The sequence below is a fragment of the Qipengyuania aquimaris genome, from assembly GCF_020171965.1.
In the GTDB taxonomy this organism is placed as follows: Bacteria; Pseudomonadota; Alphaproteobacteria; order Sphingomonadales; family Sphingomonadaceae; genus Qipengyuania; species Qipengyuania aquimaris_A.
The window spans coordinates 507,770-622,824 of record NZ_JAIUZK010000001.1 but is presented as its reverse complement, the minus strand read 5'-3'; the positions used below and the strand labels follow the sequence as shown (position 1 = coordinate 622,824).

105 protein-coding genes (1 of these 105 cut by a window edge) are annotated in these 115,055 nt (G+C 63.7%); 58 read left to right on the top strand and 47 right to left on the bottom strand.

What is annotated here, in order from left to right; all coding sequences use genetic code 11:
* From LCM24_RS03050 to LCM24_RS03020, 7 genes are all read right to left on the bottom strand, one after another.
* On the bottom strand, positions 1-462 hold the start of the coding sequence (locus tag LCM24_RS03050; RefSeq protein WP_263617748.1) for a type II secretion system F family protein. It extends 540 nt beyond the left edge of the window; only the first 462 of its 1,002 coding nucleotides appear in the window; it begins with the start codon at positions 460-462; its stop codon lies beyond the left edge, outside the window.
* 19 nt (positions 463-481) lie between these two features.
* Positions 482-1,453: a type II secretion system F family protein gene (locus LCM24_RS03045; RefSeq protein WP_224802699.1), complete on the bottom strand. Its 972-nt coding sequence runs from the start codon at positions 1,451-1,453 to the stop codon at positions 482-484.
* An 86-nt stretch (positions 1,454-1,539) separates the two neighbouring features.
* A complete protein-coding gene (locus LCM24_RS03040) occupies positions 1,540-2,823 on the bottom strand; it encodes a pilus assembly protein CpaE (protein WP_224802698.1) in 1,284 nt (427 codons plus the stop codon).
* 3 nt (positions 2,824-2,826) lie between these two features.
* A complete protein-coding gene (locus LCM24_RS03035) occupies positions 2,827-3,480 on the bottom strand; it encodes a CpaD family pilus assembly protein (protein ID WP_090480707.1) in 654 nt (217 codons plus the stop codon).
* Between the two features lie 11 nt (positions 3,481-3,491).
* Entirely contained in the window at positions 3,492-5,066 is a 1,575-nt protein-coding gene (locus LCM24_RS03030; protein ID WP_224802697.1) for a type II and III secretion system protein family protein, read from the bottom strand.
* A gap of 39 nt (positions 5,067-5,105) precedes the next feature.
* Positions 5,106-6,224 (bottom strand): Flp pilus assembly protein CpaB, encoded by a 1,119-nt coding sequence (gene cpaB / locus LCM24_RS03025; protein WP_224802696.1) that lies wholly within the window; start codon positions 6,222-6,224, stop codon positions 5,106-5,108.
* Positions 6,225-6,315: 91 nt separating this feature from the next.
* Entirely contained in the window at positions 6,316-7,029 is a 714-nt protein-coding gene (locus LCM24_RS03020; RefSeq protein ID WP_224802695.1) for a prepilin peptidase, read from the bottom strand.
* Between the two features lie 108 nt (positions 7,030-7,137).
* On the opposite strand from LCM24_RS03020, the gene LCM24_RS03015 reads away from it, so the two are divergent.
* The 3 genes from LCM24_RS03015 to LCM24_RS03005 all read left to right on the top strand — a co-directional run bounded on the left by LCM24_RS03015 (position 7,138) and on the right by LCM24_RS03005 (position 9,433).
* Entirely contained in the window at positions 7,138-8,100 is a 963-nt protein-coding gene (locus tag LCM24_RS03015; RefSeq protein WP_224802694.1) for an alpha/beta fold hydrolase, read from the top strand.
* Positions 8,097-9,194 carry an NAD(P)/FAD-dependent oxidoreductase gene (locus LCM24_RS03010; RefSeq protein WP_224802693.1) on the top strand — a complete coding sequence of 366 codons (1,098 nt, stop codon included), beginning with the start codon at positions 8,097-8,099 and terminating at the stop codon, positions 9,192-9,194. The genes LCM24_RS03015 and LCM24_RS03010 overlap by 4 nt, the downstream gene beginning before the upstream one ends.
* Before the next feature lie 62 nt (positions 9,195-9,256).
* Positions 9,257-9,433 (top strand): YegP family protein, encoded by a 177-nt coding sequence (locus LCM24_RS03005; RefSeq protein ID WP_100259480.1) that lies wholly within the window; start codon positions 9,257-9,259, stop codon positions 9,431-9,433.
* A 3-nt stretch (positions 9,434-9,436) separates the two neighbouring features.
* Here LCM24_RS03005 and rnhA read toward each other — a convergent pair whose 3' ends face one another.
* The 3 genes from rnhA to ispH are packed head-to-tail and all read right to left on the bottom strand — an operon-like array spanning position 9,437 to position 11,858.
* A complete protein-coding gene (gene rnhA, locus LCM24_RS03000) occupies positions 9,437-9,883 on the bottom strand; it encodes a ribonuclease HI (protein ID WP_224802692.1) in 447 nt (148 codons plus the stop codon).
* 27 nt (positions 9,884-9,910) lie between these two features.
* The gene (gene thrB, locus LCM24_RS02995) at positions 9,911-10,867 is read right to left on the bottom strand and encodes a homoserine kinase (RefSeq protein ID WP_224802691.1); all 957 of its coding nucleotides are present in this window, start codon (positions 10,865-10,867) and stop codon (positions 9,911-9,913) included.
* A 13-nt stretch (positions 10,868-10,880) separates the two neighbouring features.
* On the bottom strand, positions 10,881-11,858 hold the full coding sequence (gene ispH, locus LCM24_RS02990; RefSeq protein WP_224802690.1) for a 4-hydroxy-3-methylbut-2-enyl diphosphate reductase: 978 nt from the start codon (positions 11,856-11,858) through the stop codon (positions 10,881-10,883).
* A gap of 93 nt (positions 11,859-11,951) precedes the next feature.
* Between ispH and LCM24_RS02985 the strand changes: the two genes are divergently transcribed.
* The 9 genes from LCM24_RS02985 to tatC all read left to right on the top strand — a co-directional run bounded on the left by LCM24_RS02985 (position 11,952) and on the right by tatC (position 19,205).
* Positions 11,952-12,605: a hypothetical protein gene (locus tag LCM24_RS02985; RefSeq protein ID WP_224803452.1), complete on the top strand. Its 654-nt coding sequence runs from the start codon at positions 11,952-11,954 to the stop codon at positions 12,603-12,605.
* An 84-nt stretch (positions 12,606-12,689) separates the two neighbouring features.
* Complete coding sequence (gene argS, locus LCM24_RS02980; protein ID WP_224802689.1) at positions 12,690-14,429, top strand: arginine--tRNA ligase; 1,740 nt, start codon at positions 12,690-12,692, stop codon at positions 14,427-14,429.
* A gap of 2 nt (positions 14,430-14,431) precedes the next feature.
* Complete coding sequence (locus LCM24_RS02975) at positions 14,432-15,139, top strand: SPOR domain-containing protein (protein WP_224802688.1); 708 nt, start codon at positions 14,432-14,434, stop codon at positions 15,137-15,139.
* 81 nt (positions 15,140-15,220) lie between these two features.
* A complete protein-coding gene (nagZ, locus tag LCM24_RS02970; protein ID WP_224802687.1) occupies positions 15,221-16,240 on the top strand; it encodes a beta-N-acetylhexosaminidase in 1,020 nt (339 codons plus the stop codon).
* Positions 16,237-17,037, top strand: a complete 801-nt coding sequence (locus LCM24_RS02965; protein ID WP_224802686.1) for a segregation and condensation protein A — start codon at positions 16,237-16,239, stop codon at positions 17,035-17,037. Before nagZ ends, LCM24_RS02965 begins: the two co-directional genes overlap by 4 nt.
* The gene (gene scpB, locus LCM24_RS02960) at positions 17,034-17,624 is read left to right on the top strand and encodes an SMC-Scp complex subunit ScpB (RefSeq protein ID WP_224802685.1); all 591 of its coding nucleotides are present in this window, start codon (positions 17,034-17,036) and stop codon (positions 17,622-17,624) included. Before LCM24_RS02965 ends, scpB begins: the two co-directional genes overlap by 4 nt.
* 59 nt (positions 17,625-17,683) lie before the next feature.
* Complete coding sequence (gene tatA / locus LCM24_RS02955; protein WP_100259471.1) at positions 17,684-17,914, top strand: twin-arginine translocase TatA/TatE family subunit; 231 nt, start codon at positions 17,684-17,686, stop codon at positions 17,912-17,914.
* A 24-nt stretch (positions 17,915-17,938) separates the two neighbouring features.
* Complete coding sequence (gene tatB, locus LCM24_RS02950) at positions 17,939-18,397, top strand: Sec-independent protein translocase protein TatB (protein ID WP_224802684.1); 459 nt, start codon at positions 17,939-17,941, stop codon at positions 18,395-18,397.
* Between the two features lies 1 nt (position 18,398).
* Positions 18,399-19,205: a twin-arginine translocase subunit TatC gene (gene tatC, locus LCM24_RS02945; RefSeq protein WP_224802683.1), complete on the top strand. Its 807-nt coding sequence runs from the start codon at positions 18,399-18,401 to the stop codon at positions 19,203-19,205.
* On the opposite strand, the gene LCM24_RS02940 is transcribed toward tatC, so the two are convergent.
* The gene (locus tag LCM24_RS02940; protein ID WP_224802682.1) at positions 19,190-20,839 is read right to left on the bottom strand and encodes an amidohydrolase; all 1,650 of its coding nucleotides are present in this window, start codon (positions 20,837-20,839) and stop codon (positions 19,190-19,192) included. The two genes, tatC and LCM24_RS02940, sit on opposite strands and share 16 nt — an antisense overlap.
* 109 nt (positions 20,840-20,948) lie before the next feature.
* Between LCM24_RS02940 and LCM24_RS02935 the strand changes: the two genes are divergently transcribed.
* The 4 genes from LCM24_RS02935 (at position 20,949) to LCM24_RS02920 (ending at position 29,527) form a co-directional block, all read left to right on the top strand.
* Entirely contained in the window at positions 20,949-22,202 is a 1,254-nt protein-coding gene (locus LCM24_RS02935; RefSeq protein ID WP_224802681.1) for a threonine ammonia-lyase, read from the top strand.
* A 149-nt stretch (positions 22,203-22,351) separates the two neighbouring features.
* Complete coding sequence (locus tag LCM24_RS02930; protein WP_224802680.1) at positions 22,352-23,194, top strand: arginyltransferase; 843 nt, start codon at positions 22,352-22,354, stop codon at positions 23,192-23,194.
* Positions 23,195-23,237: 43 nt separating this feature from the next.
* Positions 23,238-25,325 carry an autotransporter assembly complex protein TamA gene (locus LCM24_RS02925; protein WP_224802679.1) on the top strand — a complete coding sequence of 696 codons (2,088 nt, stop codon included), beginning with the start codon at positions 23,238-23,240 and terminating at the stop codon, positions 25,323-25,325.
* Positions 25,325-29,527: a translocation/assembly module TamB domain-containing protein gene (locus LCM24_RS02920; protein ID WP_224802678.1), complete on the top strand. Its 4,203-nt coding sequence runs from the start codon at positions 25,325-25,327 to the stop codon at positions 29,525-29,527. Before LCM24_RS02925 ends, LCM24_RS02920 begins: the two co-directional genes overlap by 1 nt.
* On the opposite strand, the gene LCM24_RS02915 is transcribed toward LCM24_RS02920, so the two are convergent.
* The 8 genes from LCM24_RS02915 to LCM24_RS02880 form a co-directional block, all read right to left on the bottom strand.
* On the bottom strand, positions 29,521-30,084 hold the full coding sequence (locus LCM24_RS02915; RefSeq protein ID WP_224802677.1) for a fasciclin domain-containing protein: 564 nt from the start codon (positions 30,082-30,084) through the stop codon (positions 29,521-29,523). The genes LCM24_RS02920 and LCM24_RS02915 overlap by 7 nt on opposite strands.
* Positions 30,085-30,097: 13 nt before the next feature.
* Positions 30,098-31,123, bottom strand: coding sequence for a hypothetical protein (locus tag LCM24_RS02910; RefSeq protein ID WP_224802676.1), 1,026 nt, complete (start codon positions 31,121-31,123; stop codon positions 30,098-30,100).
* 85 nt (positions 31,124-31,208) lie between these two features.
* A complete protein-coding gene (locus LCM24_RS02905) occupies positions 31,209-31,805 on the bottom strand; it encodes a lysozyme (protein ID WP_224802675.1) in 597 nt (198 codons plus the stop codon).
* 197 nt (positions 31,806-32,002) lie between these two features.
* Positions 32,003-33,412 carry a type I glutamate--ammonia ligase gene (glnA, locus tag LCM24_RS02900; RefSeq protein WP_221564121.1) on the bottom strand — a complete coding sequence of 470 codons (1,410 nt, stop codon included), beginning with the start codon at positions 33,410-33,412 and terminating at the stop codon, positions 32,003-32,005.
* 58 nt (positions 33,413-33,470) lie between these two features.
* The gene (locus tag LCM24_RS02895) at positions 33,471-33,809 is read right to left on the bottom strand and encodes a P-II family nitrogen regulator (protein ID WP_090481558.1); all 339 of its coding nucleotides are present in this window, start codon (positions 33,807-33,809) and stop codon (positions 33,471-33,473) included.
* A gap of 201 nt (positions 33,810-34,010) precedes the next feature.
* Entirely contained in the window at positions 34,011-34,946 is a 936-nt protein-coding gene (gene argC, locus LCM24_RS02890; protein WP_224802674.1) for an N-acetyl-gamma-glutamyl-phosphate reductase, read from the bottom strand.
* Positions 34,939-35,292, bottom strand: coding sequence for a hypothetical protein (locus tag LCM24_RS02885; protein WP_224802673.1), 354 nt, complete (start codon positions 35,290-35,292; stop codon positions 34,939-34,941). The genes argC and LCM24_RS02885 overlap by 8 nt, the downstream gene beginning before the upstream one ends.
* Before the next feature lie 78 nt (positions 35,293-35,370).
* Positions 35,371-36,759, bottom strand: a complete 1,389-nt coding sequence (locus LCM24_RS02880; protein ID WP_224802672.1) for a leucyl aminopeptidase family protein — start codon at positions 36,757-36,759, stop codon at positions 35,371-35,373.
* Positions 36,760-36,803: 44 nt separating this feature from the next.
* Between LCM24_RS02880 and LCM24_RS02875 the strand changes: the two genes are divergently transcribed.
* On the top strand, positions 36,804-37,637 hold the full coding sequence (locus tag LCM24_RS02875) for a DUF3298 and DUF4163 domain-containing protein (RefSeq protein ID WP_224802671.1): 834 nt from the start codon (positions 36,804-36,806) through the stop codon (positions 37,635-37,637).
* A gap of 42 nt (positions 37,638-37,679) precedes the next feature.
* Positions 37,680-38,510, top strand: coding sequence for a type I methionyl aminopeptidase (map, locus tag LCM24_RS02870; protein ID WP_224802670.1), 831 nt, complete (start codon positions 37,680-37,682; stop codon positions 38,508-38,510).
* 101 nt (positions 38,511-38,611) lie between these two features.
* Here the strand turns inward: map and LCM24_RS02865 are convergent, their stop codons facing one another.
* Together LCM24_RS02865 and ccmA are read right to left on the bottom strand one after the other, a co-directional pair.
* Complete coding sequence (locus LCM24_RS02865) at positions 38,612-39,271, bottom strand: heme exporter protein CcmB (RefSeq protein ID WP_224802669.1); 660 nt, start codon at positions 39,269-39,271, stop codon at positions 38,612-38,614.
* On the bottom strand, positions 39,268-39,849 hold the full coding sequence (gene ccmA, locus LCM24_RS02860; RefSeq protein ID WP_224802668.1) for a heme ABC exporter ATP-binding protein CcmA: 582 nt from the start codon (positions 39,847-39,849) through the stop codon (positions 39,268-39,270). Before ccmA ends, LCM24_RS02865 begins: the two co-directional genes overlap by 4 nt.
* Positions 39,850-39,903: 54 nt before the next feature.
* Between ccmA and LCM24_RS02855 the strand changes: the two genes are divergently transcribed.
* Entirely contained in the window at positions 39,904-40,200 is a 297-nt protein-coding gene (locus LCM24_RS02855) for a 4a-hydroxytetrahydrobiopterin dehydratase (RefSeq protein WP_224802667.1), read from the top strand.
* Here the strand turns inward: LCM24_RS02855 and LCM24_RS02850 are convergent.
* Genes LCM24_RS02850 through LCM24_RS02840 form a run of 3 tightly spaced genes read right to left on the bottom strand, consistent with a single transcriptional unit; the run spans position 40,189 to position 42,685 of the window.
* Positions 40,189-41,226 (bottom strand): alpha/beta hydrolase, encoded by a 1,038-nt coding sequence (locus LCM24_RS02850; RefSeq protein WP_224802666.1) that lies wholly within the window; start codon positions 41,224-41,226, stop codon positions 40,189-40,191. The two genes, LCM24_RS02855 and LCM24_RS02850, sit on opposite strands and share 12 nt — an antisense overlap.
* Before the next feature lie 12 nt (positions 41,227-41,238).
* Positions 41,239-42,045, bottom strand: a complete 807-nt coding sequence (locus LCM24_RS02845) for an SDR family oxidoreductase (RefSeq protein WP_224802665.1) — start codon at positions 42,043-42,045, stop codon at positions 41,239-41,241.
* 22 nt (positions 42,046-42,067) lie between these two features.
* On the bottom strand, positions 42,068-42,685 hold the full coding sequence (locus tag LCM24_RS02840; RefSeq protein WP_224802664.1) for a DNA-3-methyladenine glycosylase family protein: 618 nt from the start codon (positions 42,683-42,685) through the stop codon (positions 42,068-42,070).
* Positions 42,686-42,766: 81 nt separating this feature from the next.
* Between LCM24_RS02840 and LCM24_RS02835 the strand changes: the two genes are divergently transcribed.
* The 24 genes from LCM24_RS02835 to LCM24_RS02720 all read left to right on the top strand — a co-directional run bounded on the left by LCM24_RS02835 (position 42,767) and on the right by LCM24_RS02720 (position 68,713).
* Positions 42,767-43,084, top strand: coding sequence for a 2Fe-2S iron-sulfur cluster-binding protein (locus LCM24_RS02835; protein WP_090480814.1), 318 nt, complete (start codon positions 42,767-42,769; stop codon positions 43,082-43,084).
* 42 nt (positions 43,085-43,126) lie between these two features.
* Positions 43,127-44,143, top strand: coding sequence for a cysteine synthase A (locus LCM24_RS02830; protein ID WP_224802663.1), 1,017 nt, complete (start codon positions 43,127-43,129; stop codon positions 44,141-44,143).
* A 26-nt stretch (positions 44,144-44,169) separates the two neighbouring features.
* On the top strand, positions 44,170-44,541 hold the full coding sequence (locus LCM24_RS02825; protein WP_224802662.1) for a hypothetical protein: 372 nt from the start codon (positions 44,170-44,172) through the stop codon (positions 44,539-44,541).
* The gene (locus LCM24_RS02820) at positions 44,525-45,265 is read left to right on the top strand and encodes a Gldg family protein (RefSeq protein ID WP_224802661.1); all 741 of its coding nucleotides are present in this window, start codon (positions 44,525-44,527) and stop codon (positions 45,263-45,265) included. Before LCM24_RS02825 ends, LCM24_RS02820 begins: the two co-directional genes overlap by 17 nt.
* A gap of 341 nt (positions 45,266-45,606) precedes the next feature.
* A complete protein-coding gene (locus tag LCM24_RS02815; RefSeq protein ID WP_224802660.1) occupies positions 45,607-46,092 on the top strand; it encodes a division/cell wall cluster transcriptional repressor MraZ in 486 nt (161 codons plus the stop codon).
* Positions 46,089-47,027 carry a 16S rRNA (cytosine(1402)-N(4))-methyltransferase RsmH gene (rsmH, locus tag LCM24_RS02810; RefSeq protein ID WP_224802659.1) on the top strand — a complete coding sequence of 313 codons (939 nt, stop codon included), beginning with the start codon at positions 46,089-46,091 and terminating at the stop codon, positions 47,025-47,027. Before LCM24_RS02815 ends, rsmH begins: the two co-directional genes overlap by 4 nt.
* Positions 47,027-47,539, top strand: coding sequence for a hypothetical protein (locus LCM24_RS02805; protein ID WP_090480830.1), 513 nt, complete (start codon positions 47,027-47,029; stop codon positions 47,537-47,539). Before rsmH ends, LCM24_RS02805 begins: the two co-directional genes overlap by 1 nt.
* A 41-nt stretch (positions 47,540-47,580) precedes the next feature.
* Positions 47,581-49,284, top strand: coding sequence for a peptidoglycan D,D-transpeptidase FtsI family protein (locus LCM24_RS02800; protein WP_224803451.1), 1,704 nt, complete (start codon positions 47,581-47,583; stop codon positions 49,282-49,284).
* The gene (locus LCM24_RS02795) at positions 49,281-50,753 is read left to right on the top strand and encodes a UDP-N-acetylmuramoyl-L-alanyl-D-glutamate--2,6-diaminopimelate ligase (RefSeq protein ID WP_224802658.1); all 1,473 of its coding nucleotides are present in this window, start codon (positions 49,281-49,283) and stop codon (positions 50,751-50,753) included. Before LCM24_RS02800 ends, LCM24_RS02795 begins: the two co-directional genes overlap by 4 nt.
* Complete coding sequence (locus tag LCM24_RS02790) at positions 50,750-52,216, top strand: UDP-N-acetylmuramoyl-tripeptide--D-alanyl-D-alanine ligase (RefSeq protein ID WP_224802657.1); 1,467 nt, start codon at positions 50,750-50,752, stop codon at positions 52,214-52,216. Before LCM24_RS02795 ends, LCM24_RS02790 begins: the two co-directional genes overlap by 4 nt.
* Before the next feature lie 18 nt (positions 52,217-52,234).
* Positions 52,235-53,305: a phospho-N-acetylmuramoyl-pentapeptide-transferase gene (gene mraY, locus LCM24_RS02785; protein WP_160595384.1), complete on the top strand. Its 1,071-nt coding sequence runs from the start codon at positions 52,235-52,237 to the stop codon at positions 53,303-53,305.
* Positions 53,302-54,597, top strand: a complete 1,296-nt coding sequence (gene murD, locus LCM24_RS02780) for a UDP-N-acetylmuramoyl-L-alanine--D-glutamate ligase (RefSeq protein ID WP_224802656.1) — start codon at positions 53,302-53,304, stop codon at positions 54,595-54,597. The genes mraY and murD overlap by 4 nt, the downstream gene beginning before the upstream one ends.
* Before the next feature lie 5 nt (positions 54,598-54,602).
* Positions 54,603-55,862, top strand: coding sequence for an FtsW/RodA/SpoVE family cell cycle protein (locus LCM24_RS02775; protein WP_224803450.1), 1,260 nt, complete (start codon positions 54,603-54,605; stop codon positions 55,860-55,862).
* Positions 55,859-57,055 (top strand): undecaprenyldiphospho-muramoylpentapeptide beta-N-acetylglucosaminyltransferase, encoded by a 1,197-nt coding sequence (murG, locus tag LCM24_RS02770; protein WP_224802655.1) that lies wholly within the window; start codon positions 55,859-55,861, stop codon positions 57,053-57,055. Before LCM24_RS02775 ends, murG begins: the two co-directional genes overlap by 4 nt.
* Positions 57,052-58,473, top strand: coding sequence for a UDP-N-acetylmuramate--L-alanine ligase (gene murC, locus LCM24_RS02765; protein ID WP_224802654.1), 1,422 nt, complete (start codon positions 57,052-57,054; stop codon positions 58,471-58,473). The genes murG and murC overlap by 4 nt, the downstream gene beginning before the upstream one ends.
* 38 nt (positions 58,474-58,511) lie before the next feature.
* Positions 58,512-59,435, top strand: coding sequence for a UDP-N-acetylmuramate dehydrogenase (murB, locus tag LCM24_RS02760; protein WP_224803449.1), 924 nt, complete (start codon positions 58,512-58,514; stop codon positions 59,433-59,435).
* Between the two features lie 4 nt (positions 59,436-59,439).
* On the top strand, positions 59,440-60,417 hold the full coding sequence (locus tag LCM24_RS02755) for a D-alanine--D-alanine ligase (RefSeq protein WP_224802653.1): 978 nt from the start codon (positions 59,440-59,442) through the stop codon (positions 60,415-60,417).
* Positions 60,410-61,306, top strand: a complete 897-nt coding sequence (locus tag LCM24_RS02750) for a cell division protein FtsQ/DivIB (protein WP_224802652.1) — start codon at positions 60,410-60,412, stop codon at positions 61,304-61,306. Before LCM24_RS02755 ends, LCM24_RS02750 begins: the two co-directional genes overlap by 8 nt.
* Positions 61,306-62,598 (top strand): cell division protein FtsA, encoded by a 1,293-nt coding sequence (gene ftsA / locus LCM24_RS02745; RefSeq protein WP_224802651.1) that lies wholly within the window; start codon positions 61,306-61,308, stop codon positions 62,596-62,598. Before LCM24_RS02750 ends, ftsA begins: the two co-directional genes overlap by 1 nt.
* Positions 62,599-62,731: 133 nt before the next feature.
* On the top strand, positions 62,732-64,411 hold the full coding sequence (gene ftsZ, locus LCM24_RS02740; RefSeq protein WP_224802650.1) for a cell division protein FtsZ: 1,680 nt from the start codon (positions 62,732-62,734) through the stop codon (positions 64,409-64,411).
* Between the two features lie 45 nt (positions 64,412-64,456).
* Entirely contained in the window at positions 64,457-65,995 is a 1,539-nt protein-coding gene (locus tag LCM24_RS02735; protein WP_224802649.1) for an SPOR domain-containing protein, read from the top strand.
* A 144-nt stretch (positions 65,996-66,139) separates the two neighbouring features.
* Positions 66,140-66,643, top strand: coding sequence for a YbjN domain-containing protein (locus LCM24_RS02730; RefSeq protein WP_224802648.1), 504 nt, complete (start codon positions 66,140-66,142; stop codon positions 66,641-66,643).
* 144 nt (positions 66,644-66,787) lie between these two features.
* Positions 66,788-67,570, top strand: a complete 783-nt coding sequence (locus tag LCM24_RS02725; protein WP_224802647.1) for a Bax inhibitor-1/YccA family protein — start codon at positions 66,788-66,790, stop codon at positions 67,568-67,570.
* Positions 67,571-67,744: 174 nt separating this feature from the next.
* Positions 67,745-68,713, top strand: coding sequence for a hypothetical protein (locus tag LCM24_RS02720; RefSeq protein ID WP_224802646.1), 969 nt, complete (start codon positions 67,745-67,747; stop codon positions 68,711-68,713).
* Positions 68,714-68,719: 6 nt separating this feature from the next.
* Here LCM24_RS02720 and LCM24_RS02715 read toward each other — a convergent pair whose 3' ends face one another.
* The 6 genes from LCM24_RS02715 to LCM24_RS02690 form a co-directional block, all read right to left on the bottom strand.
* The gene (locus LCM24_RS02715) at positions 68,720-70,216 is read right to left on the bottom strand and encodes a tryptophan halogenase family protein (RefSeq protein ID WP_224802645.1); all 1,497 of its coding nucleotides are present in this window, start codon (positions 70,214-70,216) and stop codon (positions 68,720-68,722) included.
* The gene (locus LCM24_RS02710; RefSeq protein WP_224802644.1) at positions 70,213-72,249 is read right to left on the bottom strand and encodes a glycoside hydrolase family 97 protein; all 2,037 of its coding nucleotides are present in this window, start codon (positions 72,247-72,249) and stop codon (positions 70,213-70,215) included. The genes LCM24_RS02715 and LCM24_RS02710 overlap by 4 nt, the downstream gene beginning before the upstream one ends.
* Positions 72,246-73,832 carry an alpha-amylase family glycosyl hydrolase gene (locus tag LCM24_RS02705; protein WP_224802643.1) on the bottom strand — a complete coding sequence of 529 codons (1,587 nt, stop codon included), beginning with the start codon at positions 73,830-73,832 and terminating at the stop codon, positions 72,246-72,248. The genes LCM24_RS02710 and LCM24_RS02705 overlap by 4 nt, the downstream gene beginning before the upstream one ends.
* Entirely contained in the window at positions 73,829-75,670 is a 1,842-nt protein-coding gene (locus LCM24_RS02700; RefSeq protein ID WP_224802642.1) for an alpha-amylase family glycosyl hydrolase, read from the bottom strand. Before LCM24_RS02700 ends, LCM24_RS02705 begins: the two co-directional genes overlap by 4 nt.
* Positions 75,667-77,184: a tryptophan halogenase family protein gene (locus LCM24_RS02695; RefSeq protein ID WP_224802641.1), complete on the bottom strand. Its 1,518-nt coding sequence runs from the start codon at positions 77,182-77,184 to the stop codon at positions 75,667-75,669. The genes LCM24_RS02700 and LCM24_RS02695 overlap by 4 nt, the downstream gene beginning before the upstream one ends.
* A gap of 119 nt (positions 77,185-77,303) precedes the next feature.
* A complete protein-coding gene (locus LCM24_RS02690; RefSeq protein WP_224802640.1) occupies positions 77,304-80,093 on the bottom strand; it encodes a TonB-dependent receptor in 2,790 nt (929 codons plus the stop codon).
* Positions 80,094-80,365: 272 nt separating this feature from the next.
* Here LCM24_RS02690 and LCM24_RS02685 point away from each other — a divergent pair, with 272 nt between their 5' ends.
* The 5 genes from LCM24_RS02685 to cysN all read left to right on the top strand — a co-directional run bounded on the left by LCM24_RS02685 (position 80,366) and on the right by cysN (position 87,393).
* Complete coding sequence (locus LCM24_RS02685) at positions 80,366-81,397, top strand: LacI family DNA-binding transcriptional regulator (protein ID WP_224802639.1); 1,032 nt, start codon at positions 80,366-80,368, stop codon at positions 81,395-81,397.
* A 100-nt stretch (positions 81,398-81,497) separates the two neighbouring features.
* Positions 81,498-83,036 (top strand): MFS transporter, encoded by a 1,539-nt coding sequence (locus tag LCM24_RS02680; protein WP_224802638.1) that lies wholly within the window; start codon positions 81,498-81,500, stop codon positions 83,034-83,036.
* Entirely contained in the window at positions 83,029-84,435 is a 1,407-nt protein-coding gene (locus LCM24_RS02675; RefSeq protein WP_224802637.1) for an alpha-amylase family glycosyl hydrolase, read from the top strand. The genes LCM24_RS02680 and LCM24_RS02675 overlap by 8 nt, the downstream gene beginning before the upstream one ends.
* A 142-nt stretch (positions 84,436-84,577) precedes the next feature.
* Positions 84,578-85,486: a sulfate adenylyltransferase subunit CysD gene (gene cysD / locus LCM24_RS02670; RefSeq protein WP_224802636.1), complete on the top strand. Its 909-nt coding sequence runs from the start codon at positions 84,578-84,580 to the stop codon at positions 85,484-85,486.
* Positions 85,486-87,393: a sulfate adenylyltransferase subunit CysN gene (gene cysN, locus LCM24_RS02665; protein WP_224802635.1), complete on the top strand. Its 1,908-nt coding sequence runs from the start codon at positions 85,486-85,488 to the stop codon at positions 87,391-87,393. Before cysD ends, cysN begins: the two co-directional genes overlap by 1 nt.
* 9 nt (positions 87,394-87,402) lie before the next feature.
* On the opposite strand, the gene LCM24_RS02660 is transcribed toward cysN, so the two are convergent.
* A complete protein-coding gene (locus LCM24_RS02660; RefSeq protein ID WP_224802634.1) occupies positions 87,403-88,671 on the bottom strand; it encodes an acetyl-CoA C-acetyltransferase in 1,269 nt (422 codons plus the stop codon).
* 115 nt (positions 88,672-88,786) lie between these two features.
* Between LCM24_RS02660 and LCM24_RS02655 the strand changes: the two genes are divergently transcribed.
* The 6 genes from LCM24_RS02655 (at position 88,787) to LCM24_RS02630 (ending at position 96,263) form a co-directional block, all read left to right on the top strand.
* Complete coding sequence (locus LCM24_RS02655; protein WP_224802633.1) at positions 88,787-89,548, top strand: crotonase/enoyl-CoA hydratase family protein; 762 nt, start codon at positions 88,787-88,789, stop codon at positions 89,546-89,548.
* 43 nt (positions 89,549-89,591) lie between these two features.
* Positions 89,592-90,755 (top strand): acyl-CoA dehydrogenase family protein, encoded by a 1,164-nt coding sequence (locus LCM24_RS02650; protein ID WP_224802632.1) that lies wholly within the window; start codon positions 89,592-89,594, stop codon positions 90,753-90,755.
* Between the two features lie 57 nt (positions 90,756-90,812).
* Positions 90,813-92,189 (top strand): O-antigen ligase family protein, encoded by a 1,377-nt coding sequence (locus tag LCM24_RS02645; protein WP_224802631.1) that lies wholly within the window; start codon positions 90,813-90,815, stop codon positions 92,187-92,189.
* A gap of 95 nt (positions 92,190-92,284) precedes the next feature.
* Positions 92,285-92,902 (top strand): polysaccharide biosynthesis/export family protein, encoded by a 618-nt coding sequence (locus LCM24_RS02640; RefSeq protein WP_224802630.1) that lies wholly within the window; start codon positions 92,285-92,287, stop codon positions 92,900-92,902.
* Positions 92,899-95,109: a GumC family protein gene (locus tag LCM24_RS02635; protein ID WP_224802629.1), complete on the top strand. Its 2,211-nt coding sequence runs from the start codon at positions 92,899-92,901 to the stop codon at positions 95,107-95,109. Before LCM24_RS02640 ends, LCM24_RS02635 begins: the two co-directional genes overlap by 4 nt.
* On the top strand, positions 95,106-96,263 hold the full coding sequence (locus tag LCM24_RS02630; protein WP_224802628.1) for a tetratricopeptide repeat protein: 1,158 nt from the start codon (positions 95,106-95,108) through the stop codon (positions 96,261-96,263). The genes LCM24_RS02635 and LCM24_RS02630 overlap by 4 nt, the downstream gene beginning before the upstream one ends.
* Here LCM24_RS02630 and LCM24_RS02625 read toward each other — a convergent pair.
* The 14 genes from LCM24_RS02625 to tsaD all read right to left on the bottom strand — a co-directional run bounded on the left by LCM24_RS02625 (position 96,245) and on the right by tsaD (position 108,574).
* Entirely contained in the window at positions 96,245-97,297 is a 1,053-nt protein-coding gene (locus LCM24_RS02625) for a glycosyltransferase (RefSeq protein ID WP_224802627.1), read from the bottom strand. The genes LCM24_RS02630 and LCM24_RS02625 overlap by 19 nt on opposite strands.
* 71 nt (positions 97,298-97,368) lie before the next feature.
* Positions 97,369-98,379 (bottom strand): fumarylacetoacetate hydrolase family protein, encoded by a 1,011-nt coding sequence (locus LCM24_RS02620; protein WP_224802626.1) that lies wholly within the window; start codon positions 98,377-98,379, stop codon positions 97,369-97,371.
* 4 nt (positions 98,380-98,383) lie between these two features.
* On the bottom strand, positions 98,384-99,025 hold the full coding sequence (maiA, locus tag LCM24_RS02615) for a maleylacetoacetate isomerase (protein ID WP_224803448.1): 642 nt from the start codon (positions 99,023-99,025) through the stop codon (positions 98,384-98,386).
* Positions 99,026-99,178: 153 nt separating this feature from the next.
* Positions 99,179-100,354 carry an acyl-CoA dehydrogenase gene (locus LCM24_RS02610; RefSeq protein ID WP_160596435.1) on the bottom strand — a complete coding sequence of 392 codons (1,176 nt, stop codon included), beginning with the start codon at positions 100,352-100,354 and terminating at the stop codon, positions 99,179-99,181.
* A gap of 69 nt (positions 100,355-100,423) precedes the next feature.
* Complete coding sequence (locus tag LCM24_RS02605; protein WP_224802625.1) at positions 100,424-100,870, bottom strand: lasso peptide biosynthesis B2 protein; 447 nt, start codon at positions 100,868-100,870, stop codon at positions 100,424-100,426.
* 37 nt (positions 100,871-100,907) lie between these two features.
* A complete protein-coding gene (locus LCM24_RS02600) occupies positions 100,908-101,294 on the bottom strand; it encodes a four-helix bundle copper-binding protein (RefSeq protein ID WP_224802624.1) in 387 nt (128 codons plus the stop codon).
* 74 nt (positions 101,295-101,368) lie between these two features.
* Positions 101,369-101,737, bottom strand: a complete 369-nt coding sequence (locus tag LCM24_RS02595) for a response regulator (RefSeq protein ID WP_224802623.1) — start codon at positions 101,735-101,737, stop codon at positions 101,369-101,371.
* A gap of 64 nt (positions 101,738-101,801) precedes the next feature.
* Positions 101,802-102,281 (bottom strand): hypothetical protein, encoded by a 480-nt coding sequence (locus LCM24_RS02590; protein WP_224802622.1) that lies wholly within the window; start codon positions 102,279-102,281, stop codon positions 101,802-101,804.
* Positions 102,278-102,409, bottom strand: a complete 132-nt coding sequence (locus LCM24_RS12995; RefSeq protein ID WP_263617722.1) for a hypothetical protein — start codon at positions 102,407-102,409, stop codon at positions 102,278-102,280. The genes LCM24_RS02590 and LCM24_RS12995 overlap by 4 nt, the downstream gene beginning before the upstream one ends.
* Positions 102,409-103,149: an OmpA family protein gene (locus LCM24_RS02585; protein ID WP_224802621.1), complete on the bottom strand. Its 741-nt coding sequence runs from the start codon at positions 103,147-103,149 to the stop codon at positions 102,409-102,411. The genes LCM24_RS12995 and LCM24_RS02585 overlap by 1 nt, the downstream gene beginning before the upstream one ends.
* A gap of 64 nt (positions 103,150-103,213) precedes the next feature.
* Positions 103,214-104,860, bottom strand: a complete 1,647-nt coding sequence (locus LCM24_RS02580) for a vWA domain-containing protein (RefSeq protein WP_224802620.1) — start codon at positions 104,858-104,860, stop codon at positions 103,214-103,216.
* 191 nt (positions 104,861-105,051) lie between these two features.
* Positions 105,052-106,548, bottom strand: coding sequence for a lipopolysaccharide biosynthesis protein (locus LCM24_RS02575; RefSeq protein ID WP_224802619.1), 1,497 nt, complete (start codon positions 106,546-106,548; stop codon positions 105,052-105,054).
* A complete protein-coding gene (locus LCM24_RS02570; protein WP_224802618.1) occupies positions 106,545-107,537 on the bottom strand; it encodes an NAD(P)H-dependent glycerol-3-phosphate dehydrogenase in 993 nt (330 codons plus the stop codon). Before LCM24_RS02570 ends, LCM24_RS02575 begins: the two co-directional genes overlap by 4 nt.
* Complete coding sequence (tsaD, locus tag LCM24_RS02565) at positions 107,534-108,574, bottom strand: tRNA (adenosine(37)-N6)-threonylcarbamoyltransferase complex transferase subunit TsaD (protein ID WP_224802617.1); 1,041 nt, start codon at positions 108,572-108,574, stop codon at positions 107,534-107,536. The genes LCM24_RS02570 and tsaD overlap by 4 nt, the downstream gene beginning before the upstream one ends.
* 48 nt (positions 108,575-108,622) lie before the next feature.
* Between tsaD and hemC the strand changes: the two genes are divergently transcribed.
* The 3 genes from hemC to LCM24_RS02550 all read left to right on the top strand — a co-directional run bounded on the left by hemC (position 108,623) and on the right by LCM24_RS02550 (position 111,170).
* Positions 108,623-109,552, top strand: a complete 930-nt coding sequence (gene hemC, locus LCM24_RS02560; protein WP_224802616.1) for a hydroxymethylbilane synthase — start codon at positions 108,623-108,625, stop codon at positions 109,550-109,552.
* Positions 109,549-110,241 carry a uroporphyrinogen-III synthase gene (locus LCM24_RS02555; protein WP_224802615.1) on the top strand — a complete coding sequence of 231 codons (693 nt, stop codon included), beginning with the start codon at positions 109,549-109,551 and terminating at the stop codon, positions 110,239-110,241. The genes hemC and LCM24_RS02555 overlap by 4 nt, the downstream gene beginning before the upstream one ends.
* Positions 110,242-110,336: 95 nt before the next feature.
* The gene (locus LCM24_RS02550) at positions 110,337-111,170 is read left to right on the top strand and encodes a hypothetical protein (protein ID WP_318247352.1); all 834 of its coding nucleotides are present in this window, start codon (positions 110,337-110,339) and stop codon (positions 111,168-111,170) included.
* A gap of 1 nt (position 111,171) precedes the next feature.
* Here LCM24_RS02550 and LCM24_RS02545 read toward each other — a convergent pair whose 3' ends face one another.
* Complete coding sequence (locus LCM24_RS02545) at positions 111,172-112,386, bottom strand: FAD-dependent monooxygenase (RefSeq protein ID WP_224802614.1); 1,215 nt, start codon at positions 112,384-112,386, stop codon at positions 111,172-111,174.
* Between LCM24_RS02545 and LCM24_RS02540 the strand changes: the two genes are divergently transcribed.
* Positions 112,361-114,505 (top strand): protein-disulfide reductase DsbD family protein, encoded by a 2,145-nt coding sequence (locus tag LCM24_RS02540; RefSeq protein WP_224802613.1) that lies wholly within the window; start codon positions 112,361-112,363, stop codon positions 114,503-114,505. The two genes, LCM24_RS02545 and LCM24_RS02540, sit on opposite strands and share 26 nt — an antisense overlap.
* On the opposite strand, the gene LCM24_RS02535 is transcribed toward LCM24_RS02540, so the two are convergent.
* Complete coding sequence (locus LCM24_RS02535; RefSeq protein ID WP_224802612.1) at positions 114,450-114,989, bottom strand: hypothetical protein; 540 nt, start codon at positions 114,987-114,989, stop codon at positions 114,450-114,452. The genes LCM24_RS02540 and LCM24_RS02535 overlap by 56 nt on opposite strands.
* Positions 114,990-115,055 lie beyond the last annotated feature (66 nt).

Genomic DNA, 115,055 nt, shown 5'->3' with positions numbered 1-115,055 from the left:
GAGTGCTGCCACGCGCTTGAATTGCCAGTCGGGCTGGATTTCGACGACATAAAGCAAGGTGAAGGCGATACCGCCGAGAATGATCGGCAGGATCATGCGCAGGCCGATAAGCACGACCGCGATTTCCTTGTTGCGATAGCCGGCCCAGGCCAGCTTCTGCTGCATGTCCTCGACCTGGCTCTGCTGCAGCACCTTCATGCTGCCCAGAGTGTCTTTCACCTTGTCGGCCGTGTCGTTCTTGCGGACGAGGCTCTGGCGCTTGCGGGCGCTGGTGGTGACGAGGCCGTGCTTGAGCTCCTCGCGACGACCTTCGAGCGCTTTCACGCGCTTGGCCATCGGGTCCTTGATCGTGACGGCCGAATAGATCGCCACGAACACGGCCAGTGCTGCGATCCCGGCAAGGATCGAGCCGACGAGGATAACGTCGAAGCCGAGGAGGGTAGGGCCGCTTGCGGGTTCCATGATATCGCTTCCTCGTGCCTTAGATTTCGAAACTGACCATCTTGGCCATGATGAAGGCCCCGATGCTCATCCAGACCAGGCCGCCAAGGCCGGCTACGGTGAGACGATCGTCGGTGAAGAACGCGCCGATGTAGGACGGGTTAATCCACCAGATCAGGCCGAAGACGATGAAGGGCAGGGCGCCGACGATATAGGCCGAAGCCTTCGATTCCGAGCTCATCGCCTTGATCTTGAGCTTCATCTGGGCACGCTTGCGCAGCACGTCCGAAAGGTTGGACAGCGTCTCTGCCAGGTTACCACCGGTTTCGCGCTGGATGGCGAGCGTGATGCAGAAGAAGTTGAATTCCGGGATGCCGAGGCGATCGGCGGTCTGCTGGAGCGAATCCTCCATGGTGCGACCGATCTTGATGCGCTCGACGATCCCCTTGAATTCCACGCCGACCGGGCCGGGAACTTCCTGCGCCACGACGGCGAGGGTTTCGGTAACCGGAAGACCGGAGCGAAGACCGCGAACGAGCAGTTCGATCGCGTCCGGGAATTTCACGTTGAACTGGTTGGTGCGCTTCTTGATCGCGCGGCTCACCACGAAGTGGGGAATGCCTGCGCCGACGAAAACGCCGATGCCCAGCGCCAGGCCCAGCGAACCCGACTTGAGGAAAATCGCGAGTGCGGCGACCAGGCCGATGCCCAGCGAAGCATAGCCGTACTGGCTGAGCGTCCAGCCTTTGCCGGTCCGGTCCAGGCGGATGGCGAGGGCTTCGATACGCGACCCCGAACCGGCCTGCTTGAACTGCTTGGGCTTACGAGCTGCGATCGCTTTCTTCAGCTGGGATTCGACTTTCGCATCGGTGCTTTCCGAGTGACGGAAACGCAGCTGCTGGAGACGGCGCTGGCTCTGCTTGCCGGCATCGGGGCCGGCGAAGGCCACATATCCGAGCACGAGCAGCGCGAGGATCCCGCCGGCTACCAGCATGAGCTGGACAATGTTCATCGTGTCTCTCCGTCCCGTACCGTAAAATTACCGTGAGGATGGAGTGACGCGGCCGTTCAAAGCCAGGTCACTCCTCGATCCCCGTTTCAGGCCTCTTCGACCTGGCCCTTGTCCTTCTTGGCGAGCAGCGACTTGATGTCGAAGCTGCCGAGAAGCGACTTCTTGCCGCCGCCGACAAGCGCCGCTTCTTCGCTGTCCTCGTCGCCGAGGCCGATGATGCGCGACGACAGCTGCTTGATCGCAGCGGTGGCCTTGCTCGAGCCATTGGCGTCGACGAAGGTCTTGCCGAGCTTTGCAGCATTGGCAGCAGCCTTCTGGTCGTAAGGGATCGAGATATCGATCTCGCGTTCGATCGACGCTTCGAAATCGGCCTTGCTGATTTCCGCGGCACCGGGCTGGACCTTGTTGGCGACGACCACGGGAGTGGCGTGTGCCGCATTGGTCTTGAGCCAGGACAGGATGCGGATCGTGTCGCGGGCAGAAGCCAGCGTCATTTCCGTGACCAGCGTCACGACATTCACGTCGTTCAGCAGGTGCGGGAAGTTGATCAGCATATTGCGCGGCATATCGACCAGCGTCATTTCGAACGCGTGGCGGAACTCTTCCTGCAGCTGCAGGAAGGCCGAGCCATCGGTCATCAGCGGCGAATTGATCGGTGCTTCAGCCGACAGGATGGCCAGATTGTCGTTCGCGCGGATCATGGCGCGTTCGATGAACAGGCCGTCGATGCGGCTGGGATTGTCGATTGCATCGGTCAGGCCGCGACCCGGTTCCAGGTCGAGCGTGAGCGCGCCGGTGCCGAAATGCACGTCGAGGTCGAGCAATGCGGTCGGCATCTGCTTTTCCGCGTACATCCATGCCAGCGAAGTCGCGATCGTCGAGGCACCGACACCGCCGCGCGTGCCGACCACTGCGGTCGAGATATGGCGCTGGGTCTGTTCGCCTTCGCCGCCGCGCGGGGCCATGAAAACGGCCTGTGCAGCATTGAGCGAATCGCGCAGGACCGAAGCCGAAAGCGGCTTCAGCAGGTAATCGTGGATGCCGCTGGCGAGCAGGTCGCGATAGAGGCGCACGTCGTTCACCTGGCCGACCGCGATCACCACCGTGCCGGGTTCGCAAACCTCGGCAAGGGCGTTGATGTCGTTCAACGGGTCGCCGCTTTCCGACAGGTCGACCATCAGGATATTCGGGCTGGCCGAAACCGACAGGGACTGGATCGCGTTACGCAGACCGCCCTTGTTGCATTTCTCAGGCTGCCAGCCGAGTTCGATCACGACCGGACGCAGGACATCCAGCGCCGTTTCGTCGCACATGAAGGCGGCGAACGGATCGCGATTGCCCGGCATGCTGGATTTCAAGGAAGCGCTCATGGTTTAGGACCCTCCTTCGGTCGTGCTGATCGTCGCCAGGCCGTCCACGCCGGTCGGCTCTGCGTCACGATAGGCCCTGATGGCCTTGGTCGAGGTGGTAACGACGGTCTCTCCAGTGCCCTGCTGGCCCTGGATCAGGTCTTCCGGATTGGCGACCATGCCGGCGAGATTGCCATAAACCGCGCATCCGTAATTCGGATTGGTGGCGTTCTTCTCGTTGGCTTCGGCCGTGTGCGACCAGTCCGGGCATTGCGGCATCGAGGCGGTAGAACGCGTGATGACGATGCGGGCCTGGCCGGGTTCGGCGTAGCCGGTCGTGACCGGAGTGCCTTCCGCGAGCAGGATGCCATAGCGGCCCGCCAGTTCGGCAACATCTTCGCGTACGGCAGCAGAAGCGGTGGCGTCTTCGACGGCAACGCGGTCGCCATAGCGAAGGTCCATGCTCTCGAACCAGCCAGCAAGACGCTGCTGTTCGGAGATCGGCAGGCCGTCGGCATTGGTGGCAACGTCGAGCGTATAGTTCGAGCGTTCAACGACCGGCTGCTTCACGCTGTAGAGCGTGCGGTTGTCCATGTTCATGCCGCCACAGGCGCCCAGTGCGAGGGCGAGCGAGGCTGCGAACGAAGCGGTAAGCTTGCGATTGATTGCTTTAGGCATGTCTCGTCCCCTTATTCGAAGCTGAAGCCGGGCTTGGCAGCGGCGGTCTTCTCGTCGCGGCGCGCCTCGGAAGGCATGGCGACCTGTTCACCGTTTTCCGATCCCTCGTAGGAGATCTGCGGTGCCGAACCGGCAGCGCCGCTGACGGTCGGGACCGGGCGGCCCTGGCCACCGCTTACGCCGTCGGCTTCGCGGTAGCGCAGCAGGCGGTCGAATTCGGTCGGCTTCTGGAAGCCGTCGGTCGGCAGGCGGATGTCGCTCGCATTGACCGGCTTCACCAGATACGGCGTGATCACGATGACCAGCTCGGTTTCGCCGCGACGATAGTCGGTCGAGCGGAACAGGTTGCCCAGGATCGGGATGTCACCGAGGCCCGGAGCCTTTTCGATCTGGTTCGATGCGTTGTTCGACAAGAGGCCGGCGATCATGAAGCTCTGGCCGGAGCCGAGTTCCACAGTCGTTTCCGCACGGCGCGTGATAAGCGCGGGAACGCGGAAGCCTTCGAACTCGATCGCGCCCTGTGCCGACAGTTCCGAGACTTCCGGACGAACGCGGATCGAGATCCGGCCGTTCGAAAGGACCGTCGGAGTGTAGGCGAGGCTCACACCGTAGTTCTTGTATTCGATGGTCGTGGTGCCGAGGCCCTGGTTGAGCGGGATCGGGAATTCACCACCGGCAAGGAATTCTGCGGTTTCGCCCGAAAGCGCGGTCAGGTTCGGCTGCGACAGCGTGGTCACGAGGCCCTGCGTTTCCGCAAGGTCCAGCGCGCCGCCGATGTCGAGGCCGAGCAGCTTGCCGGCAAAGCCGAGCGTGCTGCCGAGGTCGGCGCCGAGGATCGAGGTAGCCGGAGTTTCGACTACTTCGCCCGTTGCCGGATCGGTGAACACGTCCACCGTGTTGGCGTTCATGCCGAGCGTCGTGCCGGGCGAGAACAGCTTGGCTGCACGACCCTGGCCGATGCCGAACTTGAAACCGCTGGTGCTGTCGAGCGACTGGAGGTTCACGCCAAGAGCGCGAACGACCGAGCGGCTGACTTCGGCGATGCGGACCTGCAGGTTGACCTGCAGCGGCGTTGCCATGCGCAGGCGGCTAATGACGTTGGTTTCCTCGCCGACGAATGCTTCGACGAGAGCCTGGGCCTCGGCGGCATCTTCGGGTGCGGCAACCGTGCCCGTCAGAAGGACGACGTTGCTACCCATGGTGGCGACGTTGATCTTTGCTTCCGGCATGGCGAGGGCGAGCATCTGGTCGATGCTGCCGATGTTCGAGCCGACGCGGACATTGGCCGACCAGATGATGTCACCGCGAGCGTTGCTGGCGTAGACCGTGGTCTCGCCGCCCGAACGACCGAACAGGTACAGCTGGCGCTGCGACTTGACCTGGACGTCGGCAACATTCTCGTTGGAGATGAACACATCGGTCATCGCGCCGGGCACGTTGATGAGCTCTCCGCGACCGATCGAGAGGACGATGTCCTGGCTCGGGCTAACGACCGACTGGGCCGTGGCCGTGGTCGTCGGAGCGGCAGCCAGCGGCGCGAGGGCCAGTCCGGCAAGCAGCAGTTTGGTGGAAAGACGACGTTTCATGGAATTGCCCCCTGAATGGCTTCCTGAGCTCTTGAATTCTTAGCGAAGGGTGCTGAGTGCGACCGGGGCGGTTTCCCCGACGCGGCCTGCACCGTTACCGACTGCAGCGTTCATGCCGCGCACTGCACTGCCCATCGAAAGCGGAACCGCTTCGGTGGTCTTGCCGCGGGTCACGCGAACCATCGGACCGCGGCTCACCGGAGCCGAAGTCGTGGTGGCGGCACCCGACGTGTGCGAGAAAGTACGACCGTCGTCGTTCGACTGCGGTGCAGCCCCGCCGCGCGGCGGCATCGAGCTGCGCTGGAAGCGCGAGACATCGCCGCCCGTGACATAGGTGCCGCGGCTGTCGTCGGGACGACCCATGGCGGTGCGAAGGATACGCTCTTCCTCTTCGGGCGTCGCATCGTCGGGGATGCTGACGTCGCCCGACGCGAGGGCACGTTCGAGTTCGCCTTCGCTGTCGGCGATAGCGCGCAGAGCGAGGCTCAGCGTACCGATCGTCTGCGCAACGGCGACCTTCTCGGCGATCTTCGGGGTCACTTCCATAGTGACCGTGCGGAAGGCCTTGACCTGCGTCACACCATCGACGGTCTCCTGCGTGGTCGACTGGTCGGTTGCCAGCACACGAAGGTTACGAAGGATGGTTTCCGACGTTTTCAGCGCCTGGCCGTTATTGCCCTGAACCGTCTGGGTCAGGACCATGTCGACGCGGTCGCCCGGGAAGACGAAGCCGGCAACGCCGCTCTTCGCATCGACGGGCACCGTGATGGCGCGCATGCCGGGAGTGAGGGCAGCAGCCAGGAAGCCGCGGTCGCCCGGGCTCACCAGCGAACCCTGGGTCACCGGTTCACCGGCAGTCACGGGATGGCGTACAACCGTACCGATCAGCTTGGTGATGTCGGCCTCGCCGTCCAGGAAGTAGGCATCCTGAACCAGCTCTTCCGGCCACAGCTGATAGCCGATGGCATCTGCAGTGATGATCGTACCGGTCGGCAGCGCACGCTGCGCAACCAGGACCTTGGGCCCTGCAGCTTCGACTTGCGATGCCGCGTTGGCCTGCGGAGCGGATGCTCCTGCGAACATGCTGCGGGCAACAAGTGCCGTACCGATCGCAACGACCAGTGCACCAACCAGCAGAACCAGCTTCTTCCTATCCATGGCTTTTAAGCCCCCTCATATGGCCCGCGTGATCTATGTGCGGACAGCTATGGTTTCCGTGTCTAGACCCCGATTGGTTAAAATCGGGTTGTCAGCCGATTCCGGCTTCAGAAATTTGTGTGACGAACCCGCCGCCGACGACCCAGAGCCCTGCGACGGCAATGGCGAGTCCGTATGGAATGCGTGGTTGCTGGTCGTGTCGGCGGATGATTTTGATCGATGCCAGCGTGACGAATGCGAGAATCGCGACCGGCACCAAAGCGACCAGTATTGAGGTCGCACCATTGGCTGCCAGCGGCTCTATGATTGCGGAAGGAATGGCGAGCTTCGGGCCGCCAAGGACGGCGCTGGCGAAATTGGCGGCGACCAGGGTGAAGGCACCCAGCAGTACCGTATCGCGGACCGGCTTGCCGCCGACGACGCGCGAATGGGCGACGCCCCACATGCCCATGGCAAGCGTCAGGACCCAGCCTGCCATTGCCATGATGATGACGAGGACCACGAAATTTGTCGGCGGGAACCACAGCGCCAGCGCGGTCAGCAGCTTCACGTCGCCGCCGCCCATCTGGCGCAGGGCAAAGAACAGGCAACATACCGCAAAGGTCGCCGCAGCCAGCCCGAACTGCATTGCAACGCCCGGCCACAGGTCCAGTCCCGTAGCCCACCAGAACAGCGGAGCGCCGGCCGCGATCGCAATGTTCAGGCGGTTGCCGATGGTGCGGCTGCGCAGGTCGGTAAAAGCCGCCCACAGCAGGCCGATTGCCAATCCGGCAAGCAGAACGTAGGTGAAAATCTGGTCGTGCATGACGTCCCCGAACGTAAGTATCGAGGGCCCGTGCTACTCAAACATGCTTACCAAATAGTAACCATGCCCTTTGCGCAAAACCGGGAGGCACCCATCAGCCAGGCCGACTTGCAGACAGATACCGCCGCCATCGACCGGCGCGCCATTCCGGCCAGCGCCAACGAAAGCGTGTGGCAGGCAGCCGACGGTCACACGCTGCGCCGAATCGACTGGCCAGGAGCAGGCGGGGGAGAGCGCGGATCGATCCTGTTCCTGCCGGGGCGCGGCGACTTCTACGAGAAATACCTCGAGACGCTCGACGGGTGGCACCGCAGCGGTTGGCGCGTCACCGCGGCCGACTGGCGCGGGCAGGCAGGATCGGGCCGCCTCGGCGATGACCCCATTACCGGCCATATCGAAGATTTCTCCGACTGGGTCGCCGATCTCGACCATTTCTGGTCGGACTGGGTGAAATCCACGCCCGGCCCTCACGTGCTGGCAGCGCATTCCATGGGTGGGCACATCGTCATGCGCGCGCTGGTCGACGGGGCGGTATCGCCCGACGCGGTCGTGCTGTCCGCGCCCATGCTAGGCATGAGCGGTCCGCCGCTACCCCTGCCCATGCTCCACGGCGTTGCAAAGCTGATGACGCGAATCGGTGCCCCGACGCGTCCTGCATGGAAATGGAGCGAAAAGCCGGGCGAGGTCCCGGCAAGACGACGTGACCTGCTGACCCATGACGACGATCGGTATGAAGACGAATTGTGGTGGCGCGAACACCGCCCCGAGCTGGTGATGGGACCGGGTAGCTGGGGCTGGGTCGAACGCGCCTATGCCTCGACCCGCGTTATCGAGGCGCCCGGCGCAATGGAGAAGATGCAGGTGCCGGTATTCATCTTCTCGACCGCGAACGACAAGCTGGTCAGCCACAAGGCCGCAGTGCGAGCCGCCCAGCGCCTGCCACGCGGCGAGATCCTAGTGTTCGGTGACGAGGCGCGGCATGAAATCCTGCGCGAAGTCGACGCCGTGCGCGACAAGGCTCTGGCCGGTGTTGCGGAATTCCTCGATCGGGTAGTACCGGCGAAGCAGTGACCGTCTACGATTTCGCCATCGTCGGAGCCGGCATCGCCGGTGCGAGCCTCGCCGCCGAACTCGCCGAGGCGGGCGCCAACGTGCTCGTCCTCGAAGCGGAAGACCGGCCGGGGTATCATTCGACCGGGCGTTCGGCGGCCTTCTGGGAGGAATGCTACGGCGGGCCGGAGATCGTGCCCCTCACGCTCGCATCGGGAAAGTATCTGCGGGACAACGGGTTCCTCTCGCCGCGCGGTGCGCTCTATATCGGGCGCGGCGAAGACCGGGCGGCTCTCGATGCCTTCATGACGCGTTTTGAGGACACTGGGGCGACCATCGAACGGATCGGTGCGGAGGATCTGGCAGGCAAAATCCCCGGTATCACGCCGCAATGGTCGGATGCGATCTGGGAACCGGCGTGCGCGGATATCGACGTGGCGGCGCTCCATGCGCATTACCTCACGCGGGCGAATGCTTCGGGCGTAACGCTCGAATGCCGGTCGAGGTTGGCTGGAGTTGCCCGCGAAGACGAAAGCTGGACGCTTCGAACCGAACGGGGTGGCAGCTTTGCCGCATCGGTCCTCGTCAATTCGGCAGGGGCATGGGCCGACGAGGTCGCATCGCTCGCGGGGGCGAAACCGCTCGGTATCCAGCCTTACAGGCGCACGGTGATCCAGCTGCGTACCGATCCCGCACCTGCGCCCGACCAGCCGCTGGTGCTGGATATTTCGGGCAAGTTCTACTTCAAGCCCGAGAGCGGGCGGGTGTGGCTGAGCCCGCATGACGAAGAACCGAGCGCGGCCTGCGATGCTGCTCCCGAGGAACTGGCCGTGGCAGAAGCGATCGACCGGCTGCAGGGCGTGGTCGATTGGAAGGTGGAGGCGGTGGAGCGCAAATGGGCGGGCCTGCGCAGTTTCGCGCCCGACCGCGCCCCGGTCTATGGCTATGACCCTAAGGTCGAAGGCTTTGCGTGGTTTGCAGGGCAGGGGGGCTTCGGCATCCAGACCTCGCCTGCAGCAGCGCGGCTCGCCTCGCAGCTGCTTCTGGACAGGCCGCGGGACGAGATGACAGAAGCGATCGACGCCTCGATCTACTCTCCGGCTCGCTTCCCCTAGCCAAGACTGCATCATTTGTTAGTGTGGGCGGCGAATCCAATCCACCAAGGGAGAGAATACCGATGGGACATCATTTCGAAATCTATAAGGACAAGGCTGGCGAATACCGCGTGCGGTTCAAGTACAATTCGGAAACGATGTTCTCGACCGAAGGCTACAGCTCGAAGGACAGCGCCAAGAACGCCATCGCTTCGATCCAGAAGAACGGCCCCGGCGCGGAAACCGTCGACAACTCCTGATTTTCAGCCCTCGTCGACGAACGCGCGATCCGCGGCTTCGTTGGCGAGGGCATCCACCCGCTCGTTTTCCGGGTGACCCGAATGGCCCTTGACCCAGTGCCATTCGATCTGGTGCCGGGCTACGGCCTCGATCAGGTCGTGCCATAGCTCCGCATTCTTGACGGGCTTCTTGCTGGCATTGACCCAGCCGCGCTTCTTCCAGCCGTGTACCCACTTCGTGATCCCGTCGATCACGTATTTGCTGTCGGTATAGATATCGACCTGGCACGGCTCGATCAGCGCCGACAGGCCGCGGATCACGGCCGTCATTTCCATGCGGTTGTTGGTCGTTTCCGGATCGCTGCCGGATAATTCCTTCTCGTGCCGCCCCATGCGCAGCAATGCGCCCCAGCCGCCGGGGCCAGGATTGCCCTTGCACGATCCATCGGTGAAGAGTTCGATCTGTTTCATCGGCGCGGCCCTAGCGTGCAAAGCGCCTCAGGCGAAGAGCGCGGTGCCGTTTTCGGCGTAGAAATCCCACCGGCGCACGAAATCCATCGGATCCTTGCGCGTGACCAGTGCGTCTGCAGGCGTTTCGATCCAGTCCTCCGCCCGGCTGGCGACGAAGCGCAGGCAGGCGGCCTGGGCGAGTAGTGGCATGGCCGCACGCTCGTCGTCGCCGAGCGGGCGGACCGAGCAATATCCTTCGACGAGGGCGCTTCCGATTGCAGGATCGTAAGTGCGGCCTGTGCCGTCGAACGCCCATGCGGCGTGGGTCACGGCAAGGTCGTAGGCCATTGCGCCCTGGCACGCGAAATAGAAGTCGATCATACCCGACACCGCATCGCCCAGCATCAGGACATTGTCGGGAAAGAGGTCGGAATGGATGATCGAGGATGGCAGGTCGTCCGGCCATGCCGCCGCGACCTCGCGGCCCCTGTCGACGGTCGAGGGTAGCGCGGGATCGATCGCGGCCAGCGCATCGGCGTCCAGCGCTTCGAGCATGGCGAGCGTGCCATCGGGCGCGAGGTCGTTCTCGCGCGAAAGGGCGTAATCCTGCGCGGCCAGATGCATCTCTGCCAGTGCCGTGCCGACGGCTCGCGCCTGCACTGCGGTCGGCTGGTTGGGGGAAACGCCGGGCAGGAATTCGATCAGCGCGACCGCCTTGCCGTCGACAGTGCGGAACGCCGCGCCAGACCGATCGTGGATGGTTGCGGGCACCGGACAATCACGCTCCGCGAGATGGTCGAGCAGGCCGAGGAAGAAAGGCAGTTCTCCCGTGTCGATCCGCCGTTCGTACATGGTGAGGATGTAGCGCCCGCCGGTCGTCTCGATCAGCCAGTTCGAATTCGACACGCCTTCCGCGATGCCCTTGGCCGAAACCAGGTCGCCGACATCGTAATGCCCGATCAGCTCCGCCAGGTCCTCGGCACCGAGATGTGTGTAAACGGCCAACCTATCCGGCCAGTTATTCCGTCAGCTGGCGCGGCAGCTTGAAGACCATTTTCTCTTCCGTGGTAGTGATGACCTCTTCGGTCACCACACGCCAGTCGGACAGCCGGTCGACAACTTCGCGAACCAATTTCTCCGGCGCCGAAGCGCCAGCGGTGAGGCCTAGCGTGCCGACGCCTTCTAGCCACTCGGGCTCGATCTCGGATGCGCGCTGGATCAGGCGGGCATCGGTCCCCATGCGCTGGGCAACTTCGACGAGCCGCAGCGAATTGGAGGAGTTGGGCGCGCCGATTACCAGTACCAGATCGCAGCCGCTGGCGATTTCCTTGACCGCGGCCTGCCTGTTGCTGGTGGCGTAACAAATGTCTTCCGCCTTCGGCGCGACGATCTGCGGGTATTTCGCTTGAAGCGCTTCGACGATTTCGCGCGTGTCGTCGACCGACAAGGTCGTCTGGGTCAGGAACGACAAATCGTCTTCCTGCGTGAAGGGCAGGGTCGCCACGTCTTCGACGGTTTCGACCAGGGTGATCTGGCCGTCGGGCACCTGGCCCATCGTGCCGATGACCTCGGGATGGCCTTCGTGGCCGATGAAAAGGATGTGCTGGCCCTTTTCGATCTGGCGTTCGGCCTGGCGATGCACCTTGCTGACCAGCGGGCAGGTGGCATCGACGTAGAGCAGCTTGCGGCGTTCGGCCTCTGCGGGGACCGATTTCGGCACCCCGTGGGCGGAAAAGACCACCGGCGCATCGTTCGGCACTTCGTCGAGTTCTTCCACGAAAATCGCGCCCTTGGCTTTCAGGCTATCCACGACATAGCGGTTGTGGACGATCTCGTGACGCACGTAGACCGGGGCGCCATATTTCTGCAGCGCGCGCTCAACGATTTCGATGGCACGGTCTACTCCGGCGCAGAAACCGCGCGGTGCGGCGATCAGCAATTGGAGCGGCAGGCGCGGGTCGTTACCCGAAGCGGTGGATGGAAAGGGGGCGTTCATGCGCGCCCCTCTAGCGCTTTGCATCGCGCCAAGCTAGGGCACGCACGCCCCGGCAGGGTCATTGAATACGAACACATGAGGAATGCCGCCGACATGATGAACCGCTTTCGCCTCCTTACTGCTCTTGGAATGGGTCTCGCACTCGCCGGATGCAAGAGCGACGGGCAATTGGTCGTGGCCGGCAATGCCGTCGGTATCACCGCGGTCAGGACGGCATGTCCGGCAGTGGGCATCCCCGATTACACGGGTGACGTGACGCTGTTCCGCAGTGCCGATTCCCGCACGCTTTCCGATCTCGACGTCACGGCGGCAATCACCAACCTCACCTCGACCTGCAACGAACAGGGCGAACAGGTCTATTCCGAAGCCAGTTTCGATGTCGTTGCACGCCGCGCCGATGTGCGGGGCGCGCGCACAGTGGAACTGCCCTATTTCTCGACCGTCCTGCGCGGCGGCAGTGCAGTCATTTCCAAGCGTGTCGGCACGGTTACGCTGACCTTCGCGGACGGACAGGAACGCGCCAGCGCAAGCGGTAAGGCGGCTGCCTTCGTCAATCGCGCGGAAGCGACGCTACCGGCCGACATTCGCGAGCGCATTACGCGCAAGCGCCGTGCGGGCGATCCCGATGCAGCGCTCGACCCGCTGGCCGATCCCGAAGTGCGGGCCGCTGTCCAGCGCGCGACTTTCGAACTGCTGGTTGGCTTCCAGCTGACGCAGGAACAGCTGGGCTACAACGCCACCCGCTGATCCCCGGTAACAGGGGCGCGCGATCCGGGGGCGGCGATGCCCTCGCATCTTGCCATTTCGCCTGATTCGTTTAGGCGCGCGGACATGGCTGAAATGCAGACACTCCACGCCTCGTTCGCGGCGAAAATCGACGCCGTTCTCAATGCGCTAGAGATGGAAGGGCACCTTCCCGCGGGCGCTAACCGTGCAAACGTGACGGTCGAACCGCCGCGCGATCCCTCGCACGGCGATCTGTCGACCAATGCCGCCATGGTGCTGGCGAAGCAGGCCAAGACCAATCCGCGCGCGCTGGCGGAACTCATTATCGAGCATCTCGGCCGCGAACCCGACATTACCGAGGCGAGCATTGCCGGACCGGGCTTCATCAATATGCGCCTTGCCGACACCGCGTGGCTGCGCGAGCTCGAAGCGATTGCGAACCTGGGTCCCGACTACGGACGCTCGGCGATGGGCGGCGGGCGCACGGTCAATGTTGAATATGTCTCGGCCAATCCGACTGGCCCCATGCACATGGGCCATTGCCGCGGCGCGGTGGTGGGCGATGCGCTGGCCGGATTGCTGGAATTTTCCGGCCACGGCGTCACGCGCGAATATTACGTCAACGATGCCGGCGGCCAGGTCGATACACTCGCCCGTTCGGCGCACCTGCGTTATCGCGAAGCGCTGGGCGAAGACATCGGCGACATTCCCGAAGGCCTCTATCCCGGCGACTATCTGAAGCCGGTCGGCAAAACCCTGGCGGCGGAATTCGGCGATAAATACGCCTCCGCCCCCGAAGCCGAGTGGTTGCAGATCTTCAAGAAGAAGGCGGTCGCCGCGATGATGGACATGATCCGCGCCGACCTCGCACTGCTTGGTATCAACCACGATATCTTCGCTTCCGAAGCCGAATTGCAGGCGGCGGGTAAGCCGGAAGAGGCCGAGAAGTGGCTGCGCGAACACGGTTATGTCTATGACGGCGTGCTCGAAGCGCCCAAGGGCAAGGCGCCGCCCGAAGACTGGGAGCCGGTGGAACTGCCACTGTTCCGCTCGACCCAGTTCGGCGACGACCAGGATCGCCCGATCAAGAAGTCGGACGGCTCGTGGACCTATTTCGGGGCCGACCTCGCATACCACTTCCAGAAGGCCGAGAAGGCCGATGCCATGATCGACATCTGGGGTGCGGACCACGCCGGGACGGTGAAGCGGATCAAGGCCGCCGTCGCCGCGCTCACGCAGGGTGCGGACCGCGATGTGCCCTTCGACGTCAAGCTGGTGCAGATGGTCAACCTGATGCGCGACGGAGAGCCGGTGAAAATGTCCAAGCGCTCGGGCAATTTCATCACCATCGCCGATATGGTGGAGGAAGTCGGCAAGGACGTGGTGCGCTTCACCATGCTGACCCGCAAGCCCGAAGCGCAGATGGAATTCGACTTCGCCAAGGTGGTGGAAGCCTCCAAGGATAATCCTGTCTTCTATTTGCAGTACGCACACGCACGTATCCGCTCGACCTTGCGCAAGGCGGGTGTCGAGCCGAGCGATGCCCATCTCGACCGGCTGGACAAACGTGAATTCGCGCTGGTGCGCGAAGCCGCGCAATTCCCGCGTATCGTCGAGGCGGCGGCACGCGCCCGCGAACCGCATCGTATCGCCTTCTTCCTCGGCGATCTTGCCGCCGCCTTCCACAGCTACTGGAATGCGGGTAACGACGATCCGGCAAAGCGGATCATCCAGGAAGGCGATGCCGAACTGACCGGAGCGCGCCTGTTCGTGGCGGCGCAGGTCGGACAGGTGATCCGCAACGGCCTCGGGATACTGGGGGTCGAAGCGGTCGAGGAGATGTGAGCATGGCGGGCGGCGAATACGACCGGGACGAAGACTGGGACGAGGGCGAAAACCTCGAACTGCTCGAAGACGACGAGCGGCTCCCCTGGCTCGAAGCGGATGACGAGGATGACGGCGACACCGGCTTCGCGACCTCGCGCATCGTGCTGCTCGGCGTGCTGGCGATCCTGCTGGTCGGCTCGTTCCTCGGCGGGGCGTGGTATTTCCTCGGCAGCCATGCCGACGAGCCGCCGGCCGATGGTAGCCTGATTGCCGCGCCTGACGAACCCTACAAGACGCGCCCGGAAAATCCCGGTGGCAAGACCTATGCCGGAACCGGCGACACCAGCTTCGCTGTCGGCGAAGGCCAGACGCGGGAAGGGCGCTTGGCCGACGATCCGGCTCCATCTGCTGCCGGACCTTCAATCGCGACTACGCTGAACGATGAAGATGCTACACCATCGACTACTTCCTCTACACCTGTAGAGCCGGCCCTATCCGGCGTTGCGGTGCAGGTCGGCGCGTTTCCCACGCGTTCGGATGCGCAAGATGCCTGGGTCAGGCTGATGCGCCAGACCGAGGCGCTGAACGGCGTGCGCCATCGCGTGGTAGAGGCGAAAGTCGATATCGGCACGGTCTACAGGCTCCAGGCGGTCGCCGGTGACCGTGCTTCGGCCAATCGCCTGTGCAATGCGCTGAAAACCGATGGATTGCCCTGTTTTGTGAAATAAGCCGCCCAAGCGGCGCTATTTCCACACTTCCTGCCCCCAAGTCGCTTGCCAGTCGGCGGGAAGAAGCGCATTTTTACGCCTATGTTGCCCGCAATCTTCGGCATTTCCGGCCTCGAACTGACGGCCGACGAACGCGCCTTCTTCAAGGACGCCGATCCGGCGGGCTACATCCTGTTTGCGCGCAATTGCGAAAATCGCGAACAAATGCGGGCGCTTACGGATGATCTGCGCAGCATTCACGGCCGCGATCGCCTGATTGTGTCGATCGACCAGGAAGGGGGCAGGGTCGTACGCATGAAGCCGCCGGAATGGCCGCAGTACCCCGCGGGAGAGGCGTTTGCGCGCCTGTTCGAAATCGCTCCCGCCAGCGCGATCGAAGCGGCACGGGTGAATGCCGAGGCGATGGCCCGCGAACTGGCACTGGTCGGCGTAAGTGTCGATTATCACGCGCCATTCGACGTCCGTCGTCCCGAAACCGATAACGTGATCGGCGATCGCTCCCTCGGCAGCGACCCGATGCAGGTTGCCGCATTGGGGCGCGCCGTACTCGACGGGATGAGCCATGCGGGCGTGGTCGGCTGCCTCAAGCATATGCCCGGTCATGGCCGCGCTACCGTGGACAGCCACAAGACGCTTCCCCGCGTGGAGGCGAGCGATGCGGAACTGGAGACGGACATCGAACCGTTCCGGACGCTGGCCGCACACCCGTTGGGCATGAGCGCGCATATCGTCTTCACCGCCTGGGACGAGGAACGGCCCGCCACCCTGTCCCCCACCGTGATCGAAAAGGTCATTCGGGGCCGCATCGGCTTCGACGGTCTCTTGCTGACCGACGATATCGACATGCAGGCGCTCGATGGTAGCATTCCCGACCGGAGCGAGAAGGCCCTCGCCGCGGGGTGCGATATCGTCCTCAACTGCTGGGCGAAAATGGACGACCAGCTCGCCATTGCCGAGCGCCTCGGCGCCATGTCCGCCGAAACCGCCGACCGCCTCGACCGGGTCCACGCAATGATGGGCGAACCTGCTGACTGCGCCGATACGGAAGAGCTCCTCGCCAAGCGCGACGCCTTGCTTGCCATTGCGGAGGCCACTGCATGAGTGACGGCCTGCTGTTCAGCGATACTGCTCCCGAACAGGAGGAATGGGACGGGATCGCAGCGGAAGCGCCGGTCGATGAAGGCGCGCTCTATCTAGAGCTCGACGGGTGGGAGGGACCGCTCGACCTCCTGCTCGACCTGGCACGCCGCCAGAAGGTCGACCTGCGGGAAATATCGATCCTCGCGCTGGTGGAGCAATATCTCGACTATATCGAGACGGCCGAGGCGCTGAAGCTGGAGCTTGCGGCCGATTATCTCGTGATGGCGGCGTGGCTGGCCTATCTCAAATCGGCGATGCTGCTTCCCAAGGAAGAGCAGGAAGACCCGAGCCCCGAGGAACTGGCGCTGCGCCTGCAATTGCGGCTCCAGCGCCTCGGCGCAATGCGCGATGCCGCTGCGCGCCTGATGGGCGGCGACCGGATCGGCCGCGACGTTTTCCTGCGCGGCGCGCCCGAGGGTCTCGACATCGTCCGCAAGACCAAGTGGAAGTGCGACCAGTTTGCCCTGATCGAGGCCTATGGCCGCGTGAAAGCGCGCACCGCACCTGCCGTGCACATGGTGCGCGAGCGACCGGTCATGACGCTCGATTCCGCGCTCGAGCGGGTGTCGAATATGCTCGGCGTGACGCTTGAATGGATGGAAATCCGTGACTTCCTCCCGCCACATGCAGAACCGCGCCTGCGGCGGTCCGCGCTGGCGTCCAGCTTCGTCGCCGCGCTCGAACTGGCGCGATTGGGCAAGGCGGAGATTGCGCAGGAAGACACGTTCGGCCCTTTGCGCCTGAGGCGGGTCACGTGACCGATCTGGAGCGCGCGATCGAGGCGGCCCTGTTTGCCGCTGAAGAGCCGATGACGGTCGAGGCCCTTGCCGGGTTCCTCGGCGATGCGGCCAATGCCGACGTGCGGGACGCTCTCAAATCGCTGGCAGAAATGTACAGCGAACGCGGTGTACACCTGGTGGAGCGGGGCAAGCGCTGGCACTTCGAAACCGCGCCCGATCTTGCGCACCTGCTGCGCAAGGAGAAGGAGCAGGTCCGCCGGCTCAGCCGCGCCGCGACAGAGGTCTTGGCGATCATCGCCTATCACGAGCCGGTCAGCCGCGCGGAGATCGAATCGATCCGCGGCGTGCAGACTTCCGGCGGTACGCTGGACGTCCTGATGGAAGCGGGCTGGGTGAAGATCGCGGGCCGCCGCGAAGTGCCGGGCAGACCGACGATCTACGCCACCACGCCTGAATTCCTCGACCATTTCGGTCTGACCAGCCGCCGCGACCTGCCCGGAATCGCGGAATTGAAGGCGACGGGCCTGCTCGATCCGATAGACGATGCCTTCGAAGCGCTGACCGACAGCGGGGATGATCGGGAAGAGGCGGAAGACGTCGCCTGACTGGCGTATCGCCTGCAGAGCGCCTATATCCGTATCAACACTATCGAAAAGGTACTCTCATGTCGCTCGGCCCCTGGCAGCTTATCATTATCGCCATCGTCATCCTCGTCCTGTTCGGGCGCGGCCGGATTTCGGAGATGATGGGCGATTTCGGCAAAGGCATCAAAAGCTTCAAGCAGGGCATGAACGAAGAAGACGCGGCGCCTTCCAAGCGGATCGAGCACGAGGCGAAGCCCGCCGACGAAGGCCTGACCAAGGACCAGGTCAACACGCCCTCCGACACCAAGTAACTTCACGAGAAGGCGCACACGCGCATGTTCGATATCGGCGCCGCCGAACTGCTGTTGATCGTCGTGGTGGCGATCATCGTCATTGGCCCTAAGGAAATGCCGCGCGCGATGCGCACGGCAGGGCGCTGGATCGGCAAGCTGCGCCGCATGTCCGCACATTTCCGCTCGGGGATCGACGAAATGGTCCGCCAGGCGGAGATCGAGGACATGGAAAAGAAATGGGCCGATCGTAACGCTGAAATCATGGCGAAATACCCGACCGGCTCCGAAGGGGCAGGCGGCGGTCCTGAAATCCATCCCGGCGCCGAGATGCAGCCTCTCGCTTCGGCGCAGGAAGTTCCGGACGCCGATGCCGCAGCAGAAGCCGCGATCAAGCGTGCCGCGCCGAAGAAGGCGCCCGAGCACGGCGGCCACGATGACGCCGAGCCTGGCCTTCCCCTGGGCGATCCGCCTCCGCCCCCGCCGGTGAAGGACGCCGACTGAGATGGCGTTCGAGATGAAAGATATCGACGAAAGCCAGGCACCGCTGCTCGATCACCTGGTGGAGCTGCGCTCGCGCCTCGTGAGATGCGTCGCGGCATTGGTGGTGGCATTCGGCATTTGCCTCTTCTTTGCCGACCAGATCCTCGGCTTCCTGATCCAGCCGCTCAAATCGGCTTTTCCGGAAGGGCAGGGGCAGCTGATTTTCACCAAGCTTTACGAAGTGTTCTTCGTGGAGCTGAAGGTCGCCCTTTTCGCAGGGTTCTGCATTGCCTTTCCCTATATCGCGAACCAGCTGTGGGCCTTCGTCGCCCCCGGCCTCTACGCGCGCGAGAAGAAGGCATTCCTGCCATTCCTGCTGGCGACCCCGTTCCTTTTCCTGAGCGGCGCGGCCCTTGCTTATTACGTCGTCATGCCGACCGCCTTCGAGTGGTTCCTTGGCTTCGAAGGCGAAGCGGGCGGACTTGCCATCAACGCGCTGCCGGCGGCGAACGAATATCTCGGACTCGTGATGCAGTTCATCCTCGCCTTCGGGATGAGTTTCCTGTTGCCCGTCCTCCTGCTCCTCCTCCACCGCGCAGGTATCGTCACGCGCGAACAGCTGGTGGGCGCGCGGCGTTACGTCATCGTGCTGGTCGTGGCGCTGGCGGCGATCATCACGCCGCCGGACCCCGGCTCGCAGCTATTGCTCGCGATCCCGTTGATCCTGCTTTACGAAGGATCGCTCTTGCTCATGCGCCTGTTCGACAGCCGCGCAGCCAAGGACAAACCGGAAGAAGCCGAAGCTCCCGCCGATCAATCGGCCTCGTAGACCTTGCGGCCATTGACCCAGGTTTCGAATACCTTGGTCGCGCGGATTTCTTCCGGAGTGGCAAGCAGAGGGTCGTTATCCACCAGGATAAAGTCGGCGCGCTCGCCCGGCAAAAGGCGGCCGAAGCGTCCCTCTGCAAAACCCGCGTAAGCCGCCTTCGAGGTGAAACCTGCCAGCGCCTGCTCGCGGTTTACGCGTTCGCTCGGCAGCCAGCCGCCAAAGGGCTCCCCATTTGCATCCATGCGGGTGATGGCGACGGCGTAACCGGCAAAAGCGTCGGCCGGTTCGACGGGCGCGTCCGACCCGAAGGCGAGGGTGCCGCCCAGATCGAGGATGGTGTTCCAGGCGTAGGCGCCGTCCAACCGATCCATGCCGAGACGCGCTTCCGCCATCAGGCGGTCGGAGGTCTGGTGTAGCGGCTGCATCGAGGCGATGATGCCATTGTCGGCGAGCTTCGGCAGGTCTGCCGGATCGACGATCTGGGCATGCTCGACACGCCAGCGCCGGTCGCCGTCGAAGCTTCCCGCAATCTCGTCGATCGCATTGAGGAGTTCGGCGTTAGCCGCGGTGCCGATGGCATGGACGGCGGGCTGGAACCCACCTTGCGCAGCCCTGACAAGGTTGTTGCGCAGCTGAGCAGGGGTCTGGAGCGGAAGGCCGTAATTGCCCGGATCGTCGGCATAGGGGCGCTTCAGCCACGCCCCGCGGCTACCCAAGGCGCCATCGAGATAGAGCTTTACGCCGTTCAGGCGAAGCTTGTCATCATAGAGCCATAGCGAGGGACCCGATCCGCCGATCAGCACCATCTGCTCCGGACCGAAGGCATAGGACATGATACGCAGGTTGAGCGAACCTGCATCGCCCGCACGGCGGAAGGATTGCCAGTCCTCGATGGTCGTTCCCATGTCGGCAACCGCAGTGATGCCGTAACGGTGGAAGACCTTTTGCGCCTCTGCCAGTGCAAGGTCGCGTTCCACCGCGCGCGGCGCGGGGACCGCCTTGTTCACGAGGTCCATGGCGAGATCGATGAAAACGCCAGAGGGCGTCTTCTTGTCGGCGAGGAGTTCGATCTTGCCGCCACTCGGCGCTTTACTGGCGGCGGTGATGCCGGCCGCCTGCATCGCGAGCGTATTGGCCCATCCGGCATGGCCATCGACCCGCTCGAGATAAACGGGGCGGTCCGCAACTGCGCTATCGAGTTCGGCTGCGGTCGGAAAGCGGCCGAGACCCCATTTTTCCTGGTTCCAGCCGCGCCCGAGGATCCAGGGCCGCGCCTCGTTCTCGGCGGCAAAGGTGCGGATTCTTTCCAGCGCTTCGTCGAGCGAATTGGTATCCGACAGATCCAGCGTCAGCGCACCGAAGCCGACGCCCATGACATGGGCATGGGCATCGATCATGCCGGGCAGCATGACGCGGCCTTCTCCGTCTTCGCGATAATCCGTGCGCGGCCGGTCTTCTCCGCGTTCGATCAGCTGCGCGATGCGGCCATCGTCGTCGATCACCAGCGCCTCGAAGCGCTTCACCTTGCCTTCTTCATCCATCGTGATGCCCGAGACGTTGTCGACCAGGACGTCGGCGTGAGCGGGGACGGCAATGGTCGTAGCGAGCAAGGCGGCAAGGTACTTCGTCTTCATCAGGCAATCCCAATCCGTAAACTTCAGCCATCGTCGATAAGGCAAAGCTTGGCAGGGGCAAACCCTTTCGCCGATTGCACGCTGCCTTGGCGGCACGTAGGCCTGCCGTATGACCCAGGCAAATCCCATGCCCGCCGGAGACAAGGCCACCGATCTCCTGACACTCGACGATGTGCGCGCAGCTGCAAAGCGCATCGAAGGCGCGGTCGTACGGACCGAGCTGATGCATTCCATCACCCTGTCGGAAATTACCGGCGCGGATATCTGGCTAAAGTTCGAAAACCACCAGTTCACCGCGGCCTACAAGGAACGCGGTGCGTTGAACGCCCTGTTACACCTTACCGAAGAGCAGCGCAGCCGCGGGGTCATCGCGGCGTCGGCGGGCAATCACTCGCAAGGGCTCTCCTACCATGGCAGGCGCCTTGGCGTGCCGGTGACGATCGTCATGCCGTCGACCACGCCGAGCGTTAAGGTCATGCAGACCGAAAGCGTCGGCGGGAATGTCGTTCTGTTCGGCGAGACTTTCGACGAGGCCTATGGCCATGCGCTCGAGCTGGAGAAGGAGCGCGGCCTCACCTTCGTCCATCCTTTTGATGATCCCAAGGTGGCGGCCGGGCAGGGCACCGTCGCGCTGGAAATGCTGGCGGCGAAGGACGATTTCGATTGTCTCGTCGTGCCGATCGGTGGCGGCGGCCTGATGAGCGGCATGGCAACCGTTGCAAAGGCGCTGCGTCCCGAAATCGAGATGATCGGCGTGCAGGCCCAGCTTTATCCGTCGATGTACTCGGCGGTCACCGGAGACGAGCTACCCTGCGGCGGCGATACGCTGGCCGAAGGCATTGCCGTGAAGAAGCCCGGCGACTTCACCCGCCAGATCATTGCCGAACTGGTGGACGAGGTCTTGCTGGTCGGTGAGCCAAAGCTGGAGCAGTCCGTCTCCCTCCTCCTCCAGATCGAAAAAACGGTCGTGGAAGGGGCGGGCGCAGCAGGCCTGGCAGCGGTCCTTTCGAACCCGGAGAAATTCGCGGGCAAGAAAGTCGGCCTGGTCCTGTGCGGCGGGAATATCGACACCCGCCTGCTCGCCAACGTGCTGATCCGCGACCTTGCGCGTAGCGGCCGCCTGGCCCGCTTGCGCGTGACGCTGCAGGACAGGCCGGGCGCGCTCTACAAGGTGATGCGCGAGTTCAACGACCACAACGTCAACATCATCGAGATCTACCACCAGCGGATTTTCACGACCCTGCCGGCCAAGGGACTCGTGACCGAAATCGAGTGCGAAGCGCGCGATCAGAGCCAGATCGACGGCCTGATCAAGACGCTGGAGGCCAAGGGCTATTCGGTCGAAATGGCCGAGCTGGAATAGAATCGGCTCGCAAGCGGCGGAATCCCAAGGCTTTTCCGCCGGCGGATCCTTTTTCATGGTTAAGAGACTTTTAACCGGGCCTTCGATCCTGCATAAAGAATGCGTTAAACATAAATAATCGCACGCAATTCGAAGGATGCCTTGCACTCGTGACGGCCCCGATCCGCTTCCCCCGCTTTTTCGTGACGAGCCCTGCGCCGTGCCCTTATTTGCCGGGCAAGAGCGAACGCAAGGTCTTTACCGAATTGCGCGGCGAAAGCGCTGACGAGCTTAACGAAGCGCTCGGGCGCATCGGATTCCGGCGGAGCCAGACCGTGGCCTACCGGCCGTCGTGCCTCGATTGCCAGGCCTGCGTTTCCGTCCGTGTGGTAGCCGACGAATTCAAGCCTTCGTCCAGCCAGAAGCGAACCATGAAGGCGAACGACGATCTCGTGGTCAGCGAATGCCGTCCGTGGGCGACCGACGAACAGTACGAATTGCTGCGCAAATACCTCGCTCATCGCCACCCGGGAGGGGGCATGGCCGAGATGGACGAATCCGACTTTGCAGATATGGTGGAACATACGCCCGTATCCAGCTATGTGGTTGAATATAGGGAGCCGGGAGTTGGGTCGGAACCAGGTCGTCTGGTCGGTGCCTGCCTCACGGACATTCAGGGTGACGGGCTGTCGATGATCTACAGCTTCTACGACCCTGAGATCGAGGATCGCGCGGGACTTGGGAACTTCATCATCCTGGATCATATCCGCCGTGCGCGCGCGCATGGCCTCCCCTATGTCTACCTCGGATATTGGGTCGAAGGCTCCGACCGGATGCAATACAAGGTTCGCTATCGCCCGCTCGAACGGCTTACGCGCGGCGGATGGGAGCGCATGCCCGAATTCGAACAGAAGCGCCTCATCGCCGCAGCAACCAGGCCGCGCGAGCAGCGCGATTCGGAACCGCTTCCAGCAAAGGACGGAAGCCAGCGCGAATACAAGCTCGCAGACTAAGGGCCCAAGCCTGATCCTCAGGACCTGCGCCGCTGCGCTGGCCTTGATCAGCTATCCCGTGCTCGCGCAGGATCCGCAGGCGCCCGAGCGTCTCGAAGACCTTATTCCCGACAGCGCGCTGGAGGACCCTGAAGCCTGGGCGCAGCAAGGCGTGGATGCACCCGCCGAGGATACATCCGAGGACATCCCAGACCCGAGCACCCCGATCGCGGATCCCATCGGGATCGAGATCGCCTGGCCGGACGAGCTGGAAATCGACGGGTTCGAAGCCCTCGAGCCCGAAGAAGAGATAGAGTTTGCCGATCTCGACACCGGCGCGCCCGTCATCGCCTTCGAAGATGCAGAAGTCGAAAAGCTCGCCGACAATCTGGTCCTCGGCTTTCCTCAGGCCGAACCACCGTTCTCCGAACGCGGAGATTTCGTCGCGCGGTACGAGGCGCTCTCCACAATCGAGGAACTGGACGATTCCGATGCCAACGTCGCGCAGCTCGCGGCGCGCGCGCGTGAAGACGAGGAACTGCTCGCCAATCTCTTGCGCGTCTACGGCTATTACGATGGCGAGATCATCCGATCGATCGGCACTGTCGCCCCGGGTGACGAAGTAGCTCTCGAACGCCCGTCAGTCCGTTTCGACATCATCCCCGGTGCGCGCTTCCGTTACGGCACGATCAATCTCGGCAATCTCGATGCAGCGCCAGATTACGCCTTGCTGCGTGACACTTTCGATATCCAGCCCGGCGACTTCCTTCAGAGCGACAAGATACTGCAAGAGCAGTTCAACCTCGATCGTGCGCTGGGCGAGAACGGATACGCTTTTGCCGAAATCGACGAGCCCGAGCTGCTGATCGATCACGACCGGAACGAAGGCGACCTTACCCTCCCGGTCGAGCCGGGCGGAAAATACGTGTTCGGTGATGTGGTCAGCAGCGATCCCGAATTCCTTTCGGGGCGGCACATCGCGTCTATCGCGCGCTTCGAGCCGGGCGAAACCTACCAGCGCAGCCTGTCTCTCGACTTGCGGCGCGCAGTGACCGCTACCGGCCTTGTGTCGGCAGTCTCGGTCACGCCGCGCGAAGTGCAGGCGCCCGTAGGCGACGAGCCCGGCGTGGTAGCGATGGACGTCGAGATGACCCGCGCCAAGCTGCGGACTATCGCTGGAGCAATCGGCTACGGTTCCGAAGAAGGCTTCCGCGTCCAGGCTAGCTGGGAACACCGGAACATCTTCCCCCCGGAAGGTTCTCTCAGGGTTCGAGGTATCGCGGGCACGCAGGAGCAGCTGGCAGGGATCACCTTCCGCAAGAACAATTTCGGCGGCAGGGACAAGGTCCTTACGCTGGATGCCTACGCGTCGAACGTCGACAATGTCGCCTACGAGGCTCGTACGGTTGCGATAACGGGGACCTACGAGCGTTCATCGACGCTGCTGTTCCAGAAACCGCTTGCGTGGGCGCTCGGCGCGGAAATCCTTGCCACGGATGAGCGCAACCGCGTCATCTCGGGTATTCCCCGCCCCAGGCAGACCTATTTCATCGCAGCCGTCTTCGGGCGTGCCACGATCGATACGACGGATTCCCTCCTCAATCCGACCGAAGGTTTCCGCCTGACCGGATATCTGGCGCCTGAAACCTCCCGAACTGCGGGACAGCAATACTACTACCTGCGCAACCAGGCAGACGCGTCCTATTACCAGTCGGTAGGTAGCGATACCGTGCTCGCCGGGCGAGTGCGCTTTGCCAGCATTCCCGGGGCTCCGCTGTTCGCCATTGCGCCCTCGCGCCGCCTTTACGCCGGTGGTGGCGCATCGGTGCGAGGGTATGGCTATCAAGCCGTCGGTCCGCGCAACGATCTGGGCGAACCGGTCGGCGGTCGCAGCCTCGTGGAAGCTTCCGTCGAAGCCCGGGTCGGGACCGGCTTTTTCGATGGGGCGCTGTCCGTGGTTCCCTTCTTCGATGTCGGGTCGGTATCCATCGAATCCACTCCCAATTTCAGGTACATCAAATACGGCGCGGGTGTCGGCGTCCGCTATGAATCCGGTTTCGGGCCGCTGCGCCTCGATGTCGGCGTGCCTCTCAACCCCGAGCCCGACGACGCGCCTGTCGCGGTGTATGTTTCCTTGGGCCAGGCATTCTGATGTCGGACGTGGAAACCCAGGCCGAGGTTAGCCCGCAGAAGCGCCGCTCGCGCGTTGGGCGTGCGGGAAAGTGGGCGCTCGGCCTTCTTGGCGCGGCCCTGCTCCTGATCGCCGGGGCGCTGGTCATCCTGAACACTCCCATTGGCGAGCGTTTCCTCGCCGACCGGATTGCACGGCAGACCTTCCCGAACGGGCTCAACATTTCCATCGGCCGGATTGACGGGAATATCTACGGCGAAGCGGTGCTCCACGATGTGCGCCTGTCCGATCCGCAAGGCGTATTCCTGACGATCCCGCGTGCCGAGATCGACTGGAACCCTCGAGGCTGGCTCAACAACCGGCTCGACATCGACAGCTTCGTGGCGCGGCGTGCGACCTTGGCGCGCTTGCCGGAATTCCTCCCCAGCGAAGAGGAAGGCCCGATCCTGCCGGGCTTCGACATTGCCATCGACGAGCTCGAGATCGACAATCTCATGCTGGCGCCCGGCATCGCCGGTGACGAGGCGCAGCGCGTCGACCTTACTGCGGAAGTGCAGGTTGAGGACCGTCGCCTGTTCGTGGACGGAAATGCCCGCCTGGGACAATCCGACAGGCTCGCAGTCCTGATCGACGCGGAACCTGACGGCGACAATTTCGACATAGAGGCCGATATCTCCGCATCCGCAGAAGGCGCCATCGCCTCCCTGCTTGGCCTTTCGGCTCCTTACGAGGCCAGGATCAGCGGAGATGGCACCTGGTCTGCTTGGAACGGATACCTTTACGCCCAAAGCGAAGGCGAACGCGTAGCCGCTCTCAAGCTGTCGAACCGCGAAGGCACCTTCGGCTTGCTGGGCAAGATCGACCCATCGGATTTTCTCGAGGGTATCCCTGCCGATGCACTTGGCGACGATGTTGCGCTGAGTTCCCGAGTGACTATCGATAATCGTGCGTTCGACGGGCGCACGATCGTGTCGGGGCGGGGAATCTACCTCGATGGCGAAGGCCTCATCGACCTCGCCGAGAACAGGCTGGGCGACTACGATGTTTCCGCTCGATTGCGTGAGCCCGCGCTCTTCGGGGAGAGCCTGCGGCTCGAGAATACGACGGCCACTGCCACCTTGAACGGTGGATTCAGCGACCTCGACATAGCCCATGACTTGCGTGTGGGGGCACTCGTATCAGGAGAGACGCGACTGACCGGGCTCACGCAGCAAGGCACGGCCCGCTTCGACGGCAGCACCTGGACGTTACCATTGTCGGTGAGCGTCGAACGCGTTTCGACCGGAAATGCGCTCGTCGATCCGCGCTTGATCAACGGCGATCTCAGGGGCCGCATCCAGTTGGCAGGTGACCGTTTGACCGGGGACGATTTGCGGGTCGCATTCCAGGGTCTTGCCGCCAACCTCGCTTTAAGAGGCGATCTTGCCGCCGGGCGATACCAGCTACGCGGCCCTGTGCGGGCCGACGGCCTCCCGCTCGACAATGTCGGAAGGGCGGGCGGGACCGCGATGATCGATTTCGACCTCCTGCCTTCGGGATGGCGACTTGGCGCGGAACTGGATGCGCGGGTAGCTCCGGTGACCAATGACACCCTCGCCAATCTCGCCGGCAGCACCATCCGTGTGCGCGGCGGCATTGCGACAGGCAGCGGGTCCGCGCTCGATTTCCGGACCATGCGGGTCAACGCCGAGAAGCTGCGCATGCAGCTTGACGGTTCCATTGCCGGGGGGACCACGCAGCTGGCCGGGGCAGGCACGCATACGGAATATGGCGACTTCACTGTCCAGGCGAGCATCGCCGATGACGGACCGACTGCCGAGCTGGTGTTCGCGCGTCCGCTCACCGGGCTGGAGGATGTACGTGTCGCCATCGCGCCCACCGCTGAAGGTTTCGCTATCGACACGCGGGGCGGTTCGGTCCTCGGCCCGTTCGACGGCACGCTTGCGCTCTTCGCTCCCGCCGATGGTCCTACCCGCATCGACGTCGAGCGGCTGACGCTATCCGACACTTCGTTCGAGGGCAGCCTTACCCTGGCCAAAGGCGGCGCGGACGGCGTCCTGAACCTCTCCGGTGGCGGGCTGTCCGGCACGATCGGTCTCGCGCCGCGCGGCAACCAGCAGTTCGTCGATCTCGATGTAACAGCCCGCAACGCCAGTTTCGGCGGCGATACGCCAATCACGGTCGCACGCGCGGAAGTCGACGCCGAAGGATTGATCGGCGGCGGAACCACAAATTTCAGCGGGTCGGCAAATGCGCAGGGCCTGCAATACGGAAACATCTTCATCGCGAGACTGGCGGCCCAAGGCGAAGTCGAAAACGGGGTCGGCAGCGTCGATGCACGCATCACCGGGCAGCGAGGGGTGCGCTTTGCACTCGACCTTAATGCGCGCTTCCAGCCTGAACGGATTGCGGTGGCGGCACAGGGCGAATTCGCCGGTCGCTCGATCGATATGCCGCGTCGCGCAGTGCTGACGGCACAGGAAGACGGCGGCTGGATCCTCGCGCCGACGCAGATTTCCTACGGCGATGGTGGTGCGATCGCGTCGGGCCGTTTTGGCGGAGGCGATCTGGCAGTCGACCTCAAGCTTGCGCGGATGCCGCTCTCGCTCGCCGATGTCGCTCTTTCCGATCTCGGGCTTGGCGGCACTATCTCCGGGACGGTCGAATACAGGAGCCCGAAGGGCGCCTTGCCGACCGGATTGGCACGAGTGAAGGTCGACAATCTGACACGCTCGGGGCTCGTGCTTTCGTCAAAGCCGATGGACATGGCACTCGTCGCGCGGCTCGATACCGACCGCTTCCAGGCGAGGGCGACCCTGGACAATGAGGACATTCAGCGCGGCCGGATCCAGGCACTGATCACGAACCTCCCCGCGCAAGGCGACATCACCCAGCGGCTGCGAGCGGGTCGCCTCGATGGCCAGATGCGTTTCCAGGGCGCCGCCGAAAGCCTGTGGAGGCTGGCAGCTATCGACGCGTTCGACCTTACCGGGCCGGTGTCGATCGCGGCCAACGCGACGGGCTCGCTTGCAGAGCCTCGTGTCAGGGGAACCGTAAACAGCGAGAGCCTACGCGTGCGCAGCTCGCTTTCGGGGACGGACATCCGCGATGTGGAGCTGCGCGGGACCTTTGCCGGGTCGCTATTGCGGTTGAGGAGTTTCGCGGGGACGACGGCCAATGGCGGCCGCGTTTCCGGCAGCGGAACGGTCGATCTCGAAGGCTTGGGCGAACGTGTCGAGGGCAGGTTCGTCGAGATCCGGGGTCCCTCGCTCGATTTGCGGGCGGCTGCCGACAACGCCCAATTGCTCGACGCGAACGGGCTGTCCGCAACGATTACCGGTCCCCTTCGCATAGTGTCCAACGGCCTTGGGGGGACAATTGCGGGGCGGGTTCGGGTGAACCGGGCGAGCTGGAAGCTGGGCACCGCAAGCGACGATTTGCGCCTGCCGCGCATCAGCACGCGCGAAGTGAACCTGCCTGCGGACCGGAGGCGCCGCGTGGCCGCATCGAGGCCATGGCGCTACCTGATCGATGCCAGGGCCGACAGCCGGATCGACGTCGACGGCATGGGCCTCGATAGCGAATGGAGCGCGGACATCATCCTGCGCGGCACCACCGACGATCCGCGGATCGGAGGAACGGCAGAGGTGGTCCGCGGGGATTATACCTTTGCCGGGACGCGGTTCGAACTTACCCGCGGCGAAATCGACTTCGATGAGAACGTGCCGGTCGATCCGCGCCTCGACATACGCGCCGAGACGGAAGCGAACGGCGTCAACGTCATTGTCACGATCACGGGCAGCGCGACACAGCCGGAAGTAGCTTTCAATTCCGATCCGGCTCTTCCCGAGGAGGAAATTCTCGCACGCCTGCTGTTCGGCGGCTCGATCACGTCCCTTTCCGCCACCGACGCACTGCAGCTAGGCGCGGCTGTTGCCAGCCTGCGCGGCGGGGGCGGGATGGACCCGATCAACCAGCTGCGCTCGGCAATCGGCCTCGACCGCTTGCGCATTGTGGGCGCCGACGCCGCGCTGGGCCGCGGCACCGGTGTCGCTCTCGGCAAGAACATCGGACGACGTTTCTATGTCGAGATCATCACCGACGGACGCGGCTATAGCGCGACGCAGCTGGAATTCCGCGTCACCAGCTGGCTCTCTCTACTGGCCAGCGTCTCGACCATCGGGCGCGACAGCGTGGTTGCCGAGGTTAGCCGCGATTACTGAGGGGCGAGGACGCCGTCGATCGGGATAATCACCCCGTTGGTGGCTGCTTCCGCATTGCCGACGAAGGTGGCGCTTGTCCCGTCATCGCGCGTCACGGTGAGAGTGTCACCTTCGCTGCTGAAAACGACATCACCGCCGCCCATCGTGGTAACGGTCACTTCGCCTCCCTGGCTCTCGATCGCAGAGAGAATGTCCTCCGGACGCAGGTAGCCAGGCAGCATGTGATCGCGCAGCAGGCCGACGAGCAACGGACGCTGCTCTTCAGTCATCAACTGTTCCCCTGCTTCGCCCAAGGCCTCGAAGGCCTCGTCTCGGGGAGCAAGCAATGTGTAGCTGCCGACCCCGTCGAAAACGCCCATCAGGTCAGAGCTCACAAAGGCCTGGTTGACCGTCGAGAGATCGGAGGCCGCACCCAGGGTTGCAGCCATGGTCTGGCTACCATTCGAGTGTGTTGCGCCATCAGTTTCGACATCGCTGCCGGCATCACCGCAAGCCGGTAACAGGACCAGTCCACTGAGGGCGAGCGACAGGGCGAAGCGGTTTCGTATCTTCGTCATTGGTTGAGATCCCTCAGGTGAGCAAATCGATGGCGGCAGCGACAAGCCGGGTTTCGGGATTGACCCGATACACATAGCCATCGGAATAGCGGTACATCGCGTCCGGCGTGTCGTAGTAGCGATCGCGGTAGGGCGCAGGCACGTTGTAGACGTCGTAACCCCTTGGCATCGGCTGACCGACGCTGAATTCGTCGCCGGTGATCAGGGCGGCTACCGACATGATCGCTGCATCTTCCGGATCGACGCGGTAGATCACATTGTCGGCATAGCGATAGCGATCGCGACTGCCGAGGCCGTAATAGTCGACGTAGTAGTCGGGTACATCGTAGCTGGCGTAGCCGCTGGGCCAGACATTCCCGATGCCCAGCGCGCCGCCAAGCAGCGGCAGCCAGCCGGAAATGCCGCTGTCGCCGTAACGCACGAGATAACCGTCACGGTAATAATAGTCGCCGCGACCGTAATTGCTCAGGCCGAACAGACTCGGGCGATATTCGTTGCCGAAGAGGCTGCGGCGGTAGTCGTCCTTGACCTGTCCCGGCGGGTTGCAACCGTTACGCTTTTTCGCAAGGCCGGGGGGGCATCCGTCTACCAGACCGCGGTCACGCTGCTCGCGCTCGAGCCAGAAACCGCGCCCGTCATACGAGACACGGACATCGCGATAGTCGTTGCCGCGATCGTTATAGCGAACGCGATTGCCGTTGCCGTTATTGCCACTTCCCTGACCATTGCCGCGGTCATAGGTGCGCACGGCATTGCGGTTCGCATTCCCGTTCCCGTTTCCGTTTCCGCGGTTGGAATTTGCGGCCTGTACCGGACGGCGATCGGGGCCACGGTCGGCCTTCGCGTTTCCATTTCCATTCCCACGGACCTGCTGCCGCTGCGGGCCGCGATCAGCCTTCGCATTGCCGCCGCCCTTGTTCTGGGCAGCCGCGGGCTTACCGCCCCCGCGATCGTTTCCGTTACCCTTACCGTTACCTTGGGCGTAGGCTCCGCTTGCGGCGAGCGCGATTGCGGCGGCTCCTGCCAGCAAAATACGCATTTGTTAGTCTCCTTTGCGAGCTTCAACGGAGGGTCGGCCCATCCGGTTCCGGTTCATTTTTCGGCAAGGTTTTCAACCGCGAAGCCTAAGACCGATAAATTCGGGCTTCCGCTGCGCGTCTTCTGACGAGACCTTTAAGGACCTTGCCCCCAGCATGCTTCCAGCGCGCGAACTCCTGCGCCGCCTCGTCGAAGCGGCCGGCGCGATGCAGGCCGGTGAGGGTGGCGCGGCGGATCGCCCCGGTGTTGTAATGGAAGCTGACAAGCGCATCGAACTGGCCTTGCGTTGTCGGTGCATCGCCGATGGCGGCCGCGACTTCTGCCGCATAGCGTTCCAGATCGGCTTCGAGCCGGGCGTCGCACTCCTCCTTTGTCCAGACGGTGTCGGGGCCTATCCCGGGGCCTGTTGCCCCCCAGCCTATGGTCCAGGGGGCTCCGCCGGTTCCGGGATCGGGATAGGCTTCGATCATGCCGTCGCGGCGCAAGCGCGCGCAGCCTTCGAAACTCTTGATCAATTGGATTCCCGCTTCGCCGATCCGACAGAGTGGAACGGGTGGAACACGGTCCTGGGACAAAACTTCCGAGGACCGGTCGATCGCCTGGTCCAGAGCGTCGACCTCGGATTGACGAAAGCTCCGCCCGAGCAGGCGGCGGACAAGATCGAATATCGGTTTGCGGTTCATTTCTCTCGTACCTCGCAGATTAGTGAGGCCGAGGGATTAGGCAGATTCCAGCCGAGTAGGAAAATAGCGAGCGCAGTGCTGAATGCCTATTGCGCACAAAATATAGGGCGCCCGGATTTCTCCGGACGCCCACTCGGTGATCACTGCGCTGTAATGCTGAAAGATTAAGCGCTTATGTATCGTTTTGCCGGCGCAGATCAGGCGCTGTAATACATGTCGAACTCGGCCGGACACGGCGTGGTTTCGACACGCAGCACTTCGTCCCACTTGAGCTCGCAGTAAGCCTCGATCTGGTCCTTGGTGAAGACCTCGCCCTTGAGCAGGAAGTCGTGATCGGCTTCCAGCGCTTCGAGAGCTTCGCGAAGCGATCCGCAGACAGTCGGCACTTCTGCCAGTTCTGCCGGCGGCAGGTCGTAGAGGTTCTTATCCATGGCTTCGCCCGGGTGGATCTTGTTGGTGATCCCGTCGAGACCGGCCATGAGCAGGGCCGCATAGGCAAGGTAGGGGTTCGCCATCGCGTCGGGGAAGCGGAATTCCACGCGCTTCGCCTTGTCGCCCGTGCCGTAGGGAATACGGCAGGATGCCGAACGGTTGCGTGCCGAATAGGCCAGCAGGACCGGCGCTTCGAAGCCCGGCACCAAGCGCTTGTAGCTGTTGGTCGTCGGGTTGGTGAAGGCGTTCAGCGCCTTGGCATGCTTGATGACGCCGCCGATGTAATAGAGGCAGTTTTCCGACAGGCCGCCGTACTGGTTGCCCGCGAAGGTCGGCTTGCCGCCGTCCCAGATCGACATGTGGGTGTGCATGCCGCTGCCGTTATCGTCCTTGATGGGCTTGGGCATGAAGGTCGCGGTCTTGCCGTAGATATGCGCGACCTGGTGCACGACGTACTTGTAGATCTGCATCTGGTCGGCGGTTTCAACGAGCGTGCCGAAGGTGAGGCCGAGCTCGTGCTGCGCTGCGGCCACTTCGTGGTGGTGCTTGTCGCAGTTGAGGCCCATTTCGATCATGGTCGAAACCATCTCGCCCCGGATGTCGACGGCGCTGTCGACCGGAGCAACGGGGAAGTAGCCGCCCTTGGCACGCGGACGGTGCGCGAGGTTGCCGCTCTCGTATTCCTTGCCGCTGTTGGTCGGCAGTTCGATATCGTCGATCGCGTAGCCCGAACCGGCATAGCCGTCTTCGAAACGCACATCGTCAAACATGAAGAATTCGGCTTCGGGGCCAACGTAGATGGTGTCACCGATGCCGGTCGACTTGAGATAGTTCTCGGCGCGTTTGGCGGTGGTGCGCGGGTCGCGCGAATACCAGTCGCCGGTCGACGGTTCGACGATGTCGCAGAACATGATGAGCATCGGTTCGGCGCTGAACGGGTCGACATAGACGCGTTCCAGGTCGGGCTTCAGGATCATATCGCTTTCGTTGATGACCTTCCAGCCGGCGATCGAGGAACCGTCGAACATGAGGCCGTCTTCAAGCTGGTCTTCGTCGAGCGTCTTGGCGACCATGGTGAGGTGCTGCCACTTGCCCTTCGGGTCCGTGAAGCGCAGGTCGACCCATTCGATTTCCTCGTCCTTGATACGCTTCAGGACGTCCTTCGCATTTGCCATTAGATTGCCTCCAGTAGGGGTAGTTCGTGTTGGTCCCGGCTTTGGGCCGGTTTGAAATTCAGATTGCGTCTTCGTCTTTTTCGCCGGTGCGGATGCGCAGCGCGCTCTCGATGGCGGAAACGAAGATCTTGCCGTCGCCGATGCGTCCGGTCTGGGCAGCTGCGGCGATGGCTTCGACGGTGCGTTCGGCGATATCGCTGGAAACGATCACCTCGAGTTTTACCTTGGGCAGGAAGTCGACGACGTATTCGGCGCCGCGATAGAGTTCGGTGTGGCCTTTCTGGCGGCCGAAACCCTTGGCCTCGGTCACAGTGATGCCGGACACGCCGATTTCGTGCAGCGCTTCCTTCACCTCGTCGAGCTTGAAGGGTTTGATGATCGCTTCGATCTTTTTCACGTCTATCCGATTCCCGCCTGCTTGTGTGAGTGCGCCCTCGCTAAACGAATGCGCCTCTGCGCGCGGTGTTCCAAGAATCGTGCCAAGCTGGAGAGGCACGGTCTCGGCAGGAGGAATCGCGCAATTGCGTGGTCCCGTGAGAGATGGCCTCTTGCCAGCCGGAAGTGACTGCCCAATGCGCAGTCTAGCGCTGCCTAATTTTTAGGCAGAAGGAAGGGCCAAGCCCGCCGTTTCAGGAAGGCCGCATAGCAGGTTCAGGTTCTGCACGGCGGCCCCGCTGGCACCCTTACCGAGGTTGTCCAGCCGTGCCACGAGACGTGCGTGCCAGCCGCCTTCGTTGCCGAATACGAACAGCTCCATCGCATCCGATGGCGTGGCATCCTTTTCCAGGACGAGCTTGTCGACACCGGCGCTCTCGCGCACCGAAACAACCGCGCTGTCGGAATAGAATTCGCGCAGTGCCTCGTGCAGCGCGTCGGCTGTGGGTTCGCCCTCCATTGCGCCGAGGTGCAAGGGTACTTCCACGATCATGCCGCGATAGGCGGGGACGACGGACGGCGCGAAGATCACTCCGTGCTTTAGCCCTGCATGGGCTTTCATTTCGGGGCGATGCTTGTGCGCCATGGAATAGCCATAGCTCTGCAAGGCAGGCGCGCCATCCTGCTCGAATTGCGCGATCATGGCCTTGCCGCCGCCGGAATATCCGCTCGTCGCATTGATCGTGTAGGGCCAGTCGGCAGGAAGCCGGCCCTGCTTCACGAGCGGGGCGACGAGGGCGAGGAAGCCGGTCGGATAGCAACCGGGATTGCTCACCCGCCGCGCATCGGCGACGCGTTCGCGGCCGACGAGTTCGGGGAAACCGTAACACCAGCCCTCGGCCGTGCGATGGGCGCTGGAGGCATCGATGACGCGGGTGCCGCCTGCCGGATCGATCAGATCGACAGCCTCGCGCGCGGCATCGTCAGGCAGGCACAGGATCGCAACGTCTGCCTCGTTCAATGCCTCGCGCCGCGCAGCTGTGTCCTTGCGCCTGTCGTCGTCGAGCGTGATGAGTTCGAATTCGCTGCGACCTTCGAGACGCGCGGCGATCTCCAGGCCGGTGGTCCCGGCAGCGCCGTCGATGAAGACCTTATGCACCGGTGTCGGGGGCGAGGGCGTTTATGCGGACATAACCGCTCGGCCCTTCCGGTCCCTTGGTTATCCAGGCCCAGTCGCCGGCCACGTCGAGCAATTCGACATCGCTGTTTGCCGCGAGCGTGGAGCCATCGTCCGCATCGTCGCGCATGGCCAGTTTCAGCACGGCGTCACTGGCACCGATCGCACGTTTCACGGGAACGACATAATGCGCTGCCAGATAGCGTCCAGCCAGCGCGATATGCGCCAGGTCGCCTCTGAGCGGCAGGGTGCCGGGCGCAGGCCGATCCACCGGACCTTTCAGTCCTACGATACCGTCCGGCAGGGAATACTGTGCGTCTTCGCTCACGAAACCTGTCTGGCTTGATATTTGTTACAAGCTCGGGCGCTTAGCCGCGCGCGCCCGTTCTCGCAAGACATGCGCCGGTCATGTCCCCGTATAGCGCGCTTTGAGCATGTGCCACGCAGCGCGCAGGCCGTAGGCATCGCCGCCCTTGGGGCGTCCGGGCTTGGCAGCAGGGCGCCACGCGAAGGTATCGAAATGGGCCCAATCCAGTCCTTCGCCAACGAACTTGTCGAGGAATAGGCCAGCGACGCTGGCGCCTGCAAAGGCGTTTCCGTGCGCATTGTTCGTGTCGGCAATGTCGGATGCCAGCCATTCCTTGTAGGCATCGGGAAGCGGCAGCCTCCATGGCTCGTCGTCGACACCCCGTCCGGCTTCGATCAGCGCGTCTGCCGTCTCGTCGCGGCGGGTCATGAGGGCCGGGTAATCGGGGCCGAGAGCGACGCGTGCGGCGCCTGTCAGCGTCGCGAAATCGAGGATCAGGTCGGGGTCCTCCTCGCTCGCCCGCGTCAGGGCATCGCCCAAAATCAGGCGGCCTTCGGCATCGGTATTGCCGATTTCCACCGTCAGCCCCTTGCGGGACGAGAGCACGTCGCCTGGACGAAAGGCATTGCCTGCAATGGCATTTTCGACTGCGGGCACGAGCAGGTGCAGGCGTACGGGCAGCTTGCCGCCCATGATCAGCCCGCCGAGGGCCAGCGCGTGGGCGGCGCCGCCCATGTCCTTCTTCATCAGCTTCATTCCGGCCGCGCTTTTCACGTCGAGCCCGCCGCTATCGAAGCAGACGCCCTTGCCGACGACGGCCAGAACCGGATCGCTTTCCTTGCCCCATGTGAGATGGATGAGGCGCGGTGCGTGCTTGCGTTCGGCAGCGCGGCCAACTGCGTGGACCATGGGGTAGTCCTGCTCCAACGCATCGCCGCGAACCACCTTGAGGTCTGCGCCATGGGTCTTGGCGAGCTCTTCCGCCTGCGCTTCGAGCGATGCAGGCCCCATGTCTTCGGCAGGTGTGTTGACCAGATCGCGCACGAGGCCCACGGCTTTCGCTTCCGCGATCGCGCCGTCGATACGTCCGGCCTGTTTGGTCAGGAGGATGCGCGGCCCGGTCGGGTTTTCCGGCTTCTTGTAGCGTTCGAACGTATATTGCGCCGTCTGCCAGCCATGCATCGCAGGTCCGGGCTCTCCCTCGGCGCGGCGATAGGTGCCTTCCGGCAGGACTTCTGCCAGCTTGGCCATGCACCAGCTGGAAAGCTCGTCCGGGTTGGCAACGCCGCCCACGGCAAACCATCCGTCACCATCGGGCACGATCGCGGTCTGGTAGCCGCCACCATCGAATTTCTGCGCCTTCAGGGCCTCGCGCTGGCCTGCGGACAGTTTTTTCGCCCACTTTTCGAACCCGTCCTTATTAACAAGGTGGATAAGCGTTGCGTCCTGGCCCTGGTCGGGCTGGATGAGAGCTGCGGTTTCGGCCATTGGTATTCACCCCGTACTAATTTGATCTCGGGCATGGAAATGAGATGCGACACCGCCTGTTCCTGATTTCACTCGCCCTGTCGAGTGCTGCTTGTACGCAATCGCCCGCCTTTACCGAGGTCCAGGACGATGCGCCTGCGGCTACGGCAAGTGCCAGCGCCGATGCTGCGTCGGCTAGTGACGCCGCGCCTGCCGCGGTGACCTTCGAGGACGATGCGCGCAAGGGGGATGCGGCTCGCGAATTCGCTTACAGCTGGCCTGCGGAAGTGTCCGCAATTCCTGCGCTGGAGGAAATCCTGCGTAGCGAGCGTGACGAAGCGCTGGCCGAGCAAAAGGCAGAGTGGGAGCGCTCGCTGGCCGATTTCGCCGGCGAGGATTGCGTGAGTTGCGTGGGCCGGGGCTATGAAGTGACATGGAAGGTCGCTGCCGACATTCCCGGCTGGCTCAGCCTGACCCGCGATATGTATCTCTACACAGGCGGCGCGCACGGAATGTCCGGCCGCACCTCGCTCGTCTGGGACCGCGCAAAGGGCGTCGGTGTCGCAGGTGCTGACCTGTTCGAATCCGCAGTGGCCCTTGAGAACGCGCTAGGCGCGAAGCTTTGCGCGACCCTCAACAAGGAACGCGAAGAGCGGCGCGGCAGCCCGGTCGATCAACAAAGCGATGCGATATTCGAGGAATGCCCCAGTCTCGATGAAGCCAGCATCTTCATCGGCTCGTCCGACGGGAAGTATTTCGACCGCATCGGTGTCTATTTCGGGCCCTATGTCGCGGGTCCATATGCCGAGGGAAGCTACGAGCTGGATTTTCCCGTCACCGCATCGGTGCTCGACGCTGTGAAGCCCGCCTATGCCGGAGCGTTTCGCGTCCGCAACTGACGGACCTCGCAATTTGCGCGCATCATCGCTACATGGGCGCGCATGACCGAATATCAGGTAATCGAGAGCGACCAGACCGTCTATCGTGACGGCACGATCAAGCTGCACGGAGCGGAAGGCTTCGAGGGCATGCGCAAGGCCGGACGGCTGGCCGCGGAAATCCTCGACGAATTGACCGGTTTCGTGAAGCCCGGCGTCACCACCGGCGAGATCGACGACCTCGTGCGCACCATGACGCTCGATGGCGGCGCGGTGCCTGCGACCATGGGCTATCGCGGTTATGCGCATAGCTGCTGCACCTCGATCAACCACGTGATCTGCCACGGCATCCCGAGTGAAAAGGCGCTCAAGGACGGCGACATTGTCAATGTCGATGTGACCCCGCTGCTCGACGGCTGGCATGGCGATACCAGCCGGATGTTCTTCGTCGGCGACGTGCCGCTCAAGGCCCGCAAGCTGGTCGACGTGACTTACGAATGCCTCATGCTCGGCATCGAGGCCGCCTCGAAGCCCGGCGCACGGCTGGGCGATATCGGCGCGGTCATCGAATCGCATGCCCGCCAGCACCGCTATGGCGTGGTGCAGGAATTTTGCGGCCACGGTCTCGGCCGCCTGTTCCACGATGCGCCCGAGGTGATCCACACTGGCCGCATGGGCACGGGTCCGGAACTGAAGCCCGGCATGTTCTTCACCATCGAACCGATGATCAATCTCGGCCGCCCGCACGCGAAATTGCTGCGTGACGGCTGGACCGCGGTAACGCGCGACAAATCGCTGTCGGCGCAGTTCGAACATTCGATCGGGATTACCGAAAACGGGGTGGAGATCTTTACCGAAAGCCCCAAGGGCCTCCACAAGCCGCCTTACTTGTAAGCGCCCTCAGTCGCCGGGCGCAGTGCGTCCGCACTGTTTGGCTACCTCGCAAAGGCTCGGGCGGGCGGTCGCCCTTGCGACACTGCGTGTCGTAGGTCCCGTCAGCTTTCGCGCGCAGCCTTGATCGCGGCACCTGCCGCCAACGGGGCGAGTGCACATAGCCCGAGACTGATTGCTGCCGTCAGCAGCAGGCCGCTCGGGTCCGGGCGGGCCAGCGTCCCCGCGCCGAAAATCAGGATGGGCACTGCCAGCGGGATGACCATCAGTCCGGCCAGCGCAGCGCCTCCCCTTAGGCTGGCAGTCAGGGCTGCGACCGCAAGGCCGACTGCCGCAAGGCCGGGCGTCCCGGCCAGCAGGCCCAGCAGTACGATGCGCGTGGTCTCTCCCGAAAGGCCGAGCAACGCCGCTGCGGGCAGCGTTGCGACCAGCAGCAGCGGGGCAAAGGCCAGCCAGTGCGCGACCAGGCGCGACAGCATGGCCCATTCCTCAGCTACGCCGCGCAGGGCGAGCTGGTCGAAGACACCGGCTTCCAGATCGCCCGACACGAGCTTCTCCAGCGGAAGGATCGCAGCCAGCAGGGCAGCCACCCAGATGACGCCGCCGCCGGTACGGGCCAGCAATTGTGCATCGGGGCCGACAGCGAACGGGTAAAGCATGGCAACGGCGAGGAAGAACAGGAGCGGAAGGACACCCGCTCCGCCGCGACCACCGGGCAGTAGCAGGCCGAGATCGCGGCGCAGGAGAGTGGCGAGAGCGCTCATGCCGCGTACTCGGCGAGATTGATGGTTTTTACGCCGGGCAGGGCCATCGCCTGGTGCGAAGCGACCATCGCAATGCCTCCGCTATCGCAATGCTGCGCCACCAGCGTCTCCACGCTTGCGACGGCCTGCGCGTCAAGGCCGTTCAGCGGCTCGTCCAGCAGCCAGATCGGGCAATTGCGATTGAGCAGGCGGGCAAGGGCCGCACGCTTTTTCTGACCGGTCGAAAGGTAACGAACGGGCACATCCATGAGAGGTGTCAGCTGCAGCAGGTCGAATGCGCGTCCCGGATCGCGGCACCCGTCGAGTTTCTCGTAAAAAGCGAGCGCCTTGCCCAACGGCAGGTTCGGATCGAGAGCCAGTCGCTCGTCCACAAGACCCATCGCGCCATCGCTTTCCACGGTTCCGGCGAAGGGGCGCAGCAATCCGGCAAGGATGCGGATCAGGCTCGACTTGCCGATCCCGTTTGCGCCCGCGATGTGGATGGCGCTGCCGGAGATGGCCTCGAACGATAGCGCGCGGAACAGCAGCCGTTCGCCGCGGCGGCATGCGAGGTCGGATGCTGCTAGGCGCGCTTGCATGGGCGGGAGCGATAGGCAAAAGCGCTGCCAGCGACAAGCAGGAGAGATTCGCAAATGGGTTCCGTCGAACAGCTCACCCAGGAAGAACGCGACAGCTGGCTGCGGGCCTTGCCCCAATGGTCGCTGGCCCGCGACGGCGACGCGATCGAGCGCAAGTTCGAATTCGACGACTTTTCCAAGGCCTTCGCCTTCATGACCCGAGTCGCGATGATCGCCGAGACGCGCGACCACCATCCCGAATGGTTCAACGTTTACAACCGCGTGGAGATTACGCTGACCACGCATGACGCAGGCGGATTGAGCCTGCGCGACGTGAAGATGGCCCGCAAGATCGACGCGTTACTCGCCTAGATTGCCTTCGCGCGGCGTCGGGCCGAGCTCCAGCAACAAGCAGCGGTAATAGATCGCCTCGCGCGCCCGCTCCGCCGTGCCCGGCGTCATCGCGATGCTGTTTTCACGCGTGCATTCCTGTTCGAGGAGCGCATTTTCTTCAGCACTGCGCTCCCTGATTTCCGGGCCGCCGATGAGCGGATAGCTGCGATATTCGCGGCTGGGCGTGCCGTAGAGGGCGCGGAAAGCGTCGAGGGCCATCGGGTGATAAAGCGTTCCGTGAGTCTCGCTCTCGCCGGCATCGACAAAGGTCCATGTCAGGTTTTCCGGAGCATGCAGCCGTAGTGCGGCGATCAGGTGTTCCGTCCCCTCGCGGTGCCAGTCACCTTCGTTGGCGGTCGAAAGATACAGCCGTTTTGCACCGGGGCCTATCTTCTCAAGGTAGCCACCGGCTTCCCGGCCATACCTCATCTTTTCCCACCACATGCTTGGCGAAATGGCGATGTAGTCGTCGAACAGCGCCGGCTCTTCGAGCAGCGTTTCGACCACGAACAGCGCGGCGAGCGATTCTCCCATGATCGCATCGCGGCCATCGGTGCGGAACTGCGCCTCGACCAGCGGCTTGAGTTCTTCTTTCAGGAAGCGCCGGTAGTCTGCCGAACCACCGGGGGTGGCTCTCAAGGCCTCTTCATATGGCGCGGGATCGGCAGCGGGAGGCGAAAGTTCGTGCCTGCGGTTCACGCTCTGGATGCCAACGAGGATGAAGGGCTCGAACGAGTAATTCATCTCGCGGCTCTGCGCGATGCCGGCGATATGGGCGAAGTCCTGCTCCGGTCCGCCATCGAGGAGGTAAACGACGGGAAAGGCGCGCTCCGGCTCGGCTTTGTATTCGGCCGGCAGGCGCACCGTTATCTTGCGCGTGCCTTCTTTCAGAATCGCGCTTTCGACCGTGTACGTCTGGCCTAGGACATAGGGCTCGGCCTCGGTGAGCTGGGCGCTAAGGGGCGCGGCAAGCAGCAGCGCTGCCAGCGACAGGATAACTCGCATGATCGTGGGTCCTTACTGGCCGAGGGGACGGGCCGACTGGCGCGTCTGCTTGCGCACGCGGCCGGGCATCCAGCGCGATCCGAAAGCGATACGCTTTGCCGTCTTGCCGACGGTCGTGTGAAGCTTGTCGCCGTGAACAGCGTCCCACGCTGCCTGCGCAACCTCGGCCACCGGAGTGATCTCGAGCCCTGCGTCCTTCACGCGCTGGCGAATGCCCTCGTTGCTCTGCGCATTCGGCGTATGATCGAGCAGCGGCGTGTCGATGAAGCTCGGCATGATCGAGCGGACATTGATGCCGTCTTCCGCCCATTCGCCATCGAGGCTTTCGGTGATCGCCCGCACGCCGAACTTGGTCGCGGAATAGACGCTTGCGCCGGGCGTGCCGTAGATCCCGGCGGCACTGGCGGTGTTGAGCAGGCATGATCCAGGCGCGGTCTTCTTGAGATGCGGATAGGCTGCCTGCGCGCCAAACAGGACGCCCTTCAAATTGATGTCGAGGCATCGCTCGATCTCGGCTGTCGAGTTTTCCATCAGCGATCCGCCGAGCGGAATCCCCGCGTTGTTCGCCAGCACGTCGATCCGGCCACCGCTCGCAGTGGCAAAGCCGTCGAGTGCGTGGTCCCATGCCTCGCGGTCGCGCACGTCGAACTTGTGGGCGAAGGTGAACCCGTTCTCGATCAGGGAAAGCGTTTCGTCCATGCCTGCCTGGTCGATATCGCCGAGGCCGACGAACCAGCCTTCATCCGCGAATTTCAGCGCGATCGCGCGGCCGATGCCGGATCCGCCACCCGTGATGAAAATCGCTTTGCGTTCGCTCATGTCTCTCTCCCTCGCGCGCCCGTCAAAGCGCGGCATTGTTGTAGGTGTGCCACGTGAATATGGCCATGGCTCCGCGATAGGGGCGCCATTGTTCGCCCAACTCGCGGGTGTGTTTCTCGCTTGGTCGCTCCGGCAAGCCACGCAGGCGTCCCACGGCTTCCTGGACCGCCAGGTCGCCTGCGGGCCAGATGTCCTGCCGGCCTTCTGCAAACAGCAGGTAGATCTCGGCCGACCAGCGTCCGATGCCCTTGATGCGGACCAGTTCGGCGATGGCTTCCTCGTCGTCCTGCGGTAGGCTCTCCAGGTCGAGTTCCCCACTCTCGACGAGTTCGCACAGGGACCTGGCATACCCCTGTTTCTGGCGAGAAAGCCCGCATGCCCTCAAGGTATCGAAGTCGCGGTCGAGCAATTCGCGCGCCGCCATGTCCTCGCCCAGTTCCGTCTCCAACTTGTTCCAAACCGAGGCTGCCGCAGCGACGCTGACCTGCTGTCCCACGATGGTGCGAAGCAGGGTGCGATAGCCGGTCGGGCGGATGCGTTCTTCCGGATAGCCGCAGCGCTCGATCGCGGCGGCCACCACTGCATCGCCGGCGGCCACGGCATCGAGATGCTCGCGCAATTGCGAATTGGTCAGGCCCACCTTGCGCTTCTGCTCCCTATTGAATAGCAGCGCAACGCATAGGGCCCGTTTGGCGGGCGAGGCAACAAGGATACGCAATCGATGCCCAAGCTGATCGTCACCACCCGCGAAGGCGAGACGAGCGAGATCGAAGTCGAAGACGGCCTGACCGTCATGGAAGCCATTCGCGACAACGGCTTCGACGAATTGCTGGCACTGTGCGGTGGCTGCTGTTCGTGTGCGACCTGCCACGTCCATGTCGATCCCGCCTTCCAGGACAAGCTTCCCGAGATGAGCGAAGACGAAGACGACCTGCTGGAATCGACCGAACACCGCGTCGAGACCTCGCGCCTGTCGTGCCAGATTCCCTTCACCGGCGAACTGGACGGGTTGAAGGTTACTATCGCCCCTGAAGATTGATGTTGTTTGCGAGGTAGGGCGGCCGCGCCTACCTCACGCAACATGACACAAATTCCCATTCGCGAGCATGCGCTCGACCTGATCGGCAACACGCCGCTCGTACGCCTTGAAGGGCCGAGCGCGGAAGCCGGCTGCGATATTTACGGCAAGTGCGAATTCGCAAACCCGGGCGCCTCGGTAAAGGACCGGGCCGCGCTTTATATCATCCGCGATGCAGAGGCGCGCGGCGAGTTGAAGCCGGGTGGCTGCGTGGTCGAAGGCACGGCTGGCAATACCGGTATCGGTATCGCGCTGGTGGCCAATGCGCTCGGCTATCGCACGATCATCGTGATGCCGGACAACCAGTCCAAGGAAAAGATGGACACGCTGCGCGCTCTGGGCGCGGAGCTTGTCACTGTCCCGCCGACGAAGTTCGCCGACAGCAACCACTTCGTCCATACCTCGCGCCGCCTGGCAGAGGAAACCGAAGGCGCGGTCTGGGCGAACCAGTTCGACAACACCGCCAATCGCAAAGCCCATATCGAGGGCACGGCGAAGGAAATCTGGGAACAGACCGGCGGCAATGTCGATGGCTTCACCTGCGCGGCAGGCACCGGCGGCACAATTGCTGGCGTGGGCATGGGCCTTAAGGAATTCGACGAAAATGTCGTCATCGCGCTGACCGATCCGCACGGCGCGGCGCTCTACAGCTATTATGCGAGCGGCGAGCTCAAGGCAGAAGGCTCTTCGGTTGCCGAAGGGATCGGGCAGGGCCGGATCACCGGCAACCTGGAAGGCGCGCCGATCGACACGCAATTTCGTATCTCGGACGAAGAAGGTCTCGACTGGGTCGCACGCCTGCTGCGCGAGGAAGGACTGTGTCTCGGCCTGTCCAGCGGCATCAATGTCGCGGGCGCGGTCGCGCTCGGGAAACAGCTCGTCGCGGAAGGACGGGAAAGTCCGAAAGTCGTCACAATCCTTTGCGACACCGGCTTCCGCTACCTTTCCAGCCTCTACAATGCAGAGTGGCTGGAGGCCAAGGGCCTGCCGGTATTCGACTGGCTGAAGGCTTCCGATTGACGAGAGGCTCGAAGGAGCGCAGAATCATGAAAATGCCGCGCTATTTCGATCTATCCACCAGCAAGCCGCAGATTGGCGGCCTGCCTGAAGCACCGCTGGGCGGTTCACGAGCGCAGGCGGTCCATCGCCTGCAAATCGGGATTGCCGGCGTAGTCCTCATGGTCCTGCTCGTCGGATTGGCGAGCCTGGTGCAGGATCGCGCGCGCGAAGTCGACGCGTCCTCCGTACCGCAGGCTGCCGCCACCACCGAACCGAGCGCCGAGCCAACACAGGCCGACCCCCTGGTCGAAGCCGGTGTGGTTCCCGATTTGCCTGCCGAGCCCGTACCCTCGAGCACGCAGAGCCCTGCCGTGGTGCCCGAACAGGGTATCGGCGATCCGAATGCCCCTGCTGAATAAGGCGGCTCTTCTTTCGGCGTTCCTTTTGCTCGCAGGCTGTGCGGCCAGCGAGGAGGAGGCGCGTGGCGGGTCGGGTATCGAACAAGAACCGCTGGGCCTGTTTACGTCACTCCCGATCTATTGGGCGGAAGGGCAGGACATTGCCGCCATGCTGGAAAGCAATTCGCAAGAGCCGAGCTGGGTGCGCTCCCTGCTCGAAGAGCGATACGATCTGACGCCTCTCGACACGCTTGAAAAAGATGCCATCGACGGTCTCGACCGGCTTGTCATCGCACAACCGCGGGCATTGGCGCCGTCCGAAAACGTAGCGCTCGACGAATGGGTGCGAGGCGGCGGCAGGGCATTGGTGTTCGCAGATCCGTTCCTTACCCAGCATTCCGAATTCGCCCTCGGCGATCCGCGTCGCCCGTTCGACGTCGTGCTGGTTTCGCCGATCCTGGCGCGCTGGGGTCTGACGCTCGAATTCGACGACACGCAGAGCCAGGACGAACGGGTCGTCGCAGGGCCGGACGGCGATTTTCCCATTCAGCTGGCCGGCCGTTTCGCGCTCGGCGATGGGGGAGAGGATGCGCGCTGCAGCCTGTCTTCCGATGCGCTTGTTGCGGACTGCGCGATCGGCGCAGGGCGGGTGTTGCTGGTCGCGGATGCCGCCGTGCTCGACACGGAAAGTGACGATGCGCAGCGGCGGGCCGCGTTGTCCGGGCTGCTCAAGCGACTCGACTGAAAGATATCCTGCGGGATTTCACGGGAAGGAGCGCGGGAAAACACGGGCCGGATGGCGATTCCCCGTATAAAACCGACACTTGCGTTAGGATGATGGTAAGAATGGCAGGCGCCATGAAGAGAAATTAATCCATATAAATCAGCTATTTGCAGGTTTATCCCGTAAAATCCCGCAATTTTCCCTTTCATCCCCGCGTCTCCCGCGATAAATCTTTCCCACATCGGACAGCCAGTGTCTTTGCGCGCTCTCCCAATCGGGTTGGCGAGCCGGTCGAGCACGTGCTCGGGCGGACGGGGAGGATGTGTCCGAGGGGGATTTGAACACAGGCCGGGGACAAGGCGTTGCAATTCGGAGGGTATAGCGGACAAGCCTACTCGCCTGCTGGCGACAAGGGCCGCTTTGTGCTCCCGCCGATCTTCCGCAAGGCCTTGAAGGAATCGAGCGACGGCCGTGTCCTGTGCCTGATGAAGCACACCAGCTGGGACTGCCTCGTCGGCTTCGGCCTGTCCCGCAAGGAAGAACTCAACGCACAGCTCGACCGCGAAGAAGAACTGGCCGTTCGTCTCGGCAAGGAATTCGACCGCGACACGCGCGCCAGCCAGCTTTTCGGCTTCCTCGAAATGCCCTTCGACGACAGCGGTCGCTTCGTGATGCCCGAACATTTGCGCGCCCTCGGCAAGATCGAGGACGGGCTCTACTTCCAGGGCGGTGGACGCTTCTTCACGCTGTGGAACCCCGCCGAACTCGCCAAGATGGGCGATGACTGGGCCGGCGCGAAAGCCGCCTGCGAAAGCTTTCTTGCCGATGCGAAGGCGAAGGGCAAATGAGCGGCGCGCCCCACATCCCCGTCCTCCTCGACGAAGTGATCGAAGCGCTCGATCCGCAGCCCGGCGATGTCATCATCGACGCGACCTTCGGGGCGGGCGGCTATACGCGCGCACTGCTGGAGCGCGGCGCGACCGTGCATGCATTCGACAGGGATCCCGACGCAATCGCTTCGGGTCGCACATGGCGCGAGACGGGGGAAAACCCGCCGCGCCTTATTCTCCATCCCCATCGTTTCTCCGAAATGCTCGACGTCATGACGTCGGCCGGAGTGGCGCGAGTCGATGGCGTGGTGATGGATATCGGCGTGTCTTCAATGCAGCTTGACCAGGCGGAGCGCGGCTTTGCCTTTTCCTCGGACGGGCCGCTCGACATGCGGATGAGCCAGGACGGCGAAAGCGCCGCCGACTTCCTCAATTCGGCCGACGAAAGCACGATCGCGGACGTCATCTACCAGTACGGTGAAGAGCGCCAGTCGCGCCGCGTGGCCCGGGCCATCGTCGCCGCGCGTCCCCTGGAGACGACCGGAGAACTGGCGCGCGTCGTGCGCAAGGCGCTGGGTCACAAGCCGCATGACAAGAAGGACCCGGCCACCCGCACATTCCAGGCCATCAGAATTCACGTGAACGGCGAGCTCGACGAACTGTCCCAAGGGTTGTCGGCTGCCGAACACTTGCTGCGCGAAGGGGGCCGCCTTGCGGTGGTCAGCTTCCACAGCCTCGAAGACCGGATCGTCAAGCGTTACCTTCGCGAGGCCTCCTCAACCCCGAGTGCTTCGCGTCATGTCCCAATGGTGACGCAGGACGATCCGGTTTTTTCGAAAGTCAGCAAGGCGATCAAGCCCGGCAAGGCCGAGCTGGAGCGCAATCCGCGTGCCCGTTCCTCGGTCCTGCGTCACGCCACGCGTACCGCCACCCCGGCAAGGGAGGCCGCGTAATGGTGCGCTCCTCCCGCCTCCGCCAGATCGGCTGGCTCCTTGCGCTTGGCGCCTGCCTCGCAGCCCTGCTCGCGCTCACCTTCAAGGTGAATGCGGTGAAGAGCGACGTGCGCCTGGTCGAGCGTCAGATCATCGCTGCCGAACGCTCCAAGCTCATGCTCGAAACCGAATTCCAGACACGTGCCAGCCAGCACCAGCTGGCGGCCTGGAACCAGGTCGAATTCGGATATTCCGCGCCCCGTGCCGACCAGTATGTCGAGCAGGAGCGCCAACTGGCCGTGCTGGGAACGCCGCGCGGTCACGACGCCCCGCAGCCCATTCGTGTCGCGATGCTGCGCCCTGTCAGCCAGGGTGAAGACGAAGAGAGCCTCTTCGGGGACTGGCTCGGCGAGGAGGAACAACCTCCCGCCGTCGCCAGCACCACGCCTGCGCGGGGTCTCGCCACATCGCTCGCCCAGCGGCTGGCCGAGCCGGGTAACGCTTCCCTTGCGTCGGCAGAGGTGGCGCGGTGAACGCTTTTTCCGCCATCAATGGCGGACCGGGTGCAGTCAGCATGGCCGTCGCAAGCGGCCGGGTCCAACTGGTTACCTTGCGTGAACGCTCGCTCGACCTTGCGCGCTGGCGCGTCCTGTGGATCGTTGCGGCATTCGCTTTCCTCGCCCTGATCGCGGTGATGCGCATCTCCTACCTCGGCATGAACGGTGCCGAGGCGAGGGCGACCACGCTGGCCGACGCGCTGCTGCCGCCGCGCGGCGAAATCACCGATCGCAATGGCGTGCCGATGGCGCGTGCTTTTCCGGCCTATGCCCTGTGGTTCAATCCCAAGGCGCTGGGCGAAGACGGCGATCCGCTCGTGCGTGCACCTGAAGAAGTCGCCGCGAAGCTGGGCGAGATATTCCCCGATCTCGATCAGGCGAAGGTTGCGCGCCAGCTTGCTGCAGGAAAGCAAGGCTACCTACGCCGCCGTCTGCTGCCCGAAGAAGCAAACCGGGTGCAGGAAATCGGCGAGCTCGCTCTCGAAATCCCGATGGAAGAGGATCGTCACTACCCGCAGGGCAAGATGGCGGCCCACGTGCTGGGCTATGTCGCCGCCGATGGCAGCGGCCGCGTCGGTATGGAGCAGGTCCTCGACGGACACCTGAGCAATCCCGAGACGCGCGGAACACCCGTCGCCCTGTCGATCGACGTGCGCGTCCAGGGCGCCCTCGAAGACGAACTTCGCCGCGGCATGAAGCTGACGCAGGCGCAGGGCGGGGCGGGGATCGTGCTCGACGTGGATACGGGCGAAGTCCTCGCGCTGGCATCGCTTCCCGAATTCGATCCGAACAAGATCGACAAGGACGGCCAGGCGCTGATGTTCAACCGTGTGACAAACCAGGTTTACGAGCTGGGTTCGACCTTCAAGCCGTTGTCTGTCGCAGCCGCGATCGATGCCGGTGTCGTGCGTGATCTGGGCAAGCGCTACGACGCTTCGCCCGTGAAGGTCGGCAGGTTCTCGATCAAGGATAGCCACGCGATGGGGCCGGACCTCAACGTGGTCGAAACGCTCATCCATTCCTCGAACACCACGACCGCGCGGATTGCCGATGAACTCGGACCGGAACGCCTGCGCCGCTACATGATAGACATGGGTATGAACGAGCGCCCGCATATCGAACTGCCGGCCAAGGGTTTCCCGATCTGGCCGGGCGAGAAATGGCCGCGCTTGCGCAGCATGACGGTCAGTTACGGACACGGCATCGCGGTTACCCCGCTTCACCTCGCAAGCGCCTATGCAGCGATGGTCAATGGCGGCGTATGGCGCCCGGCCACCCTGCACAAGCTGGGTGCGGGCGAAGCGCCCAAGGGTCGCCGCGTGTTCAAGGCTTCGACCTCCAGCCGGATGCGCCAGATGCTGCGCGCGACGGCAATCTACGGGACGGGTCGCAATGCGGACGCTCCGGGCTATCGCGTCGGCGGAAAGACCGGCTCGGCCGAGAAGCCGGGCGGCAAGGCAGGCTATCGCCGCACAGCACTGGTTTCGACTTTCGCTGCCGCCTTCCCGATGGATCGCCCGCGCTATGTCGTGATCGCCATGCTCGACGAGCCGCGCGGCACGCTCGCCAGTTCCTACCAGCGTACGGCTGCCTGGAACGCGGCGCCCATCGTCGGCCGTCTCGTCCCGCGTATCGGCCCGCTGATCGGCGTGCGCCCTGACGACACGCGCGACATCGATATCTCTGCAATCAAGCCGCTTATCCCGGGAGCCATGGAATGAGGCTCGACAAGCTTTGCGAAAAAGCGGGCATCATCTGCCCGGGTGACGGCAGCGCTAATGTGACCGGTTTCGCCATCGACAACCGCAAGGTCGCGCCCGGCACCGTGTTCGGTGCCTTCCAGGGCAGCGTGGTCAATGGAGAGGACTTTATTCCCGCCGCTATCGAAGCAGGCGCCATTGCAGTCGTCGCCCGGCCAGAGGCCAAGGTGGAAGGCGCGATCCACATCGCGAGCGAGGAACCCCGCAAGGATTTCGCCAAGCTCGGCGCGCGGTTCTTCACGCCGGTACCCGATCACATCGTCGCGGTAACGGGGACGAACGGCAAGACCTCGACCGTCGAGATGACGCGCCAGATCTGGCGCATGGCGGGCGAGCGTGCAGCCAGCATCGGGACGCTCGGGGTCACCACCCCCGACGAGAGCGTGTCGACCGGCCTGACCACGCCCGACATAGTGACCTTCCTATCGAACATGAGCGGGCTAGCGCGCGAAGGTGTGACGCATGTCGCCTACGAGGCGTCGAGCCATGGTCTTTCGCAATCGCGCAACGAGGGCGTTCCGGTCTTAGCGGCGGCATTCACGAACTTCAGCCGCGACCATCTCGACTATCATAAGGACATGGAAGACTACTTCGCGGCCAAGATGCGGCTGTTCGACGAAGTGGTATCGGACGGAGCGACAGCGGTTGTCTGGCTCGACGGCAGCGAATGGAATGCGCGCGTGGTCGACCACGCCAAAGGTCGCGGCCTCAATGTAATGACGGTGGGCGAGAAGGGCGAGGATATCTGCCTCATCGAGCGCCAGCCCACGCAGCTCGGCCAGACCCTCAAGGTCTCGCACGAAGGGACCGAGCGCACGATCAACCTGCCGCTGATCGGCGCCTACCAGGTGTCGAATGCCCTGACCGCTGCGGGCCTTGCTCTTGCAACGGGCATCGATGCTGGCCGCGTATGGGACGGTGTCGCCCGGCTCCAGCCGGTCCGTGGCCGTCTCGAACGAGCAGCCATCGCGCCGAGTGGAGCGCCGGTCTATATCGATTATGCGCACACGCCCGACGCTATCGAGGCGGCGATCGCCGCGCTTCGCCCCCATGTCGGCGGGCGGCTTATCACCGTCTTCGGTGCCGGCGGCGACCGCGATCACGGCAAGCGCAAGCCCATGGGCGAAGCGGCGGCCAAGGCCAGCGATGTGGTTATCGTCACGGATGACAATCCGCGCGGCGAGGATCCTGCGGATATCCGCCGCGCCGTGCTTGAAGGCGCGCCCGAAGCCAGAGAAATAGGCGGCCGTCGCGAAGCAATACATGCCGCCATTGCAGAAGCCGGACCCGACGACATCGTGCTTGTCGCGGGCAAGGGTCATGAAACGGGTCAGATCATCGGATCGGGAGAAAACATGAAGGTCCTTCCCTTCGACGACGTGGAAGTCGCCCGCGAATGCGCGGCTGCCATCGCCAGAGGTGATGCATGAGCGCGGCTATCCTGCGCCACCCCGCCTATGTCGAATGGACGAGCGATCCGCGCGATCGCTTGCCCCTGACCCTGTGGGATTCCAATACGATAGCCGAGGCCACCGGCGGCACAGCCAGCTGCGATTTCCAGGTCTCCGGTGTAGAGATGGATAGCCGTGACGTAGTGCACGGAGACCTTTTTGTAGCCCTCAAGGGCGAAGCGATGGACGGACATCGCTTCATCGACAAGGCATTCGAAAACGGCGCGGCGGCCGCCATCGTGGATCGCGTGGTCGACTATCCGCACGTGCTGGTCGAAGACACCACCGAAGCTCTCGCGGCGCTCGCCCGAGCAGCCCGCAGCCGGACCGAGGCGCGGATCATCGGTGTCACCGGATCGGTCGGCAAGACCGGGGTGAAGGAAGCCATCTTCGCAGCGCTGGAACGCGCCAGCCGCGGTGCGGCGCATCGTTCGACACGCAGCTACAACAACCATGTCGGCGTCCCGCTCAGCCTTGCCCGGATGGGTGCGCGCAGCCGCTTCGGCGTGTTCGAAATGGGCATGAACCATGCCGGCGAAATCGAAGGGCTGACCGCGCAAGTCCGCCCGCATGTCGCCGTCATCACTACCATTGCTCCCGCGCATATCGAGAACCTCGGTTCCATGAAGGCGATCGCAAACGCCAAGGCGGAAATCTTTTCCGGCCTGGAGCCGGGCGGCACGGCAGTCATCCCTGCCGACAGCGAGCATTACGAACAGCTCAAGCTCGCCGCCCTGCGTGTCGGCGCGAAGGTCGTCAGCTTCGGCAAGGCGCGCCATGCCGATATGCGCCTGCTCGACGCGATCCCGAGCGCCAATGGCGGCAGCCTCGTCACCTGCGAATTCGACACCGGCCGGTTGTGCTACACCGTGGCCGAACCGGGCGAGCACTGGGTTGCCAACTCGCTTGCCGTCATGGCGGCAGTGCGCGCAGCGGGCGGCGACATGGCCGCAGCCGGTCTCGCGCTTGCCGAAATGGGCGGGCTGAAAGGCCGGGGCGAACGCCACGGCATCGATGCGCCTGGCGGCAAGGCGCTGATGATCGACGAAAGCTACAACGCCAATCCCGCCAGCATGCGTGCAACGCTGGCGCAGCTTGGCACCACGCCTTCGACCCGTCGCATTGCCGTCCTCGGCGCGATGAAGGAGCTGGGCGACTTCGCTCCCAAGTTTCACGCCGCGCTGGCAGAGCACGTCATTGCAGCGGATATCGACTATGCGGTGCTGGTAGGCGACGAGATGGGCGCTTTGGCCCGCGAACTGGGGAAACCCGTCCTCAACTCGCTTGGCAAGCCGCTCGAGTGGGAGCATTGCTTGACTGCCGACGAGGCGATCGGATTGCTCGAGGATTTCGGCATCGTGGCGGGCGACGCGGTGCTGGTCAAAGGTTCCAATTCGGTCGGGCTCGGCCGGCTCGTGGACCGTTTCACCCGCCCTGAATAGGAGGCCCCGCGCGGCCCGATGCTCTACCTCCTCGCCGAGTATTTCAATTTCGAAGGCCTGTTCAACCTGGTCCGCTACCAGACGGCGCGGGCAGGGGCGACGCTGCTCACCGCGCTACTGATCGGCTTGCTAATCGGCCCGCGCTTCATCGACATGCTGCGTGTGCGCCAGGGCAAAGGACAGCCGATCCGCGAAGACGGACCGCAGACGCACCTGGCGAAGGTCGGCACGCCGACCATGGGCGGCCTGATGATCCTCGTCAGCCTGTTCATTTCGATGATGCTGTGGATGGACCTGTCCAACCCCTTCATCTGGGCCTGCCTCGCGGTGACCGGCGGGTTCGGCCTGATCGGTTTCCTCGACGATTACGACAAGGTGTCGAAGGCCAGCCACAAGGGCGTTTCGGGCCGCACCCGCCTGTTGTTCGAATTCATCGTCGCAGGCGCGGCCAGCTGGATCATCGTCAGCCAGATCAACACTTTCGTCTACGTCCCCTTCATCAACGATTTCGGGGTCGAGCTCGGGCCGTTCTATTATGTGTTCGCCGCCTTCGTGATCGTAGGCGCAGGCAATGCGGTGAATCTCACCGACGGGCTGGACGGCCTTGCCACCATGCCGGTCATCATCGCTGCCGGTACCTTTGCGATCATCGCCTATCTCGTGGGCCGCGTGGACTATTCCGAATATCTCGGCATTCCGCACGTTGCGGGTGCTGGCGAACTGGCGATCATGTGCGCGGCGATCATCGGCGCAGGTCTCGCCTTCCTGTGGTTCAACGCCCCGCCTGCCGCCGTTTTCATGGGCGACACGGGTTCGCTGGCCCTTGGCGGTGCGCTCGGCGCGATTGCCGTGGCGACGCACCATGAAGTCGTGCTCGCCATCGTCGGTGGCCTGTTCGTGTTCGAGGCGCTTTCGGTCATCATCCAGGTCTTCTGGTTCAAGCGCACGGGCAAGCGCGTCTTCCGCATGGCCCCTATCCACCACCATTTCGAGCAGCTCGGCTGGTCCGAGAGCAAGGTCGTCATCCGCTTCTGGATCGTCGCCATCGTGCTCGCACTCCTGGGGCTGGCAACGCTCAAGCTCAGATGATCACTTCACCTGCCTGGAAGGACAAGAGATACGCGGTGCTCGGCCTCGCGCGGTCCGGCCGGGCGACGGTCGAGGCCTTGCTCGCCGCGGGCGCGGACGTGCTGGTGTGGGACGACCGCGCTGAAGCGCGCGAACCTTACAACGGGCGCTGCGCCATTGGCGACCCGCTGGAGGCTGACCTCACCGGCTATGCAGGTGTAGTGGTCAGCCCCGGCGTCCCGCTCAACACGCATCCGATCAAGCCGCATGCCGATAGCTTCGGCGTGCCGGTGATCGGAGATGTGGAGCTGTTTGCGCAGGCGCGCGCCGACCTGCCGCCCCACCGCGTCGTCGGTATCACCGGCACCAATGGTAAGTCGACCACGACCGCGCTGGTCCACCACATCCTGAGGCAAGCTGGCGTGCCGACCACCATGGGCGGCAACATCGGTCTGCCGATTCTCGAGCAGGAGCCATTGTCGGAAAGCGGGGTCTATGTGCTGGAGCTGTCGAGCTACCAGATCGACCTGACCTATTCGCTCGATTGCGAAGTGGCGGTGCTGCTCAACATAACGCCGGACCATCTGGATCGGTACGATGGCGACTTTGCAAAATACGCCGCGAGCAAGTTTCGCCTGCTTTCCATGCAGACGCGGGGGCACAATTCCATTGCCCGCTTCAAGGATGCGCGGTCGCTCGGACAGTTCGCCGAGGGCTCGATTGCGAGCATCCTAGAAGACGTCTTCGAGAACCGGGGTATCGCTCCCGAAGAGCAGGCCAACTGGCCCTCGCTCCAAGGGCCGCACAATCATGAAAACGCTGCTGCGGCTATCGAGGTGTGCGACATTCTCGGCCTGTCGCAGAGCCAGATCAAAGCAGGCCTCGAAAGCTACCGCGGCCTCCCGCACCGGATGGAGCGGGTCGCGGAAATCGGCGGCGTCGCTTATGTCAACGACAGCAAGGGCACCAACACCGCTGCCGCTGCCCCCGCGCTCGCAGCATTCGACAATATTCACTGGATACTGGGCGGGCTCGCCAAGGAGCCGGGGCTGGGCGAATGCGAGGCCGAACTGCCCCGCGTGAAAGCCGCCTACACGATCGGCAAGGCAGGCCCGGACTTTGCTGCGCTGCTGGAAGGCCGCGTGCCGGTGGAGCAGTGCGAAACGCTCGACCGTGCGGTGAATGCTGCTGCCGCCAAGGCTGAGGCAGGAGATACCGTTCTCCTCTCCCCCGCCTGCGCCAGCTTCGACCAGTATCAGGACTTCGAAAAGCGCGGCGTGCATTTCCGCGCGCTGGTGGAGGGGCTGGAATGAGCACCATGCAGCCTTATGTACCCGGCGCGAAACGCAAGCCTGCGCATATCCCTGCTGGCAAGATGTCGCGCTGGAGCGAGATCAAGATCTGGTGGCGCGAGATCGACCGCGTGCTGCTCGGCCTCGTCCTGCTGGTGATGACGCTCGGCACGATCGCGGTTGCTGCCGCAAGCCCCGCCAGCGCGGATCGCCTGTCCACGTCGAGCACCACGCTCGACCCGCTCTATTTCTTCTACCGTCATATCGTTTGGCAGGTGCTGGCGCTAGGCGTGCTGGTGGGCGTCTCCATGCTCAGCCGCGAGAATGCGCGCCGCCTCGGCGTGGTGCTGGCTGCGGGTATGATCGGTCTCCTGTTCCTCGTTCCCTTCATCGGGGTGGAGATCAACGGCGCGCGGCGCTGGATCAACCTGGGCATGCAGTTCCAGCCGTCCGAATTCCTGAAGCCGGGTTTTGCAATCACCATGGCGTGGATCCTCTCATGGCGCATGCGCGATCCCAACCTTCCGGTGTTGCTGATTGCGACATCGCTGCTGGTCCTCATCGCGGCGCTGATGATGCTGCAGCCCAATTTCGGCGGCACCATCCTGTTCGGCGGCGTGTGGTTCGTGATGGTGATCCTGTCGGGCGTTCCGGTGAAGCGGCTTGGCGCGGTCATCGGGGGCGGGATCGCGGGCATCACCGCGACCTATTTCCTCTATGACAACGCGCGCCACCGTATCGATGCCTTCTTCGGCGGCGGCACCGCTTTCGACCAGGTCGACCTTGCCAGCCGCACCCTGCTGGCCGGCGGCTGGACGGGCGCGGGATACGGCCTCGGCATTCGCAAGATGAGCCTGCCCGAGGCGCATACGGATTATATCTTCTCCGTCATCGGTGAGGAATTCGGCCTGATCGCCTGTGCGCTGATCGTGCTGCTTTATCTCGCCATCGTGGTGCGCGTGCTGATGCGGCTGGTGGACGAGGACGACCTGTTCGCGCTGCTGGCCGGAACGGGCCTCGTCTCGCTGCTCGGCGGGCAGGCTTTCATCAACATGCTCGTGAACCTCCAGCTCTTCCCGTCCAAGGGCATGACGCTGCCGCTGGTGAGCTATGGCGGCTCGTCCACCATCGCCGTGTGCCTTGCCATCGGGCTGCTGATCGCGATCACGCGGCGCAATCCCTATCTGAAAAGGTCCACCCGGGGGCTTGGCGACCTCATCGGTTTCGGGCAGGCGGACCGGATGAACGAGAAACCATCGCCCTTGTCGCGCGATATCTACCAATGACGACATCGAACCGACATTACGTGCTGGCCGCCGGGGGCACCGGAGGGCACTTGCTGCCCGCCTTCGCGCTGGCCGCAGAACTCGACCGGCGTGGCCATCACGTCGCCCTGATCACCGACGAGCGCGGGGCCGAAATTCCCGGCAAGCCCGATTTCATGCCCGCGCATGTCCTGCCCGCCGGGCGCTTCGGCAAGAACCCGCTGCAATGGGTGAAGGGCACCAAGGCGGTGCTGGAAGGGCGCAAGATGGCGCTGCGCCTGTTCGAAAGTTTCGAGCCGAGCGCGGTTGTCGGCTTCGGCGGCTATCCTTCGCTTCCGGCCATGCTCGCGTCCACCTCGGCGAAGATCCCGACGGTGCTGCACGAACAGAATGCCGTGCTGGGCCGGGTGAACCGCCTTTTGTCGGGCCGCGTGCAGGCTATCGCTACCGCTTATCCCGACGTGCAGCGGCTGAAGCCCAAGCATGGCGACAAGGTTCACCTCGTCGGCAATCCGGTGCGTGCAGAAGTGCTGTCCCTGCGCGAGGAGCCGTTTCCCTCCTATGGCGAAGACGGCCTGCTGCGGGTGCTGGTCACCGGCGGTAGCCAGGGTGCGCGCGTCTTGTCCGAGATCGTGCCCGATGGGCTCGCCATGCTGCCCCCCGCCATTCGCGAGCGGTTGCAGGTTACCCAGCAATGCCGCCCCGAAGACCTCGACACCGTGCGCGAACGCTATCGCAGCCACGGCATTCCGGCCGAACTCGCGACCTATTTCGAAGACATGGCCACGCGCCTTGCCGATGCGCACCTGTTCATCGGGCGCGCAGGCGCTTCGACGATTGCGGAGCTGACCGCCGTGGGCCGTCCGGGCATCTTGATCCCGCTTCCCATCGCGACCGACGACCACCAGGCCGCCAACACCCGCGAAATGGTGAAGGCGGGCGGCGCGCGCATGATCCGGCAGGACAGGTTCGAGGCGAAGGAACTGGCGAAACAGATCCGCGTCCTGGCCGATGATCCCAAGGGTCTCGCCAATGCCGCGCATGCCGCGTGGAATTGCGGCCGTCCGCGTGCGGTCGAAGACCTCGCCGATCTCGTCGAAAGCTTCGGCGGGGCGGACATGATGGACGTCATCCGCGTCGGCGGAAACAATGCCCGCGGCGCAACGCAGGGCGCGCCCGCCGGGCAGGGCGCAAGCAGGGAGATCTCGGAATGAAGGGTGTCCCCACCGACATCGGAACGATCCACTTCGTCGGCATCGGCGGCATCGGCATGTCGGGCATCGCCGAAGTGATGAACAACCTTGGCTACACGGTGCAGGGTTCCGACATCAACGAGGGCCCGACGGTCGAACGCCTGCGCTCGCAAGGCATTGCCGTAAAGATCGGCCACGAGAAGGAAAACGTGGAAGGCGCGGCTGTCGTCGTCACATCCACCGCCGTGCGCCGGACAAATCCGGAAGTGGCCCACGCGCTCGAAAACCGGATTCCGGTGGTGCGCCGCGCGGAAATGCTGGCGGAACTCATGCGCCTCAAATCGACGGTCGCCGTCGCGGGGACGCATGGTAAGACCACCACCACCAGCATGATCGCGGCGCTGCTCGATGCGGGCAATGTCGATCCCACCGTCATCAACGGCGGCATCATCGAACAGTACGGCTCCAACGCGCGCCTCGGCGACAGCGACTGGATGGTCGTGGAAGCCGACGAAAGCGACGGCAGCTTTCTGCGCCTCGATGGCACGATCGCGGTGGTCACCAATATCGATCCCGAACACCTCGACCATTACGGCGATTTCGACGGGGTGAAGGACGCTTTCGTCGAGTTCATCCACAACGTGCCGTTCTACGGCGCGGCGATCCTGTGCATCGACCATCCCGAAGTGCAGGCGGTGATCGGAAAGGTCCGCGACCGGCGCGTAATGACTTATGGCTTCAGCCTGCAGGCGGACATATGCGGTGTGAACGTGCAGCCGCACGAAGGCGGTAACCGCTTCGATGTGATCGTGCGCCAGCGCGGCGAGGAAGACCGCCGGATCGAGAACGTGACTCTGCCCATGCCGGGCCGCCACAATGTCCAGAACGCGCTTGCCGCGATTGCCGTGGCGATCGAAATGGGCTGTCCCGACGACGTCATCTGCAACGGCTTTTCCAGTTTCGGCGGCGTACGGCGCCGCTTCACCAAGGTCGGCGAAGTGCCGTGCCGTGAAGGCAAGGTCACCATCATCGACGATTACGGCCACCACCCGGTCGAAATCCGCGCGGTGCTGGGCGCAGCGCGCGAAGCGACGAAGAGCCGCGTGATCGCCGTCATGCAGCCGCACCGCTATACCCGCCTGCAGGACCTGATGGACGACTTCCAGAGCGCGTTCAACGAGGCCGATGTCGTCTATGTCACGCCGGTCTACGCGGCTGGCGAGGACCCGATCGAAGGCGTCGATGCCAATGCGCTGGTCGAAGGCATCAAGTCGCGCGGTCACCGCGCGGTATCCACGGTTGAGGACCAGGCCGAGCTTGCGAAGAAGCTAGCCGGGGAGATCGAACAGGGTGACATCGTCGTGTGCCTCGGCGCAGGCGACATCACAAAATGGGCCGCTGGCCTCGCCGACGCTATCATCGAGGAGCGCGGCGCGTGATGCAGCAGCCCGATGACGTGCCCAATTGGGATAGCGGTATGGCCCCGGACTGCGAAGTCGAGGGCAGCGTTGCAGCGCCAGTCTCGACCCAAGGGCTGCGCGGCAAGCTGACCGCACAGGCCCCGCTGGCGAAACTGGTCTGGTTCAAGACGGGCGGCTGCGCGGACTGGCTGTTCGAACCGGAAGACCTCGACGACCTGCGCTTGTTCCTCGAACGCCTGGACGGCGATCTGCCCGTCATGGCGCTGGGGCTCGGCTCCAACATGATCATCCGCGACGGCGGCGTACCGGGCGTGGTCATCAAGCTCGGCAAGCCCTTCGCGAAAGTCTCGATCGAGGATCAGGTCGTAAGCTGCGGCGGCGGTGCGCATGGCATCCTCGTCGCCAGCGCGGCGCGCGACGAGGGCGTCGCAGGGCTCGAATTCATGCGCGGCATTCCAGGCACTGTCGGCGGGTTCGTGCGCATGAACGGCGGTGCCTACGGGCGCGAGGTGTCCGACGTGCTGATCGATTGCGACGTCATCCTGCCGGGCGGCGAACTCGTCACGCTGCCCGCGACCGATCTCGAATATACCTATCGCCACTCGGCCCTGCCGGAAGGCGCTGTGGTCGTCTCGGCCCGCTTCCAGGGCCACCCGGGCGATCCCGAAGACATTGGCGCGGAGATGGACCGGATCGCCGAAGCGCGCGAGAATTCGCAGCCGCTACGCACCAAGACCGGCGGATCGACCTTCAAGAACCCGCCGGGCAAGAAGGCATGGGAACTGGTCGATGCGGCCGGGTGTCGCGGCCTCACCATGGGCGGCGCGCAGGTGAGCGAGAAACACACCAATTTCCTGATCAACACCGGCGATGCCACCAGCGCCGATATCGAAGGGCTGGGCGAGGAAGTCCGGCGCCGCGTCTACGAGCATTCGGGCGTCGAACTCGAATGGGAAATCCAGCGGGTAGGAAGGCCCTGAGGCAATGAGCATTCTCGACCGCAAATTGCATGTCGCCGTCCTCATGGGCGGCTGGGCCAATGAACGCCCCGTCAGCCTGATGTCGGGTGAAGGTGTTGCGAAAGCGCTGGAAGAGCGCGGCCACAAAGTCACGCGCATCGACATGGACCGGCAGGTCGCCGCACGGATAGCCGAGGCTGCTCCCGATGTCGTTTTCAATGCGCTCCACGGCGTTCCCGGCGAAGACGGGACGGTGCAGGGCATGCTCGACCTGATGGGCGTGCCTTATACGCATTCGGGTCTCGCCACATCGGTCGTCGCCATCGACAAGCAGCTGACCAAGCAGGCGCTTGTCCCCCACGGTATTCCCATGCCCGGCGGGCGCATCGTAAAGAGTGCCGACCTGTTTGAACGCGATCCGATGCCGCGCCCCTATGTGCTCAAGCCCGTCAACGAAGGCAGCTCGGTCGGGGTGGCCATCGTCACCGATGACGGCAATTACGGCAATCCGATCGCGCGAGATGCGAAGGGACCGTGGCAGGATTTCGACGAACTCTTGGCAGAACCGTTCATTCGCGGGTTGGAGCTGACCTCCGCCGTGGTGGATTTCGAGGAAGGGCCGCGCGCACTGGCCGTGACCGAACTCAAACCCAAGAGCGGTTTCTACGATTTCGATGCCAAGTATACCGACGGCATGACCGACCACATCTGCCCGGCCGAAATCCCGGAGCAGATCGAGAAGCTATGCCTCGAAATTGCCCTGAAGGCGCATAGGCTGCTTGGCTGCAAGGGCACCAGCCGTACCGACTTCCGCTGGGACGATACGCGGGGCGAGGACGGCCTCTTCGTACTGGAAACCAACACGCAGCCCGGCATGACCCCGCTCAGCCTCGTTCCCGAGCAGGGCCGTTATGCGGGGATGGAATATGGCGAGCTGGTAGAAACGATCATTGCCGCTGCGCTGCGCGATTTCGCCGCGCGCAAAGGGGGCGGCGATGGCTAAGGTCAAGCGCAAGCCGACGGGTGTGCGGCGCTCTGCCGCCGCCCGCAATCGCAGCCAGAAGGCGCGCGCGGCCAAGCGGCACACGTCCGGCTTCCTCGACCGGGCGATGGCAGCACTGCCTTTCACAGAAGAGCAGTGGCACAAGTTCTTCCTGTGCCTGATCGTGGCGGCGGGGCTGGGCATTGCCTGGACGGTCGCGAGCTATGCGGGCGTGCCGGAACTTGCCCGCACAGAACTGGCGAAATCGGCCAGCCGTGCAGGTTACGAAGTGCGCACGGTGCGCGTTACGGGCGTCGAACGGATGAGCGAGCAGCTGGTCTACCAGCGTGTGCTTGGCGAAACCGACCGGCCCATGCCGCTGGTCGATGTGGAAGAGGTGCGCGAACGCCTGCTGGAGCTGTCCTGGGTCAAGGATGCGCGGGTTTCGCGCCAGCTGCCCGATACCTTGCGGATCGATATAGTGGAACGCGCGCCTCACGCCGTTCTGGTAAAGCCCGACCGGCTCGTCCTGGTCGACCCTGAGGGCCATGAGCTCGAGCCGGTATCGTCGGAAGATGCCAAGGGGCAGCTGCTTATTTCCGGTCCCGGCGCGCAGAAACAGGTCGCCGAACTCGGCAAGCTGCTGGATGCGGCGCCTGCCTTGAAACCGCAGATCGTGGCCGCCGAATGGGTGGGCAACCGCCGCTGGAACCTGACTTTCAAGACCGGCCAGTTGCTGGCCCTGCCGGAAGGCGACCAAGGGCCTGCCGCACTGGTCAAATTTGCTGAGATGGACGGGCGAAACCGCCTGATCGGGGGCAAGGCCGTGGCGATCGATATGCGGGTGCCCGACCGGGCTTATTTGCGCTGCCAGGACGGCCCGTGTCCCAAAGGGATGAGCGCACAGTAATGGCGTCCGCAGCCCCCCTCCCGCGCGTCAATCGCGTCTTCGGCGCAGTCAACATCGGCTCCTTCCGCGTTTCGGCCATGATCATGGGCCAGGCGGAAGACGGCGAAATGGTCGTGCTCGGATCCTCGCACCGCAAGAGCGAAGGCATCAAGCGCGGTTATGTCACCGATATGCGCGCTGCCACGCATGCGATCCGCAATGCTGTCGAGAAGGCGGAAGCGAACGCGAACACGTCTGTGTCCAGCGTCTGGATCGGTTGTGCCGGTGCAGGCCTGTCGAGCAAGGTCGCGAGCGTCGAGATTGCCATCGGCGGACGGCGGATCGACGAAGACGATATCGAACACCTGCTGTTCGCCGCGCGCGACCATATCCAGCCCGACGGACGCATGGTCCTCCATGCACAGCCAGCGCATTATTCGCTCGACGGGGCGCATGGCATCGCGAACCCTTCGGGGCTGCACGCGGAATCCCTCGGCGTCGATGTCCACGTGACGCTTGCCGAAGGCGCGCCGGTACGGAACCTTATCGAAGCCGTTCAGAGCGCGCACCTGGACGTCGAGGGCGTGGTCGCCAGCCCGCTTGCTGCCGCCTATGCCTGCCTCAGTGCCGAAGAGCGCGACCTCGGTGTCGCGCTGGTCGAGATCGGCGCGCAGGTCACGAATGTCTCCGTCCATGCGGGCGGCATGCTCTTGGGGCTGAGGTCCATTCCCGTCGGCTCCAACGACATTACCGATGCCATCGCCTCCTCGCTCGGCATTCGCCGCAGCCAGGCGGAGCGCCTGAAGTGCGTCTCCGGTTCGGCCATTGCCACGCCCAGCGACCACCGCGAAATGATCCCGGTCAATTCGCCGGATGAAGAGCCGAGCGGCCAGCCTGCGCGCGGGGCGGACGAACACAACCGCATCCCGCGTGCCGAGCTCGTCTCGATCGTCACCGACCGCCTCGGTGCGCTGACCAGCGAAGTCGGCAAGAGCCTGAAGGGCATGGGCTTTTCGGGCGCAAGCGGGGGGCAGGTCGTTCTGAGCGGCGGCGGGGCGGAATTGCACGGCATCGCGGAATTCATGCAGGGTGCGCTTGGCATGCCCGTCCGCATCGGAAAACCGCCGTCCTTGCGTGGTTTGCCCGAAGCGCACGCAACCCCGGGTTTCGCCACGCTTGCGGGCCTGTGCCTCTACGCGGCGGAAGATCCGGTCGACATCCGGTCCATTGGCCCGGGTTACCAACCGACCCGCCGCTATTCGGGGCTGGGACTGGTCAATCGGGTCATGCAGGCAGTGAGAGAGTATTTTTAGGGGGTGATACGTAGCGTAACCCCTGCTTCAGCCCTTGTGGATAAGGCTATTTACCAAGGTCACAGCGATTCGCTTTTGCGCTTAGGTGTGACATAACCGTTTTCAGGCGACTTTTTACTTCGAGGAAAGCTCAATGAGCATCAATATCGGTCCCGCATCCAGCGACGATCTCCGCCCCAAGATCATGGTCATCGGCGTTGGCGGTGCAGGCGGCAACGCAATCGCGAACATGATCGAAGCCCAGATCGAGGGCGTCGACTTCCTCGTGGCGAATACCGATGCGCAGGCGCTTTCCACTTCCGCGTCGGAAAAGCGCATCCAGCTCGGCCCCGACATTACCGGCGGCCTTGGCGCAGGCGCCCGTCCCGAAGTGGGCAAGGCTGCGGCCGAAGAAACCGTCGAGGACCTCGAAGACGCGCTTGAAGGCTGCAACATGCTCTTCATCGCGGCTGGCATGGGCGGCGGCACCGGCACCGGTGCAGCGCCCGTCATCGCAGAGGCTGCGCGCCGCAAGGGTGTCCTCACCGTGGGTGTCGTGACCAAGCCGTTCCTGTTCGAAGGTTCGCGCCGCATGCGCGCCGCCGAAGCAGGTATCGAAGAGCTGCAGAAGCACGTCGACACGCTGATCGTCATCCCGAACCAGAACCTGTTCCTGGTCGCCAAGGCGGAAACCACTTTCAAGGAAGCCTTCATGCTCGCCGACGAGGTGCTGCAGCAGGGCGTCCGCTCGATTACCGACCTCATGGTCATGCCCGGCCTCATCAACCTCGACTTCGCCGACGTGCGTTCGGTGATGAGCGAAATGGGCAAGGCCATGATGGGTACCGGCGAAGGCGAAGGCGACAACCGCGCGCTCGAAGCTGCGGAACTGGCTATCGCCAACCCGCTGCTCGACGGCGTCAGCATGACCGGTGCGAAAGGTGTCATCATCTCGATCATCGGCGGCGAAGACATGAAGCTGCTCGAAGTCGACGAGGCGGCCAATCACATCCGCGAACTGGTCGACGAAGATGCGAACATCATCTGGGGTAGTGCGTTCAACCCCGATCTCGAAGGCAAGATCCGCGTATCCGTGGTCGCCACCGGCATCGAACAGTCCGGCATCGGTGCCGCTCCGCAGTCGCAGAGCTTCTCGATGTCCGATGCGCGCGCACCGCAGCGCCCGGTCCTCGACCTGCCGAGCGACAGTGTCGAAGAAGACGACGAGCCGTTCGAGCTGAGCGAAGGTCTCTCCGCCGGCCTCGACGACGAGCCGCAGGAAGACACTCACGAAAACGGGGTGAGCTCGACCGGCCTCTCCGCCGCAAGTGCCGACGATTTCGGTGACGAGGGCGAGGAAGAAGACGATGTCGACGGCATCGTCGACCCGCTCGCAGGCTTGCGCAACGAAGAGACGGAAAAGTTCGATTCCTTCGGTGGCGAGGCACCCGCCCCGGCCGAAGACGGCTCGTTTGGTTCGGGCGATGGCTGGACCGACGAAGGCGAGGGCGCATCGGGCTCACCGCTCGACCTGTCCGATCCGATCGACGACGGTGCGGGCCAGGACGAACTCCAGCTCGGCGCGGACCAGTTCGCCGACGGCGACAGCCCGCTGCAGAGCAAACCTGCAAAGAAGCAGCCGGTGCTCGGCGGCGGCAATGAAGGCGGCGCATCGCAGGGCAGCACGCTGTTCGAGCGCATGGCCAACCTGTCGCGCGGTTCCGGTTCTTCCGAAAGCGAAGTCGACAGTGACGATGAAGACGATGATGGCGACGACAGCAGCAGCGGCTCGCTCAACATCCCGCGCTTCCTCGGTCGCCAGAACAACCAGTAATCTCCTGAAACTCTCGCGGCGCGTCAGGCGTTGCAAGGGGAGATCATGACCAGTTCCGTGATACATAGCGCCCTGCGCCTGGCTGCCAGCGCTCTTGCGCTCGGCGTGCCGGGCCAGCTGGCTGCGCAGGAAGTCATCCAGCCGCTTCCGCCCGAAGGCACGAGCGAGTTGAATTCGGCCCTGCAGCGACTGGCCCGCGATTCCGGCGATGTCGGCGCCTTGCTCGATGCCGGGGAAGCGGCTCTCAAGCTGGGCGATATTCCGGCCGCGATCGGCTTCTTCGGCAGGGCGCAGGATATTTCGCCCAACAATAGCCGCGTGACCCTCGGGCTTGCGCAAGCCTACACCTATTCGCGCCGTCCGGTCGAAGCCCTGCAATTGTTCGCGCAAGCAGAGCGGGCTGGCGTGCAGCCGCAGCGCATGGCGAAAACCCGTGCGCTTGCCTTTGACCTGGTAGGCGATTCCGCCAGTGCGCAGGCGCTTTACAGGCTTGCCCTTCAACAAGGCGAAGATGCCGACGTGCGCCGCAACCTCGCGTTGAACCAGGCAATTTCGGGTGACAAGGCGGGTTTCGAGGCGACCTTGCTCCCGCTCCTGCAGCAAGGCGACAATGCCGCTTTCCGCACGCGAGCCTTTGGCCTCGCTGTTCTGGGAGAAACGGACGCAGCGATCCAGATCGCCCGCGACATGATGCCGCGCGGCATGGCGAGCAGGGTCGAACCCTACCTCAGATACATGCCGCAGCTTACGGCTGCCCAACAGGCAGCTGCCGGTACTCTCGGCGTGTTTCCGCGCACGGCGGCGATCGGGCGCGATGATCCGGCCATCGCGCGCTATGACAGCCCCTCGGTGCGTTCCGCCGACGTGGCACTCGCTCCGACCGGTCCTGCAATGGGCCAGCCGAGCGTACCGCGCAGGGCTGATGAGTCCACGCGCCAGCGGACGGCACCGCCGCGCGAACGTGCGCAGCCGCCGAGTACCAGCTCGGACCGTTCGATCTTCCGGCCCGCCCGCAGTGCGGATCGCCCGGCAAGGGTGGAGCAACCTTTCCAGGCCGCGGCTCCGGCAGCGCCGCCGGCTGCCCAGCCACAAGCGGTGTCGCCAACGCAGGTAATCACCGTGGCAACTGTCTCGCCCACGACCCCGCCCGAAGCCCTGCTCCCCCAGCGCGAGGAAGAAGAAAGCGTTGCCGACGCCTTCGCCGGCTTCGACCTCGCAGAAGCGAGCGCTGCGCCGCGGCAGGGTGCGGTCGATATCACGCGCATTCAGGCGCCTCGCGAAGTGGCCGAGCCGCCTGCGCCGCCGCCGCCCGCGCACCCGGCGCGCCACTGGGTCCAGGTCGCGACCGGTCGCGATACCTCTGCATTACGCTTCGACTGGCGCCGCATCGCCCGCAATGCCGACGGGTTGCTGGACGGCAAAGGGCCTTTCGTCACACCCTGGGGGAAAGCCAACCGCTTGCTTTCCGGGCCTTACGAATCGCGCGATGCCGCGCGCGAGGTGGTAAACCGTTTGCGTGCTCTCGAAATCGACAGCTTCCCGTTTTCGAGCGACGAAGGACAGGAAATCGCCGAGCTCGATTAGGCTGTCCGCCCATCCGTAAGTTGGGCTTGTGCACAAGCTTTGCACAAGCCGATTGCGTTCTCCCCAACCCGCTTGGGACCTTCGATTGCCAAGCGGGCGGGGCGACCTGCACAAGGCTCGCATGAGAGCCACGGGATCGCCACGATGAGAACCTCCGAAAGCCGTTTCGAGGCGGAAGACGACGCAGCTCCGCTCGAAATGCTGACCGCCCTGTTCGAGGCGCGCGGCTGGCCGTGCGGGTCTACCGGCGACGAAATGAGCGGCGAAGTGCAGGGCAGCTGGACAACCTACCAGCTACGCGGGATCTGGCGTCCCGAGGATATGGTCCTGCAATTGCTATGCCTTCCGGAAATCCGGATTTCCGAAGAAAAACGGGCGGTTGCGCAGGAACTCGTCACCATGGTCAACGAGCAGATGTGGCTCGGCCATTTCGATATCTGGTCGAACGGCGGCGTGCTTCTCTATCGCAATGGCACAATGCTAGGGGACGAGGGGCTACTGAGCCTCGGCCAGGCGCAATCGCTGGTCGAAATCGCGGTCGAGGAATGCGACCGGTTCTACCCGGCCTTCCAGTTCGTGCTGTGGGGAGACAAGAGCCCAGCGGATGCCTTGAAAGCGGCAATGGTGGATGCGGCTGGCGAAGCCTGAGGGGCGCTGGTGGCCGTTCGGCGTGCAAATGGTTGATTTCCATTAGTCAAACCGCGTCCGGTTTCGCTTGAAATCGGCGGGAATAATGCCGATATTCCCCCCAGAAGCGGGGTGAATTGTCTCCGCAATTGGGAGTTTTTGAAAATGGCCGATTGGAACGACACCGACCAGAGGCAGGCGACCTCGTCCGTGCCGCGCGCGGGTGATGCCGTATCCCGCCAGACCACTTTCGACGCTGGCCTGCGCCAGCACATGCTGTCGATCTACAACATGATGGCTTCGGGCGTGCTGCTGACCGGCATCGTCGCCCTGCTGTTCGTCAACACCGGACTGTTCGAAGCGGCCTATCAGGTCATTCAGACGCCGCGCGGTGCTGCGGTTCAGCCGACCATGCTTGGCTGGATCATCTCGCTTTCGCCGCTCGCCTTCATCCTGGTGCTGAGCTTCGGCGGGGTACAGCGGTTCAGCAAGACCACGCTGCAAGTCTTCTTCTGGAGCTTCGCGGTGCTGTTCGGCATGTCGATGTCGACGATTTTCGCCACCTACACCGGTGAATCGATCGCTTCGGCTTTCTTCGCTTCGGCCGCCGCCTTCGCAGGCCTGAGCCTGTTCGGCTACACCACCAAGAAGAACCTTTCGGGTTGGGGCAGCTTCCTGCTTATGGGCCTGATCGGCATCATCGTTGCGATGCTGCTCAACGCGTTCTTCTTCCAGTCGGGCGCGATGGGCCTCGTGATCAACATCCTCGGCGTACTGATCTTCGCGGGCTTCACCGCCTACGACACGCAGCGCCTGAAGAATGAATATCACTATGTCCGCGGCACCGAATATGCGGGCAAGGCGATCGTGATGGGCGCACTCAGCCTCTATCTCGACTTCATCAACCTGTTCATGTTCCTGCTGCAGTTCCTCGGCAGCCGGGAATAATCCCAACCACCGACCGCAACAGCGAGTCGTTTGATCGTGCCCGGGGCGTAACTTGCGCCCCGGGCATTTTCTTTGCCCGCTCAAGGGGGTAGGAGAGCGAAACGCTTCATCGCGGGTCAATCAAGACGCGTTCATGGTGAAGACAGAAAATTCCTTGAGGAGGGTACGCGCGCCGTGAGCCGCAATTCGCACATCACCATTCGCTTCGCCGCCATCGCTGGCGGCTTGCTCGCTCTTTCGGCCTGCGCCACACCGCCTCCTCCTCCCCCACCGCCGCCGCCCCCGCCGCCGCCTGCGCAGGTCGTGATCCCGCCGCGCCCGGTTCCGCCGATGGGTGCGACAACGGGCATGACCATTCCGCTGGTTGCTGCCGATGGCGTGCGCCAGACGGTCAATGCAAACCTGACCCCGGCACAGACCGTGTGGAACCTGCGCTCGGCCCTCAATGTCGCGGCGCTCAACTGCCCCGAACCGCAAGCGACCATGTTGGTCGACAACTACGGAGCCTTCCTGAAACGTAATGCGCGCCAGCTTTCGGCGACCAACCGTGCCTTGCAGGGGGAATTCCGCCAGAAGTACGGTGCGACCTACCGCGACGTGCAGGATTCCTACATGACGCAGGTCTACAACTATTTCGCCCTGCCGCCCGCCATGGGCAATTTCTGCGAAGCCGCGCTGGCTGTGAGCCGCGATGCGCTGACCGCAGAGGTCGGAACGCTCGATAGCTTCGCCGCCGTCGCCCTCCCGAGGATCGAGAGCGTCTTCAACGATTTCTACCGCGCCTACGAACAGTATCGCGTGAACCTTGCTGCGTGGGATTCGCAGTATGGTCCGCCCACTGTCACCACGACCGTGCAGGGTTACACCAACCCGCTTAGCCCGGATGTCGACATCGCACCGGGGGAAACCGTGGTGAATTCCATGCCCGCAACGGCACCCGTTACCGTGGCCAGCGAAACGCAGGCTCCGGTGGACCTGCCGCCTGCCGCCGGTGTCCAGCCCGTGATCGTCGCGACGCAGGATGACGCAACCGGAGAGACGGTGTCGACGCTGCCCACCGAAGGTCCGATTTTCCAGTCGGGTGAAGTGGTCCAGGGCCAAGTGCAGGCCGGGCCGGACGACACGCCCGATCCGCAACGCTGAGCTTGCCTAAACCGGAGCGTACTCCGGAAAATTGAGCGCGCAGGCGGCCAGCATCTTGCCGGTCGCCTCGCGATCCGCAACGTCCAGCCCGGGTGGTGGCTCCTGCATCTTGGCAGGCGGCGGGAATGTGCCATAGCCTGCGAGCAGCGCATGCCAGCTCATCGGAGCGTAGGGTGCTGCGGGGCCGTAGGCCTTGGCATTCGCCTCCTCGATCGAGCCGTGCGTGAACCAGGCCGTCATCATCGCCTTGAGATTGTCCGATAGCGACTGGTTGGTGGCATTCTCGCGCCAATAGTCCGTGTCGGTCCGCTGGTTCATGCGATAGTGCGCCACGATATAGTCGCGAATACCTTCGTAACGCGCGGCGATCCTTTGGTTGAAAGTCGCGCGGTGGGCGTCGGTAAATCCGCCGCTTTCGTATGCCTTCGCAAAATCGAGCGCGGTCGCGATGACGATATGGAGAGCGGTTGCCTCCAGCGGCTCGATGAATCCTTGCGAGAGCCCGGTGGCGAGGCAATTGCGGACCCAGCTGTTCTCGAGCCGTCCGACCTTCATCTTGAGGAAACGCGGCTGCGCTTCGTCTGCGGCTACCCCCAGCGCGCTAGCCAGCTCTGCGGCGGCGTCGTCATCGCTGATGTACCGCGACGAATAGACATATCCATTGCCCACCCGCGAGGTGAGCGGGATCGACCAGCGCCAGCCTGCGCTCATCGCATTGCTCTCGGTCTGCGGGACGATCGGCCCGGCGTGGGATGTCGGCATCACAACCGCGCGATCGTTGAAAAGGTTTTCTGCGAACGGGAGGAACCGCGCATCGAGTTTTTGCTGTGCGAGCAGTGCTGCAAAGCCGGAGCAATCGACGAACAGGTCGCCCTCAATCCGCTCCCCTCCTTCGCAAAGCAGCGCTGCGATATCGCCGCTCTGATCAAGCTCCACATCTTCGACCTTAAGCGGACGATGTGTGACACCGCGGGGGACCGCCCATTCGCGCAGGAAAGCGCCAAGCTTGTGGGCATCGAAATGGTAGCCGTAGCTTTGCGGGAAGGGGAAATTCGCTTGCGGCACCGGGCCGCGACCCGACTTGGCGAGATGCGTAGCCAGGAACCAGTCGTCCGGATGCGCGGGCACCTCTATGCCCCGGCGGCGCAGGCCGCAGTTCTTGACGAAGCCCGGCTCGGTATGAAGGTCGACCGGGCCGGGGAAGGGGTGGAAATAGCTCTCGCAACCCTCGCGCTCGCTCCAGCCGGTGAAGCGGATACCAAGCTTGAAGGTGGCATCGCAGGCCGCCATCCACTCGGCTTCTTCAATGCCGAGGTGGTCGAAGAACGCTTTCAGTTGCGGCGTGGAGCCTTCGCCGACACCGATGATCCCTATCGCGGGACTTTCGACGACCGTGACGCTGCCACCGCGTGCGGCCCACTCGTGGTGCAGCAGGCAGGCGGTGATCCACCCTGCGCTGCCGCCGCCGAGGACTACGACGCGAGGAGCGGAGCCTGTGCTCACCCCTGCGGCACGAACTCGATCGCGAAGCCGCCTGCGGGCGCAAGGCGAAGATCGAGCGTCTGGTCGGCGGTTACGGTCATGGTCTCGACATCCATCGCATGGCGATCCGCGCCAAGTCCATCGGCATTCGTGCCATCGCGCCAGATCGTTGCGGCATAGGATTTGCGAGGATCGAGGAAAGACAGCGGGACCGAGGCGACGCGCTCTTCTGCATCGGTGACCGCGCCGACATACCAGTTCAGCGTATCGCGATCGCGGCGGGCGATGACGGCGTATTGGCCAACCTTGCCGTCGACAAGCAGGCTCTCTGCCCAGTCGGCCGGAACGCGTTTCACGAAGTCGAGAGCGCGAGGATATTTCGCCAGGTTTTCTGGCAGGTCCGCGACCATCTGTATCGGCGAATAGATCGCGACATAGAATGCCAGCTGGCGCGCAAGGGTACTCGGCAGGTCGGGAGCGGTCGCGCCGCGCCCTTCGAGCGAGAATACGCCCGGCGTATAGTCCATCGGACCAGACAGCATCCGCGTGAAGATGAGTTCGGGCACGTGACCCGGATCGTTCTTCGGAACCGCCCATGCATCGTATTCCGCCCCGCGTGCGCCCTCGCGGCTGACCCAGTTGGGATAGGTGCGGCGTAGGCCGGTGTCCTTGACCGGTTCATGCGGGTTCATGGCGACGTTGTGCTCGGCCGCCTCCTTCACGACCTTCAGGTGATGGCGGACCATCTCCTGCCCGTCGTGCCACACGAAGGTCTCGCCCATGCCGCCTTCACCTGCAGGCGCGATGATGCCGCCCGCATCGGCGACATAGCCGCTCTTCACCGCATCGATGCCCAGGCTTTCGTAGAAGGCCATCGCGTCTTCGAGCTGTTCTTCGTAGACCTTGATGTTGCCGCCCGTTTCATGGTGGCCGATGATGCGCACGCCCTTTTCTTCGGCATAGCGCGCCACCTCCACGATATCGAAATCGGGATAGGCGGTGGTGAAGTCGAATTCGCGGCCATTGCCGAACCAGGTGCCGTCCCAGCCCAGGTTCCAGCCTTCGATCAGGACGCCGCGAAAGCCGTGTTCGGCGGCGAAATCGATGTGCCGCTTGGCGTTTTCCGTGGTCGCGCCGTGCTTCTCACCGCTTGCCCAGCTGCTGTCATCGAGGTGCATTTCCCACCAGATGCCGATGTATTTGTGCGGCGTGAACCAGCTCACATCGCCGAGCTTGTTGGGCTCGTTGAGGTTGAGGATGATATTGCTCTCGAACAGGCCCTTGGGGCCACCCGCGATCTGGATCGTGCGCCACGGCGTGGTGAAGGCGCCTTCGCGGATTACCTTGGGACCGCGCGGCGACGGCGCCAGCTGGGCGCGGAAACGCGTGTCGTCCACGCGGCGCAGCCACATGCCCGAATAGTCGACCAGCGCCGCCTCGTGGAAAGAGAGGTGCAGGCCGTTGTCGAGGACCATCGTCACCGGCGTATGCACGGTCGAAAGCGCGCTAACCGGGGTCTTCGAATAGAGATATTCATAGCGATTCCAGTCGCCTGCGGGGATTGACCATGCCGTGCCCTCGGCGGCGATGTTGAACTCGGTCAGTTCCTCCGCGATGCGATAGACGGGCTGGCGCTCCGTCTCCGGAAATTCGACGCGGAAGCCCAGGCCATCGTCGAACACACGCATGCGCACGGTAATCTCGCGCGCGTCCTCATCGCGCTGGCGGAAGGTGAGGGCCAGTTCGTTGTGAATGTCCTGCACCCACTGGCGCTCGCCCCAGGGTTGCTCCCAGGTGCTGGCGTGGCTTTCCTCGCGAAAGGCGACCACTTCGAAATTGCGGCGCATCGGGTCCGCGTCGGTGAAGGCGAAGCCGAGGTTCGACTTGGCGATGACCGGCACGCCGTCGCGCGTGACTTCGTAATAGGGAATGCCTTCGCCGTCCGCGTCGAGCGTTACTGCGATGCGCCCGTCGGGCGACGTGACCGTTTCCGCCTGCGCCGCAGCGATCGGCAGGAGCGAGGCACCGATGAAGAGGGCGATATGGCGGATCATGTGTCGGTCTCCAGGATGATGGCGGCGAAGGGGGGGAGGGCGTTCGGCTCCGCGCCGTTGATCGCAAGCAGCGTGCGGCCTTCGCAATCCTCGCAAAGTACCGGCTTGTTGCCGAGATTGAAGCGGCAGCGCAGGCGCTGGCCGCCGGCTTCGCGCACCAGTTCCAGCAGGTCGCCGTCGTGATTACATTGCACCACGCGGCCGTGGTGCAGGGCCGGGTTCGCCTTGCGCAGGGCAATCGCCTGCTTGGTGAATTCGAGCGAGGAGTTCGCATCGCCGTGCTGCGCAGCGACCGAGCGGGGACGGTTGTCGTCGCCAACCGGGAGCCATGGCGCGGTGCTGCCGAAGCCGGCGCATTCGCTATCGTCCCATGGCATGGGGGTGCGCGCACCGTCGCGGCTCAGCGTCAGCGGCCAGTTCGCGATGGCCTCCGGATCATGCAGCTGGTCAAAGGGGATATCGACCTGTGTCAGGCCCAGTTCTTCGCCGTAATAGAGGATCGCATTGCCGCGCAGGCTCATCAGCAGCAGCGTCTTGAGGCGCGCGAAGACATCTCTGTTTTCCGGCTCGCACCACCGGCTAAGCGCACGCGGCGCATCGTGGTTTTCGAACGCCCAGCTCGGCCAGCCGACGCCCGGCTCTTCCGGCCATTCGGCGAGGGCGGAACAGACCAGCTGCGGGGTCAGCGCGTCGGCATAGAGGAAGTTGAACCCGTAAGCGGAGTTGAGGTGCGTTTCACCTTCGGTAAAGGCTTTCATCTCGCGCACGGCATCGTCGCCGCCGACTTCGGCGACGGTGAAGATCCCGTCGAATTCGTCGGTCAGCGCGCGGATCCGCTCGATGAAGGCGGGGATGTCCGCATGGCTCTGGTTATAGGTCTTGAGCTGGAAGTCGAATGGCCGGGTGCGCTGCTTGTCCGTCGGCGGGGCGGGCGGATTGTCGCGCAATTGCGGGTCGTGCATCGCAAAGTTGAGTGCATCGATGCGGAAGCCGTCCACGCCTCGCTCGAGCCAGAACCGCATGACATCCAGAACCGCCTGCTGCGCTTCGCGGTTGTGCAGGTTGAGCTGCGGCTGGCTCGATAGGAAATTGTGCAGGTAATACTGTCCGCGCCGCGCGTCCCAGGTCCACGCCGGACCGCCAAAGACCGATTGCCAGTTCGACGGCGGCGAGCCGTCGGGCTTGGCATCGGCCCAGACATACCAGTCGGCCCTGGGGTTATCGCGGCTGGAGCGGCTTTCGCTGAACCAGTCATGCTCGTCCGAAGTGTGCGAATAGACCTGGTCGATCAGTACCTTGAGCCCCAGTTCATGGGACCTTGCGATCACTGCGTCGAAGTCTTCCAGCGTGCCGAAGATCGGGTCGACATCGCAATAATCCGATACGTCGTAGCCGAAATCCTTCATCGGCGATTTGAAGAAAGGCGAGATCCAGATCGCATCCGCGCCAAGTTCGGCAATGTGCGGCAAGCGCTGCGTGATACCCGGCAGATCGCCGATGCCATCGCCATTCGAATCCATGAAGCTGCGCGGATAGATCTGGTAGATCACCGCACCCTTCCACCAAGGCTGCTTACCACTCATTCGGCAGTCTCCGCGACGCGGCACACGGCCCAGCCGAATGCGGGTAGCGAGAATGCCGCGCTGCCTGGTGCTGTGACGCCAGCGGGGCAGGCCCCGGCTAGCTGCTCGAACGAGCGGGCGTCGTAGCCCAGCGTCACATTTGCCTGCTGCGCCTCGCCGCTGGTATTGAACACGGCAAGGTATTCCTGCCCGTCATCGGGATCGAAACGGCTCACTGCAAATATGCCGGGTTCCTGGCCGTAGTGACGGATCACCTGCTTCCCGCGCAGCAATGCCGGGTGCGCGCGGCGCATTTGCGAGAATTCGGCGATCAGGCGGAAGAGCGGGTGGCTCTCGTCGAAATTGCTGTCCGCAGTGGTGGCATCGGTCCCGATCAGGACGTTGTCGTTGTAGCTGTCCGTCCGGCTGGGGAACATGTCCTCGCGCGCGGCCTGATCGTTGCCATCGCCGACGAAACCCTGTTCCGCACCGTAATAGATGACGGGCGATCCGCGCAGCGTCAGCAGCATCGCATGGGCGAGCTTCGTCCGCGCGAGCATTTCTCCGTTCGAGATATCCGGATTGTCCCACCGCAGCATGGTGGTGAAGCGGCCCATGTCGTGATTGCCGAGAAATGTCGGCATGGCCAATGCGGCCTCTTCCCCACCTTCATACAGCACATCGCCATCGAACAGTTCGTTGAGGATGTAAGTGCCCTTGTTCTGGCTCACCACCTCGCGAATGCCCTGCTGGAAGGCGAAGTCGAGCACGGCGGGAAACCCGTCGCGGCGCGTGTATTGCGCAATGTAGCCGTTGTCGTGGTCGTCGCGGTAGACCTCGCCGAAGATATGGAAGTTCGGGATGCCGCTTTCGCGTGCTGCCTCCAACATGGCGGGCACGAAGGTCTGCCAGAACTCCGGATTGACGTGGCGCGCGGTATCGATGCGGAAGCCGTCGATGCCGGTGCTGCGGATCCAGTCCGCATAGATATCTACCATGCCTTCCAGCACGCGGGGGTGTTCGGTGAAGAGATCGTCCAGCCCGACAAAATCGCCGAAGCGGCTGCTTTCGCCGGTAAAGGTCGTGTCGCCGCGATTGTGGTAATAGATCGGATCGTTGAGCCAGGCGGGGACCTTCACGTCGCGCTCCGCCTCGGGGACGACGGGGGAATAGGCGTAATCGGGATTGCGCAGCCTGGCGAAATTCGCGTCTCTGCGGTCCTCGTGACCCATGAAGCCGGGGTTGATCGCTTCTCCGGTGACCGGTCCGCGCGTCGAATAGGGATAATCGCCGAGACTGCGATAGGCATATCCGGTCTCGTCGCCCTCGGCGTAGCGGATCACGTCTGCGGTGTGGTTGGTGATGATGTCCATGTAGACCTTCATCCCGCGCGCATGGGCGGCATCGACGAAGGTCTTGAACTCCTCGCGCGTACCGAAATGTCCGTCCGGACGCGTGAAGTCGGTGACCCAATATCCGTGATAGCCCGCGCTCTCGTCCCCTTCCGGACCCTGGACGGGCTTGTTCTGGAAGATGGGCGCGAACCAGATTGCCGTGACGCCGAGGTTTTCCAGATAGTCGAGACGCTGCGTCAGACCCTTCAGGTCACCGCCGTGGAAGAAGCCCTTGTGCGACGGGTCGAAGCCCGTCTCCAGCTTGCCGCCGGTAAAATCGCCGAGGTCATTGGAAGTGTCGCCGTTCTCGAAGCGATCCGGCAGGACGAAATAGACGATTTCCTCGCTCGGCAGGCGATCGCGGAAGCTCTGTTCGGCTGCGACAGGCGTGCTTTCCAGCGAGGTTTGGGCGCTGGCGCATGATGCGAGGCCGAGGGCGAGAAGCGGGAGTGTCAGGCGGATCATGCGGAAGCTTCCTGCTGGGGAGAGAGGTTGGCGAAGCGGGTTAGGAAATCGCCATGCGAGGGCATTTGCCGCGCTTCTTCGACGAGCGCTGCTTCGGTTCCGTCGAGCAGCTTGCGCAAATCGTCCTCGCTCAGCGCGTCGGCGAGGCGGTTGTAGTCGCGCGCCTCCACGCCTTGTCCGGCGAGAACCTGGAACCAGCCCACCTCGGTGAACAGTTCCTCGTGTTCGCGGTGGATGAAACCGGTGGCGCGCCAGTTTTCCAGCTTCGCCTCCAGCGTGTCCGGCAAACTCATGTGTCGGACTGCGTCCCAGAAGGGCTCGCCCTCGCGCTCGTTGGCCGAGTAGTGCAGGACGAGAAAATCGCGGATGCGCGTCCATTCGAACTGCGCCTGATCGTTGAACCAGTCGACAATCGCGGGGTCGGGCGTCTTGCCCGGCAAGACCGAAAGGAACCGGCTGACCGCGCTTTGCACGAGATGGATGCTGGTCGACTCAAGCGGCTCCATGAAGCCTGCTGCCAGACCTAGCGCGAGGCAGTTGCCGTGCCAGTGCTTGCGGCGCTTCCCGGTCGTGAAGCGGATCGGCTTGGGATCGGCCTGCGGCGAGCCGTCGAGATTGCCGAGGAGCAAGCGGACCGCTTCGTCATCGTCGAGGTGCGATGAGGAATAAACCAGCCCGTTGCCGATGCGATGCTGCAGCGGGATGCGCCATTGCCACCCGGCCCTATGCGCGATGGAGCGTGTGTAGGGCGTGAAGTCGCCGCCATTCTCGCACGGGACGGCCATCGCGCGGTCGCAGGGCAGGAAGCGGGACCAGTCGTCGAAACCGGTCTCCATTGCCTGCTCGATAAGCAGGCCGCGAAATCCGGTGCAGTCGATGAAGAAATCGGCCTCGATCCGGCGGTCATCGCCCAGATCCAGCGCGGCGATGGTTCCGCTTTCACCATTCTGTTCGACACGCGCGATGGTGCCTTCGACACGCGTAACGCCGCGCTGTTCGGAATATCTGCGCAAGTAGGCGGCATAGAGACCGGCGTCGAAATGATAGGCATAGGGCATTGCGGGCGAATGCGCGGTGCGCGGGCCACGACGCATCTTGAGCGCGCGCGCCGCCATCTCGTTCAGCGAGTAATTGGCCAGCGGTTTTGCCCAACCCGCCTGTTTCGCGCGCAGCCAGTAATGATGGAACGGGACCAAGCCGTGCGCGCGGCCGACAGGTCCGAAAGCGTGCATGTAGGCCTCGCCCTCACGCCGCCAGCCATCGAACTCGATGCCCAGCTTGAAGGTCGCCCTGGTTTCACGCAGGAATTCGGCTTCGTCGAGGCCGAGGGCATTATTGAGCAGGTGGATCTGCGGGATCGTGGCTTCGCCCACGCCGACGGTTCCGATTTCTGCGCTTTCTATTAGCGTAACCCGGTGCGTGGCGGGCAGGAACCGCGCCAGCAGCGCGGCCGCCATCCAGCCAGCGGTCCCGCCGCCGGCAATGCAGATATCGAAGGTTTCCTGGTCGGTCACGAGCTCACCCTATGGGAGCCTGCCGGGATTGCCATCCTTGGGCGGACAACTTTCCCGGCAGGCTGGGAGGCCGGACGGTGGAAGTGCTTGCGCATATCCGCCGCCCGACCGGAGGAGCCTTAGAACTTGTAGGTAAACCCGGCGAGGAAGCGACGACCGTATTCCTGGTAGTCGATCACCGCCCGCGGTTCCGGCACATCGAATTGCGACACGAAGGGCTCGTTCGTAAGGTTCTGGCCCTGGACGTAGATCGACAGGCCTTCGAGCGCGCTACCCGGCTGGAATTCGTAACCGATCTGGGCATCCACGATGGTTTCGGCACGAGCCAGGCGGCGCGTGATGTTGCCACCGAAGCCGGTGAAGTCCGCGAGGAATTCGGAGCGATAACGCACACTACCGCGAGCGCTAAACCCGTTGAGATCGTAGTAGAGCGTGCCGTTGGCCACCCACTTCGAATAGCCCGGGATCTGGTCCACATTGCCCTGGGCATTCTCGACTTCGGTCTTGGTGTAGCCGACGCCGCCGGTCGCACCGAAGCCCTGAAGGCCCGAAACGAAGGCATCGAACGGGACGGTCGCAGAAAGTTCAGCACCGTAGAAATTGCCGCCTCCGGTATTCACTTCAGAGCGCAGCAGGCCGATCGTCGTGGCGGGCGGGTTGCCTGCCGGAAGCGGGAAGGCGCTGTAATCGAAGACCTGGACGTCGCCGTCGATGTAGCTGACCAGATCCTTGTAGAATAGCTGGGCCGCAACCACGCCGGCACCGCCTGCGAAGTACTTTTCGATGTTAAAGTCGACCGCGTTCGCACGATACGGGCGCAGCACCGGGTTGCCGCCGCCGCCGTCGATGTACGGGTACTGGCCCGTCGGGCTCTGGCCGTTGTTGGTTTCGACGAGGCCGTAGCCGATCGCGACGCGAAGATCGTCGAGTTGCGGACGCTGGATCTGGCGGCTGGCCGCCAGGCGGAATACCCATCCGCTATCGAAACGCAGCGACAGGTTGGCGCTGGGCAGGATGTCCCAGTAATTGTCGCCGAGCGACAGATCGACGCGCTCCTGGCCGCCGTCACCGTCGAGATCGACGAAAGCGACGCCAGTCGAGTTCTGCTCGGTGTTTACGGCCTGGACGCCGAAATTACCGGTCAGCTCGCCCGCGCCGAGGTCCTGCTGGACGTCGAACTGGAGGTAGGCGGTCATCAGCTTTTCGGTGATGCCGTATGCCTTGGCCGGAATATCGTTGCTGGGGTTCTCTTCGAGTATCAGCGTTCCGTCCGCGATCAGGTCGCGTACATCGTAGCTGACGATCGGGCCGAGGCCCAGATAGCCGAGGTCGGTCGGCCGCAGCAGCGCGCTGCTCGGGATTGCGAGTTCGGTCGCGCCGCCCGACGGCATGACGAAGAATTCGTCCGGCGTCAGGCTCTTGCTGCGATCGGTGTAGGACAGGCCGAAGTTCGCCTTGGAGATGAAGCCCTCAAGTTCCTTCGCAACGCCGAGGCGGTACTGGAACAGTTGGTCTTCGATGATGCGGTTGTTGTAGTAACCGGCCTGGACGCGGCTGCCCCCCCAACCAAGCGGGTCGGTCAGCACGATCTGGTTGGGATCGCTGTAGTCGAGCGTCGGCTGGAAGCTGGTACCCTCGGTGTCCGAGAAGAACTGGATCGTGTCGGTGGCGCCGACACCCGCGTTGTAGCCGGTGCCCGAATAGCTCTCGATGCTCAGCTCGTTCCGGTCGGTGCGCGAATAGCCGAAGTCGAAGAAAGCGCTCCAGCCATCGTCACCTTCGTAATCGAGGTTGATGCCGCCCGAATAAAGGTCTGCCTTGCGCTGGAAGACGTCGTTACGGACGACGCCTTCGACATTTTCGAAGGTGCCCTGTTCGGCGAACCCGCCGAAGGGGCCGTCGACGACTGTCGCGGTGCTCGGGTCGAAAGTGGTGCCGAACGCACCGAAGCCGAGCGGCAGTTCTATACCGCGCTTCGACTGGTCATCGTCGAAGTTCGAATAGAATCCGTCGAGCGTGACCATCAGCGTCGGCGAAGCCTGCCATTGCAGCGTGCCGTTCACGCCGATGCGGGTCAGCTGGGTGGAAGTGACGAAGCTCTTGTTGCCGCCGATGACGAAGGGGCTGCCCGGTTCGCCGTTCCCGGCATAACCCCAGGCGTTGAATTCCTGCAGCTGGTAAGGCTCGTCCGTGTAGGCGGCCGACAGCGCGATACCGAGCGTGTCGTCGGCGAACTGGTCGACGTAGGTCGCATTGGCGCGATAGCCGAATTCCTTGGAGCCGGCGTTCAGAGCGCCCAGATCGGCATAGGAACCCTTGGCACCGATAGCGAAGATCTGCTCACCCGTTTCGAGCGGGCGGATGGTGCGCACGTCGATCGTCCCGACGAGGCCCTGGCCGACGAGGCTTGCCGACGGGCTCTTGTAGACGAGAACTTGGTTCACGACTTCGGAGGGATACTGGTCGAATTCGACGGCACGGTTGTCACCGGTCGACGTCTGCTCGCGGCCGTTGAGGAGCGTTTGCGAGAAGTCGGGGCCGAGGCCGCGAATGGCGATGACGTTGGCGCGGCCGTTGAGGCGCTGCGACGTCACACCGGGCAGGCGGGCGATCGATTCACCGATCGAATCGTCGGGCAGCTTGCCGATGTCTTCGGCAGTCACCGATTCGAGGATGAGGTCGCTGTTGCGCTTCTGGGCGACCGCAGTGGCAAGCGCTTCGCGAAAGCCGCTGACGATGATGACGTTCTCTTCGTCGGCTTCGTCGACCGGCTGGCCTTCTTCTTCCTGGACGGTGGTTGCCGGCTGCGTGTCCTGTGCAGCGGCGATCGACGGATACATGCCGCCGACCAGTGCCAGTGCCAGAACCGGAACGCTGCTGGTCCCGGCAAGATGCTTGCGAAATGCCATTTCTGTGCTCTCCCAGATGGCCGTCCTGTTATCTCTGCCAGGTCCGGCTCGAATACCCCACAGGCGGCGGAACACCGGCCTGTATGCGGCTATCGATAGGTCCGGGCGGGGGTCTGGCGGAAGACAGCATACGTATACGCATACTGCCGCCGGACCTTCGAGGTGCGGAAATGTCACAGCCGTATCAGGGCAGATTCTGGCGGAGATTGGCAGTTTTGCCGGATAGTCCTATGGTCGGGCCATGGGCAGGTTTTCCTGCCCGGAGGAGAGAGATGGGACGCAAGCCGACTGGTCGCCCGACCAGTTTCGACATCGCCTATGCCGCCGGCGTTTCGCAGCCGACCGTCAGCCGTGCGCTGCGCGGCGATCGCTCGGTGAGCGAGCAGACGCGCCAGAAGATCCAGCAGATCGCGCGCGATCTCAACTACACGGTCGACAAGAACGCGTCATCACTCCGCTCTCAGCGCTCCAACACGATCGCCTTGCTGTTCTTCGAGGACCCCACGCCCGACGAAAGCATGATAAATCCCTTCTTCCTCGCCATGCTCGGTTCGATCACGCGGGCCTGCGCGGACAGGGGGCTCGACCTGCTGATTTCCTTCCAGCGCATGGAGGACGACTGGCACGTCAAATACCAGGACAGCCACCGGGCGGACGGCCTGATCCTGCTCGGTTATGGCGATTACACGACCTACACGCCAAAACTGGAAAAGCTCGTGGCGCAAGGCACGCACTTCGCGCGCTGGGGGTCGGTCAGCCTTGATTCCAGCGGCGCTACGGTTGGCACCGACAATGTGGACGCAGGCCGCAAGGTCGGCGAGCATCTCGTCGGTATCGGCAAGCGCAATATCGCCTTTCTGGGAGAGGCGGATGAAACCTGTCCCGAATTCCTCGGTCGCTACACGGGCCTGTGCAAGGTGATGGAGGAGGCAGGACTTGCTGCGCCGCCGCGCTTCGATGCGATCACGACCGAAGAGGCGGGCTACGCAGCGGCCAAGGCGCTTCTGTCCGGCGGCCAGCCCTGCGATGCGATCTTCGCCGCAAGCGACCTTATCGCGATCGGGGCCATGCGCGCGATTGCGGAAGCCGGCAAGCGTGTGCCCCACGACATCGCCGTCGTGGGCTTCGACGATATTCCTGCAGCCAGCCTGACGACCCCTCCGCTGACGACCGTAATACAGGACGTCAAAGGCGCAGGCGAAACGCTGGTTGAGGCCCTCCTTGCCCAGATCGACGAGCGCGAAGTCAAACCGCGCAAGCTGCCGGGCGAGCTGGTGATCCGGGGCAGCACCACGCAAAACTGACGCGCTACGTATTCGTATACGTGTTTGCGAAAGGGCTTACTTCGTGCGAGCCATCGCATCGTGACCGGGCACCAAGCCCGGCCGGGGAGAGGATTGTACGATGGCGACTTCGGCCGCACCACTACCGACGCGCAAGCCGCAGATGGGCTGGGGACAGCTCGCCAATATCAGCTTCGGCTTCTTCGGCATCCAGATCGGGTTCGTTCTTCAGAACTCCAACATGAGCCGGATTTTCCAGACCGTCGGGGCATCGCTCGACGATCTACCCGCGCTGTGGGTCGCCGCGCCGCTCACCGGCCTGATCGTACAACCGATCATCGGCCACCTGTCGGACAAGACCTGGAACCGTTTCGGGCGTCGGCGGCCCTATTTCATGACCGGCGCGATCCTGGCTGCGCTGTCGTTGCTGCTCATGCCGCTCGCGCCTGCCTTCGGCGCGCCGCTGCTGTTTGCGGCGGCCTTGCTGTGGGTGCTCGACGCCAGCCTCAACATCTCGATGGAGCCCTTCCGCGCGTTTGTCGGCGACATGCTGGACAAGTCGCAACATGCCACGGGCTATGCGGTGCAGACGGCGTTTATCGGGGCGGGCGCGGTGGTCGCGGCCATCTTCCCATGGCTGCTCGAGCAATTCGGCGTCAGCAATGTCGCACCGGCGGGCGAGATCCCCGATACCGTCAGGTGGAGCTTCTGGGCCGGTGCCGCCGCCCTCTTCGCGGCGATCGGGTGGACCGTCGTTTCGACGAAGGAATACAGCCCTGAGGAAATGGCCGCATTCGAGGCCGAGCGCGAGGTCGAAGCAGGCCAGAGCGTGCGTGCCCTGGCTGCGAAAACCTACACCTCGGCAGCCCTTTGGCTGGTCGCTGGCGTAGCGGTCATTTTTGCGGTCTCGCCGCTCGGTCTGGAGAAGGAAATCCTCCTGCTGGGAGGCTTGCTCGTCGCGTATGGCCTGCTCAGCGCGATCGGTATCTCGATGGCCAAGCAGGGCAAGCACGCGAATATGCTGTCCAGCATCGTCGGCGATTTTTCCGGCATGCCGGACACGATGAAAAAGCTGGCCGTGGTCCAGTTTTTCAGCTGGTCGTCCCTTTTCATCATGTGGATCTATTCCGGACCGATCGTCTCGCAATATTTCTACGGTAGTGCCGATCCGACCACCGTGGCCTATAACGAGGGCGCGAACTGGTGGAACCTGATTTACACCGTGCAGAACGCCGTGGCGGCGGTTGCGGCGCTGGCCGTCCTGCCGCTGCTGTCCAAGCGTATCGGCAAAGCACGCACGCATATGACCTGTCTGCTTTTGGGCGCGCTCGGTTTCCTCGGCTATTTCTTCCTGCGCGATCCCAACCTGCTGATCGTTTGCGAAGTCCTGAAGGGGATCGCCTGGGCGTCGATCCTTGCCATGCCCTATGCCATCCTCGCCAACAGCCTGCCGCAGGCCAAGCTCGGCATCTACATGGGGCTGTTCAACATCTTCATCGTGGTGCCGCAATTGCTGGTGGCGACGGTCATGGGCAGCGTGATGAACGCTTTCTTCCCGGCCGATCCGATCTGGACGATGCTGTTCGCCGCTGCGAGTTGGACGGTGGCGGCACTCGCCATGCTTAGGGTGTCCGTGCCCGGGGAGAGCGCCGATGCGTAAGCTCATTCTCGGAGCAGCCGCAGCAGCTCTCGTCGCAGGCGGCGCCTATGCGATGTCGGGCACGCCCGAGGAGCCTGCCGGCGATACATGGGAGGCGCGAGAGACCGTCACGATCGAGCATCCCGAATGGTCGCGCGATGCGGTCCTGTACCAGATCAATACCCGCCATTTCACCGAGGAAGGCACCTTCGCCGCAGCGCAGGAGCAGTTGCCGCGCCTGAAGGAACTGGGCGTCGACATATTGTGGCTCATGCCGATTCACCCGATCGGGAAGGAGAACCGCAAGGGCACTCTGGGTAGCCCCTATTCGGTGCAGGACTATTACGCGGTGAACCCTGAATTCGGCAATGAAGAGGAATTCCGCGCCTTCGTCGATGCCGCACACGAACAGGGCTTCAAGGTGATCCTCGACCTCGTCGCCAATCACACGGCATGGGACAACGCGCTGCGCACTGAGCATCCCGACTGGTACGAGAAGACATGGGACGGCGATTTCCGCCCGACCCCGTGGTGGGACTGGTCCGACATCATCGATCTCGACTGGTCTCAGCCGGGCGTGCGCGAGCACGTGGGCGGGGCGATGGAATATTGGGTGCGCGAATTCGGCGTCGACGGATACCGCGCCGATGTGGCGGGATACGTCCCCCTCGATTTCTGGGAGACCGCCCGTGCCCGTCTCGAAGCGATCAAGCCCGTCTTCATGCTCGGCGAGGTCCAGCAGACTGCCTGGCACCACAAGGCCTTCGACGCGACCTATGCATGGGACTGGCACAACACCACCAAGAATGTGGCGCAGGGCAAGGGCAATGCGACCAGCTTCTATGGCTATTACGCCGAGAACGAGAGCCTGTGGCCGCGCTCCGCGATGCGCATGACTTACATAGAGAACCACGACAGCAATGCGTGGGAAGGCACGATGGAAGAGAATTACGGCGCCGCGCTCGAGGCGATGACCGCGTTGTCTTTCACCGGCGAAGGCTTGCCCCTGATCCATAACGGGATGGAAGCCTGCAATGCCAAGCGGCTCGAGTTTTTCGAGCGGGACCCGATCGACTGGCAGCAGGACCCGGCTTGTACGTACGGAGACCTGCTCGCTGACCTGATCGCCTTTCGCAAAGCCAATCCCGCTCTCGAAAACGGGCAATGGGGCGCGCGGATGCAACAGGTTGTGACCGACAAGCCGCAACAGTTGTTCGGTTGGGTGCGGCAAGAGGAAGGCAACAAGGTCGTCGGACTGTTCAACTTCTCCGGTTCGCCAGTGACGGCGACGCTTTCCGATGGGCTGGCTGCCGGGACCTACGATGAATTCCGCGGCGAGGAAGGGGTCGAGCTTGAAGCCGGCGCCGTCGTGGAATTGCCTGCGTGGGGATTTCGACTGCTGTCCTCGGGCGCGAATTAGGCGGTCCGGTCACTCTCGCCGTTTCCCGCTTGCAAACAATCCTATCCTGCACGCGACCAAATGGCGCTTGCGGGATCGCAGGGTTCTGGCCATCTCGGAGCCTCGCCGATAGAGAATTTGCAAAGTCCGGGCCCGACCGTCGATGACCCTTACCCACCTCCAGCGGCTCGAAGCCGAAAGCATCCACATCATGCGCGAAGTGGTGGCCGAGGCGGACAAACCCGTCATGCTTTATTCGATCGGCAAGGACAGCGCGGTGATGCTGCACCTGGCGAAAAAGGCTTTCTACCCGTCGCCGCCGCCCTTTCCGCTGCTTCACGTCGATACGACATGGAAGTTCAAGGACATGTACGAACTGCGCGAACGCAGCGCGCAGGATGCGGGCATGGAATTGCTCGTGCACCGCAATCCCGAGGCCGAGGAGATGGGTATCAACCCCTTCGACCACGGCCCGCTCCACACCGACATGTGGAAGACGCAGGGACTGAAGCAGGCGCTCGACAAATACGGTTTCGATGCGGCCTTCGGTGGGGCACGTCGCGACGAGGAAAAGAGCCGCGCGAAGGAGCGTATCTTCTCCTTCCGGACGGCCAGCCACGGCTGGGACCCCAAGAGCCAGCGCCCGGAGCTGTGGAACCTGTACAACGCCCGCAAGAAGAAGGGCGAGAGCATCCGCGTCTTCCCGCTCTCGAACTGGACCGAGCTCGACATCTGGCAGTACATCCATCTCGAAAACATCGAGATCGTGCCGCTCTATTATTCTGCCAAGCGTCCGACTTTCGAATACGAAGGTGGCCTGTTCATGGCCGACGATATCGAGCGGCTGGAACGCGTCATGGGCAAACGCCCCGAGATCACTGAACGTTCGATCCGTTTCCGCACGCTGGGCTGCTTCCCGTTGACCGGCGCGGTCGAGAGCGAAGCGGCGACACTGCCTGAAATCATCCAGGAGATGCTGCTGACGACCACGTCGGAGCGGCAGGGCCGGGTGATCGACAAGGATTCAGGTGACGCGTCGATGGAGAAGAAGAAGCAGGAGGGCTATTTCTGATGTCCTCCGATACTTACAAGACCGACGCCCTGATCGCCGAAGATATCGAGGCCTATCTCGACAAGCACCAGCATAAGACGATGCTGCGCTTCATCACCTGCGGCAGCGTGGACGATGGCAAGTCGACCCTGATCGGGCGCCTGCTCTACGATTCCAAGATGATCTTCGAGGACCAGCTTGCCGCGCTGGAAAGCGATAGCAAGCGTGTCGGCACGCAGGGTCAGGAAATCGATTTCGCGCTGCTGGTCGACGGTCTCGCCGCCGAGCGCGAGCAGGGCATCACCATCGATGTCGCCTATCGCTTTTTTGCGACCGAAAGCCGCAAGTTCATCGTCGCCGACTGCCCGGGCCACGAGCAGTACACGCGCAACATGGTGACCGGTGCATCGACCGCCGATCTCGCCTGCATTCTCATCGATGCGCGCAAGGGCGTGCTGGTCCAGACCAAGCGCCACAGCTTCCTGTGCCACCAGCTCGGCATCAAGAACCTCGTCCTCGCCGTGAACAAGATGGACCTGATCGATTACGATCAGGAAAAATACGACGCGATTATCGCCGAGTACGAAGAGTTCGCAAGGAGCATCGGCATCGAGAGCTTCACTGCGATTCCGATCTCGGGCCTTGCGGGCGACAATATCACCACGAGGTCGGACAATACCGCTTGGTACGATGGTCCCACGCTGATGGACCATCTTGAAGCGGTGGAGGTTCGTTCCGATGCGAACCTCGACAAGCCGTTCCGCATGCCGGTGCAGTGGGTCAATCGTCCGAACCTCGATTTTCGCGGGTTCTCCGGCCTGATATCGACGGGCAGCGTCAAACCGGGCGACCAGGTGCGTTCGCTCCCTTCGGGCAAAACCAGCACGGTCAAATCGGTCGTGACGATGGACGGCGAACTCGAACAGGGCGTTGCCGGCCAGTCTGTCACCATCACGCTCGAAGATGAAATCGACTGCTCGCGGGGCGATGTTCTGGCCGCTGCCGACAACCCGCCGGAAGTGGCCGACCAGTTCGAAAGCACCATCGTGTGGATGGACGAGGATCCGCTCGTCGTCGGGCGCGGCTACTGGATGAAGATCGGCACGCAGACGGTCAGCGTGACCGTTGCCGAGCCGAAATACGAGATCAACGTCAACACGATGCAGCACCTTGCTGCCAAGACACTCGAACTCAATGCAATCGGCGTGAGCGAGATCACCACCGACAAGCAGATCGTGTTCGAAGCCTATGCCGACAACCGCGCGCTCGGCGGCTTCATCCTTATCGACAAGATCACCAATCGCACCGTTGGCGCGGGCATGCTGCACTTCAGTCTGCGCCGCGCACAGAATGTGCACTGGCAGGCGACCGACATTACGCGTGACGATCACGCGGCGATGAAGAACCAGCGTCCCCGCGTGCTGTGGTTCACCGGCCTGTCCGGCTCGGGCAAATCGACCATCGCCAACGAGGTCGAGAAGAAGCTGGCGCTGATGAATCGCCACACCTTCCTGCTCGACGGCGACAATGTCCGCCACGGTCTCAACAAGGACCTCGGCTTTACCGAAAGCGACCGGATCGAAAACATCCGCCGCATCGGCGAAGTGGCCAAGCTGATGACCGATGCAGGGCTGATCGTGCTTACCGCTTTCATCAGCCCGTTCCGCGCCGACCGCCAGCTGGTCCGCGACATGATGGGCGAGGGCGAGTTCATCGAGATCCACGTCGACACTCCGCTCGAAGTGGCGGAGGCACGCGACGTGAAGGGCCTCTACAAGAAGGCGCGCGAGGGCAAGCTCAAGAACTTCACCGGCATCGACAGTCCCTACGAGGAACCGGAAGAGCCCGAAATCCGCGTCAACACGGTAGCGATGAGCCCCGAGGAAGCCGCGGATTACGTGATTTCGAAGATCCTGCCGCTGAAGTGATCGCCGTGATCAGTCGACGAAACCGTCGACCCGTTCGATCACGATGGCCGGCGCCATGCCGCCTGCCGCGCACATGGTGACGAGGCCATAACGCTTGTCCTGGCGCTCCAGCTCGTCGACCATCGTGCCGATCAGGATGGACCCGGTGGCGCCGATGGGGTGACCAAGCGCGATCGAGCCGCCATTCACGTTGACCTTGTCCCAGTCGAGGTCGAGGTCGCGCACGAACTTTGCCGCCACCACAGCGAAAGCCTCGTTGATCTCGTAAAGGTCGATGTCGTCCTTGGTCAGGCCTGCCTTCTCGAGGACCTTCTTCGCTGCCGGCACCGGGGCATTGAGCATCAGCGTCGGATCGTCGCCCATGTTGGCAGTCGCGACGATGCGGGCGCGCGGCTTCAGGCCGTGCTTCTGTGCATATTCCTTGCTGGTGACCAGGACGGCTGCCGCACCGTCGACCACGCCCGAGCTGTTGCCTGCGTGGTGGAAGTGCTTGATTTCAAGGTCGGGATATTTGGCATTCACGAGACCGGCGAAAGTCGTGCCGTTCTTGTCGAGCGGGACGTTGGCGATCTTAGCGAAGGCCGGTTCCAGTTCGGCAAGACCTTCCTTGGTCGTCTGGGGGCGGGGATATTCTTCCTTGTCGAGCACCACGTTGCCGTCATCGTCGAGCACCGGCACGACCGATTTGTCGAAGCGTCCTTCCTCGATCGCTACGGCGGCGCGCTGCTGGCTGCGATAGCCGACTTCGTCCAGCTCTTCGCGGGTGAAGCCTTCCATGGTCGCGATGGCATCGCCGCACACGCCCTGGTGGCTCTGCGGGTGCTTGCGCATCAGGCGCTCGTTATAGCTGCCCATCATCGGCGGGCGCATTCCGGCGGCCATCTTTTCCTTCGACATGGCGGCGGTCAGGCTCATCATCTCGGTGCCGCCTGCCACCACGCAATCTTCCATGCCGCTCATCACCTGGGCCGCGGCGAGGGCGACGCTGGTAATGCCGCCGCCGCAGAACCGGTCGAGCGTCGTGCCGGACGAGGTGATGTCATAGCCTGCATCGAGCGCAGCCATGCGGCCGAGATCGCCCGCCTGCATTCCGTCCTGTGTGCTGACCGACCAGATCACATCGTCCACGGTCGCGGTGTCGAGATCGTTGCGGTCCTTGATCGCCTTGAGACAGGTCGCGGCGAGGTGCTGCGGATGCATCGCCGCCAGCGCGCCCTTGCCCTGCTTGCCGATCCCGCGCGGGGTGCGGACGGCGTCGATGATATAGGCTTCTGACATGGCGTGTTCCTCTCTCGTCTTGTCGAATCTTGCGGCTTTTGCCGGTTGACGTTTGCGTAAACCTCCCGCAGCAAGGGCGCAAGAACAGTTTCTATTTGCAATGGAGAGAGCGAGCATGTCGGAAGAAGTCCTGACCGAAGTCGACAACGGTGTCCTGATCGTCACGATCAATCGCCCCGAAGCGAAGAATGCGATGACCAAGGCCGCGGCCGAAGGGATTGCCGCAGCGATGGATCGGCTCGATGCGGAAGACGACCTGCGCGTCGGGATCCTGACCGGAGCGGGCGGCACCTTCTGTTCGGGTATGGACCTCAAGGGATTCCTGCGCGGCGAATCGCCCAGCATTGAAGGGCGCGGGTTCGGCGGCGTGGTGCAGGCTCCCCCGAAGAAGCCGCTGATCGCCGCAGTCGAAGGCTATGCGCTGGCCGGCGGGCTCGAACTAATGATCGCCTGCGACCTTGTGGTTGCGCACAAGGATGCGAAATTCGGCATTCCCGAAGCGAAGCGCGGCCTCGTGGCGGCGGCAGGCGGCGTCATGATGCTGCCCGACCAGATCCCCGAACGGGTCGCCATGGAACTGGCGCTGACCGGTGACTTCATCGGCTCGGAACGGGCTTACGAGCTTGGCCTGATCAACCGCGTGACCGATGGCTCCGCTCTCGACGGGGCGAAGGAACTTGCTGCCAAGATCGCGGAAAACGGACCGCTGGCGGTTCGCGTGTCGAAGCAGATCATGAAGGAATCGCGCGGCTGGGCGATGGACGAACGCTATGACAAGCAGGCCCAGCTGATCGGCCCTGTGTTCGTGTCCGAAGATGCGCGCGAGGGCGCGGCCGCCTTTGCCGAAAAGCGCAAGCCGAACTGGAAGGGCAAATAAGCGCCCCATACCGACAAGAGGATAATCGAGAGGAACACCGCAAATGCCCGTCATCGACGTACCGCAGCCAGAATTCATGGAAGACGAGGAGATCTCGATCTTCGCCGACGCCGTCGGGAAGTTCTACCAGCAGCATGCCCCTGAGAAACGCATCCTTAAATGGCGCGAAGAAGGCCAGGTGGAACGTGAATTCTGGAACGAGGCGGGTGAGGCGGGCCTTCTCGGCGTGTCTGTGCCCGAAGAATATGGCGGCCACGGCGGCGATTTCCGGCACGAGATGGTGGTCATCGACCAACAGGCGAAGCACGGCGTCGAAGGCTTCGCTGCCAGCCTGCACAACACCGTGATCCTGCCTTACCTCGTGCGCCACGGCACCGAAGAGCAGAAGAAGAAGTACCTGCCCAAGCTCGTCACCGGCGAGCTGGTGAGCGCGATTGCGATGACGGAACCGGGCGTCGGCTCCGACCTGCAAAGCATCACCACCACGGCACTGAAGGACGGCAACGGCTACCGGATCAACGGCGCCAAGACCTATATCTCCAACGGTCAGACAGCCGACTTCATCATCGTTGTCGCCAAGACCGACCCGAATGAGCGCGCCAAGGGCATTTCGCTCATGCTGCTCGAGACGGAAGGCGCCGAAGGATTCCAGCGCGGCAAAAAGCTCGACAAGATCGGCATGGACGCGGCGGATACCTCGGAGCTGTTCTTCGACGACGTATTCGTCCCGGCTGAAAACGTGCTCGGCGGTGAAGAGGGCAAGGGCTTCTACCAGCTCATGGGCGAATTGCCGCAGGAGCGCCTGATCATCGCCATGGGCGCCATGACGGGGATCGAGAAAGCGCTCGAGACGACGATGGAATTCGTCAAGTCGCGCAAGGCTTTCGGCCAGACCATCTGGGATTTCCAGAACACCCAATTCGTCATGGCCGACCTGAAGGCGCGGGCGACCGCGGCGCGGGTCTTCGTAAACGACTGCATCGAAAAGCACCTCAAACGCGAACTTAGCGTCGATACGGCCTGCATGGCGAAGTACTGGGTCACCGAACTGCAGGGCGAAGTGGTCGACAAGTGCCTGCAGTTCCACGGCGGTGCCGGCTACATCAACGATTACCCGATCGCCCGGATGTATCGTGACAGTCGTATCACCCGCATTTTCGGCGGTTCGAACGAAGTCATGAAGATGGTGATTGCCCGCGCGATGTAGTTCCTTCCCCTCCCTGCTCAGGCTAGGGAAGTGCCCAGCCTGACGGGGAGCGGACGCTTGCGCAGAAGAAACGCCACACCAGTATCGCGGCATGGCCTGCTGGTGGCGGCGTTCGTGGCTATTGCGATGATCTTCGGCGGCGGTGGCTCTCCCAGTCCCAAGGCCGAAATCATCGTGCAGCTCGGCTTTGTCGCGGCGTTGCTAGCCTGGGTCTGGTGGGCTCCGCGCGGGAATAAGGATGTCCTCCAGCCGGTTCCGCACAGGCATGCCCTCCTTGGCAGTATGCTGCTGTTCGTCCCGATACTGCAATTGCTGCCCTTGCCACCGCTAATCTGGCAATCACTGCCCGGCCGCGAACTGCAGGTCGCGTCGCTTTCTTTGGTCGATGGCGCAAACAGTTGGCAGCCGCTGAGCATAAGTCCGGCGCGAACCCTTGCTGGTTTGCTGGCCCTTATGCCGGCCGTGGCCGTGATGTGGGCAACCGCGCAATTGCCGTCACGCGACCGCCGGTTCCTGATCCTGTCGATCGCATTGCTTTCCATAGCAGGGGCTGTCCTCGGCGCCCTTCAATTGGCCAGCGGAGGCGCTTCGTTCTATCTCTACGAGATGAGCCACCGCGGTTGGCTCACCGCATTTCATGCCAATCGTAATGCAGCGGTCGACGTGCTCCTCATCGGCTCTCTTGCGATGAGCGCATTCTTCGCGTCCAAACCAACACCGCCCGCCCTGTTGCGGCGCCGGATGCCAATTCTCCTGGCGGGTCAGGCCGTCCTGTTTCTTGCAGCCATTCTCACCGGTTCGCGAATGGGCGTCCTCCTGATCCTGCCGGTTCTCGCCCTCAACGCTATGATTCTGAAACCGCTCGGCGAGGGGAGAGCGCTCAAGCTGGCAGGCCGTGCAGCCTCCTTCGCTGTCATCCTCTTGCTGGCGCTTCCGCTTATCCTCGCCGGAAATCCGCGCTTGGCCGCCGTAGCCACGCGTTTCGATGCGGCCGGCGATGCGCGCATCATGTTATGGCGCGATACATTGCAGGCGATCGACGCGTTCTTCCCCGTCGGAAGCGGTGTCGGAACCTTCCCGGTTGCATTTGCACCGCATCAGAGTTTCGAAAGCCTCTCAGCCGCTTTCATCAACCGCGCCCATAACGACTTCCTCGAATTCTTCCTCGAGGCCGGACTGCTTGCTCCAGTTGTTCTGCTGGCCGGTGGCTACCTGCTTCTGCGTCAGGGCGTCGCCACCTGGTCGCAGGCAGCGTCGGAGCGTGCTCCACAGATCTTTGCGTGCGGCACCCTTGCTGTCATTGCGCTGCATTCGCTCGTCGATTATCCCCTTCGCAACATGGCGATAGCCTGCCTTGCGGGTGTGGCGGCAGGAATGCTCTCACCCACGCAGCCCATGGGTAAGGCGAACCGGGACGCGGACGGGGACAGATGACGGGTCGAATCCTCCCAGAACGGAACTCGAAGAAGGCGATTGGGGTGGTCTGCCTGCTCGCCGCGAGTGCTTGCCAGACTCCCTTGGACCCTGTCGTGCCGGACGGTCAGGCGGGGTATGACGCGGTGGTGATCGATCCGCAAACCGCTTTACCGGAACGATATACGCTGGCTCCGGGCGATATCGTGTCGATTTCCGTGTTCGGTGAATCCGACCTGTCTGTCGAGCGCATTGCAGTCGACAATGCCGGTATGCTCACGCTCCCACTGATTGGTGACGTGCAGGCCGTCGGGCGCAGCGCCAGCGAACTCGGTACAGCGATCGAAGCGGCTTACGCGACGAATTACCTGCGCGATCCACGCGTTTCGGTGGCGGTCCTGGAATCGCGCGATCGCACCATCGCGGTAGAGGGCGAGGTCGAACAGCCCGGGGTCTTCTCTTACGCGGAAGGGCAGACCTTGCTGTCCGCCCTCGCTCTGGCGCGCAGCCCCACCGATACTGCCAAACTCGACGAGATCATGATCTTCCGCACGGTCGACGGTGAACGGACCGCCGGACGCTTCGACTTGCGGGCCATCCGCGGCGGCAGGATGCCGGACGTGGCGCTGGTACCTGGCGACGTCGTCGTCGTCGGCTACTCCAGCGTACGCGGGGCCTGGCAGGACGTCCTGCGGGCTGTGCCGGTGTTCGGAATCTTCCGGCCGATCGGATGACAGACCAGGCACTTCCTCCCCTTATCGGCGAACGCGATCGCTATTCCGCGGCCTATGCTGCGGCGGGGGAGAACGCGGTCAGCACTGCGATCCGGAACGTCATCGGTGCGGTGCGCAGGTATTTCTGGATGGCACTGGCCATCGTCGGCGCCGCCGTAGCGCTTGCCGTCATCGTGACCATGCTGGACACGCCGCGCTATTCGGCGGCGGCGAGTTTGCAGATCAATGACCAGAGTGACGAGGTCCTCGGGGCGGATCTCGATCCGCAGATTGCTCCCCCTTCGGATTGGGACATCGACCGTTTCCTCAATACGCAGCTCGACGTGCTGCGCAGCAGGGCGCTTGCCGAACGCGTGGCCGACGCGCTGGACCTTGCCAATGACGAGCGTTTCTTCGCCGCGATGGAGGTGCCGGTGCAGGCGGGCGGCGCGAGCGAGGCGGAAAAGCGAAAGCTCGCCGTGGCGCTTCTCCAGGGCAACAGACAGGTAGAGTTACGCCGCACGACCCGCATCGCGATGGTGGAATTTTCGAGCACCGATCCCGAGGTCACCGCGCGCATAGCCAACGCATTCGCGGAAGAATTCATCCAGCAGAACTTGCAGCGCCGGTTCGACAGCTCCTCCTACGCGCGCAATTTCGTGGCAGAGCAGCTCGACGAGGCGCGCGCCTCGCTCGAAGAGTCGGAAGCCGCATTAAACGATTATGCCCGCCAGACGGGTCTGATCCGCACACGGGATACCCTCGCGACGGGCGGTGCGGACCTGGCGGCCGGGACCGTCACTTCTTCCAGCCTGCTGCAATACAACCAAGCTGCAATCAGGGCTCGCGAAGCGAGGATTGCGGCGGAATCGCGGTGGGATGCGGTACGCAACTCTCCCCTCCTTTCATCGCAAATCGTTCTGGCAAATCCGACGGTCCAGGCCCTGATGACGCGCCGCGCGCAATTGGAGAGCGAACTCGACGCGGCGCGCGATCGTTACCTGCCCGGTCACCCGGCAGCGGCACGCATCGAGGGCGATCTTGCGGCAGTGAATAACCAGCTCAACCGGACTGCGAGCGAGGTAAGGCAATCGGTTCGTGCCGAATATCTCGCCGCGCAGGCTGCCGAGCGGCGACTGGACAGCCAGGTCGATCAAGCGCGCGGAAACACCCTGGCCGAACAGGACCAATCCGTGCGCTACAACGTACTGGCGCGCGAAGCCGATACCGCCCGCTCGATCTACGAAGGACTGTTGCAACGCTATCGGGAGCTGAATGCGTCTGCCGGTATCGCGTCGAGCAACATTACCATTATCGACCGGGCCCAGGTCCCGGACCTTCCTTCTTCGCCAAGCTTGCCGCGCAATCTTGCGATCGGTTTGCTGCTGGGGCTAGCCGCAGCGGGAATCGCGATCTTCCTGCGCGACCAGCTAGACGATGTGATCCACACTCCCGAAGATGTCGAAGACAAGCTCGGACTGTCGCTCCTCGGCGTCGTACCCCGCACCGAGAGCGGCACTCCGCTCGAGGAACTGGCCGAGCCGAAATCCGCGATTTCCGAGGCGTACAACTCGATGCGCGGGGCCTTGCTTTATTCGACGCCGACAGGGCTGCCCAAAGTCATTGTCGTTACCAGCGCCCAGGCAGCGGAAGGCAAGAGCACGACAAGTTTCGCCATTGCCGCCGGCCTTGCCCGGATCGGCATCGCGCCTTTGCTCATCGACGCCGACTTGCGCCGACCCACCCTGCATAAGATTGCCGGCATCAAGAGCGAGCGCGGTCTTACCGATCTGCTGATCTCGCGTAACGAGCCCAGTGATGTGGCAACGCGGGTCACGCTGGGCGAGGCGGAGTTCGATATCCTTCCGGCAGGCCCCCTTCCGCCAAGCCCGACCGAACTGCTTTCCTCGCCACGCATGGCGCAGTTGCTGGAGACATTCAGCCAGCAATACGGCGTCGTGATCGTCGACAGCCCGCCTGTTCTGGGATTGGCCGATGCTCCCATGCTGGCGGCAATCGCGGACGGCACGATATTCGTCGTGGAGGCCGAACGTGGCCGGAGTGGTTCGCTCAAGGCTGCCCTGCGCCGCCTGCGCTCGATGGAGCCTACACTGCTCGGGGCGGCACTCGCCAAGTTCGATCCGGCACGCTCGGGTAACCGCTATTCGGCGTATTACGGCTACGACTATTACGCCTATGCCGACAAGCAGGACGCGGCGTCCGCATGAGCAGCGCGCGGGCCCAATGGCTCGTGACTGTGGCGGGCGCGGTCTTCGCGCTCACCGCGTTCTTCTCCGGCCTTGATCGCGTTACCGCCCACCAGCCGAATGACGAACGGTTGATCCCCTCAGCCTTTCGGGTCGAAGCCGATCGTGTCGCCGCTTCCTTGCATCTTCTCGCTGGCGATACCTCGCAAGCGGATGCGGCCGCGCGCCGGGCGATACTCGCAGACCCGGCCGATGCGCGCGGAGCGGCATTCCTGGGCGCTGCGGCGTATCAGGCGGGCAAACCTGCAAAAGGGGAGAGCGCGATGAAGGTCGCGGCGCGGCTTAGCCCGCGTGAGCCGCTGAGCCGGGCAGCGCTTGCAGCCCATTCCATGGAGCGCGGCAATGTCGATGCCGCCGCGGGGCATTTCGATACACTGTTGCGGGTGCAGCCTGCCGCGAGCGAGCTCGAGGCATTGTTCGCCATGATGGAAGCGAGTGCGGCAGGTCGGGCCGAACTGGCTCGTAGGCTGGACGGCCAAAGCCTGTGGAGTGACGCCTACCTTCGCGCGGAAGGGCAGCAGGCGAGTGTTCTTCGGGAACGCGCGCGCTTCCTCGCTTCGGGGGCGGAAACTATCGGATTGAGCTGTGCGCGGGTCGAGCCGCTGGTTCGCGAACTCGCCAAGCGCAACCTGCGTGCCGATGCGCAGGACCTTTTGGCAGCCTATTGCGTCAATCCGGAAAGCAACCTGCTTCTGATCGATCCCGGATTTGAGCGGCTGGGAGAAGAGGCGCTCTTCGGTTGGCGCCGCCACCGCTCGGGAGACGTCCGGATCTCGACAATCGGCGAGGAAGATCGCCATGTCGAACTGAGCAACCGGACGAGCGTCACCCGCCTCGTCCTGTCGCAACCGGTCGCGCTTGAAGCGGGCGAATATCGCGCGTTTGCGAGTGTTTCGGGGGAAAATGGCGATGCGCTGCTGGTCTCGCTCGATTGCGGGGCTCCATCGCGGCCCGGGCAGGCAGGTGGCTCGCTCGGACGAGGGCAATTGCTTCAAGCACCGGACTGCGAGGACCAGGTTTTCGGTATCTGGTTAAGGCCGGGAAAGGGGGCGGTTTCTCTCGATAATGTGCGTCTCGAACCGGTCGGGCGCGCGGATCATAGCAATCGACCGTAACTGAGCTCCCAATGCTTCGCGATCGTCTCTTGGGAGAATGGTCCGCTAGCCAGGGAGAGAGCCGAATTGCGCATTTCCTTCCACTCGCTGTCGGTTCTCGCAAACGCTTCCACCAAGGCAGCGCCGATAGCGTCACTCGACGTCCCGCACCGTATCGCTGCCCCTGAAGCAAAGCCTTCGGGCAGGTTGCAGGCGTTGCCCATGATCGACGGAACGCCGGCGGCCCAGCCTTCGAGGATCGCCATGGGCAAGCCTTCGCTATGCGACGGCAGGACCATGAAGCGCGCAAGGTCCAACAAGGCCGCCTTTTGCGAACCGAATGCGGTCCCGACGAACTCGACATCTGCTCCCGCAGAACCAGCAAGAGCGCTTTCGAGGGCAGCTATGCCATCGTCATCTCCCCAGCCCGCGATGACGAGGGCGGAATCGGCGGGAAGATCGCCGCGTACTCGCGTCCAGGCTGCGAGCAGCGCGCCAAGGTTCTTCTTCTCGTGTATCCTGCCGAGATAAAGTGCCACCGGCCCACGCGGTCGGGGTGGGTCAATGGCCACCGCTGGCGCGGCGTTGGGTATTACGATCGTCGATGCTGTCGGTATTTCCCGCTCGATATCGGCTGCTTCCGCCTCGGTCAGGGCGTGGAGCAGGGACGCTTGCGACCAGGCTGCGCGCTCCCAAAGCAGACGTGCGGCTTGCTTCTTCCATGCCTTGCGGTTCGTGATCCACGGATCGAGCATACCGTGAGGACTGATGACCATCGGTTTGCCAGTCGATCTAGCCCATGAGCCCGCGGCGCGAACCGGATATTGCCAAATCCCGTGCAGGTGGAGCAGGTCCAGGCTTGCCGCCTCGAGCAGGCGCGGCAGATCGGGGCCGTAGGCAAGGGCGACCGGACCACGCTGCCTTGCAAGATGGAGCTCGGCCCCCTCCAGCCGCCAGCTGTCCTGTGACGCGGCACCATCCTCCACACCCAGCACAACAGGCGTAGCGCCAAGGCGACGCAGGATCTGGACCTGCGCCACGACAGATTCGAACACGCCGCCATTGCGGCGCGATACCCACGAGCTCAGCAGGCCGATCCGCTTACCCGCGAGGGGGGAGGGATCGCTCAGGCCTCGACGACCTTCTGTTCGATAGCGCCGAAGATCGAGTGGCCTTCCGCGTCTTTCATTTCCACGCGAACCGTATCGCCAGGCGCCATGAAGCGCGTCTTGGCTTCGCCGTCGGCAATCGTCTCGATCATGCGGATTTCCGCGATGCAGCTATAGCCGAGGCCGCCTTCGGCAACCGGCTTGCCCGGATCGCCATCGGGGCCCTGGTTGGAAACCGTGCCCGAGCCGATGATCGTGCCCGCCCCAAGCTCGCGCGTCTTGGCGGCATGGGCGACGAGGTCGGCGAGGCTGAAGGTCGCATCCACGCCCGCATTGGCGCGGCCGAAGGGCTCTCCGTTATAGTCGACCATCAGCGGCAGGTGGATGACGCTGCCCTTCCACGCATCGCCAAGCTCATCAGGCGTCACCGCGACAGGGCTGAAGGCGCTGGCAGGCTTGGACTGGAAGAAGCCGAAGCCTTTCGCCAGTTCGCCCGGGATCAGGCCGCGAAGCGAGACGTCGTTCACCAGCATGACCAGCTTGATGTGGTCCGCCGCCTCTTCGCTCGACACGCCCATCGGCACGTCGTCGGTGATGACCGCGATTTCGCCTTCCATGTCGCAGCCCCACTTGGTGTCCTTGAGCGGGATATCGTCGCGCGGGGCGAGGAACTTGTCGCTGCCGCCCTGGTACATCAGCGGATCGTGGTAGAAGCTCTCCGGCACTTCAGCACCGCGTGCCTTACGCACCAGTTCGACGTGGTTGATATAGGCCGAGCCGTCGGCCCATTGGTAGGCACGGGGCAGGGGCGAATGCGCCTCGCGCTCGTGGAAGCGTTCGCACGGCACGGTCTGGTGCTCGACATCGGTGTAGAGCGCGTTGAGCTTCGGCGCGACCTCGTTCCAATTGTCGAGCGCGGCCTGCATTGTGGGCGCGATGTTGTCGGCCGCGCAGTAGCGGGTGAGGTCTTTCGACACGACCACCAGCTTGCCGTCGCGGGTTCCGTCCTTGAGTGTGGCGAGCTTCATGGGGTCAATTCCTCTCTGGATTGTCTATCTGGTTGTCCGGATGGGCGCGCTTGAACGCGGGCAAGGCCAGGCAGGCCTGTTCGATCCGGGTAATGCGGGGCTTGTCGCTGAAATCGAAGCCGAACCGCTGCGCGTTGTAGACCTGCGGCAGCAGGCAGACTTCGAAGAAGCCGGGTCTGTCGAACAGGAAGTCGCCCGTGTCCAACTGCGCCAGCCGCGCTTCGAGCGGGTCGAGCGTGCGCGCGAGCCAGTGGCGATACCAAACGCCGATCTCGTCCTGCGACTTGCCGTATTCATTGGCGAGGTATTTGAGCACCGGCAGGTTCAGCGGCGCATGCAACTCTGTCGCGATGGCATAGGCAAGTTCGCGTGCGACATAGCGGTCTTCGATATCGGAAGGCAGCAGGGGCTTTTCGGGATAAGCTTCGTCGAGCCATTCCAGCTGAGCCATCGATTGGACACGGTCCTTGCCGTCGGCCTCCAGCAGCGGCACCGAACCGAAGGGATTGCGGCTGGTGAAAGCTTCGCCCTTCTGTTCCGAGGTGAGCAGGTTCACCGGGACATATTCGTATTCCAGCCCCTTCAGCTCCAGCGCGATGCGCAGGCGGTAGCTGGTCGAGGAGCGGTAGTAACCGTGCAGCTTCATCATGCGGCGCCTCCTACAGAGTGGAACATGTGGAACACGGTCCAGGCGAAATAAACGCCGGACCCGCCAACCCCGTCAAAACCGGGGCACAGGACGGGTTCGGAGCAGTTCATGAGCGCCTGATGCCCGTGTTCCGGCAAGTAGGAAAGCACATCAGAAAGCGGCGATCCCCGTGATCGCACGGCCAAGGATCAGCGCATGGACGTCATGCGTGCCTTCGTAGGTGTTGACGGTTTCCAGGTTCACCATGTGGCGGATGACCTGGTATTCTTCCGAAATGCCGTTGCCGCCGTGCATGTCGCGCGACTTACGGGCGATATCGAGCGCCTTGCCGACATTGTTGCGCTTCACGATGGAGATCATATCGGGGGCGAACTTGCCTTCGTCCATCAGGCGACCGACGCGCAGGGATCCCTGCAGGCCGAGCGCAATCTCGCTCATCATGTCGGCGAGCTTCAATTGGTAAAGCTGCTTGGAGGCAAGCGGAACGCCGAATTGCTGGCGGTCGAGACCGTACTGGCGCGCGGCGTGAAGGCAGAATTCCGCCGCGCCCATCGCGCCCCAGCTGATGCCGTAACGTGCCCGGTTGAGGCAGCCGAAGGGACCCTTGAGGCCCTGCACTTCGGGCAGCAACGCATCGGCGCCGACCTTCACCTCGTCCATGACGATCATGCCGGTGGTCGATGCACGCAGCGACAGCTTGCCTTCGATCTTGGGAGCGGAAAGACCTTCCATGCCCTTTTCCAGGACAAAGCCGCGGATGCCGCCGCCATGCGCCTCGCTCTTCGCCCAGACGACGAAGACGTCGGCGAAGGGAGCGTTGGAAATCCAGGTCTTGGAACCGGAAATCTTGTAGCCGTCACCATCCTTCTTCGCGACGGTCTTCATGCCGCCCGGATCGGAGCCCGCGTCGGGTTCGGTGAGGCCGAAGCAGCCGATCAATTCGCCGCTGGCGAGGCCGGGCAGGTACTTCTTCTTCTGCTCTTCCGAACCATAGGCATGGATCGGGTACATCACGAGGCTGGACTGGACCGACGCCATGGAGCGATAGCCGCTGTCGACGCGTTCGATCTCGCGGGCGATCAGGCCGTAGGCGACATAGCTCGCACCGGCGCCGCCATATTCTTCGGGCACGGTAGCGCCGAGCAGACCGGCCTGTCCCATTAGCGGGAAGAGTTCGGGCGCGTCGAGTTCTTCGCGATATGCGTCGGTGACGCGCGGCTGCAGCTCGCTTTGCGCGAAACCGTGCGCGGCGTCGCGGATCATCCGCTCTTCCTCGGTCAGCTGGTCTTCGAGATTGAAGGGATCGTCCCAGGCGAAAGGCACCATGCCGGCCATATAGTCTCCTCTGTTACGTGATTGCCGATGGCACCATGCGCTGTGCGGCGCAAGGGGGAGTCAGGCGACTTCTGCGCCGTGACCGGTGAACAGGGCATATTCGGTTTCGTCGCACAGGCCCGTCACCCATTCATCGCCGACTTTCAGCCAGGCGTGGAAGCGGTTTTCTTGGGCGCCATCCAGCCGGGTTCCGATGAAGAGGTCGGCTTCGATACCGCGACGCTGCAACATGCTGCGTGCGGCAAGCGCCTGGGGCAGGCAGTTGGGTGAACCTGGCACGTTGCGAAGCGCCCTTGCGATGGCAAAGCGCGTGCGTCTCGTGACTTCAAGCTCGGCTCCTTGCGGCGTGCCGGTGCGCGATGCGCCCACCGATGCGAAGCGTTCATGCCACCGCCCCGAAGCCACGCCTGCCACCATTGCCTTGGCATAAAGCAGCGCGGCCATGGCCTCGAACGTGGCGAGGCGATCGGCGCTGTCGAGCGCGAGAAAGGTGCGCAGCTTCGGCATCACCGCGCCAGATTACCACGTTTTCGGGCGGAAAGCCTCAATTTACGTGGGGCAGCGCCTTGCGGCAGTCTTCGGCACACTCGCGGCACATCTTGGCGCAGAGCTGGCAATGCGGATTGTCATGCTGCGAACATTCTTCGGCGCAGGTCTCGCAGGCCTTGATGCAAGCCTCCATCTGGGCGCGAAGGACATCGATATTCTGGGCGGTGCGGCGGACGGCGAGGCGGGCGGTGGAGGCGCATACATCGGCGCAGTCGAGGCAGTTCCGGATGCACTGCGCCATATCCATGTCCTCTGCCACACAGGCATCGGCGCAAGAGGTACAGAAGAGCGAGCACAGCATGGCATGGCGTGCAGCGAGGACGAGTTCCTCGGTCTCGTTTTCGACTTGCGGATGTGCTGCGATCATTGACGGAAGCGACATTGCGATCTCCTTGAATTGCCTTGGGTTTCAATCAAGGCAATGGAGCGCCAGCCGCTTCGTTCCGTCGGACAGGATCAGTGGTGCGCGGCGGCCTGCTGAACCGAGTGGATCACCTCTGCCGGCGGACAGGGCTTGGACAGGGCGGTGGCGTTGGGAAAGCGTTCGATAACCTGGGCCGGCGTGATCTGACCGGAATGGAAGATGACCTGCACGTCCTCTGCCATCATCTGTTCGGCCAGCGGATAGACGATGCCGTCACCCAGCTGCACATCGAGGATCGCGATATCGGGCTTGTTCTTCTGATAGGCGAGCATGGCGGAAGAGAGGTCGTCGTAGGGACCCTCCACCAGATATCCTGCTTCCGAAACGGTGTCGCATAGGTCGTAGCCGACGATCAGTTCGTCCTCGGCAACGAGTATGCGCAGTGGTTGCCGCTGTCCCATCCTGCTCTCCTCACGTACGCTGACCCAATGGACTCAACGCACGCAGGAGAAAAGGTTCCCGAGCTCAGACGGTGGAGCCGTACTTCTGCTTGAACGCCTCGGTATCGCCGCCGGCCAGAAGCGCTGCCTGGCCGACCCAGTCGTCGCGGCGGATACGGCCCTGGAAGCGTCCGAGCTGTGCATCGACACGCTCGATTTCGGCATCGTCCCATGCCGCGATCTGGTCGAACCGCGTAACGCCGAGTTCGCCAAGCGTAGCGGCAAGCTTGGGCCCCACGCCCTTGATGCGGGTCAGGTCATCGCCGCCGGTGCCCTTGGCGACGGAAGGCGTGGTCGGCACGGCGGGATCCTTTGCCGCGGCAGGCGCGCTGTCGATCAGCGCGGCGTTGCGATGGGCCTTGTCTGCACCCTCGTCGAGCACGTCGCTCTTCGCGCCGGTCACGCGAGTGCGCCGGGTGGAGCGGAAGAGATAGAAGGCAACGACGATACCGATCAGCAGGGCGACCAGTATCAGCGGCCATTGTTCGGCGACCAATTCGCTCATGACGTTTCCTCTTGGCTTTGTTCAGTGGGGGAGGGATCGGGCGCGCGGCCCCAGATCACCCATCCGATGGCAAGGCCGAGCCCGTAGGCGGCCAGCATCAGGGAAGTTGTTTCCAGCCAGATCGGCATCAGCGTGGTCCCGGCGTGTCGACAGGGGTGGGGGTCACCGGCTCGATCCGGATGACGGAAAATTCGATGCGGCGATTGGCGGGATCGTCCGCTTCCAGGCCTTCGACAGGTTCGGCGGATCCGACCCCGCGCGCGCGCAACCCGTCGCGTGGTATCCCGCGGCGCACGAGGGCTTCCCGCACTGCACGGGCACGGTCCTGGCTGAGCGCGAGGTTTGTTTCTTCGCTGCCGCTGCGGTCGGTGTGGCCGATGATCGCGATAATCGAGCCAAGGCACGGGCGCAGTGCGTCGGCCACTTCGCCGATCAGGATATTGCTGGTGTCGAGCAGTGCGGCGCTGCCTTCCTCGAACCGGATGGAACGCGTGCGCAGCAGGGTTTCGACATCGTCCTGGCAATGGAGCGGCTCGAAATCGATGTCTCCCGCCGAGGCATTGGCCCAGCCGTCTTCCCAGCTGATACCGCCGACGCCCGGCAGTCCGGCCACCAGCTTGGCGGCGCGATCCCGCATTCCCTCATCGAGGTTCTCGCCGCCCGAAAGCATGGGGTGGCGGATCGGAGCGCCTTGCTTCGTTTCGAAGCGCGCGGTGACCGGTTCATAACCCGCTTCGGCGATCGCGGTTTTCGCCCGCTCGTCGAGGCGCTGCGCCAGTGCTTCTGCGCCGGGCTGGCTACCGACATAGCCGAGCGCCACAACGAGGGCGGCACCGAGGGAGATGGCAAGGGCGGGGCGGGCGTTCATGACTTCCGCCTTCTAGCCGCGCGCCGCAGGGGTGCAAGGCCCACGGCGCGCGCTATGCGCAGACTTACATCTGCGCTTCGGCCGTGCGGGCGAGTTCGACGAATTCCTGCCGCCAGAAATCGCGCTGGCGCCCGGCAAGGCGGACCACATCGTCCCAGGAATAGTCGGCGAGAAGCTCGTCGCCGCGCAGTTTCTGGCCATAGGCAGCCACGGCTGCGGCAAAGGCAAAGTCACCTTGCGGCAGGCGCTGTGTGGCCAGTCGCTCGGCAGGCAGGCGATATTGCAGCAGTTTCGATTTGGACCCGCCGGGAAGCTTGTAGCGCAGCTGGACGAAGGCGGCCTCGTTCGCATCGCCCGCCTTGGCCTTGCCGCGATTGCCTGCATAGCGGCGCTCCCCGATCCAGCCCTTCGCGCCCGTCGGGATGACCTCGTAAAGGGCCGTCACCTGGTGACCGGCGCCGATATCACCGGCATCGACCCGATCGTTTGCGAAATCCTCTTCCCGGAGCGCGCGGTTTTCATATCCGATCAGGCGGTATTGGCTGACCACGGCGGGATTGAATTCGACCTGGATCTTCACATCCTTGGCAATGGTGAAAAGCGTCGAGCTCATCTCGTCGCGCAGCACCTTCTTCGCTTCGAGGGCGCTGTCGATATAGGCGTAATTGCCGTTACCGTGATTGGCGATCTGTTCCATCATGGCTTCGTTGTAATTGCCGGTCCCGAAGCCGAGCGTGGTCAGCGTGATGCCGCTGTCGCGTTTTTTCTCGATCTTGTCGATCAGGGCATCGGTGTCCGACATGCCGACGTTGAAATCGCCGTCGGTGGCGAGGATCACGCGGTTGACGCCGCCCTCGATGAAGCCCTGCTCCGCCATGGAATAGGCGAGGTCCAGTCCGGCCGCGCCAGCGGTCGAGCCGCCTGCGCCCAGCCGGGCTAGCGCCGCACGAACCTTGGCAGGATTGCTGGTCGGCTCCAGCACTACGCCGGTGGAGCCGGCGTAAACGACGATGGAAACCTTGTCGTCACGGCTCATTTCCGAAGCGAGGCCGGACAGTGCACGCTTGACCAGCGGCAGCTTGTCCGGGCTGTCCATCGAACCCGATACATCGACAAGGAACACGAGGTTCGCAGCCGGGCGTTCGCTGCGCGGCAGGTCGTATCCGCGCAGGCCCACGCGGATAAGCTTGGCCTCCTCGTTCCAGGGGCTCGCCGCCGTGCTCAGCGTGACCGAGAACGGCTTGCTGCGATCTGCGGGCGCAGCATAGTCATAGCGGAAGTAGTTAATCATCTCCTCGGTCCGCACGGCATCCTGCGGAGGCAGCTGGCCCATCGTCAGGAACCGGCGCGCATTGGCATATGCACCGGTGTCGACATCGACCGAGAAGGTCGAAACCGGCTCGCTGGCGGTGACCCTGATCGGCGAGATTTCCTCTCCCGCATAACGTTCGCGGTCTTCCGGCGGGATCATCATGTCGTGATCGCCGATCCAGGGTGCGGCTACCGAAACCGGTGGGGGAGGGGCCATGGCCATCTCCGCGCTTTCGTACATCACCGAAGCATCGGCGGATTCCTCGATATCGACGGTCGTCAGGCGTTCGTGCTGTTCGCTGCCATCCTTGACGCCTTCGCATCCGGCGAGGGCCAGCATCAGGGCGGCAGTCGAAACGAAGGCAAACGAGCCTCCGGCCATGCGTGTTGTGTTGTCCATTTTCTTCCTCTCCACGATTCGCTCTCCCAGTGTGATGTTATTATATAAAATAAGGCAGCAACAAGGCAAGAATGTGGCAGAAATGGGGCAGGAGTCAATCCGGGTGTGCGTCGAGGGCAGGGCAAAGCGCCCTTTGCGAGCTCTAATTTACTGATTTTACTAAGGTTTCGAGAAATGAGGCAGGGTGGGCCCTATTCGGGCGTTTCTGCCTTATTTCGCTTGAACAGGACCCGATCTTCGGGCCCGAAGCCGCGTTTCCAGATCACAAAACCATAAGTGAGCAGGATCGCCGGCACGCCAAAGGCGAGTTCTGCCCACTCGGGAAGCTGTGTCGCCAGCCAGCCGACGAGCACCGCCGGGGCGACCGCGTAGAGCAGTGCCCAGCGCCAATTGTTGATCGGGTGGCCGAGAATGCGGGTCAGCAGCAGCGCCTTCACCAGGCTAGCGGCACCGAGCGCGATCATCAGGGCGAGCGCAGCTGCGGCGGCCTTGAAGGGTTCGCCATAGCCGAGCCGTTCGACCAGCATGATCAGCGTAATGGTCAGCGCCGCCTGGAATGCGATGGTCCCGACCGAGATAGCGAGGTTGCGACCGCGAGCGACGTAGATCAGCACGGCCTCGGACACGACCGCCGTCGCTGCCACCACTTCTGCAGCGAGCAGGAAGGCAAGCGCACCCGTCCCGCCGACGAATTCGGGTCCGACAAGGCCCATCACCGCTTCGCCGGGTACGCCCAGCGCCAGCGCGATTCCGGCCTGCGCGGCGATGATCCAGAAGCCGACCTGGCAGACCTGCTTGGCAATGGCCGCATAGTTCTTGGTCTTCAGGTTCTTGGTGATCACCGGCCCCAGGATCGGCTCGAAACTGGTCTTGAGCTTTTGCGGCAGGCTCGCGACTTGCTGGGCGATATAATAGACGCCGACCGCGGCAGGGGCGGCAAACAGGCCGAGGATGAAGATATCGAGGCGGCGCGTTCCCCACTCGATGGCATCGGCCGTCGCCAGGGGAAGCGCCCGGGCCGTCACCTTGCGCATATATCCCAGTTCCGGACGCCAGTGTTTCGGCGGCCCGTAGCTGCGGAAGAAAGCGTAGAGGCCGGTGAACAGGCCCGCGTAGATCGAGACCAGATAGGCGAGCGAGAGGCCGGAATCCGACAAGGCGGGCACGAAATAGAAGACACCCGCCATGATCGAGATAGTCCATGGCTCGACCACGGCCCGGGCGCGCACGGTGGTCGCGATATCGTATTTGTACGCCTGCGCCGCCAGGACGATCTCCGTCAGGGCATAACCGGGAATGGCCAGCACGATCAGCCGGTCGAGTTGGGTGAATTCTCCGCTCGGGAACAGCGGGGCTGGCACCAGCCAGAAGAACGCGGCTGCCAGCGCAGAAAAGACGATTGCCAGCAACATACCGTCGTAGACCAGGTTTGCAGGATGCGTCCCCTCCTCTCCATCGGCCAGTCGCTGTGCGAGACCGCGCTTTTCACCCATCGAACACATCAGTGCGACGAGTTCGACCACGACGAGCGCCGATGCAAAGCGGCCCAGCGCCTCGGGGCCGTAGAGGCGACCGGCGATGAACAGGAACGGCAGGCGCGCCAGCAGGCGCAGCAGGAAGCCGATGAAATTCTGCCTTCCGCCCTTGGCGATGGCGGTCAGGTCTTCGTCATTTCCAGCGGCAGTCATCCCGCGTCGCCCTGTTCGGCCTTGAGCGGGCGGGCGAGGATACCTTCGACGACCGACTTGGGCTCGTCGCCCTTGAGGAGGTCGTAGACGGCCGTCACGATCGGCATGGCGACACCCTGGCGCGCGGCAAGTTCTACGAGCACGGGCGCGGTGTGCGCGCCTTCTGCCACGGTGCGCCGGTCGCTCATCAGCGTGTCGGCGCTTTCCCCTTCGCCCAGCGCTTTGCCGAGCGAGAAATTGCGGCTGGAGGTGGAAGAGCAGGTAAGCACGAGATCGCCGAGCCCGCACAATCCGGCCAGCGTTTCGGCCCGTGCGCCCAGCGCCTCCCCGAAGCGCAGCATTTCGGCATAGCCGCGGGCAATCAAAGCCGCGCGTGCGTTCTGGCCAAGGCCGAGGCCGTCCACCACGCCGCAGGCGATCGCCAGCACGTTTTTCACCGCGCCGCCGATCTCGGCGCCCACGACATCGTCGGAATAATAGGGCCGGAAGGCTGGCCGCGCGATCAGCGGGGACAGGCGGTCCCACTGCTCTGCACCGCCGCCGCACGCGAGCGTCACGGCCGTGGGCAGGCCGGCAGCGACCTCATGCGCGAAAGTCGGTCCGGAAAGGACTGCGATGGCGCTGCCCGGCGCGGCGTCCTTGGCCACGTGGTTCATCAACCTGCCGCTGCCAGCCTCGATCCCCTTTGAGCAAAGGACAAGGTCGGCAGGATGCGAGGGCATAGCCGCAAGGACCGACCCCATGTGCTGGGCCGGCGTCACCACGAGCAGCGCATCGAGAGCCGCCATTTCGGCAAGATCGCTGGTGGCGGTGATCCGCTCGCTCAGGCTGGCGCTGGGCAGGTAGATCGAATTGGTGTGCGCAGAATTGATTTCGTCGACCAGTTCTTCCTCGCGCGCCCAGATTTTCACTGCACGGCCATCGCTCGCCAGCATCTGTGCCAGTGCCGTGCCCCAGGCACCGGCTCCGAGAACCCCTACGCTGCTCATGCCTTCACCCCTGCACCGCGCACTGGCTCGGCCTGCGGATCGAGCGGCCAGCGGGGCCGCGCCGCGATGTCGAGCGGGTCGGGCTGGAAGTCATGCATGGCGAGCCTTTCGACACCGGCCCAGGCGATCATCGCGGCATTATCGGTGCACAGCTTGGGCGGCGGAGCCGTGAAGCGCATCGAATGGCGCTCGGCCAACTCCTCCAGCGCCACGCGCACCGTGGCATTGGCGGCTACGCCTCCAGCAACGACCAGCGTGTCGCTGCGGCCCATCGCCTGCAATGCGATGGATAGCCGGTCGATCACGCAGTCGACGGCAGCCTTCTGGAAGCTGGCGGCGATGTCGGCTGCGGCATATTTGCCCGACTGGTGGGCGCGCATGACCGCGCTCTTTAGCCCGGCAAAAGAGAAATGCGGCTCGCCGCTGCCGACCATGGGGCGGGGTAGGGGGACGGCGTTCTCATCGCCCTCTTTCGCGAGCCGTTCGACCGCGGGGCCGCCCGGAAAGCCGAGGCCCAGGATCTTTGCGGTCTTGTCGAAAGCTTCGCCCAGGGCATCGTCGATGGTGGTCGCAAAGCGGCGGTATTCGCCGACCCCGTCGACGCGCAGGATTTGGCAATGGCCGCCGGAAACGAGCAGCAGCGCGTAGGGAAATGCCAGCTCTGCGTCGGCAAGGCGCGGGCTCAGCGCGTGACCTTCCAAATGGTTGATCGCGATCAGCGGCGTGTCGCTCGCCATGGCAAGCGCCTTGGCACTCACGAGGCCGACCATCACCCCGCCGATCAGGCCGGGGCCCGCCGTGGCGGCAATTGCATCGCAATCGGCCAGCGTTACGCCTGCATCTGCAAGTACGCCTTCGATCATGGGGGCCAGCCGTTCGGCATGGGCGCGCGCGGCGATTTCCGGCACCACGCCGCCGAAGGGCGCGTGTTCCTCGTCCTGCGAGGCGATCCGCTGGGCGATAATGCGCCGTCCGCCATCGACCAGCGCGGCTGCGGTTTCGTCGCAGGAACTTTCGATGCCGAGAACGAGCGTCATAACTTCGCTTTCCCTTAGCGGTCTCGCTCGCTAGGGCAAGCCGCCGATATGCCAGACACGCCCATCCTTCGCCTTGGAACCCGCCGTTCGCCGCTTGCCATGGCGCAGGCAGAAGAAGCCCGCGCCCGCCTTTGCGCCGCCCATGGCTGGGACGTTGGCGCGGTCGAACTGGTCCCCGTGATCGCCAGCGGCGACAAGATACAAGACCGCCCGCTCGCGGAAATCGGCGGCAAGGCCCTGTGGACGCGCGAACTCGACCTGTGGCTCGCCGAAGGGCGCATCGATGCAGCGGTACACTCGATGAAGGATGTTGAGACCATCCGTCCCGACGAGATCGCCATCGGCGCGATCCTGCCGCGCGCGGACAAAGCCGATGTCCTGCTGGGCGCCGCGTCCCTCGCGGATATACCGGAAGGCGCGAAAGTCGGCACCAGTGCGCCGCGCCGCGCCGCCCAATTGCTTCACGTGCGGGCCGACCTCCAGGTGGTGGGCATCCGCGGCAATGTGGCGACGCGCATGGCCAAGCTCGAAGCGGGCGAGGCGGATGCGACTTTCCTCGCGGCGGCAGGCCTTTCCCGGCTCGGCGAAGACAATGTCGGCACGAGGCTCGACCCCGAAGTCTGGCTTCCTGCACCGGCACAGGCTGCAATCGGTATCGAATGCAGGACCAGCGACGAGCGGACGCGCGAAGTCTTGGCGCAGGTAAACCACGCAGAAAGCCGTGACGAGGTGCTCGCAGAACGCGCATTGCTCCAGGGCCTCGGCGGCACGTGCCACAGCCCGATTGCCGTCCTGACCACCCGCGCAGACGACCGCCTCACCATGCGCGCAGCGATCTTCAGCCCGGACGGCAGCCAGCGCGTGGAAGGCACGGCCAGTTTCGCTTGCGACGACCTTGCGGCACCGGGCGAACTGGCGCGCACGCTGCTGGACGATGCACCGCTGGAAGTTGCGGCCAATTTCGGACACATGGAATGACCTGCCGGGTCTTCGTCTTTCGTCCCGAGCCGGGCCTATCGGTTACGCTGGAAACGGCGAAGGCGCTTGGGCTGGACGTGAAGGGCTGTCCGCTCTTCAAAGTGAAACCGGTGGAATGGGGTACGCCCAAGGCGGATGACTATGACGGGTTGCTCGTCGGCAGTTCGAATGTCTTCCGGCACGGCGGCACGCATCTCACGCGGCTGACTTCCCTGCCGGTTTACGCAGTTGGCGAAGCCACTGCCGAAGGCGCACGGGAAAAGGGCTACATGGTAGCGCGCACTGGCTCCGGCGGCTTGCAGGCCTTGCTCGACACAATGAAGCCGGGCGAGCGCCACATGCTGCGTCTTGCGGGCGAAGCGCATGTCGAGTTGCAGGGTCCCGAGGGAATGACGCTGGATACGCGCATCGTCTATCGCACGCAGCCGCTCGATGTCTCCGCCGAGATCGCCGACCTGATGCGGGTGGGCGGCGTGGTCCTGCTCCATTCCGGCGAAGCTGCCAAGCGGCTTTTCGAAGAGTGCCAACGCCTTGAAATCGACCGCTCGAACCTCGTTCTCGCCGTATTGGGACCGAGGATTGCGGACCTTGCAGGCGACGGCTGGAAATCCATCCACATCGCAAACCAGCCACGCGATGCGGAGCTACTGGCCTTGGCCGAGCAATTGTGTCAGACCATATCCAATTGATATGGCGCCCCGTATGAGAGGCGCCCGGGGTCGCGGATTGGAGTAAGATGGACGAGTTTTCGAGCACTCGGCGTGCGCGTGGTGGAATGCGCCCGATGTTGCTTGCCGTTGGCGGCGCTTTCGCCCTTGGCGCAGGTGTTGCGGGCTACATCGCATGGCGCATGGATTCCGCGCCGGAAACCACCGAAGAACCAGCGCAAATCGCGGACAATACACCGGCCGATGGCGCCGAACCTTCGCCCACACCCAGCGCCAGCGAAAGCGCGGCTGCTGCAGAGGCAGTGGAGCGGGTGGCCGAACAGCAGGGCGGTATCGACCAGCGCCTGGCGGCCGCCGAACAGCGCCTGTCGCGCCTCGACCTTCAGGCGCAGGCAGCCGCCGGTAACGTGGCGCGCGCGGAAGGCCTGCTGATTGCTTTCGCTACCCGCCGTGCGGTCGATAAGGGCGCCGAACTCGGCTATCTCGCCGACCAGCTCCGGCTGCGCTTCGGCGACGCGCTGCCCAATGCCGTGAACACCATCCTGACCTTTTCGCGCGAACCGGTCACGCTCGACCAGCTGATCTTCCGCCTCGAAGGCCTCGCGCCCAGCCTGCAATCGGGCGAGGGCAAGCCGAGCCTCGAACGCTTCGCTGACGAATTGGGCTCGCTCTTCACCATCCGCCGCGAAAGTGCCCCGTCTCCGCAGCCCCAGCAAAGGCTGGAGCGTGCACGCCTGTTCCTGGAAAGCGGCCGTCCGGACTCGGCCGTTGCGGAAGTGCGCAACCTGCCCGGTGCGGTGAATGCCGAAGGCTGGCTGCGCGATGCCGAACGCTATGCTTCGGCCCAGCGCGCACTCGATCTCATCGAAACGGCAGCGGTGCTGGAACCGCGCCGCCTGCGCGATGGTGCGGGTAACCGGATCGAACAGCCGAGCCCGGTCGAAGAGTAGCTCAGGCTTTCATCAGTTCGGGCACATCGCCCGATACACCGCGCGCTTCGTCCATGAAGAACTTCTTCAGCATGCCGGAACGCTGGACCCCGGCCATGCCGAGACGGCGAACCGCGCTGGCGGCCTTCCCCGGCACCCCGAACAGGCGCGTCAGGCTGTCTGTTGCGCCCATGACCATGATGGAATCGAGCGCGCGCCATTTTTCGTAGCGTTCGAGCACCTGCATATCGCCAAGATCGAGGCCCAAGCGGCGGGCATCGCCCAGCACCTCGACCAGTGCGCCGACATCGCGCAGGCCCAGATTGAGGCCCTGTCCGGCGATCGGGTGCATGCCGTGTGCGCTGTCGCCGACCAGCGCCATGCGCTCGCCCACGATGCGAACGGTGTGCTGGAAGCTGAGCGGATACGACGTGCGCGCGCTGTTGAGAGAAAGCTCGCCGAGCAGGTCGCCCATACGTTTCTGGACTTCGGCCAGGAAGGCGCGTTCGCCCATCTTGAGGACACCTGCTGCATCCTTCTCGTCGACCGTCCAGACGAGCGCGCTGCGATGCTGGCCATCGGGCCCGTCGAGAAGTGGGAGCAGCGCAAAGGGACCAGCGGGATAGAAGATCTCCCATGCCACGCCGCCATGCGGCTTGCTGTGGTCGAGGCCGACGATGATCGCGCGGTGGGAATAGTCCCAGCTGGCCATCTTCAGCTCCGCATCCTCGCGCGTTGGCGAACTGCGGCCTTCCGCGCCGACCAGCAGGTCCGCGGTCAGGACCTGTCCGTCGCCGAGCGTAGCGGAGACACCGTAAGCATCGCGCTGGCGATCGACCACGTCGACCGGGGCGTGCAGCGTGATGAGGCTTTCGTTCTTCACCGCTTCGAACAGGGCCGTGCGCAGGACGCGATTGGCGAACATCCGGCCGAGCGAACCTTCGTGTTCTTCCGGCGTGAAATCGATGCGGCCCGGCTTCATCTGGTCGAGCACGGCGATGCTCTCGATCGGGCAGCCATAGGGCTCCAGCGAGTCGGCCAGGCCGATATTGCGAAACAGGCGCCAGCTTGCAGTGGAGATCGCCGACGCGCGCCCGTCGAAACCGTCTGCTGTCAGGTCGGCGGGATCGGCCCGGTCGACCAGGTGGCTCGAAAAACCCTGTTTCGCAGCTGCCAGCGCCAGTGTGGAGCCGACGAGACCGCCGCCGAGGATGAGCAAGTCGCGCTTGTCTGTCATGGTCACGGTCCCTAGAGCGGGCGGCGTGACACTGGCAAGGATTATGGACGTCTCGCTGGCCCGGCTGGCCGCTTTCCTGCTTGCCCTCACGTGCCTTTTGCCCGCTGCCGCAATCGCGCAGGATCGCACCGCGCGCTTTGGCGACGACAATATCTCGGTCGAACTTGTTGCCGATGGCGCGCCAACGCCGGGCGAGGAATGGCTGCTTGCGCTGCGCTTCACTCCGTCGAGCGAGGAGTGGCACGGCTACTGGTCCAATCCCGGCGATGCGGGGCAGGGCATGGATTTGCAGCTCGATCTTCCGGACGGGTGGCAAGTCGGCAAGCCGCTCTATCCCGTGCCGCAGACGCTGCTCATCGGCGGGTTGATGAACCACATCTTCGAGGGCGAGTACGTCGTTCTCGTGCCGGTCACTCCCGGCCCGGATGCGGCGGTCATGAACCTCGCCCCGGTCACGGGCTTCGTCGAATACCTCGCCTGTACCGACCGGATCTGCGTGCCGCAGGATGCGGTCTTGCGTGCCCAGAGCGGGGGCAATTTCGACGAATGGCGCGGGAGGATCGCGCCGATACTCGACAGCGAGGCAGGCTTCGAGATTTCCGGCGAGCGTCTGCGCATCGGCATCCCGCTGCCAGCCTCGATGGACCTCGGCGAGCTGCACCTGTTCCTGGAAACCTCCACTCTGGGCAATGGCCTGCGGCCCGAATATGCGGCCGTGCAGACGTGGATCCGCGATGGCAACCTGCTGGTTGCCGAACTGCCGCTGGAGCGAACCAAGGGCGATAGCGCGGACACGCCCGTTCGTATCGAGGGGATACTCGCCTTGGGAGACGGTCAGGGTGTGCGGTTCATGGCGACGCCCGCAGACGTGCCGTTGGAAGGTGTGAAGGCATTCCGGGGGCCTCGGGAAACGCCTCCCTTCGGCCTGCTGGTGATCGCGGCGCTGGTCGGCGGCCTCCTGCTCAACATCATGCCATGCGTGTTTCCGATCCTCAGCCTCAAGGCGCTGGCCCTGGCGAAGGCCGGGGGCGACGAGGGCGCAGCCCGCCGCGATGCGCTCGCCTACACTGCGGGTGTCGTGCTGGCCTGCGCCGGACTTGGCGCGTTGATCCTGTTGCTACGATCGGCCGGTCAGCAGGTAGGCTGGGCATTCCAGTTGCAGGAGCCCGCCATCGTGGCGATCCTGTTTGCGCTTGCCGCGCTGATCACCGCGAATTTCCTGGGCCTGTTCGCCGTTCCCGGCCTCGCCATTTCCGGCGGCAAGCCGAGTTCGGGCGGATCCTTCGCAACAGGTCTGCTCGCTGCTTTCGTGGCGACGCCGTGCACAGGGCCCTTCATGGCGCTCGCATTGGGGGCAGCGCTGGTGCTGCGACCCATCGAGGGCTTCGCGATCTTTACCGCGCTTGGCGTCGGACTGGCGCTGCCGTTCCTGCTGGTCGGCTTCGTGCCTGCCTTCCGTCAGCGGCTGCCAAAGCCCGGTGCCTGGATGGAACGCTTCCGCCGCTGGATGGCACTGCCCATGGGATTGACCCTTCTCGCACTCGCATGGCTGCTCTGGCGCATCGGCGGAGGGCTGTTCCTGCTTTCGGCGACCGGTGTCGCGGCCGGCCTCGTCTATTTCGCGGGAATGATCTCGCCGGAAGGCCGGACTTCCGGAAAATCGAGGATGCTGCCGGCGCTGATCGGCCTCGCAATGGCCGCGGTCTCTGCGATCGGCATGGTGCGGACATACGATCCACCCATTGCCGATAGCGCGCAGAGCATTCTCGATCCGCAGGAGTTTTCGGCCGCGAACCTCGCAGCGGCTCGCGCCAGCGGCCAGCCGGTGTTCGTCTGGTTTACCGCCGACTGGTGCATCACCTGCAAGGTCAACGAGAGCGTCGGGATCGAGCGCGAAGAGACGCGCGCGGCGTTCGAGGAAGCGGGCGTCATCGCGATGCGCGGTGACTGGACGCGCCGCGACGACGACATCGCCGCTTTCCTGTCGCAGCAGGGTGCTGCCGGTGTGCCGCTTTACCTGTGGTATCCGGCGGGCGGGGACGCGCGGCAATTGCCGCAGGTGCTTACGCCTGATCTTCTTCCGGATCTTGCCCGTCAGGAGGCGGCGCGCAGTCGGTAATGAACTGCGCCGGAAGGCGGCTGGGGTTGAGGATGATCGACCCGCCGCCCGGCACCGTGGCTTCCACCGTTCGCGGACCCGTCAGCACTTCAAGCCGCGGATCGTCCGCCGGGGTGCGCCCGCGCCAGATCCAGGCCTCGCCATCCTGCTCCGCATCGATCCAGAACCGTTCGACATGGCCGTTGCCGATCATCGCCAGCACTGCCTTGGCGTGGGCATCGGCCTCGACGAAGCGGGTATAGCGCAGCAGGCCGTCCTCGCAGGCGAGGGCCATGAACGGGGTCGCACCGGGCTTGCCGTAGAGCAGGCGCTCGCGATCCTGGCTGTACGCCCAGACGGCTCCCTCGGTATCGGGCGAATCTATCGGCGTGCGCGGTGCATCGCGTTCCGCAGCAATGCGTTCACGTGTTACATACTCGTCTGATGCAGGGGGCTTGCAGGCCGTGACCAGCAAAAGCGCGCCCAGCGCGATGGTGCGAAACATGGCGCGCAGCTATGCGAAAGGGAGGGCGAGCGTCAACGCGGGAGCGACGAAACCTCACAGCTTCGC

Bases quoted from the DNA above. Each gene is read 5' to 3' on its own strand.
- LCM24_RS03045 (WP_224802699.1), bottom strand. From the start codon at position 1,453: ATGAACATTGTCCAGCTCATGCTGGTAGCCGGCGGGATCCTCGCGCTG.
- LCM24_RS03040 (WP_224802698.1), bottom strand. From the start codon at position 2,823: ATGAGCGCTTCCTTGAAATCCAGCATGCCGGGCAATCGCGATCCGTTC.
- LCM24_RS03035 (WP_090480707.1), bottom strand. From the start codon at position 3,480: ATGCCTAAAGCAATCAATCGCAAGCTTACCGCTTCGTTCGCAGCCTCG.
- LCM24_RS03030 (WP_224802697.1), bottom strand. From the start codon at position 5,066: ATGAAACGTCGTCTTTCCACCAAACTGCTGCTTGCCGGACTGGCCCTC.
- cpaB (WP_224802696.1), bottom strand. From the start codon at position 6,224: ATGGATAGGAAGAAGCTGGTTCTGCTGGTTGGTGCACTGGTCGTTGCG.
- LCM24_RS03020 (WP_224802695.1), bottom strand. From the start codon at position 7,029: ATGCACGACCAGATTTTCACCTACGTTCTGCTTGCCGGATTGGCAATC.
- LCM24_RS03005 (WP_100259480.1), top strand. From the start codon at position 9,257: ATGGGACATCATTTCGAAATCTATAAGGACAAGGCTGGCGAATACCGC.
- rnhA (WP_224802692.1), bottom strand. From the start codon at position 9,883: ATGAAACAGATCGAACTCTTCACCGATGGATCGTGCAAGGGCAATCCT.
- ispH (WP_224802690.1), bottom strand. From the start codon at position 11,858: ATGAACGCCCCCTTTCCATCCACCGCTTCGGGTAACGACCCGCGCCTG.
- LCM24_RS02985 (WP_224803452.1), top strand. From the start codon at position 11,952: ATGATGAACCGCTTTCGCCTCCTTACTGCTCTTGGAATGGGTCTCGCA.
- argS (WP_224802689.1), top strand. From the start codon at position 12,690: ATGGCTGAAATGCAGACACTCCACGCCTCGTTCGCGGCGAAAATCGAC.
- LCM24_RS02975 (WP_224802688.1), top strand. From the start codon at position 14,432: ATGGCGGGCGGCGAATACGACCGGGACGAAGACTGGGACGAGGGCGAA.
- nagZ (WP_224802687.1), top strand. From the start codon at position 15,221: ATGTTGCCCGCAATCTTCGGCATTTCCGGCCTCGAACTGACGGCCGAC.
- LCM24_RS02965 (WP_224802686.1), top strand. From the start codon at position 16,237: ATGAGTGACGGCCTGCTGTTCAGCGATACTGCTCCCGAACAGGAGGAA.
- tatA (WP_100259471.1), top strand. From the start codon at position 17,684: ATGTCGCTCGGCCCCTGGCAGCTTATCATTATCGCCATCGTCATCCTC.
- tatB (WP_224802684.1), top strand. From the start codon at position 17,939: ATGTTCGATATCGGCGCCGCCGAACTGCTGTTGATCGTCGTGGTGGCG.
- tatC (WP_224802683.1), top strand. From the start codon at position 18,399: ATGGCGTTCGAGATGAAAGATATCGACGAAAGCCAGGCACCGCTGCTC.
- LCM24_RS02940 (WP_224802682.1), bottom strand. From the start codon at position 20,839: ATGAAGACGAAGTACCTTGCCGCCTTGCTCGCTACGACCATTGCCGTC.
- LCM24_RS02935 (WP_224802681.1), top strand. From the start codon at position 20,949: ATGACCCAGGCAAATCCCATGCCCGCCGGAGACAAGGCCACCGATCTC.
- LCM24_RS02920 (WP_224802678.1), top strand. From the start codon at position 25,325: ATGTCGGACGTGGAAACCCAGGCCGAGGTTAGCCCGCAGAAGCGCCGC.
- LCM24_RS02915 (WP_224802677.1), bottom strand. From the start codon at position 30,084: ATGACGAAGATACGAAACCGCTTCGCCCTGTCGCTCGCCCTCAGTGGA.
- LCM24_RS02910 (WP_224802676.1), bottom strand. From the start codon at position 31,123: ATGCGTATTTTGCTGGCAGGAGCCGCCGCAATCGCGCTCGCCGCAAGC.
- LCM24_RS02905 (WP_224802675.1), bottom strand. From the start codon at position 31,805: ATGAACCGCAAACCGATATTCGATCTTGTCCGCCGCCTGCTCGGGCGG.
- glnA (WP_221564121.1), bottom strand. From the start codon at position 33,412: ATGGCAAATGCGAAGGACGTCCTGAAGCGTATCAAGGACGAGGAAATC.
- LCM24_RS02880 (WP_224802672.1), bottom strand. From the start codon at position 36,759: ATGGCCGAAACCGCAGCTCTCATCCAGCCCGACCAGGGCCAGGACGCA.
- LCM24_RS02875 (WP_224802671.1), top strand. From the start codon at position 36,804: ATGCGACACCGCCTGTTCCTGATTTCACTCGCCCTGTCGAGTGCTGCT.
- map (WP_224802670.1), top strand. From the start codon at position 37,680: ATGACCGAATATCAGGTAATCGAGAGCGACCAGACCGTCTATCGTGAC.
- LCM24_RS02865 (WP_224802669.1), bottom strand. From the start codon at position 39,271: ATGAGCGCTCTCGCCACTCTCCTGCGCCGCGATCTCGGCCTGCTACTG.
- ccmA (WP_224802668.1), bottom strand. From the start codon at position 39,849: ATGCAAGCGCGCCTAGCAGCATCCGACCTCGCATGCCGCCGCGGCGAA.
- LCM24_RS02855 (WP_224802667.1), top strand. From the start codon at position 39,904: ATGGGTTCCGTCGAACAGCTCACCCAGGAAGAACGCGACAGCTGGCTG.
- LCM24_RS02850 (WP_224802666.1), bottom strand. From the start codon at position 41,226: ATGCGAGTTATCCTGTCGCTGGCAGCGCTGCTGCTTGCCGCGCCCCTT.
- LCM24_RS02845 (WP_224802665.1), bottom strand. From the start codon at position 42,045: ATGAGCGAACGCAAAGCGATTTTCATCACGGGTGGCGGATCCGGCATC.
- LCM24_RS02835 (WP_090480814.1), top strand. From the start codon at position 42,767: ATGCCCAAGCTGATCGTCACCACCCGCGAAGGCGAGACGAGCGAGATC.
- LCM24_RS02830 (WP_224802663.1), top strand. From the start codon at position 43,127: ATGACACAAATTCCCATTCGCGAGCATGCGCTCGACCTGATCGGCAAC.
- LCM24_RS02825 (WP_224802662.1), top strand. From the start codon at position 44,170: ATGAAAATGCCGCGCTATTTCGATCTATCCACCAGCAAGCCGCAGATT.
- LCM24_RS02820 (WP_224802661.1), top strand. From the start codon at position 44,525: ATGCCCCTGCTGAATAAGGCGGCTCTTCTTTCGGCGTTCCTTTTGCTC.
- rsmH (WP_224802659.1), top strand. From the start codon at position 46,089: ATGAGCGGCGCGCCCCACATCCCCGTCCTCCTCGACGAAGTGATCGAA.
- LCM24_RS02805 (WP_090480830.1), top strand. From the start codon at position 47,027: ATGGTGCGCTCCTCCCGCCTCCGCCAGATCGGCTGGCTCCTTGCGCTT.
- LCM24_RS02800 (WP_224803451.1), top strand. From the start codon at position 47,581: ATGGCCGTCGCAAGCGGCCGGGTCCAACTGGTTACCTTGCGTGAACGC.
- LCM24_RS02795 (WP_224802658.1), top strand. From the start codon at position 49,281: ATGAGGCTCGACAAGCTTTGCGAAAAAGCGGGCATCATCTGCCCGGGT.
- LCM24_RS02790 (WP_224802657.1), top strand. From the start codon at position 50,750: ATGAGCGCGGCTATCCTGCGCCACCCCGCCTATGTCGAATGGACGAGC.
- mraY (WP_160595384.1), top strand. From the start codon at position 52,235: ATGCTCTACCTCCTCGCCGAGTATTTCAATTTCGAAGGCCTGTTCAAC.
- murD (WP_224802656.1), top strand. From the start codon at position 53,302: ATGATCACTTCACCTGCCTGGAAGGACAAGAGATACGCGGTGCTCGGC.
- LCM24_RS02775 (WP_224803450.1), top strand. From the start codon at position 54,603: ATGCAGCCTTATGTACCCGGCGCGAAACGCAAGCCTGCGCATATCCCT.
- murG (WP_224802655.1), top strand. From the start codon at position 55,859: ATGACGACATCGAACCGACATTACGTGCTGGCCGCCGGGGGCACCGGA.
- murC (WP_224802654.1), top strand. From the start codon at position 57,052: ATGAAGGGTGTCCCCACCGACATCGGAACGATCCACTTCGTCGGCATC.
- murB (WP_224803449.1), top strand. From the start codon at position 58,512: ATGGCCCCGGACTGCGAAGTCGAGGGCAGCGTTGCAGCGCCAGTCTCG.
- LCM24_RS02755 (WP_224802653.1), top strand. From the start codon at position 59,440: ATGAGCATTCTCGACCGCAAATTGCATGTCGCCGTCCTCATGGGCGGC.
- LCM24_RS02750 (WP_224802652.1), top strand. From the start codon at position 60,410: ATGGCTAAGGTCAAGCGCAAGCCGACGGGTGTGCGGCGCTCTGCCGCC.
- ftsA (WP_224802651.1), top strand. From the start codon at position 61,306: ATGGCGTCCGCAGCCCCCCTCCCGCGCGTCAATCGCGTCTTCGGCGCA.
- ftsZ (WP_224802650.1), top strand. From the start codon at position 62,732: ATGAGCATCAATATCGGTCCCGCATCCAGCGACGATCTCCGCCCCAAG.
- LCM24_RS02735 (WP_224802649.1), top strand. From the start codon at position 64,457: ATGACCAGTTCCGTGATACATAGCGCCCTGCGCCTGGCTGCCAGCGCT.
- LCM24_RS02730 (WP_224802648.1), top strand. From the start codon at position 66,140: ATGAGAACCTCCGAAAGCCGTTTCGAGGCGGAAGACGACGCAGCTCCG.
- LCM24_RS02725 (WP_224802647.1), top strand. From the start codon at position 66,788: ATGGCCGATTGGAACGACACCGACCAGAGGCAGGCGACCTCGTCCGTG.
- LCM24_RS02710 (WP_224802644.1), bottom strand. From the start codon at position 72,249: ATGATCCGCCATATCGCCCTCTTCATCGGTGCCTCGCTCCTGCCGATC.
- LCM24_RS02705 (WP_224802643.1), bottom strand. From the start codon at position 73,832: ATGAGTGGTAAGCAGCCTTGGTGGAAGGGTGCGGTGATCTACCAGATC.
- LCM24_RS02700 (WP_224802642.1), bottom strand. From the start codon at position 75,670: ATGATCCGCCTGACACTCCCGCTTCTCGCCCTCGGCCTCGCATCATGC.
- LCM24_RS02690 (WP_224802640.1), bottom strand. From the start codon at position 80,093: ATGGCATTTCGCAAGCATCTTGCCGGGACCAGCAGCGTTCCGGTTCTG.
- LCM24_RS02685 (WP_224802639.1), top strand. From the start codon at position 80,366: ATGGGACGCAAGCCGACTGGTCGCCCGACCAGTTTCGACATCGCCTAT.
- LCM24_RS02680 (WP_224802638.1), top strand. From the start codon at position 81,498: ATGGCGACTTCGGCCGCACCACTACCGACGCGCAAGCCGCAGATGGGC.
- LCM24_RS02675 (WP_224802637.1), top strand. From the start codon at position 83,029: ATGCGTAAGCTCATTCTCGGAGCAGCCGCAGCAGCTCTCGTCGCAGGC.
- cysD (WP_224802636.1), top strand. From the start codon at position 84,578: ATGACCCTTACCCACCTCCAGCGGCTCGAAGCCGAAAGCATCCACATC.
- cysN (WP_224802635.1), top strand. From the start codon at position 85,486: ATGTCCTCCGATACTTACAAGACCGACGCCCTGATCGCCGAAGATATC.
- LCM24_RS02660 (WP_224802634.1), bottom strand. From the start codon at position 88,671: ATGTCAGAAGCCTATATCATCGACGCCGTCCGCACCCCGCGCGGGATC.
- LCM24_RS02655 (WP_224802633.1), top strand. From the start codon at position 88,787: ATGTCGGAAGAAGTCCTGACCGAAGTCGACAACGGTGTCCTGATCGTC.
- LCM24_RS02650 (WP_224802632.1), top strand. From the start codon at position 89,592: ATGCCCGTCATCGACGTACCGCAGCCAGAATTCATGGAAGACGAGGAG.
- LCM24_RS02635 (WP_224802629.1), top strand. From the start codon at position 92,899: ATGACAGACCAGGCACTTCCTCCCCTTATCGGCGAACGCGATCGCTAT.
- LCM24_RS02630 (WP_224802628.1), top strand. From the start codon at position 95,106: ATGAGCAGCGCGCGGGCCCAATGGCTCGTGACTGTGGCGGGCGCGGTC.
- LCM24_RS02620 (WP_224802626.1), bottom strand. From the start codon at position 98,379: ATGAAGCTCGCCACACTCAAGGACGGAACCCGCGACGGCAAGCTGGTG.
- maiA (WP_224803448.1), bottom strand. From the start codon at position 99,025: ATGAAGCTGCACGGTTACTACCGCTCCTCGACCAGCTACCGCCTGCGC.
- LCM24_RS02610 (WP_160596435.1), bottom strand. From the start codon at position 100,354: ATGGTGCCTTTCGCCTGGGACGATCCCTTCAATCTCGAAGACCAGCTG.
- LCM24_RS02605 (WP_224802625.1), bottom strand. From the start codon at position 100,870: ATGCCGAAGCTGCGCACCTTTCTCGCGCTCGACAGCGCCGATCGCCTC.
- LCM24_RS02600 (WP_224802624.1), bottom strand. From the start codon at position 101,294: ATGTCGCTTCCGTCAATGATCGCAGCACATCCGCAAGTCGAAAACGAG.
- LCM24_RS02595 (WP_224802623.1), bottom strand. From the start codon at position 101,737: ATGGGACAGCGGCAACCACTGCGCATACTCGTTGCCGAGGACGAACTG.
- LCM24_RS02590 (WP_224802622.1), bottom strand. From the start codon at position 102,281: ATGAGCGAATTGGTCGCCGAACAATGGCCGCTGATACTGGTCGCCCTG.
- LCM24_RS12995 (WP_263617722.1), bottom strand. From the start codon at position 102,409: ATGCCGATCTGGCTGGAAACAACTTCCCTGATGCTGGCCGCCTACGGG.
- LCM24_RS02585 (WP_224802621.1), bottom strand. From the start codon at position 103,149: ATGAACGCCCGCCCCGCCCTTGCCATCTCCCTCGGTGCCGCCCTCGTT.
- LCM24_RS02580 (WP_224802620.1), bottom strand. From the start codon at position 104,860: ATGGACAACACAACACGCATGGCCGGAGGCTCGTTTGCCTTCGTTTCG.
- LCM24_RS02575 (WP_224802619.1), bottom strand. From the start codon at position 106,548: ATGACTGCCGCTGGAAATGACGAAGACCTGACCGCCATCGCCAAGGGC.
- LCM24_RS02570 (WP_224802618.1), bottom strand. From the start codon at position 107,537: ATGAGCAGCGTAGGGGTTCTCGGAGCCGGTGCCTGGGGCACGGCACTG.
- tsaD (WP_224802617.1), bottom strand. From the start codon at position 108,574: ATGACGCTCGTTCTCGGCATCGAAAGTTCCTGCGACGAAACCGCAGCC.
- hemC (WP_224802616.1), top strand. From the start codon at position 108,623: ATGCCAGACACGCCCATCCTTCGCCTTGGAACCCGCCGTTCGCCGCTT.
- LCM24_RS02555 (WP_224802615.1), top strand. From the start codon at position 109,549: ATGACCTGCCGGGTCTTCGTCTTTCGTCCCGAGCCGGGCCTATCGGTT.
- LCM24_RS02550 (WP_318247352.1), top strand. From the start codon at position 110,337: ATGTTGCTTGCCGTTGGCGGCGCTTTCGCCCTTGGCGCAGGTGTTGCG.
- LCM24_RS02540 (WP_224802613.1), top strand. From the start codon at position 112,361: ATGAGCAAGTCGCGCTTGTCTGTCATGGTCACGGTCCCTAGAGCGGGC.
- LCM24_RS02545 (WP_224802614.1), bottom strand. From the start codon at position 112,386: ATGACAGACAAGCGCGACTTGCTCATCCTCGGCGGCGGTCTCGTCGGC.
- LCM24_RS02535 (WP_224802612.1), bottom strand. From the start codon at position 114,989: ATGTTTCGCACCATCGCGCTGGGCGCGCTTTTGCTGGTCACGGCCTGC.